At 45.4% G+C, this 115343-nt stretch carries 82 protein-coding genes and 1 tRNA gene (2 of these 83 cut by a window edge); 33 read left to right on the top strand and 50 right to left on the bottom strand.

Annotated features, from left to right (window positions below; translation table 11 throughout):
- Together EWM62_RS05805 and EWM62_RS05800 are read right to left on the bottom strand one after the other, a co-directional pair.
- On the bottom strand, positions 1–2056 hold the 5' portion of the coding sequence (locus EWM62_RS05805; RefSeq protein ID WP_129875712.1) for a gliding motility-associated C-terminal domain-containing protein. It extends 1448 nt beyond the left edge of the window; the window shows 2056 of its 3504 coding nt (coding positions 1–2056); its start codon is at positions 2054–2056; its stop codon lies beyond the left edge, outside the window.
- Positions 2057–2138: 82 nt separating this feature from the next.
- Positions 2139–2843, bottom strand: coding sequence for an NUDIX hydrolase (locus tag EWM62_RS05800; RefSeq protein WP_129875711.1), 705 nt, complete (start codon positions 2841–2843; stop codon positions 2139–2141).
- 149 nt (positions 2844–2992) lie between these two features.
- Here EWM62_RS05800 and EWM62_RS05795 point away from each other — a divergent pair, with 149 nt between their 5' ends.
- The 3 genes from EWM62_RS05795 to EWM62_RS05785 are packed head-to-tail and all read left to right on the top strand — an operon-like array spanning position 2993 to position 6930.
- The gene (locus tag EWM62_RS05795; protein WP_129875710.1) at positions 2993–3682 is read left to right on the top strand and encodes an ABC transporter ATP-binding protein; all 690 of its coding nucleotides are present in this window, start codon (positions 2993–2995) and stop codon (positions 3680–3682) included.
- Positions 3660–6242: an ABC transporter permease gene (locus tag EWM62_RS05790; protein ID WP_238989288.1), complete on the top strand. Its 2583-nt coding sequence runs from the start codon at positions 3660–3662 to the stop codon at positions 6240–6242. The genes EWM62_RS05795 and EWM62_RS05790 overlap by 23 nt, the downstream gene beginning before the upstream one ends.
- A gap of 7 nt (positions 6243–6249) precedes the next feature.
- Positions 6250–6930 carry an arylesterase gene (locus tag EWM62_RS05785; protein ID WP_129875709.1) on the top strand — a complete coding sequence of 227 codons (681 nt, stop codon included), beginning with the start codon at positions 6250–6252 and terminating at the stop codon, positions 6928–6930.
- 551 nt (positions 6931–7481) lie between these two features.
- Here EWM62_RS05785 and EWM62_RS05780 read toward each other — a convergent pair.
- The 7 genes from EWM62_RS05780 to EWM62_RS05750 all read right to left on the bottom strand — a co-directional run bounded on the left by EWM62_RS05780 (position 7482) and on the right by EWM62_RS05750 (position 16663).
- A complete protein-coding gene (locus EWM62_RS05780; protein WP_129875708.1) occupies positions 7482–8270 on the bottom strand; it encodes an SDR family oxidoreductase in 789 nt (262 codons plus the stop codon).
- A 118-nt stretch (positions 8271–8388) separates the two neighbouring features.
- Entirely contained in the window at positions 8389–9666 is a 1278-nt protein-coding gene (fucP, locus tag EWM62_RS05775; protein WP_129875707.1) for an L-fucose:H+ symporter permease, read from the bottom strand.
- Positions 9667–9711: 45 nt separating this feature from the next.
- Positions 9712–10953 carry a DUF6786 family protein gene (locus EWM62_RS05770; RefSeq protein ID WP_129875706.1) on the bottom strand — a complete coding sequence of 414 codons (1242 nt, stop codon included), beginning with the start codon at positions 10951–10953 and terminating at the stop codon, positions 9712–9714.
- Positions 10954–10956: 3 nt separating this feature from the next.
- Complete coding sequence (locus EWM62_RS05765) at positions 10957–11814, bottom strand: fumarylacetoacetate hydrolase family protein (RefSeq protein WP_238989287.1); 858 nt, start codon at positions 11812–11814, stop codon at positions 10957–10959.
- 3 nt (positions 11815–11817) lie between these two features.
- On the bottom strand, positions 11818–13461 hold the full coding sequence (locus EWM62_RS05760; protein ID WP_129875705.1) for a UxaA family hydrolase: 1644 nt from the start codon (positions 13459–13461) through the stop codon (positions 11818–11820).
- Positions 13462–13466: 5 nt separating this feature from the next.
- Positions 13467–14630 (bottom strand): glycoside hydrolase family 172 protein, encoded by a 1164-nt coding sequence (locus EWM62_RS05755; RefSeq protein ID WP_129875704.1) that lies wholly within the window; start codon positions 14628–14630, stop codon positions 13467–13469.
- Between the two features lie 47 nt (positions 14631–14677).
- Positions 14678–16663, bottom strand: a complete 1986-nt coding sequence (locus EWM62_RS05750; RefSeq protein ID WP_129875703.1) for a glycoside hydrolase family 97 protein — start codon at positions 16661–16663, stop codon at positions 14678–14680.
- Positions 16664–16810: 147 nt separating this feature from the next.
- Between EWM62_RS05750 and EWM62_RS05745 the strand changes: the two genes are divergently transcribed.
- Positions 16811–18130 carry a DEAD/DEAH box helicase gene (locus tag EWM62_RS05745; protein WP_129875702.1) on the top strand — a complete coding sequence of 440 codons (1320 nt, stop codon included), beginning with the start codon at positions 16811–16813 and terminating at the stop codon, positions 18128–18130.
- Positions 18131–18668: 538 nt separating this feature from the next.
- Here EWM62_RS05745 and EWM62_RS05740 read toward each other — a convergent pair.
- The 4 genes from EWM62_RS05740 to EWM62_RS05725 all read right to left on the bottom strand — a co-directional run bounded on the left by EWM62_RS05740 (position 18669) and on the right by EWM62_RS05725 (position 21115).
- A complete protein-coding gene (locus EWM62_RS05740; protein WP_129875701.1) occupies positions 18669–18896 on the bottom strand; it encodes a VF530 family protein in 228 nt (75 codons plus the stop codon).
- A 34-nt stretch (positions 18897–18930) separates the two neighbouring features.
- Entirely contained in the window at positions 18931–19590 is a 660-nt protein-coding gene (locus EWM62_RS05735; RefSeq protein ID WP_238989286.1) for a beta/alpha barrel domain-containing protein, read from the bottom strand.
- 119 nt (positions 19591–19709) lie between these two features.
- Positions 19710–20183, bottom strand: a complete 474-nt coding sequence (locus EWM62_RS05730) for a DUF4920 domain-containing protein (RefSeq protein ID WP_129875699.1) — start codon at positions 20181–20183, stop codon at positions 19710–19712.
- A 260-nt stretch (positions 20184–20443) separates the two neighbouring features.
- A complete protein-coding gene (locus tag EWM62_RS05725) occupies positions 20444–21115 on the bottom strand; it encodes an alpha-ketoglutarate-dependent dioxygenase AlkB family protein (RefSeq protein ID WP_238989285.1) in 672 nt (223 codons plus the stop codon).
- On the opposite strand from EWM62_RS05725, the gene EWM62_RS05720 reads away from it, so the two are divergent.
- Together EWM62_RS05720 and EWM62_RS05715 are read left to right on the top strand one after the other, a co-directional pair.
- Positions 21114–21338, top strand: coding sequence for a hypothetical protein (locus EWM62_RS05720; protein WP_129875698.1), 225 nt, complete (start codon positions 21114–21116; stop codon positions 21336–21338). The genes EWM62_RS05725 and EWM62_RS05720 overlap by 2 nt on opposite strands.
- Positions 21339–21422: 84 nt before the next feature.
- Positions 21423–22310, top strand: coding sequence for an alpha/beta fold hydrolase (locus EWM62_RS05715; RefSeq protein ID WP_129875697.1), 888 nt, complete (start codon positions 21423–21425; stop codon positions 22308–22310).
- Here EWM62_RS05715 and EWM62_RS05710 read toward each other — a convergent pair.
- The 7 genes from EWM62_RS05710 to EWM62_RS05680 all read right to left on the bottom strand — a co-directional run bounded on the left by EWM62_RS05710 (position 22285) and on the right by EWM62_RS05680 (position 33121).
- Positions 22285–23541 carry a sensor histidine kinase gene (locus EWM62_RS05710; protein WP_129875696.1) on the bottom strand — a complete coding sequence of 419 codons (1257 nt, stop codon included), beginning with the start codon at positions 23539–23541 and terminating at the stop codon, positions 22285–22287. The genes EWM62_RS05715 and EWM62_RS05710 overlap by 26 nt on opposite strands.
- Before the next feature lie 85 nt (positions 23542–23626).
- The gene (locus tag EWM62_RS05705; RefSeq protein WP_129875695.1) at positions 23627–25264 is read right to left on the bottom strand and encodes a PAS domain-containing sensor histidine kinase; all 1638 of its coding nucleotides are present in this window, start codon (positions 25262–25264) and stop codon (positions 23627–23629) included.
- Positions 25265–25390: 126 nt separating this feature from the next.
- Positions 25391–27352, bottom strand: coding sequence for a PAS domain-containing sensor histidine kinase (locus EWM62_RS05700; RefSeq protein ID WP_129875694.1), 1962 nt, complete (start codon positions 27350–27352; stop codon positions 25391–25393).
- An 84-nt stretch (positions 27353–27436) separates the two neighbouring features.
- A complete protein-coding gene (locus tag EWM62_RS05695; RefSeq protein ID WP_129875693.1) occupies positions 27437–29611 on the bottom strand; it encodes a TonB-dependent receptor in 2175 nt (724 codons plus the stop codon).
- 56 nt (positions 29612–29667) lie between these two features.
- The gene (locus tag EWM62_RS05690) at positions 29668–29973 is read right to left on the bottom strand and encodes a DUF6660 family protein (protein WP_129875692.1); all 306 of its coding nucleotides are present in this window, start codon (positions 29971–29973) and stop codon (positions 29668–29670) included.
- 15 nt (positions 29974–29988) lie between these two features.
- Entirely contained in the window at positions 29989–32364 is a 2376-nt protein-coding gene (locus tag EWM62_RS05685; RefSeq protein ID WP_129875691.1) for a GAF domain-containing protein, read from the bottom strand.
- 139 nt (positions 32365–32503) lie between these two features.
- Complete coding sequence (locus EWM62_RS05680; RefSeq protein WP_129875690.1) at positions 32504–33121, bottom strand: phosphatase PAP2 family protein; 618 nt, start codon at positions 33119–33121, stop codon at positions 32504–32506.
- Between the two features lie 121 nt (positions 33122–33242).
- Here EWM62_RS05680 and EWM62_RS05675 point away from each other — a divergent pair, with 121 nt between their 5' ends.
- The 11 genes from EWM62_RS05675 (at position 33243) to EWM62_RS05625 (ending at position 50973) form a co-directional block, all read left to right on the top strand.
- Positions 33243–34475, top strand: a complete 1233-nt coding sequence (locus EWM62_RS05675) for a Pycsar system effector family protein (protein WP_129875689.1) — start codon at positions 33243–33245, stop codon at positions 34473–34475.
- A gap of 2 nt (positions 34476–34477) precedes the next feature.
- A complete protein-coding gene (gene ppk1 / locus EWM62_RS05670; protein WP_129875688.1) occupies positions 34478–36520 on the top strand; it encodes a polyphosphate kinase 1 in 2043 nt (680 codons plus the stop codon).
- Positions 36517–37422, top strand: coding sequence for an SdiA-regulated domain-containing protein (locus tag EWM62_RS05665; protein WP_238989284.1), 906 nt, complete (start codon positions 36517–36519; stop codon positions 37420–37422). Before ppk1 ends, EWM62_RS05665 begins: the two co-directional genes overlap by 4 nt.
- A gap of 243 nt (positions 37423–37665) precedes the next feature.
- Positions 37666–40233 carry a BamA/TamA family outer membrane protein gene (locus EWM62_RS05660; RefSeq protein ID WP_129875687.1) on the top strand — a complete coding sequence of 856 codons (2568 nt, stop codon included), beginning with the start codon at positions 37666–37668 and terminating at the stop codon, positions 40231–40233.
- Positions 40234–40456: 223 nt separating this feature from the next.
- Positions 40457–40768, top strand: a complete 312-nt coding sequence (locus EWM62_RS05655) for a hypothetical protein (RefSeq protein WP_129875686.1) — start codon at positions 40457–40459, stop codon at positions 40766–40768.
- A gap of 11 nt (positions 40769–40779) precedes the next feature.
- Positions 40780–43353 (top strand): DUF5686 and carboxypeptidase-like regulatory domain-containing protein, encoded by a 2574-nt coding sequence (locus tag EWM62_RS05650; protein WP_129875685.1) that lies wholly within the window; start codon positions 40780–40782, stop codon positions 43351–43353.
- A gap of 53 nt (positions 43354–43406) precedes the next feature.
- The gene (locus EWM62_RS05645; RefSeq protein WP_129875684.1) at positions 43407–43892 is read left to right on the top strand and encodes a MarR family winged helix-turn-helix transcriptional regulator; all 486 of its coding nucleotides are present in this window, start codon (positions 43407–43409) and stop codon (positions 43890–43892) included.
- Positions 43893–43989: 97 nt separating this feature from the next.
- On the top strand, positions 43990–44592 hold the full coding sequence (locus EWM62_RS05640; protein WP_129875683.1) for a TetR/AcrR family transcriptional regulator: 603 nt from the start codon (positions 43990–43992) through the stop codon (positions 44590–44592).
- Between the two features lie 319 nt (positions 44593–44911).
- Positions 44912–46048, top strand: coding sequence for an efflux RND transporter periplasmic adaptor subunit (locus EWM62_RS05635; RefSeq protein ID WP_129875682.1), 1137 nt, complete (start codon positions 44912–44914; stop codon positions 46046–46048).
- A gap of 118 nt (positions 46049–46166) precedes the next feature.
- Positions 46167–49367, top strand: coding sequence for an efflux RND transporter permease subunit (locus EWM62_RS05630; RefSeq protein WP_129875681.1), 3201 nt, complete (start codon positions 46167–46169; stop codon positions 49365–49367).
- Between the two features lie 193 nt (positions 49368–49560).
- Positions 49561–50973, top strand: a complete 1413-nt coding sequence (locus EWM62_RS05625) for a TolC family protein (RefSeq protein WP_129875680.1) — start codon at positions 49561–49563, stop codon at positions 50971–50973.
- A gap of 224 nt (positions 50974–51197) precedes the next feature.
- On the opposite strand, the gene EWM62_RS05620 is transcribed toward EWM62_RS05625, so the two are convergent.
- A complete protein-coding gene (locus EWM62_RS05620; protein ID WP_129875679.1) occupies positions 51198–53090 on the bottom strand; it encodes a chloride channel protein in 1893 nt (630 codons plus the stop codon).
- Between the two features lie 250 nt (positions 53091–53340).
- Between EWM62_RS05620 and EWM62_RS05615 the strand changes: the two genes are divergently transcribed.
- The 6 genes from EWM62_RS05615 (at position 53341) to EWM62_RS05590 (ending at position 60078) form a co-directional block, all read left to right on the top strand.
- Positions 53341–53796, top strand: a complete 456-nt coding sequence (locus EWM62_RS05615; protein ID WP_129875678.1) for a DoxX family protein — start codon at positions 53341–53343, stop codon at positions 53794–53796.
- 61 nt (positions 53797–53857) lie between these two features.
- Complete coding sequence (locus EWM62_RS05610) at positions 53858–54562, top strand: Crp/Fnr family transcriptional regulator (protein ID WP_129875677.1); 705 nt, start codon at positions 53858–53860, stop codon at positions 54560–54562.
- Positions 54563–54687: 125 nt separating this feature from the next.
- Positions 54688–56982 carry an alpha-L-rhamnosidase-related protein gene (locus tag EWM62_RS05605; protein ID WP_129875676.1) on the top strand — a complete coding sequence of 765 codons (2295 nt, stop codon included), beginning with the start codon at positions 54688–54690 and terminating at the stop codon, positions 56980–56982.
- Between the two features lie 168 nt (positions 56983–57150).
- The gene (locus EWM62_RS05600) at positions 57151–57459 is read left to right on the top strand and encodes a phosphoribosylpyrophosphate synthetase (protein WP_129875675.1); all 309 of its coding nucleotides are present in this window, start codon (positions 57151–57153) and stop codon (positions 57457–57459) included.
- Between the two features lie 259 nt (positions 57460–57718).
- Positions 57719–59050: a cytochrome ubiquinol oxidase subunit I gene (locus EWM62_RS05595; RefSeq protein ID WP_129875674.1), complete on the top strand. Its 1332-nt coding sequence runs from the start codon at positions 57719–57721 to the stop codon at positions 59048–59050.
- Positions 59047–60078 (top strand): cytochrome d ubiquinol oxidase subunit II, encoded by a 1032-nt coding sequence (locus EWM62_RS05590; RefSeq protein WP_129875673.1) that lies wholly within the window; start codon positions 59047–59049, stop codon positions 60076–60078. The genes EWM62_RS05595 and EWM62_RS05590 overlap by 4 nt, the downstream gene beginning before the upstream one ends.
- Before the next feature lie 65 nt (positions 60079–60143).
- Here EWM62_RS05590 and EWM62_RS05585 read toward each other — a convergent pair whose 3' ends face one another.
- Both EWM62_RS05585 and EWM62_RS19250 read right to left on the bottom strand, forming a co-directional pair.
- The gene (locus EWM62_RS05585) at positions 60144–61319 is read right to left on the bottom strand and encodes a glycosyltransferase family 4 protein (RefSeq protein WP_129875672.1); all 1176 of its coding nucleotides are present in this window, start codon (positions 61317–61319) and stop codon (positions 60144–60146) included.
- Positions 61320–61364: 45 nt separating this feature from the next.
- A complete protein-coding gene (locus EWM62_RS19250) occupies positions 61365–61520 on the bottom strand; it encodes a hypothetical protein (RefSeq protein WP_162499788.1) in 156 nt (51 codons plus the stop codon).
- Positions 61521–61770: 250 nt separating this feature from the next.
- Here EWM62_RS19250 and EWM62_RS05580 point away from each other — a divergent pair.
- Both EWM62_RS05580 and EWM62_RS05575 read left to right on the top strand, forming a co-directional pair.
- Positions 61771–61844: transfer RNA gene (locus EWM62_RS05580), tRNA-Ile, on the top strand.
- A gap of 105 nt (positions 61845–61949) precedes the next feature.
- Entirely contained in the window at positions 61950–63614 is a 1665-nt protein-coding gene (locus EWM62_RS05575) for a gliding motility-associated C-terminal domain-containing protein (protein WP_129875671.1), read from the top strand.
- 48 nt (positions 63615–63662) lie between these two features.
- Here the strand turns inward: EWM62_RS05575 and EWM62_RS05570 are convergent, their stop codons facing one another.
- Both EWM62_RS05570 and EWM62_RS05565 read right to left on the bottom strand, forming a co-directional pair.
- The gene (locus tag EWM62_RS05570; protein WP_129875670.1) at positions 63663–64424 is read right to left on the bottom strand and encodes an ABC transporter permease; all 762 of its coding nucleotides are present in this window, start codon (positions 64422–64424) and stop codon (positions 63663–63665) included.
- Positions 64421–65329: an ABC transporter ATP-binding protein gene (locus EWM62_RS05565; protein ID WP_129875669.1), complete on the bottom strand. Its 909-nt coding sequence runs from the start codon at positions 65327–65329 to the stop codon at positions 64421–64423. Before EWM62_RS05565 ends, EWM62_RS05570 begins: the two co-directional genes overlap by 4 nt.
- 234 nt (positions 65330–65563) lie before the next feature.
- Between EWM62_RS05565 and EWM62_RS05560 the strand changes: the two genes are divergently transcribed.
- Positions 65564–66073 (top strand): DinB family protein, encoded by a 510-nt coding sequence (locus EWM62_RS05560; RefSeq protein ID WP_129875668.1) that lies wholly within the window; start codon positions 65564–65566, stop codon positions 66071–66073.
- A 21-nt stretch (positions 66074–66094) separates the two neighbouring features.
- On the opposite strand, the gene EWM62_RS05555 is transcribed toward EWM62_RS05560, so the two are convergent.
- Both EWM62_RS05555 and EWM62_RS05550 read right to left on the bottom strand, forming a co-directional pair.
- Positions 66095–66568 carry a helix-hairpin-helix domain-containing protein gene (locus EWM62_RS05555; protein WP_129875667.1) on the bottom strand — a complete coding sequence of 158 codons (474 nt, stop codon included), beginning with the start codon at positions 66566–66568 and terminating at the stop codon, positions 66095–66097.
- Positions 66565–66837: a hypothetical protein gene (locus EWM62_RS05550; RefSeq protein ID WP_129875666.1), complete on the bottom strand. Its 273-nt coding sequence runs from the start codon at positions 66835–66837 to the stop codon at positions 66565–66567. Before EWM62_RS05550 ends, EWM62_RS05555 begins: the two co-directional genes overlap by 4 nt.
- Before the next feature lie 310 nt (positions 66838–67147).
- On the opposite strand from EWM62_RS05550, the gene EWM62_RS05545 reads away from it, so the two are divergent.
- The 3 genes from EWM62_RS05545 (at position 67148) to EWM62_RS05540 (ending at position 71508) form a co-directional block, all read left to right on the top strand.
- The gene (locus tag EWM62_RS05545) at positions 67148–68185 is read left to right on the top strand and encodes a heme-binding protein (protein WP_129875665.1); all 1038 of its coding nucleotides are present in this window, start codon (positions 67148–67150) and stop codon (positions 68183–68185) included.
- Between the two features lie 134 nt (positions 68186–68319).
- Positions 68320–68463, top strand: coding sequence for a hypothetical protein (locus tag EWM62_RS19245; protein WP_162499787.1), 144 nt, complete (start codon positions 68320–68322; stop codon positions 68461–68463).
- 57 nt (positions 68464–68520) lie between these two features.
- Positions 68521–71508, top strand: coding sequence for a lantibiotic dehydratase (locus tag EWM62_RS05540; protein ID WP_129875664.1), 2988 nt, complete (start codon positions 68521–68523; stop codon positions 71506–71508).
- Between the two features lie 4 nt (positions 71509–71512).
- Here EWM62_RS05540 and EWM62_RS05535 read toward each other — a convergent pair whose 3' ends face one another.
- Both EWM62_RS05535 and EWM62_RS05530 read right to left on the bottom strand, forming a co-directional pair.
- Positions 71513–72232, bottom strand: coding sequence for a LytR/AlgR family response regulator transcription factor (locus EWM62_RS05535; RefSeq protein WP_129875663.1), 720 nt, complete (start codon positions 72230–72232; stop codon positions 71513–71515).
- Complete coding sequence (locus EWM62_RS05530; RefSeq protein ID WP_162499786.1) at positions 72214–73275, bottom strand: sensor histidine kinase; 1062 nt, start codon at positions 73273–73275, stop codon at positions 72214–72216. Before EWM62_RS05530 ends, EWM62_RS05535 begins: the two co-directional genes overlap by 19 nt.
- A gap of 101 nt (positions 73276–73376) precedes the next feature.
- Here EWM62_RS05530 and EWM62_RS19240 point away from each other — a divergent pair, with 101 nt between their 5' ends.
- Positions 73377–73532 carry a hypothetical protein gene (locus EWM62_RS19240; RefSeq protein WP_162499785.1) on the top strand — a complete coding sequence of 52 codons (156 nt, stop codon included), beginning with the start codon at positions 73377–73379 and terminating at the stop codon, positions 73530–73532.
- Between the two features lie 13 nt (positions 73533–73545).
- Positions 73546–73842, top strand: a complete 297-nt coding sequence (locus EWM62_RS05525) for a helix-turn-helix transcriptional regulator (RefSeq protein WP_129875661.1) — start codon at positions 73546–73548, stop codon at positions 73840–73842.
- Here EWM62_RS05525 and EWM62_RS05520 read toward each other — a convergent pair.
- The 5 genes from EWM62_RS05520 to EWM62_RS05500 all read right to left on the bottom strand — a co-directional run bounded on the left by EWM62_RS05520 (position 73839) and on the right by EWM62_RS05500 (position 85536).
- Entirely contained in the window at positions 73839–74027 is a 189-nt protein-coding gene (locus tag EWM62_RS05520) for a hypothetical protein (RefSeq protein ID WP_129875660.1), read from the bottom strand. The genes EWM62_RS05525 and EWM62_RS05520 overlap by 4 nt on opposite strands.
- 222 nt (positions 74028–74249) lie before the next feature.
- Positions 74250–74588 (bottom strand): hypothetical protein, encoded by a 339-nt coding sequence (locus EWM62_RS05515; RefSeq protein ID WP_129875659.1) that lies wholly within the window; start codon positions 74586–74588, stop codon positions 74250–74252.
- A 17-nt stretch (positions 74589–74605) separates the two neighbouring features.
- Positions 74606–76582, bottom strand: coding sequence for an OmpA family protein (locus EWM62_RS05510; protein WP_129875658.1), 1977 nt, complete (start codon positions 76580–76582; stop codon positions 74606–74608).
- An 11-nt stretch (positions 76583–76593) separates the two neighbouring features.
- Positions 76594–77598, bottom strand: coding sequence for a PorP/SprF family type IX secretion system membrane protein (locus EWM62_RS05505; RefSeq protein ID WP_129875657.1), 1005 nt, complete (start codon positions 77596–77598; stop codon positions 76594–76596).
- 30 nt (positions 77599–77628) lie between these two features.
- A complete protein-coding gene (locus EWM62_RS05500) occupies positions 77629–85536 on the bottom strand; it encodes a gliding motility-associated C-terminal domain-containing protein (protein WP_129875656.1) in 7908 nt (2635 codons plus the stop codon).
- An 805-nt stretch (positions 85537–86341) separates the two neighbouring features.
- Between EWM62_RS05500 and EWM62_RS05495 the strand changes: the two genes are divergently transcribed.
- Both EWM62_RS05495 and EWM62_RS05490 read left to right on the top strand, forming a co-directional pair.
- Positions 86342–88894, top strand: a complete 2553-nt coding sequence (locus tag EWM62_RS05495) for a hypothetical protein (RefSeq protein ID WP_129875655.1) — start codon at positions 86342–86344, stop codon at positions 88892–88894.
- Between the two features lie 259 nt (positions 88895–89153).
- Positions 89154–89645, top strand: a complete 492-nt coding sequence (locus EWM62_RS05490; protein ID WP_129875654.1) for a DUF892 family protein — start codon at positions 89154–89156, stop codon at positions 89643–89645.
- A gap of 228 nt (positions 89646–89873) precedes the next feature.
- On the opposite strand, the gene EWM62_RS05485 is transcribed toward EWM62_RS05490, so the two are convergent.
- The 16 genes from EWM62_RS05485 to EWM62_RS05410 form a co-directional block, all read right to left on the bottom strand.
- Positions 89874–90401, bottom strand: a complete 528-nt coding sequence (locus EWM62_RS05485) for a lipid-binding protein (protein ID WP_129875653.1) — start codon at positions 90399–90401, stop codon at positions 89874–89876.
- Positions 90402–90411: 10 nt separating this feature from the next.
- Entirely contained in the window at positions 90412–91074 is a 663-nt protein-coding gene (locus EWM62_RS05480; RefSeq protein WP_129875652.1) for an immunoglobulin-like domain-containing protein, read from the bottom strand.
- A gap of 18 nt (positions 91075–91092) precedes the next feature.
- Complete coding sequence (locus EWM62_RS05475) at positions 91093–92586, bottom strand: SusD/RagB family nutrient-binding outer membrane lipoprotein (protein ID WP_129875651.1); 1494 nt, start codon at positions 92584–92586, stop codon at positions 91093–91095.
- A gap of 11 nt (positions 92587–92597) precedes the next feature.
- A complete protein-coding gene (locus tag EWM62_RS05470; RefSeq protein WP_129875650.1) occupies positions 92598–95783 on the bottom strand; it encodes a SusC/RagA family TonB-linked outer membrane protein in 3186 nt (1061 codons plus the stop codon).
- A gap of 165 nt (positions 95784–95948) precedes the next feature.
- A complete protein-coding gene (locus EWM62_RS05465) occupies positions 95949–96812 on the bottom strand; it encodes a helix-turn-helix transcriptional regulator (RefSeq protein WP_129875649.1) in 864 nt (287 codons plus the stop codon).
- A 2-nt stretch (positions 96813–96814) separates the two neighbouring features.
- Positions 96815–97183, bottom strand: a complete 369-nt coding sequence (locus EWM62_RS05460) for a VOC family protein (protein WP_129875648.1) — start codon at positions 97181–97183, stop codon at positions 96815–96817.
- Between the two features lie 191 nt (positions 97184–97374).
- Positions 97375–98001 carry a response regulator transcription factor gene (locus EWM62_RS05455; RefSeq protein ID WP_129875647.1) on the bottom strand — a complete coding sequence of 209 codons (627 nt, stop codon included), beginning with the start codon at positions 97999–98001 and terminating at the stop codon, positions 97375–97377.
- Between the two features lie 3 nt (positions 98002–98004).
- Positions 98005–100953: a ligand-binding sensor domain-containing protein gene (locus EWM62_RS05450; protein ID WP_129875646.1), complete on the bottom strand. Its 2949-nt coding sequence runs from the start codon at positions 100951–100953 to the stop codon at positions 98005–98007.
- 106 nt (positions 100954–101059) lie between these two features.
- Entirely contained in the window at positions 101060–101524 is a 465-nt protein-coding gene (locus EWM62_RS05445) for a hypothetical protein (protein WP_129875645.1), read from the bottom strand.
- A gap of 160 nt (positions 101525–101684) precedes the next feature.
- The gene (locus EWM62_RS05440) at positions 101685–102815 is read right to left on the bottom strand and encodes a glycoside hydrolase family 76 protein (protein WP_129875644.1); all 1131 of its coding nucleotides are present in this window, start codon (positions 102813–102815) and stop codon (positions 101685–101687) included.
- 15 nt (positions 102816–102830) lie between these two features.
- On the bottom strand, positions 102831–105107 hold the full coding sequence (locus EWM62_RS05435) for a GH92 family glycosyl hydrolase (RefSeq protein WP_129875643.1): 2277 nt from the start codon (positions 105105–105107) through the stop codon (positions 102831–102833).
- 108 nt (positions 105108–105215) lie between these two features.
- On the bottom strand, positions 105216–107396 hold the full coding sequence (locus EWM62_RS05430) for a hypothetical protein (RefSeq protein ID WP_129875642.1): 2181 nt from the start codon (positions 107394–107396) through the stop codon (positions 105216–105218).
- Between the two features lie 60 nt (positions 107397–107456).
- Positions 107457–108215: a DUF3823 domain-containing protein gene (locus EWM62_RS05425; RefSeq protein ID WP_129875641.1), complete on the bottom strand. Its 759-nt coding sequence runs from the start codon at positions 108213–108215 to the stop codon at positions 107457–107459.
- Between the two features lie 11 nt (positions 108216–108226).
- The gene (locus EWM62_RS05420; RefSeq protein WP_129875640.1) at positions 108227–110140 is read right to left on the bottom strand and encodes a RagB/SusD family nutrient uptake outer membrane protein; all 1914 of its coding nucleotides are present in this window, start codon (positions 110138–110140) and stop codon (positions 108227–108229) included.
- A gap of 13 nt (positions 110141–110153) precedes the next feature.
- Positions 110154–113300 (bottom strand): SusC/RagA family TonB-linked outer membrane protein, encoded by a 3147-nt coding sequence (locus EWM62_RS05415; protein WP_129875639.1) that lies wholly within the window; start codon positions 113298–113300, stop codon positions 110154–110156.
- Positions 113301–113533: 233 nt separating this feature from the next.
- On the bottom strand, positions 113534–115343 hold the 3' portion of the coding sequence (locus EWM62_RS05410; protein WP_129875638.1) for a Kelch repeat-containing protein. It continues 749 nt past the right edge of the window; 1810 of the gene's 2559 nt are visible here — the last part of the coding sequence; the start codon falls outside the window, past its right edge — the gene reads right to left on this strand; it ends in the stop codon at positions 113534–113536.

Below are 115343 nucleotides of genomic sequence, written 5' to 3'. Positions count from 1 at the left end.
TTTTACCATCTCCATAATCCCATATCCATTGCACCAGGTGCCCCTCGGGCACCGATGATGTACTATGAAAGGTTACGCCCTGTTGTTCACAAATTGGGGCATCGCTGGTAAAACTTACCTGTATGGCAGGCCTTACATGTACCTTTATAACAGCAGATACCGCGCCGCAGTCGTTATCGTTTGCTATAGATAATCTTGCCTCATAATCTCCTGCAGTGGTATAGGTGTGCACGGGGTTTTGATCAAAAGATGTTTGCCCGTCGCCAAAATCCCAAAGCCATTTTGTTAATAGGGCACCTTTGGGGTCGCTGGTATCATGGAACACAGTAGGCGCGCCAACACAAGCCACTTCGGCCTCGCCCGAAGCAACAGGATATGGCGTAATATTAAAATCGAAATCTATATCTATTGTAGGCCCGCATACATTTACCTCGGGGTTGGGCACTGTAGCAGTAATGCTGTAATCGCCCGGCGAAAAGCTTACCTTTTTATAATACTCATAAAAATAAATTGGCTTGCCGTTATTTGTGCCCTGCGATATAAGCACCGGGTGGGCATCAGTAAATACCGTACCATCGGCAAGGGTCCATTTTATATTTGAGGCTTCAAAAGGCAGGGCAAGCTTTAATTTATATTCGATACCCGCGCAACCGTTTAACCTGGTGGTATCTTTTTGCAGATCATTAAATACAATATATTGATTAAGGTTTTTAACACTGGTACCTGCCGAGTAACCATATGATTCGTGATCGCCAAAACCATAAGCAACAGCATTAAAGCCCTCGTTGGCGCTTAAATAATGCGTGCCGTAATTTACCGGGATCTGGGCGTACGAAAACGTTGTATCATACGGTACGCGCTTAAAATTTGTATACTTTAGTTTGTCGATACGAAACCCGGGGATCTGGTCGGTTTTGATAACTACATTGATAAAGTTTTTTTTAATAGCGAAAAATGATGACGAATACAGTGTTACGTGATCGATACTTTGCTCCAGCGGGTTAAGATATATCATCTCCGGGTCTCCTAAATCCGAAAGGTCTTCTTCGCAAATATCTATATCTATCCTTCCCTGGGTGGGGCTGTACTGCGCTACTTGTATAGGTTTATCAGACCGTATCACTACTGGCTTGGTAGCTACTATTTGAAGGTTGTCTGATTCAAGATAGGCCGGGTTTTGGGGTACGCCATCAATGGTAACATGCGTGTTGGGCTCGCTGCTATATATGCGGTATATATCAAAATGCCGGTCTTGTAACGGTACAGTAACGAAGTTTTTGCCCCAGGCAATTTTAGGATAAACCTGTTGGAAAAGATTATCGGACGAAAAGTTACCCGCCGTGCACCCTATACCTATTTTTGAGGCTCCGGAAAATACCGCTATCTTTTTACATTCCCCGCCATTGGTGCTTATACTTCGTATTTTACTTCTGGATAGGTCCCCTAACGACATTGCCTGGTAAACATCACCTTTACTCATCTGTATAAGATAAGGGACGTTTGCCCGCTGGCCAGACTTTAACGCTTGCGACGGCGTAATTTCTATTGTGGTATTATCTTCTGTAGCTATAACGCAAAATATGGAATATGCCGGATGATCTTTATCTGCGTTAGATGCCTGCGAATAATTTATGGAGATATAATCCTGGCCCAGCACATTGGTGGGTAACAGTAACGTAGCGCCCGAAACATTTTGAGCGTAAATGTGCGCGTATACCGCAATTTTCTTTTCCGCTGTTATATGAATGCCTTTGGGAACCCTGCCCTGGTTAGTGAGCATTGCTTTATGCGGCACGGCAACTATAGTTACTTTTTTGGCTTTAACCGTGAATGGGATAGGTTCAAAAGAGCTGTTCGCAATTTCAACCACGCCTTTGGTATCCACATCACCGGTGATATACAACACCATCTGGCTTGGTAACGGGCTTTCTATATGTGTCATATAGGTGGTCCAAAACTCTTTTCCCTGGCTTGATTGCCCAAAACCCGTATGAGCTACAAAAAGCAACAAGGCTACAGTAACCGCCTTTATTGTATTTTTGTATATCAATGTCATTTCAGGCCCCGTTTTAAATTGCAAAGCCTATAAAAATAAGCAATTAAAATTAATGCAGCGCTATGGCTGCCTAAAGCATTTTTTAAAAGAATTTATCAGGATTAGGTACCAGGTTCAGGAATTTTTCAAACTTTTCCTCGTAGTTAGATGGATCCAGGCGATAATAAAAAGCGCCTTTTTTTGACGATTGCTTATCCTTTTCGGCCAGTTTAACCAATAACCCGGTTGATAAAAGCTTGCGGCTGAAGTTACGGTCGTCAAACTGGGTTTGGTACACACCTTCGTATAATGCCTGTAATTGCGGTATGGTGAACCGCTGGGGCAATAACTGGAACAATATGGGGTGCAGCGCGGCTTTGTAGCGTAATTGTTTTTTAGCCAGTTTTACCATTTCGGCATGGTCAAAAACCATTTCGGGCATTTCGTCAAGCAGGAACCACTCGGGGTGATTTTCACTGGTCAGTTGTTTTTCGTATTTCTGGATATCTATCAGCGCGAAGTAAGCGATAGACAGGGTGCGCTCTACCGGGTCGCGGTCGGGCTTGCCAAACACTCTAAATTGCTCCATGTACACGTTTTTTAAACCGGTACGTTCTTCTAAAACGCGGTTAGCGGCGTCCTCGGGGCTTTCGGATGGATGGATAAACCCACCCATCAGGCTCCATTTACCTACTTCGGGCTCTAAATTACGTTCAACCAGTAACAATTTAATGTTCCAGCCATCAAAACCAAATATGATACAGTCTACAGCAACCAAAATACGCTGCTGCCCGGGATATTCTTGCATAGTATACGTTTATTTACAAGTGTAAAAAAATATTCGGCATTTTAAAAACAGTAGCGGTGTGTAATGCTTTTGTAACTAAAAATATTAAAACCTGCCCTTATTAATAAATATTTGATATTTACTTTATTACAGCAAAAACAAACACCATTTTGGAAACCATCTTAAACATTTCAAACCTAAACAAAACTTATAAAAGTGCAGGCCGGCTTTTAACAGTTTTAGATAATATAAATTTCAACATAGGCGCGGGCTCAACAAATGCTATTGTAGGCCCGTCGGGCAGCGGCAAAACCACGCTGCTTGGCCTTTGCGCCGGTTTGGATAGCGCAAGCGAAGGCATAGTGGAGTTAAACGGGGTAAGCCTGGGTAATTTAAGCGAAGATAAACGCGCGCAGGTGCGCAACCAATACGTGGGGTTTATCTTCCAGAACTTTCAACTACTGCCTACCCTAACCGCTTTAGAGAACGTGATGGTACCGTTAGAACTGCGCGGCGAAAAAAATATCAAAACCCGCGCGCTGGATCTGCTGGATAAAGTTGGCCTGGTCGACCGCGGCCACCACTACCCTGCCCAGCTATCGGGCGGCGAGCAGCAGCGGGTATCGCTGGCAAGGGCATTTTCTAATTCGCCAAAAATATTATTTGCCGATGAGCCTACAGGTAACCTGGATGCCGAAACCAGCGAAAAGGTGGTAAAGCTTATCTTCGACCTAAACCGCGAGGCGGGCACCACCCTTGTCCTGGTAACCCACGACCTGGAGCTGGCGGCAAAAACGCACCGCATCATCAAAATAAAGGGCGGCAAATTAGTTGCTGATGATAAAACCGGTAATGAATAGCGCGCCCATGGACCCCATAAATTTCAAAAGGAAGATAAACCTCGCGTGGCTGTTTAAAATGGCGCTGCGCGATAGCCGCCGTAACCGCGGCAGGCTGCTATTGTTTATCTCCTCTATTGTATTTGGCATTGGCGCGCTGGTGGCCATTTACTCGTTCAGGTACAACATCCAAAATGATGTTAACAGCCAGGCGGCCACCCTCATTGGCGCCGACCTTACCATCAGCGGCAATAAGGAGCCGGATGCAAAACTGCAAAAGTTGCTGGATAGCCTTGGCGACGACCGTTCGCAGGAGCGCAGCTTTCCATCCATGGTGATGTTCACCAAAAGCCAGAGCACAAGGCTGGTGCAGGTAAAGGCTTTACAGGGCAGCTTCCCCTACTACGGCTCGCTGGAAACTACACCTGTACAGGCCGGTACATCATTCAAAACCGGCAAATACGCGCTGGTCGATAAAACACTGATGCTGCAGTTTAACGCCAAAGTAAACGACTCGATAAAAGTTGGACAGGAAACCTTCCTGATCGCCGGGATCTTAAATAAAGCGCCGGGGCAAACGGGCATATCGGCAGGTGTTGCGCCTATTGTTTATATCCCCATGCAATACCTTGATAAAACGGGGCTGATAACAACCGGCAGCCGCATCAATTACAGCTATTACTATAAATACAATAATAAAACTGAAGTAGAAAAACTGGCGAAACGCCTGGACCCTGTGCTTGATAAGGCAGGTTTCGGTTACGATACGGTTGAAGGTAAAAAAGAAGGCACCAGCCGCTCATTTGCCGACTTGTCGAGGTTCTTGTCATTGGTGGGCTTTATAGCCCTGCTGCTGGGTTGTGTGGGCGTGGCCAGCGCTATTAATATTTACATCCGCGAAAAGATACAATCGATAGCTATTATGCGCTGCATGGGTGTAAAAGCATCCGAAGCATTTTTAATTTATTTAATTCAGATAACCGGCATTGGCCTTATCGGCTCGGTGGCGGGCGCCTTATTGGGCACCGGCATACAGCACCTGCTGCCGCTTGTGCTGCAGGATTTTCTGCCCATAACTATATCGGTCAGTATCTCCTGGATGGCTATCTGGCAGGGTATTTTACTGGGATTAATTATCTCCATATTATTCGCCCTGCTGCCGCTGATCTCCATCCGCAACATATCACCACTAAATACTTTAAGGCTTTCCGTTGATGATACCACCACCATCCGCGACCCGCTGCGCTGGCTGGTTTATCTATTGGTTTTGTTGTTTATCACATCTTTTGCCTACCTGCAAATAGGCGATTGGATAGGCGCGGTATTTTTTACCATCGGTATAGCCATAGCATTTTTGATATTGACCATTATTGCCTGGCTGCTTACGCGATTTGTAGGCCTGCTGATAAAAAGCTCCTGGAGTTACATCTGGCGGCAGGGCTTTGCTAATTTATATCGCCCAAATAACCAAACCATCATCCTTACGGTTTCTATTGGCCTAAGCACCGCGTTTATTTGCACGCTGTTTTTGATCCAGCAATTGCTTGTCGCGCAGGTGACACTTTCTACCGGTGATAATCAATCCAACATGATCTTGTTCGATATCCAGTCGGGCCAGCAAAAGGCCGTGGCCGACCTTACCCGCAAGCAAGGACTGCCGGTATTGTCGGAGGTGCCCATCATTACCATGCGGCTGGAAAAAGTGAATGGCAAAACCGGTGCCGATGCCAAAAAGGATTCGAGCTTACATATGTCTGAGCGGGCTTTTAATTACGAGTACAGGGTTACGTACCGCGATGCGCTTACCGCCTCAGAAAAGGTTACCAGCGGCACCTGGACAGGCAAGGCCGAACCCGGCAAGGACATCCCCATATCCGCCGAGGAACGTTTTGCAGGCCGCATTAACGCCAAAGTTGGCGACAAACTAATATTTAACGTGCAGGGTGTAATGATGAATACATACATCAGCAGCATCCGCAAGGTAAACTGGAACAAGGTATCCACCAATTTCCAGGTGGTGTTCCCAACCGGGGTGCTGGAAGAAGCGCCGCAGTTCCACGTTTTGCTGACACATGTGCCAAACAACGCCGTATCTGCAAAATACCAGCAGGCGGTGGTAAAGCAGTTCCCCAATGTTTCTGTTATCGACCTGGGGCTGATCCTGAACGTGCTTGACGAACTGCTTGGCAAAATTGGTTACGTCATCAAATTCATGAGCGGGTTTAGCATCCTTACCGGCATCATCGTGCTGATATCGTCGGTACGCATCAGCAAATACCAGCGCATACAGGAAAGCGTTTTACTGCGCACGCTTGGCGGCAGCCGCAGGCAGATCTTCGCCATAACGGCGTTAGAATATTTGTTCCTGGGCGCTTTATCAGCCCTTACAGGTATTGTTATAGCTGTTGGTGCCAGCTGGCTGCTGGCCAGGTACACTTTTGATATGCCTTACGCGGTTAATTTTTTACCCGTGGGTATCATCTTTATCATCATTACGGCGTTAACAGTTATAATAGGCCTGCTTAATAGCAGGGGCGTTTTAAACAAACCACCGCTGGAGATCCTGCGGTCAAATTCATAAGATAACCATGTTTAATAAACTCAGGATAATTTTCGCGCTAACGCTATGCATAACCGCTACGGCTTGCGGCAGCAAATCAACCTCAAATGATGCCGCAGCAGCCGACAGCGCCAAAACAACCGTGGCATCGTCAGCAACAAAAAACATCCTGGTTTTTGGCGATAGCCTAACCGCGGGTTATGGATTGGACGACCCATCCGAATCGTACGCGGGTGTTTTGCAAACCAAAATAGATTCGGCCAAACTGCCTTATACTGTTGTAAACGGCGGCCTTAGCGGGGAAACATCTGCCGGCGGCAAAGGCCGTATCGACTGGCAACTGAAACAGCCCGTTGATATATTTGTGCTGGAACTTGGCGCTAACGATGGACTGCGCGGCATCCCCGTTAAAGAAACCACCCGAAACCTGCAAACCATTATCGACCATGTAAAAGCAAAATACCCCAAAGCCAAACTGGTAATGCTGGGCATGCAGGTACCGCCAAACATGGGCGCTGCCTATGCAAACGATTTTAAGGATATGTTCCCCCAATTGGCCACTAAAAACAACATGGCGCTGGTACCCTTCCTACTGCAGGGCGTTGGCGGTGTACGCGCGTTGAACCAGAAGGACGGCATCCACCCTACCGCTGAAGGTGCTAAGATATTAGCCGCTAATGTTTGGGAAGTGTTGAAGGGGGTATTGTAAGTTCAATATTTGGCAAGTAGGAATCAATGCTTAAACATTATTTCGGCGTCACTCATGACAAGTGGATAAATACATTGATCCGCCGCTCATTGCCGCGGAGGCTACTTCTTTTCTCTTGATAGAAAAGAAGCAAAAGATCAAGTCAGAGCGATGCTTCAGCCCGCCCTGCCGGTTCTTAACGCTTTTTTTCTCGATTGTTCGCTACGCTCCAATCCATTGAAAAAAGCTAAACCGTCATTCCCGCCATACACCCGGCCCGCTCACTCTGACAGAAACCCCGCGCTCTTTTTCTTTTAGTTATAAATGGGAGAATCGAGCCTGACGAACGGAACGACACCTAAAATGCAGCATTGGCCTGTTCGGGTGGCACAGCAACTGCATTAGCACTAACTTTCACAGAACAGGGCGCAGCTGCGACTTTTCTTTTTGGTTCTTTTTCTTTTGAGAGAAAAGAAAAAGAACAACCACTGACGTTCAAATTAACACAAACCCATTCCTAATGAAATACTGATTGCAGACTTTCTATCATAGATTGCTTTGTTCCTTGTTATCTACGCCCCTGCCAGTGCCCTATCCAAATGCACATACCCACCATCAACATAAATAATTTGCCCGGTGGTATGGCTGGAACGGCCTGACAACAGGAAGATAGCGGTACTGGCGATCTCTTCTACAGTGGTCATGCGCTGGCCCAGCGGTATGGTGGCTTCAATTTCTTTGCGTTTGGCTATGGGATCGGGCAGGGTATTTATCCAGTTCTCGTACAGCGAGGTCCAGCACTCGGCAACAACAACCGCGTTAACACGGATACCGTATTTCAATAACTCTACCGCCCACTCGCGGGTAAGCGCATTGCGCCCGCCGTTTGCCGCTGCATAGCCCGAGGTATTACCCTGACCAGTATCTGCCACTTTTGAGGAGATGTTAACAATAACCCCTTTCGATTCTTTTAATAAAGGCAAAGCATGATGCGCTATCAAATAGTAATGCACCATATTTTTATGCAGCGATGCCATAAAGTCGTCGTAATTGCCATGCTCCAGGCCAATACCATCATTTACGCCGGCGTTGTTCACAAGGCCATCTATCCGTCGGTATTTTTGGGCGATGGCTTTTACAGCCTGTTCGCATTCTTCGGGCCGGGTTAATTCGGCTACTTCGTGACTGGCCTTACCTCCTGCCGCTATAATCTCGTCAACAACTTTTTGGTTATCGTCGGCATTGCGGCCAATTATTACCGATGTGGCACCCTCGGCAGCTAATGCCCTTACAATGCCCTCGCCTATCCCTCTTGCGCCGCCTGTTACTACTATTACTTTATCCCTTAAATTTAAATCCATAGTATGATGTTAAATGTCATTTCGAACGATAAAGAGAGATCTTGTTCGACTGTTTTCGAACTTTGCTCATTGAACAAGATTTCTCCTCGTACCTCGTTCGAAACGACAGACTTATTTATTAATGCCCTGCAACCATTTCCACTTTCTTCACCTTAAGGTTCTTCAGCGCAAACCAAAGTATCCCTATAAAGCAAACGCCCGGCACCAGGTATGATAGCTGGATGTTTGACGCGTCAGAGATCCTGCCCATTATTGGTGGCAGCACCGCGCCGCCTACAATACCCATGATAACCAGCGATGAGCCTAATTTTGTTTTAGACCCCAGGTCGCGGATGCTTAACGAGAATATAGTTGGGAACATGATAGACATAAAGAACCATACACCCATTAAAGTATATACCGCTGTCGGGCCTTTTAAGGTAACCGCGGCACCTATCAGTATAATATTGATGATGGCGTAAGTAACCAGTAATTTAACCGGGTTAAAAAACTTCATTAATAAAGTCCCGAGGAACCTGCCGGCCATAAACATACCAAAGGCAATTGATAAATTGTACGAAGCCGGTTTTTCGGCAAAGCCTGCAACCCGCTCGCTAAAGCGGATGAAGAAACTGCTTACACAGGCCTGCGCGCCAACATAAAAAAACTCTGCCAGTACGCCCGACATCAGATGCTTATCTTTTGTTAGTTCAAGTATCCGCACACCTAATGGCCTGCCTTCCTCTGCCTGGTCAACAGTACTTTCTTCTTTAATTTTTGGGAAGGTAGTGCGCCAAACCATTATCGCAACCAAAAAAACGGCGATGCTGATCACCACAAACGGAATCTGTACGGCAGATGCCTCGTGGTTTAAATATTGGTTCAACTGCTCGGGCGACATGGCTTTCTCTTCGGCCGCGCTTAAAGTTTTGCCCGAGAGGATGAACATACCGCCAAATGTAGTTGCCGAAACGGCTGCAAAGCCATTGAAAGATTGCGCGAGGTTAATGCGTATGGCTGATCCTTTCGGGTCGCCTATTAAGGTAATTAAAGGGTTTGCAGCTGTTTCTAAAAACGCCATGCCCGAAAACACCACAAACAACGCCCCTAAAAAGAAAGCATAGTTACGTACAGCGGCAGCGGGATAAAACAGCATTGCCCCTACCGAAAACAGCAATAGGCCCAATATGATACCGCCTTTATACCCGTACTTTTTCATGAACTGCGCCGCAGGTATGGGCAACAAAAAGTAAGCTATGTACGATGCAGAATCAATCAGCGATGATTGAAAATCCGTTAGCTGGCAGGCTTTTTTTAAGTGCGGGATTAATATCGGGTTAAGGTTAAGTGCAAAACCCCATATAAAAAACAGGGAGGTGATAAGCGCTACTGCAGCTAAGCTTTTGTCTTTTGACATTTATGCAAGTTTTAAAATTCAGGAATTTGGTCGGCTCAATATAAATTATTTAAACGCAGCTTGTATATCCTTCAATGATATTCCGAGCGTTTTTACTGCAATGTCGTTCAATTGCGCTTCATCGCCGGTGAAATGGAAAACACTGTGCGCATGTACCAGCTTTTCGCCCGGCTTTAAAAACGCGGCCGGCGAAACACTCTCGATCTCGTAGAATGGCCCCATTTGCCCGCCTGTTGCCAGCGGCCCGTCGTTGTAGGCGTTAACCGCATCGCCAATAAAAGGCGGTTTATCCGGTGTCCACTCCTGGTTAAGGTAAGTGCCTTTACTATCCACATCGTACAGGGTAATGGTAAGCACCTTGTTTTGCGGGTCGTAGCTGCCGGCCATGGTTTTGGCACGGTTTGGCGGCACGCCCAGCTTACCGCGACTTTTGCCGTCGGCCTTAAAAAGCAAAATGCCTTTATCGTATTTAACCCTGTCAGGTGGGATCTGGCCGAAGTAATCGGTAGTGGCCACCTTGCCGGTGGCGTTGTCATGGTAAGGTACCACAATCACCGTTTTCTCTGACGGCGAAAACATGTCCAGGTTCCAAAGACAAGGTGCACCGGTGGTTTTATCCCAGCCCTTATCGCCATTGTTAGTGATAATGTTGGTGGTTGTAAAACCCACAGCGGCTACATTATACTCCGCATTAATACCCAGCATTTTCTGGATATCATCGCGATGAAACAATTTCACTATCCTGTCCAGCTTTATTTTTAATAGCGTATTGGCGTAGTTGAGCATTTCGGTGGTTTTGCTCATGGTTACTTCGTCGCTGCTTTTTGATACCAGTTGCCAGCTTTCGTTATCGATAGCGGGCGGGGTATGCCAGTTGGCAAATTCCATTTTGGTGCCGGGCTTAAAGTAAAGCGAGAATTTGCCGCCCTCGGGGCCCAGCCACAGGCGGTCTTCGCCGCCAAAGGCGTTCATATGCTCGTCGGGTTTGGCATCAAAGGTTTTATAGTTTACCCAGCCAAAACTGCGGCCGCTTTGCCCGTTGGCAGTTGAGGTGAACACCTTTGCCTGATATTTTGGCGACACGATGATCTGCGCTTTGCCGTCGCTGCTTTTGAGTACGATAACGCTATCGTGCTTTTGCAGGAAGGCAAGATCGTAACCAAAAGTACCTTTTGCTGCCGATGCCGAGGTATCTACTGTGTTTGCCTGCTCCTTCTTAGCATTTTGCTGGCACGAGCAAATAACCACAACGGGCAGCGCAAACAATAAATTTTTCAATTGCTTCATAACCTATTTTTTATGTTTTGGATTGATGGCGATGGTGTTTACCATGGTGCCAATGTTATCTATGCTTATTTCTACCACGTCGCCTTCCTGCAGGGTAAAGGTGTGCGGGGGTACCAGGCAGGTGCCCGTCATCAGGAAACAGCCCTCGGGGAAGTCAGTTTCGGCAAACAAAAACCCTGTAAGTTCGGTAAACGAGCGCTTTATCCGCGATACCGTTGTCTCGTCCTTAAAGGCTTCCGCCCCATCCCGCCTGATGGTCATTTTTATGGCCGATTCCTTCGGGATGGGCGTTTCGCTTACATACAGGCATGGGCCAAGGGCGGCGCTCTTTTCATAAATCTTAGCCTGCGGCAGGTACAGGGCGTTCTCCCCCTCTATGCTGCGCGAGCTCATATCGTTACCTATGGTGTACCCCTGGATGTTACCGCTGGCATTTACAAACAGGGTAAGCTCCGGCTCGGGTACATCCCAGGTAGAATCCTTGCGGATATAAACTTCCTTTAAATGCCCGGAAACCCTGGACGCCACGGATTTAAAGAACAGCTCGGGCCGTACGGCATCGTAAACCATATCGTACAGGCTGGCGGCGGTCTCCGATTCTTCCATACGGGCATCGCGACTTTGCAGGTAGGTTACCCCGGCGGCCCAAACTTCCTGCTCGCCTATGGGCGGTAAGATAATGCCTTCGGTAAGCCAGGCTCCTTCGTCATCTATGCGCCTTGCGTTGGGTATCATGGTTTGCAGGTAGCTTTCCAACCCATCGCGGTTGATGAGGCTGTCCCATTGCTGATTTATCGTGTAAAACTCGTTATTACGCTGCAACAGGATACCTTTTGTGGTTTTGTATAATTTTATGCTCATAGCTTATAGTGAAATGCCCCGTTTCCAGGGTATAAAATCGTTATGATCTGCTGTATCGGCTTTGGCTTTTATATTGCCGCTGGCCACTTCAATGACATGGTTAAGCATGCGCCCGGCCATTTGCTGCAGGGTTTCGGTACCATCGATAATAGTGCCCGCATTGATATCGATAATATCGCTCATCTTGTTAAACAGGGCGGTATTGGTAGATACCTTTAACACCGGGGCCACCGGGTTGCCGGTGGGCGTACCCAGGCCAGTTGTAAACACCACGATGTTTGCACCCGAGCCTACTTCGGCCGTGGTTGATTCTACATCGCTGCCGGGGGTACAAAGCAGGTTTAGGCCGGGTTTTGTTACCTTTTCCGGATAGTCGAGCACATCTGTTATGGGTGAGTTGCCGCCCTTGCGCGCAGCCCCTGCCGATTTCATGGCATCGGTTATCAGGCCGTCGCGAACATTACCTGCCGATGGGTTAGATTCGAACCCCGACCCTACCGACCGCGCCTTATCGGCATAGGCAGTCATCAGCCCCATAAACCGTTGGGCAACCTCATCGGTTATGCAGCGGTCGCTAAGGCCCTGTTCAACCCCGCAAAGCTCCGGGAACTCTGACAGAATAACACTGCCGCCCAAAGCCACCAGTATGTCAGACATTAGTCCCAAGGCGGGGTTAGCCGACAGTCCCGAAAACCCATCCGAGCCGCCACACTCCAACCCTACGCAAAGTTTATTAAGCGGCGCGGGTTGGCGTGTCGTATCATTGGCTTTTACCAGGCCTGCAAAGGTTTGCTTTAGCGCACGGCGCAAAAATTCTTCTTCGGTACCAACATCCTGCTGTTCCAGTATCACCATCGGCTTGCTGAAGGCTGCATCGCGCTTATCAATTTCTTCCTGTAAAATTTTTATCTGCGCATTTTGGCAGCCAAGGCTTAACACCGTAGCACCCGCAACATTGGGGTGCGTAATATAACCAGCCAATAAGCCGCAAAGTCCGCGGGTATCCTCGCGGGTACCGGCGCAGCCCATGGTATGGTTCAAAAATTTAATTCCGTCGATATTGGGGAACAGCCTTTCGGGCGCGGCGGGTTTGTTATCTGCGGATAGCCCTGCACCTGCATCGCCATTAAAACTACCGCTTTTGTAAGCCGATGCCATCTCGCTCACCTGCCGCTGCAGGTCGATGGAGTTATCGTAATAGTAACCCAGCTCCTTTTGCAGCACGGTGTGGATGGTTTGCACGTTTTTATTTTCGCAAAACACCAGCGGCACTATCAGCCAGAAATTACCTGTACCTACCGAGCCATCCGCGCGGTGGTAACCCATGAAGGTCCTGTCTGCCCATGCGGAAACATCGGGTACATCCCACTGGGTGTTGCGCTGGTGCAATTCGTAGCTGCCGGCCGCGTGCATTACATTTTTTACAGATACCAGCCCGCCTCTGGGTATAGCGGCGGTGGCCTTGCCTACCAGCACGCCATACATCGTCACCTTATCGCCGGGTGCAAAATCCTTGTTGGCAAATTTGTGTTTGGCAGGAATGTCGTCCAATAATGTAACATCGCCCAAAACCGTACCCTTTGGCAGGTTGGTGAGGGCAACGGTGATGTTATCGCCGGGATGGATCTGCAGTACTTTGGTGTTCATTTATATTAATTTATCTCCAACTCGTCTTTTGATGGCAGTTTTGGGAACGGCCTGTGCTGGCCGGTTTGGTACCAAAAAACTACCGAAGCGATATCATCCTGCAAAGGCAGGTACCTGCCGCCGCTACGCCATCCCAGGGCCTGTATGGTCACCTTCAAATTCTTCTCGAAGCGTATCGGGTCGGTGATGTGCCAGCGGTACAGGCCAAAGCGCTGTGCCACATTATAATGCCCGTCGCCGCGGATAACCTGGGGCAAGCCTGTGTAAGGGCCGCTAAACTCGGTGTACTCTGTGCCTTCACTGCCATCGGGGCGCTTTTTACGGGTATCAAAATCATACGATCCGCAGAAGTAATCCTCAGTACCGGTACCTATGATGGTTGGATATTTGGTATCGCCATCCATAAAAAACTTGATCTCGCCCTCGCCCCACCAGCCGTTCTTGTTCGATCCATAGGCCATATAAGTACCCACATACTGGCCTTTGCCCTGTATGCTGTCGACCAAAACGTAATCTTTTTTATACGGTAACGGGTTTATGCGCCTGAACTGGGCATGAAAATATGCCGCGTCTTCGGGCACCTTGGTCAGTGTGTAATCAACCTGGTAGTACAGCACCATATCCTGGTCGTCAATATTTTCCATGGTGATGCGGCATTTTTTGCGGAAAGGCATTGGCCAGTAACAGTTAAAGGCGCTGCCGGGGTTTACCACTACGGCCAGCGAGGTTACCGGCGCATATTTGCCCCAGCCCATGCAAAAGAAATCGCCAACCGGCGACTCGACCGAGGGGGTTGTTTCATCGTCCCAGTAAAAACGGATGATAGAGTTGCGCCAGTTACCGGTAGGTGTCATCCAGATGTGCTGTATAGCACCTTCGCCGTTAATTTCGGCAACCGTATAGGTGGTGTGTTTTTTGATGATAACGCTCGGGCTTACCTTCCAGGTTGGGCCCAGGTCTCGCGAGGCGGCGGCGCCTGTACCCGTGGTAGCCATGCCGCCCTTGCCCTTTTCACCGTTAAAATTTTCGGGGCTGATGGACCGGCTGATAGCGTCGGATGTACGGTAGATGTTATTTAAGCCAACATCCAAACCATTAAACTTTTGCTGCGCACGCGCAGCGAGGCCAAGGATGCCAAGCACCCCTGTTAATAGGAAAAGCTTTCTCATAATTGTAGGTTTAACGGTTAAAAGTAGTAAATATCTTTTTACTGATCCTAATAAGTATGCCGCTCTCTACTGGTCAGTTTAATTAAAAAGCCGCCACCGGGCGCCATGTGTATGGGCAGTTTATCTTTTTTGGTGATCTGTTTAGTGCCAATACGGTAATCCGACCCATAATGATCGGCGTTAGCGCCATCGGTACAAGTAACCGCGTCGTAACCCGCATCGCCTAAAAAACCAAGATCGAGGGTGATATCCCTGGCCTGGTTTGTCATACCTGCAATAAACCACTGATTACCCTTTTTGCGGGCGGTTACAATGTAGCCGGCTACTTTAGCATCAAGGATGATGGTTTCGTCCCAAACGGTGGGCAGGCTGCCCAGCAGTTCCATAAACTTTGGCTCCAGGTAGCCCTGCGACGGGTTGCCCGAAAAGATCTGCAGCGGGTTATCGTACACCACAAACATAGCCAGTTGGTTGCTGCGGGTGCCCTGGCTCATGGGGTTGCCTTTTTGCTGTATAAACCGCCCCTGCGCGGCATTATTGAGCAATCCCGGCTCGTAGTCCATAGGCCCGGCCAGCATGCGGGTAAAGGGCAGCGTAAGGTTATGCGCGGGCGTGGGTTTGTTAGACCAGATATTGTACTCGCTGCCCAGCACACCCTCGCGGGTAATGTTGTTTGGATAGGTGCGGTTAAAGCCTTTTGGCGGGTAAGCGCCATGGAACATGATCATGATATGAGCATCGGCGCAGGCCTGGGTAATGCGTTTATAAAAGTTAACCACCTGCTGGTCGTCGCGGTCGATAAAATCCGTCATGATAAAATCCACGCCCCATTTTTGGAACTGCTTTAGGGCGCTGTCCAACTGGCGGTCCAGCGTCATGGATAGCGTCCACATGCTTAACTTAACGCCCTGCTTTTTGGCGTAGGCGGCAAGGGTATCCATATTTATAGCGGGGTTTATCTTAAACAAGTCGTTGTTATCGCTCCAGCCTGCATCCATCATTATCCGCTCGAAACCGAAGCGTTTGGCAAAATCGATGTAATACTTGTACGACGCGGTATTTAGCCCTGCCTTAAACGGCACGTTGAAAAGGTTGATATCAATGATCCATTCATCGGTGCTTTGCCCCGGATGGATCCACGAGGTATCTTTTATTTTTGATGGCGATGCCAGCCGGTAAACCAGGTCGTTGCCGGGCAGTTCTTTATCCTGCCGGGCTATGATCATTACCCGCCACGGAAAGCTGCGAGTGCCCTTTGTTTTGGCAAGGTAATTTGCCCGCTGTGCTACCACCTTCTGCGGATAATCGCCGGGCTGTACCCTTTCTGTTAGCGGGTACGGGGCAAAGCTTGCCGTTAGCGCCGCGCTGTTATCACCCCGCAGGAACATGCCGGGGTAATCGTCAAGGTCAGATTCTGTGAGGCCTATCTTATAATTATCTCTGGGTGAGATAAGTACCGGCGAGTACATAAAGCTATCCGCCGAAAGGCTGTCCAGCGCCCCGTAAGGATACAGCTCTTCAAAACTGGTGTGGTAAATGTCCTGCCCCTCGCGCTTTTGGATAATTGGGGCATAAGCATGTGCCCCTGCCGGGAAGCTATACCTTGCTGTTTCCTGCTTTATCGTAATATCATTTTTAAACCCGGTTAAAATGCGGTACGCCGCTCCATCGTTATAAGCCCTGAAGACAACGCTAAAGCCATTTTTAAACTGTAAGGTCAGCTCGTTATAAACATCGGGGATCAGCCTGCGCTTATCGGGAATGGCGGCTGTTATCACCTCATTAACCGAGCGGCGGCTAATGTTCTTAACCCTCATACCGCCCGACAATTTTTGACCGCCAAGCAGTTCCATATCAATTACAGATGGCAAAATAAGGTTAACACCATCTGCAGATACAGTATAGGTAAGCCCAGCAGCCATACTGATATCCAGCCGGATACTTCTATCGGGCGAGTATAATTGTTGCACCGGCGCAGCAAAACAATTTGCAGCAATAACGGTGAGGATGGATATAAGGAGCGATCTGAGCATGTTTTTAATTGGTTACGGGCATACCAGGGTTGGCAGGTAAACTAAATTAAAAATATTAAATGTAAAACGGGTGTCTAATTTGAGGTTTGGCCCCTTACCACAAAAGCGGGATGGTTTTGGTATCTTTGCGCTCTTGATAATTTTGAAATGGCCTGGGCAGAAAAATTTAAGCTGAATAAGCAACTCATAAAATCGGTTACCGAAGCAGGGTTTGATAACCCGAAGGAAATACAGCTAAAAACGCTTAACCGTATTATTGGCGGGCAGGATGTTATTGCCATTGGTCCCGAAGAATGCGGTAAAACCACTGTTTTGGTGTTAGCTACCCTAAACCGGTTTAAGCATAGCGCCGATGGCGTACCAAAAGCTTTGATACTGGCCCCCGACCAGGAAAAGGTGTTTGAGATACTGGCACAGTTTGACCGTTTGAACAGGAATAAAACTATCCGGATAGTAAGCCTGCACGCCGGGCAAACCAGCGAGCAAAACATGGATGACCTTGCAGATGGATCGGACATTGTGGTGGCTACCCCCGACAGGGCGCGCGCTATTTACCTGAAGCTTGGCTTAAACCTTAACAAAGTCGATTTTTTTGCTGTGGACGATGCGCAGCTAATTATTAAGAAAGGCCTGCAACTACCTGTGGTTGAACTGGCTAACAGCATAGGCAAAGCCCAGCACCTGGTATTTACCGAGGTAATGCACGAAAGGCTTGATAAAATGATAGCGCCGTTTATGCAATTGCCCGCCACCATTGAGGTGGAGGAAATGCCCGAACAGCAATTACCCGTACACCCGCAGATGCTTTACCATGTGCCCAACTTTGGCACCAAGCTAAACCTGCTTAATCTGTTTTTGTATGATGAGGAGCTGTTTACCAAAACGGTTGTTTTTACCAATACGCGCCTTACTGCCGAAACTGTTTACAAGAGCCTGCAAAACCGTTTGCGTAATGCGGTAACTACTTTAAACCCGCTATCATTCGAATATAATAAGATTAATGATATTGGAGAGTTTAATGCAGATAGCAGCCTGCGCGTACTGATAGTTGCCAATGAAGGGACGGATGAGATCGACGTTACAGGTATCCCTTTTATCATTCATCTTGACCTGCCGGCTGATAAAGATGTTTACATCAGGCATATCGAAAACCATAATGTAGATGCCGGGGATGAAACCCTGGCTTTAACCTTTGCTACCGACCTTGAACTTGACCAGGTACGCCGCATTGAGCAGGCTACCGGCCAAAAAATGCAAAAAGCCGACCTGCCTGATGAACTGGTGATAGATAAAGACCGGAGGGCGAAAGAGGCCGAAAAAGAGGCGAAAAAGAAACCTGTGAAAACAGACCCAAATCAATATGTGCCGGGCGAAGCCTTCCACGAAAAGAAACCGGAAAATTCAAAAACCTACAACTATAGTTCGGGCACCAAAGCCAAAATGAACATGAAGAAAAAGCACGGGTAGTTGTTATTCAATTCCCTCCCCACGGGAGGGGTGCGGCTGACAATGCGGTGGCAGGGAGGGGTTAAACGCCACGCTTTGAGAAACCCCTCCCTGCACCCTCCCGTTGGGAGGGATCCGATAGCTATCGGATCGCACACCAGCTGCCTTTCGCCGTTGTTAGTGTTGTAATCAACAACTTTTAAGAGGATTAATTTGCATGATTTGGATGCAAAGTGGCTTGTTGATGACAGCGCCAGCAAGGACGTAAAAGCTAAATTTTTTTCAGGACGAATTGAGGTAAATCAGGTCAATAAATCCGAAATCGTAAATCTAAAATCCGAAATAGGGTGTCCCATTCTGTCCCATTCAGAAGCGAGTGGGACACCCTGACAAAAATCCATAAATATCTTATTTAAAAATACTTAAGTAATTCTTGTTCAAGTATCACTTTAAATAAAGTTGCGAATTGTTACTTTATAAAGTATTGATTATTAGCGGATTGTTGTATTGTCCCGCAGTGTGTAATATTTAGTGGGACACTTTAAAATTACGATCAGGTCTACTTCTCCAATTCCTTGTAAAACTCAATATACAGGTCCTCCACCTTTTTGCGTGCCCAGGGGGTTTTGCGCAGGAATTTAAGGCTGGAGCTGATGCTGGGGTTATCCAAAAAACAATTGATGCGGATGCGGTAACCCATTTCGGCCCAACCCAGGTGGGCTATTAAAGCGGTAAGGATGGCTTCTAATGTTTTGCCGTGCAGCGGGTCTTTTGATGTTTGCTCCATAAGTGTGTGTCGTTTTAATTATGTTGCCGATGCTCTATTTACTCAATTGAACCAACTCTAACGCTTTAAGGGTATCATTAAACAGCTGCGAGTACAGGCGCTTATCCAGCACATTACGGGTGATAAGCTTGCCGCCCATGCCAACAGCGCATGCACCGGAACGAAACCATTCGGCAATGTTGCCGGCCTCTATCTCTACCCCGCCTGTTGGGATAAACAACTGACCTGGGAAAAGCTCCCTGATAGACGAGATGAACGCAGGACCAAGTATATTGGCCGGGAAGATCTTGATAAGCCTGGCCTTGTACTGCTGGGCTACGTGGATCTCGGTAGGTGTCATACAACCGGGGATATAAAGCTTATTGTAGGTATCGGCAACCAGGGCCACTTCGGTATCCACAATGGGCGACAGGATAAAATCTGCCCCGGCTGCAACAAAAGCCTCGGCTTCAAGCCCTGTTTTTATGGTGCCGATACCTAAGAACATATCGGGTAGTTCAGTTGCCAACGTTTGCTTTATAGAGTAAAAATTACTCAGCGCTTCCTTGCCCCTGTTAGTATACTCCACTACCCTGACGCCTGCGCTGTACATGGTGCGGATAATTTCGACACTTACTTCGGCATCTTCATAAAAAAACAAGGGCAGCATCCCCTGCGACAAAATAGCGTCTAATACTTTCTCTTTGTTATTCATCACTTTTGTAAGTGTTTACCTTAGCTTTGATTGCTGAAATTAAACAATATTACTCATAACCTATAAATGCAAAAGCCTGCAATTTCTTACAGGCTTTAAGTGTTTATTATAGCTTGGGATTATTTCACAACCAGTACGCCATCGGCCATGATAGAAATATCTTTCTTAGGCTCGTTTATTTTGGCTATTTCTTCTTTGCTTTTACCGGCATCGGCAGCATAATGTTTTAAACGCTCTACCGAGGTTTCTTTAATTTTAGCTTTGCCCTCTACCACAACAGTTTTACCAACAATATTTTGCGGCATAAAGTAAGCGTAATCGGTAAACTGTACCATTATTGGCGCGCCGTTAGCCTGCTGAAGTTTCATAAAGCAGCCTTTTTTGGTGCAAACCTCTACAACAGTACCGGTAACCTTGCCATTGTAAACGCTATCGGTATTCAGGGTGGTATTTAAAGCATCGGTGTTTAACGCGTTATCGGCAGTAACGGTTTTTCCGTAAGTTACGCCTGCTTCAGCAGGTTTAATGGCAGTTTGGCCGAACGCGATAGCGCTAAAACCAAGGCACATTACAAACAGGATCAATTTCTTCATATTAGGATTTTAATGATAATTTCTTTCAACAAAAATAACACTTTATTTTAATTTACCTGTAATGCTTCTAAATAAGCCGGATATTGATATTAAATTTAAAATATCAAATTTATATTAAAGTTTTAGTTCATATAATGTGTGTTAATATCTGATTATAAGTTTTTTAAAATTTAAATTTCTTTAAAGTTAAAAGCAATTTTCCCATATCCCCTACACTATCATTTAACAAAATGTGATTTGACACATTATACCACGGACTTTTAGCTTATCATTCTAAACGTTAAATTGATCCGTTCCTTAACTGCTTTGGTGGATTTGGGAACCTGGTGCTGCCAGTTATGCTGCAGGTCGCCTCTCATGATCAGGAGCGAGCCGTTCCCTAACTCTACCGAGTATTTTAATTTATGGTTTTGCTTGTGCCTTACATCAAACCGGCGCGCCTGCCCAAAGCTTACCGAGGCTATAATAGGGTTTACGCCCAGTTCAGGCTCGTCATCGGCATGCCAGGCAACAGAATCGTTGCCGTTGCGGTAATTGTTCAGCAGCACGCTGTTAAATGTTACAGCGGCGGCTTGTTCAACCCGTTGTTTGATAAATAAGAGGTCAGGTGTCCATAAATACGGGTCGTAGCGTTTACCGCTAAACGCGTAGGTTTTACTGTTATCGCCATACCAGGCGGTTAAGCGTGGTGTATATAAGGTTTTACCATACATCAATATGGTTTCCTGTTTCCATTGGATGGTTTCTTTTAGTTCCCGGAACAGCCGGGCGCTTTCTTCGGCAGTAAAAAAGTTGGGTTTGTAATCCATTAACCCGGCGGGGATGCCGGGGCTTTGCCTGTTATCATCAAAAAAACTTAACTGTTCCATATATATATCAATTAACAGGTTTTCGGCATGGAAAGTGTTATAATATTGAAAAACTACTATCATGAGTTCGGCATTTGTAAAAGAAGGTGAAAACCAATGGCTGCACGAGATAGGCCCATCCATGAACGCGTTGCTGTTTTTTCTGCAAAGGGAAAACGGCGGGTTAAGAATTTACGAACGTAAAAACTACTACAACGCCACCGAAGGACACGATGTTTACCAGATGAGCGACGGCCTTAGCTATGCCAAAAACGACGAAGGTAAATGGTACATTGTGTGGGATTAAGTTGTTAAAAAACGTTAAACTGCGGCCAAAATTACTGTAAATGATATTTTTGCCTTAACGTTGTGTAACCTTAATACCCGCATCATGAAAAACCTCCGTTTGCTGTTTGTCCCGCTTTTGTGCGTAGTTATGTTTGGCTGCAACTCATCGCAAAAAAATAAAAACCCATCTTCCGCATCACAGGTTAGTTTGGTAAGCAATGGTGTGCGCATTGATTATACCGATACCGGCAAGGGCGATACTACACTGCTGTTTGTACATGGCTGGGCTATCAATAAAACCTACTGGGCCGATCAGGTAGCTTATTTCGGCAAAAGGTACCGTGTGGTAACCATCGACCTGCCGGGCTTTGGCAGATCGGGCAAAAACCGCACGAAATGGAACACCGAAGCCTACGGGCAGGATATCAAAAACGTGATCGATCAGCTCGGGCTAAAAAATGTGATACTGATCGGCCACTCCATGGCTGGCAACATTGTTTTGCAGGGGGCTGTAGATGCGCCCGAAAATGTAATAGCGTTGGTTGGGGTTGACAACTTTAAATCGGTTGGAATAATATCGCCCGATAGTATTAAATACAAGCAGGAATATGGCGAGGTAATGGCAGCCTTAAAAAAGAATTTTAAAGCCGTTGCATTCGATTGGTTTAATAAAGGATTGTTTTACAAAACCACATCAAAAGCCATAAGGGAGAGGATCTTAAACGATGTCGCACACACTGATTCGACCATTGCCATTGCTACGCAGGAGTGGGATGATTTTAATGATGCAGCCGCGCTTTTAAAGGCTAAAAAGAAGCTATACTTAATAAACAGTGATTACCAGCCAACCGATACCACAGGGCTAATAGCTAAAAAGATCCCTTTTAAACTATTGGTGATACATGATACGGGCCATTTCCCGATGGTAGAGAAACCTGAAGAATTTAACAAGCTACTAACAACGGCTATTGCTGATATGCAGCAGCATTAATATCGCCGGCGTTAACCGCCACATTTTTTTTGATAGAGAAAACAAAGGTGGTGCCATCGCCGGGTTTGGATTCGGCATGGATAGTGCCTTGCAGTTTATCTACCAGCAATTTAACCGTGTATAGGCCTAATCCTGTACCTTTTTTATTGAAACGATCTGTAGCGTTTAACGTAACGTCTTTTTCAAATATCTTCTGCAGGTTGTTTGCGGCAATACCCATCCCATTATCACTTACCTTAAAACAGTATTGGCCGTCATCTTCCCTGAAAAGTATATTGATGATACCTTTTGGTTTATCGTTATAACGTACGGCATTGGCAAGCAGGTTAATAAAGATCTGTTCGAGCGCTACCGACGAACAGGTTAGTGTATGCTCAACCCTGGGCAGGTTAACCGTAAAATTGTGCGGTATATCCAGTAAACTCACCACGTTTTTAAGCAGTTTATTCAGATCAAGGCACTGCTGATCGGAAAGCAATAAGGCCGGCCGTGTAGAGTAAGCCATCATCTCGTCTACCAGGGTAAGCAGCCTCTTTGATGAATTAAGGGTAAGAGCAACAAGGTTGCAGCTTTTTTCGTCGCCTGTGTTTTTCAGGCGCATTTGCAGTGCCTGGGATGTAAGTAAAATACTGCTAAGCGGGTTTTTAATATCGTGGGCGGCGGTAGTAGCAAATTTTTTGATGAAGGTATTGGTTTCCAGCAACTGTTCGTTCGCTTTTTCTAACAGCTGCAACTTTTTTCGCAGTTCCATTTGGGCGAGCACCTGCCTGCCCAGGATCTTTAACGACTTTACCTGGTCTTCGGTTAGCTGTTTGGGCTGCACATCTATCACGCACAACGAACCTAATGCATGGCCGTCGCCGGTTATCAGCGGCACGCCCGCGTAAAAAATAACATTGGGGTCGCCGGTTACTAAGGGGTTTTCTGAAAAACGATCATCGTGGCGGGCATCATTTACCACCATTATCTCGGTGGTTTCTACAATGGTATGCGCGCAAAAAGCATACTCTTTTGGTGTTTCGGAAATATCAGACCCTACAATAGATTTAAACCATTGCCTTTTATCATCTAACAGGCTGATAAGGGCAACAGGGGTTTGGCAAATTTGTGATGCAAGAAGTGTAAGCTCCTCAAAATCATCTTCGGGAGCGGTATCTAAAATATTATACGAAGCCAACGCTGCTAAGCGCTCGCTTTCGTTTTCCGGCAAAGGAAAGTAAGGGTTACTCAATAGTAATTAATTAGAGTATAAATATAAGCATTCAACAATAACTTAACGTATAATTAAGGTCATTTTCGTGCATAATTTTTACGGGTTATAACGGTAAAGTGAACCAAAAAGTACTGCCTTTGCCCAATTCGCTGTCTACACCTATGTCGCCTCCATGTTTTTTGATGATCTCGGCGCTGATGAATAAACCTAAACCCAGGCCCGAGTTCTGGTAGCCGGTTGCATCGGCACGGTAATAACGCTCGAACAGATGCGATAGCTTTTCTGGAACTATGCCCGGCCCCGTATCGCGTATGGATATCCGGGCAAAATCACCTGCTTTTTCTACTGTAAAAAATATCTGCATTGAATTTGGCGCATACTTTACAGCGTTGTTAACAATATTAACCACCACCTGGTCTATACGGTGTTCATCGGCAAAAACCTGTAAATCTTCGTCCCCTTGTAAAACAAGTTCGTGCTTGCCATCAACCCTGATATGGTTACAACATTGGTTTAACATATGCGCAATGGTGAAGGTGGTTTTGTTTAGCTTAAGCTGCCCCTCGTTCATCCGGCTAAGGTTAAGCAGGTCCTCTATCAGGGTGCTTATCTTTTCCATACTGCGATTGCTTTGATCAATCAGTTTGGCCAGCATTTGCGGCGATATATTTTCCTTCATCCTGTCCAGCAATTGCAGCGCGGCCTTTAAACTGGTAACGGGCGTTTTTAATTCGTGGCTGGCAATACTAATGAAGTCGTCCTTTTGCTGGTCGTGGGCTTTTAGATCGGTAATATCTATAATGGTGCCTGCTATGCTCACCGCATTACCTTTACTATCATAGTATGCCTTCCCGGTAGATTTCAACCACTTTGGCTTCCCGCCGTCCATTGGGTTTATTAGATATTCAACGTCAAAGCTTTGGGTGGTATTTATAGCATATTGTATAGCCTGCTGAACCCTGTCTATATATTCCGGTGCTACTAAGTTGAGCGATTGAGCAAGCGAGATCTCTATATTTTCGGCGATGCCATGAATTTGCTTGCTTTTATTTGATATAGTTAACATACCCGAAACCAGATCGGCACTCCAAGTACCCATTTCGGCCGAATCGATGGCTTGCCTTAGGGTATCTTCGGCACGGGTAAGCTCGCTATTTGTTTCCAGCAGGTTTTGCTGCGACTGGTTAAGTTCTTCGTTGGTGGCCGCTAATTCTTCGTTGGTGGCCGCTAATTCTTCGTTAGATGCCATCATCGCATCGTTTGCGGCTGCAAGCTCTTCGTTGGCAGCAGCAAGTTCCTCGTTAGTTGCCTGCAGTTCCGATTCCAGTTCCAGTTCGCGCATACGGCTGTGGTAACGATCGGTAACATCGGTAGCGGTGTGCAGCACACATATTACATCACCTGTGCTGCTTTTTATGGCGCGGTATTCAAAATCAAAATAAAAAGCTCTCAGCTCCCCGTCAATCACCAACTCGGCCATGGTATCGCTACCGGATATGGTTTCGCCGGTATGCAGCACGCTTTGCAGCATGCCTAAAAATGGCTGGCCAACCAGTTCGGGCAGGGCGGTTTCTATGGGCTTGCCAATAATGCTCTTGTCTTTACCCCAAATGGCTATCATGGCATCATTAGCCGTTTCGATGATCATTTCATCGGTGCTATGTATGGCTGTGGCGGTTTTAGCCTGATTCAGTATCTCCAGTAATTGTTCGCTGCTAAATTTGCTTGGATACGTGCTCATTAATGAAAGTAACGGGTGATTAATTTTTAAAAAATATAAATACTTTTAAAAAATTAAAAAGTTTTAAAATCAGCTAAAAATTTCATTAAAACGGTGGTTTAAGTTGCGCGAAAAACTTTTTACAACCTACAGTGGTAGGGTAAACCAAAAAGTGCTGCCTTTACCTACTCCGCTTTCGGCGCCTATCTGCCCGTGGTGTTTGCGCACAATTTCTGAGCAGATGTAAAGCCCCAGGCCAAGGCCGGAATATTGGATTCCCGAGTAATCGGCCCGGTAATAACGGTCAAATAAATGCGGGAGCTTTTCAGGGTCGATACCGGGGCCGTTATCTTTTACCGATATTTTGGCCATGTTACCATCTTTGGCTACGATAAGGCAGATCTCGCGCGAATTTGGTGCGTATTTAACCGCATTATTAACCAGGTTAATGATCACCTGATCTATCCGGTGCTCATCGGCAAAAACTTGCAACTCTGCATCACCCTGAAAAATAAGGTCGTGCTTACCCGCTACCCTGATGTGGTTACAGCAGTGGTTAAGCAATTCGGATATGGTGAATGTTGATTTGTTGAGGTGCAGCTGCCCCTCGTTCATTCGGCTTACGTTAAGCAGGTCTTCTATCAGGCTGCTTATTTTGTCCATGCTGCGGTTACTTTGCTCTATAAGTTTGGGCAGCATTTTAGGCGAGGGGTCGTCCTTCATTCGGTTTAACAGCTGAAGCGAGGATTTCAGCGTTGTGATGGGCGTTTTAAGCTCGTGGCTGGCAATGCTTATAAAATCGTCCTTACGCTGCTCGTTGGTTTTACCCTCGGTAATATCGTAGGTGATGCCTATAATGCGTGTATCTTTATCCTGATCGTTATACTGCGGTTTACCTGCCATATTTATCCAATGCCGCGAACCATCCGGCCAGGTAATTTCGTATTCGGCGGTATAGCTTGCGTTGTGCAAAACCGCGTTCTTTATCTGCTTATCCAGATTCTTTCGGTATTCGGGTACCACCAATTCTATCAGATCGGGGAAATTAAAGGGTTTATCGGCCGGCCAGCCAAAATTTGCTTTAAATTGCCCGGTACATATCATTGCCCCGCTTTGCAGATCGTGCTCATACGAACCAAGCTTACCGGCGTCGAGGGCAAATGCCAGCCGCTGGTTGGTTTGGGTGAGTTCTTCGCGGGCGTGGCGTTCTTCGGTAATATCCTGTAGGGTACCGCTAAAGCGTATCACCTCGTTATCGATATTAAAAAGCGCTTTGCCTTTGGCTTTTACAATACGTGGTTGTTGTGTTAGCGGGTTGATTATAGTGTACTCGACATCATAGACCCCGCCCGACGAAAATTGCAGTGCTTTTTGTATCGCTGTTAACACATTCAGCCTGTCGTATTCGGCAATTACATCGGTGGCCTTCGATAGTTCTATCTGTTCTTCGGGTTTTAAACCAAACCACGACTTCAGCCTGTCGTTTCCCGAAAATTTATTTGTTTTTGGGTCGAGGTCCCAGGTGCCCAGGCTGGCAGCATCAATAGCAAACTGCAATTGGGTTTCGCTTTCTGTAAGGTTATTATTCAGCACCATCAGCGTGTCCTGCGATTCGGCCAGGTTACGGTTTGACGCGGTTAGCTGCTGGTTAGCGTCGAATAATTCTTTATTAATGTCTGCAACCTGCTTATTCATTTCGGCAACACGTTGCTGGCTCATAAACCGGTCGGTGACATCTGTGGCGGTGTGCAATATACAGCGGGTGCTGCCATCGGGATTTAAAATGGCCCTATATAAAAAATCGAAATATGAAGTTCGCAGCTCGCCGTCTATCTCTAACTTTGCGGGGGTGTCTATCCCTTCGATAGTGATCCCGGTATCCCACACCCTTTTCAGCATCTCAACAAATTGCTGCCCTTTTAGTGCAGGCACGGCCTCCATTAAAGGTTTACCAATTATATCTTTACCCTTGCCCCAAAAATTGAGCATAGCAGTGTTAGCGCTCTGGATAATGATATCTTGGGTGGTATATATTGCCGTAGCGTTTTCTGATAATGCTAAAATATCAAGAAGCTCCCCGCTGCTTAAACGACTTGGTGGTTGACTCATTAAAGGGTAATACTAACGGCTAAAATAAAAATTGGATAAAACTAATAAACCACCCGTGTTTAAACATTGTTTCGCTGTAAAAAATTAAAGTTTTAGTTTGATGCCGCCGTTCACCACAAACCCATCTAATGGCGCGTAAATATCCCTGAAAACAGGGTTACTGATACTGCCGGTGTAAATGGTATCAAACCGGGTTTGGCGCGTATCTGTAATATTCTCGAAGTTTATAAACACCGCAAAACGCTTCCAGATCCGCTCGGCCATTAAGCCGGTTGTCCAATAGGCTTTGCCAGTGGCGCCGTCGTTCAGTTTCTGCGGACTAAAATAATAGGCTTCGGCGCCAATTTTCCATTGGTCATCTATCTCAAACATCAGCACATTGTTTAAGCGGTGCTTTGATACCAGTGTATAGCTGCTGATGGTATTGCCTATATGCTGGCTTACATCGGCCAGAGTGTAGCCCACAAATAGTTTAAAATTGCCGTAGGTTAGCTTAATGTTTGTTTCGATGCCTTTGGTATTCAGATCGCCGCGTGGCTGTCGGTATTGTAAATTACCATTGGCTAATTGCGTTAACAGTATGGGATGCCCGATACGGGTGTAAAAAAATAGCTGGTTGATACTGAAACTGCCGTCACCATCTAATATGGCCGTGCGGTAATTGATATCGTAGTTGGCCCCGTACGACCGCTCGGCCCGGGTGTTGGCCACATCCAGCGGCAGCACGTTACGGAACTGGATACGCTCGGCATCCTCAGTAAATACATTTGGCCCTTTGTAGCCCAGGCCGCCACCCAACCGGGTTGAGAAATGCGAATTTATCTTCCACAAGCCTGATAGTCGCGGCAAAAACATAAACCCATACTGGTTGTGATGATCGCCGCGCAGGCCGCTTTCCAGCGTAAAGGCAGGGCTAATATTCCAGGTGTTTTGGATGAACGCGCCTACAGTGTTATTTTGATAGCTGCGCAAGGGGAAAGTACTGTTCCTGTTCTCGTTAAAATTATCCGTCAGTAAGTTTAAACCAAAAACCCAGTCGCTTTTGGCGGTATTGCGGATATAGTTGGCCTCGGTGTAAGTAGAAACCTGCTGGCCCGAGAAACGGTAGCCTGGCAGGTTGATGGCGCGGTCGTAATAACTTACGCTGTTCTTAAATACCAGCTTGCCCGCACTGTCCAGTTTGTGTACCAGTTCGGCCTGTGTGCTGTACCTGCCGGTTTTATTCTCCTCAAAATACGAGTGCAGCGCATCACCATCGCCTTCAATGTAATGCAGGTCGCCCCCTATCCTGTTCTCCACCGTAGCGTTGATGCCCGCGATTAAGTTGGTTTTGTCGTTGAAATAGAAGAACAGTTTTGGATTTAAAGTATACCGGTTGAATTTGGGAATGGCCGTCAGGTCGATATTTGATGGGTCGTAAGCGGTGCCGTGGTTATAGGCGGCGTATACAGTGGCCCCTGTTCTTTTAAATTTTTCGGCGTAAAACATACTCGCATCCAAACCCAAAGCCGATGTGCCGTTGAGCAATAAATTCAGTTGCCGCTCGTCCGTTGGAGTTTTTGATACCAGGTTAACCAGCCCGGCTATAGCACCGCCGCCATATAGGGTGGATGACGAACCTTTGATCACTTCCACCTGTTTCAAGTCAAGCGGTGCAACCTGCAGCAAACCCAGCCCGCCCGAAAAGCCGGAGTACAACGGGAACCCGTCGCGGATGATCTGCGTGTATTTACCATCCAGCCCCTGGATGCGGATGCTGGAGTTACCGCTTGTGGCCGATGTTTGCTGGGTTTGTATGCCGGTACTCTCTGCCAGCACCATGCGGATGTCACCGGGTTTCATGTTGCTTTTTTCGTCCAGTTCCTCGCCCGATATCACCTCTACCCTTGTAGGGATATTGGCAATGGTGCGGCTGCTGCGTGTGGCCGATACCACCACCTCGTCCAGTTCGCTTTCTTCGGGCTGCAACAGGATGATGGTTGGCAGTAAATGGCTTAGCGGAAAAGTGATGGTATCCTGCCGGTTGATGTAACCCACATAACGAAAGTTGACCACCTGCCTGCCGTTTGGAATATTAGCTAATACCACAAGGCCCGATGTATCAGAAACAGCGCCCATGTTTGCGCCCTGCACCACAGCCGTAGCGCCAACAAGCGGCTGGCCGGTGCCTGCATCTTTTAAAATGACCTTAAATGTATTTTGGGAATAAGCCGCGGCAGTATAAAGTAGTGCTGTAAATAGCACGATAAGTTTTTTCATGTTTTGTTGTTAGAATAATTACCTGTAAATGGCCTTTTATTGGCCTTTGAAGCATGTTATCCTAATTGTGGCGGCTGCCAGATAGAAAGGGTTATTTCCTTAACATCAGGCTGATGGTAAGGCGTAAAAGTGGGCCTGGTTTTAGCAGGACTTATCAGTAAATTGGCTGTTATGGTTTGTGTTACGGTGAAGCCGGCACAGGTGCCGCATGAAAAGAATGGCGAGCAGCCCGCACAGTCCTTTGCTTTGTTATTACCACCCTGTTCTGTTTTTACAATCGCATCGCAATCGCTATCTGTGCAGCAAGGCTTAACAGACAGGAAAACAACAACCAATGAAAACAGGATGCAAAGGAATTTCATTTCCGCAAAAGTAATTTAAAAAACGATACTTTTTGTATCCTGCAATAACTCGGTATAGCTAAAGAAATTGCGCAGCGGCAGGCTGTTATTGTATAGTATCTTCACGCGCATGGCTTTAAGGCCAGATACGCCCTGCAGGTCCTCTATGTCCAGCATTTCAACTTCCTCATCAAACATATGCTTTGTTTGCAGGAAACGGATATAGTTTAGGTATTCTACTTCTTCATCATGGTTGGAGTAGACAATGGTTATTTTCCCAACGGCGGTCAAGCGCTCGGTAGTGCCTTTTATAAATGCTTTATCAATGCGTTTTTTTACGATCTCGAAACGGGCGTTATATGTGCCGTCCACATCAAAACGTTTTTCGTCCATCCGGAAGCGGATTGACATAGGCAGGCTAAACGCCAGTATCAGCGAGGTAACGTCAAGCGGATATGGCAGGTTACTTTTCAGAAAGTGGTGCTCCAGCTCCATTTCGCAAAGCACCTGCAATTGCCACAGGCGCAGGTTATATAAATACGTAATATCGAAATTTTTGGCCGGGGCTATAGATGCGCCTATATACAGGTTATGCTCGATGCCATCGGTTTTAAAACGCTCGTAATAATGCGGGAACATGGCCTGGGCCTGTACCTGTGCCCTATCAAGCAGCAGCGCCATTTTTTCGTTGATGAGCGCAACGGTGGTTTCGTACTTGCGGCGGTTTTGATGAAAATCGCCGTTCTTATCAGCCTGCTCAAAATATTTATCAATGCCCGCCTGGTGCGCCACCGATAAGCCGTCGGCAGCTTTTAACAGCGGGTGGATCTGCATCTCCAGGTAATTTTGAATAAACTGCTCGGTATCTGCACGGAGCGAACTTTGCACATCCATCACCAGTTCCTGCAAATTGCGGATATTTTGCTCCAGGTTGCTATCGTTCTTATTTACATGCAATTGCTCCACCAACGGGATCAGCGCGGTTAGTTGGTCTTTAAGATCAAGCTGTACGCTATGGTTTCGCGTGTCAGATGAGCCTTTAATATCTATCTGCCCATACAAAGGGTACACGTCATGGAAGGTTACCTCCTTTAAAGCGTAATCCTTCTTTAAGCCGCGGTATTTGATGAATTTTACCGCTTCTTTTTTAAATTTCCAGTAAACGCTTGGGTGTATGGTGGTGTATTCGTTTTGGATAAGCGCCTGGATCTGGTTTTGCATGTAGCTGTACTGCCTGTCAATGGTATCGGTAATGTAAGGCATTACAATTTCCAGCTGATTGGCGTTAATGCTGTTCAGGTCGCCCACCCGGTTGGATACCAGCTCGATTATCCCTAATAAATGGCCGTTTTTTACAACCGGTGCCATTATTAAACTTTTAATACCCTGCGCCACAAAACGCTGTGCCATTACATTGTCCGGTTCGCCCTCTAAAAATTTGGCAACATCAGATACGGCAAAGTACATGCGCTGTTCAATCAGCTTTACCAGCGAGTTTACGCAAAGGGCGTCAAAGCATTCCTCTTCTACGTTATCGGGCAGCAAAAAGCTTTTTAGCTTGGGATTAAACGTGGCTATGCTAAAGGTGTTCTCAGCATCGTTAAAGGATGTAAACCCGATATCCATATCCGGAAGCTTGTATATCGACCGGAAGACTTCTAAAATATTCTCCTTGATATTGTTGCCATAGCTTGCGCCTAATAATGTGCCCTTTAGTGCCGACACCGCGTTCTCTACCGTAGCATCAAACAGGCTAAGGATGGCAAAGCCCTTTAATATCCAGCTGTTTTTAGGGAAGTATTTTTTCCAAAGGTCAAGGTCGTGGTAATTATCGCGCAGCAGTTCAATGTCTTGGGCAGTAATTACGGGTGCATCGGGTGCGGGCATCAGGTCCATAAAATCCGCGTTATATAAAATGCGGTAATGCTTCATAATGCCCCTTGCATCGGGGATATCATAAAACCACGGTCTCGAAAAATTGAAACTGGTGCCGTAAAACTCGTTCAGGATAATACAGCAGGTATTTACGTAGATCTGGTGCTCTGTAAAATCCCTGATATTAATATCAAATGCAGAGCCTGCCTCGGCAAGGATGTTTTGTAAACGTTTGGTTTGGTTAAAAAGCACATCCTGAAAGGGCACCGTAATGGCTTTTATCTCGTTAAGCGTTAATACTTCGGGGAAAATATCGGCAGTTAAGCGTTTGATGATAACGGCATGCTTTACCAGTTGGTCGGTATCGGTAATACCTTCCCTCAATTCGGGATATGGTTCAATTTCGTTCAGTATCTCTCGTGCCATAGCAGACCGCATGCCGTTATTTAAAGCGGCTTGTTCTTCCAGTTTCGCTATCAATAAATGAAATGATATGCGGATCTGGAACGGACTATCTGCAAATGGTTTAAGATTCATTTGTTCAATTTAAACAGTGCTTTAATATAACACCAATCAAATCAGGGGCAAATTTAATTAATATATTAACCCGGTGATATGATAATTATGCTTTATGACTTTAGCACTAAACAACCTGTTAAACTTTACTTTGAAATGGCTACCAGCGCTTTATAGGCTGTAAAAGTAAAGCGGTGCCAGTCCCCAGGGCCATACCTGCGGCTACATCTGTTGGATAATGCACCCCCAGATACATCCGCGAATAGCTTGTTGCGCCTGCCCATAAAAACGACGGGGCTATTACATACCATTTTGGATACGCGTTTGATAAAGCCATTGCCGTAGAGAATGTACTGGTAGCATGCCCGGACGGGAACGATGTGCTCCCTGCCCTGTAAACCGGCACTATATTTATGTTTTGCACAAACGGGCGGGGGCGTTTTACCAGGTGCTTTAACAGCAGCATAACCCCGTATGATAAAGCTGTACTGCTGGCCACATACAGCGAGTTTTGGCGCATTTGTTTATCGTTGGTAACAATGCCGCCCACCAGTAAAGCAGCCGGTACGCCAATATCCCCATATTTATAGGTGCGCGATAAAAACATCATTACATCGGTTTGCGCCGGGGTACGGTTCGCGGCAAGGTTCAGCATTACTCTGTCATCAAACTGTTGAATTTGGGATTGCCCGAACGACCTGGTTGCAAACGGCCCCGCTGTAAAAAGCTGAATAGCAGCAAAAAAAGCAAGAAAGTATTTATTACTGATGAATTTCATGAATGCGCGGCTAAATATTTAATTTTACTTTTATACCAAAGTAAATAATATTTACTGTTGTAAAGGTCAGCCACGGGTAATAAAGTGTTTGACCGTATCTGCTTACATCTAAACATACATCATGAATTACCCCGAATTACTCCGCCAGGTTAGGGAATATGCATTGGCGTACTACAAAACGCATGCTGATGACAAGCTGATATACCACGATAAAGGGCATACCGAAAGCATGGTGGCTGCCGCCGCTCAAATTGGCAACCACTACCAGCTAAACGACCGTGATTTTTTTATTGTGCAGGCCGCCGCGTGGTTCCACGATTTGGGCTACATGGTAGATATTGAACACCACGAAGCCCAGAGCGCCGTACTGGCCGAAAACTTTTTACGGAAACATAATGCAGATGAAACCGATATCGACGAAATAAAAAACTGCATACTGGTTACCCAGATGCCACAAAAGCCGGTTACCCTGTTAGATAAGATCGTTTGCGATGCCGACCTTTTTCATTTAGGTACCGAAGATTTTTTTAAGACCGATAAGCGGCTTTTAAAAGAGATAAAAGCCTTGTATCATAAAGATATCAGCAAACTGGAGTGGCGTAAGAAAAGTATCAAATTTTTAGAGGACCACCATTACCACACCGATTACTGCCAGGTATTATTAAATAGCGGCAAGCAAGCCAATATTAAAACCTTAAAAAATAAAATTGCCGCCGCCGAAGATAAAGCAGCCGAAAACCCTATCGAAACCATGCAAGAAACAACCCTAACCACAACAGTAGAACCTGATAAGGACAAAAAAAAGAAAACCGACCGCCCCGATAAAGGCATCGAAACCATGTTCAGGATCAGCTCCAGCAACCACCAGCGCTTGAGCGATATGGCCGATAATAAGGCCCATATTATGATAACGGTTAACTCTATTATCCTGTCGGCGGTAATCAGTTTGCTGCTGCGTAAGCTAACCGAATACGAGTACCTGGCCATACCAACGTTTATCCTGCTATCCATCAGCTTGCTGGCCATGACGTTTTCTATCCTTGCTACCCGCCCATCTATCCCAACAGGCATTTTTCAGCGCTCGGATGTAGACGAAAAACGCGTCAACCTGCTGTTTTTTGGTAATTTTTACAAAATGCCGCTGGCTGATTATACCTACGGCATGGTAAAAATGATGGAGGATAAGGACTTTTTATATGGCAGCCTGATAAAAGATGTGTACTACCAGGGCGTTGTGCTTGGTAAAAAATACCGGCTGCTGCGCATTGCCTACAACATATTCATGTTCGGGTTAATAGCAGCGGTATTCGCGTTTATTATCGCTTCTATTTTATACAACAAGGGCCATAAATAAGCATGGCAGGCTATAAATATTTTAACAGGGACATTAGCTGGCTTAGCTTTAACCGCCGCGTGCTGGACGAAGCCGCTTCGGCTGCCGTGCCGCTGGTGGAGCGCATCAGGTTCCTGTCCATCTATTCATCCAACCTCGATGAATTTTACAGGGTGAGGTTCCCTGTGTTGAGGGCTTTAAAAAACATAGGCGAGAAAAGCGATGTGATTGATGCCGGCGAACAGGAAACTATTTTGCAGCAGGCCAGCGCCATGATATTGCAGCAACAGGTACGTTATGGCGAGATCCTGGCCACGCAAATTATCCCGGAATTGAAAGCCAATAACATTACCTTATTATACAACGGCGAATTACCGCAGAGTTTGGAGAAAGAGGTTACAGATTATTTCCTGGCAGAAGTGCTGGCCTTTTTGCAGCCGGTTGTTTTGGACGGGGACACCACGTTTTTCCCGGAGAACAACAAGCTATATTTTGTAATCCAGCTGCGCGATAAGGACGATACAGAAAGGCTGGTGCTGTTAAACATCCCGTCGGATAACCTGCCGCGTTTTTTCTCCACCCAGTTTAATGGCGGACAGTTTATTTGCTTTTTGGATGATATTGTCAGGTTTAACCTGGATAAGCTTTTTAAGGATTCAAAAATAGAAGGGTGCCACAGCATCAAAATAACCCGCGATGCAGAGCTTGACCTGAAGGATGAATACCCCGGCGAACTTTCTGACCAGATAGAACAGCAATTAAAAAAACGCGATAGTGGCCTTGCAACCCGATTTTTACACCCGGCAGATATGCCACTGCGTATTTTGCAATTGATAGTACAGCACCTGGGCTTGGAAAATGCCAGTACTGTGCAAGGCGGCAGGTACCATAACCTGAAGGACCTTTACGGTTTCCCGGTGAACAACCCTACCCTGCTTTATGATAAGTGGGCCAGTATTAATTTGCCTGTGCCTAATACCGAATCTTTGGTTGCTACCATGGCCAAAGGCGACCTGCTGGTAAACACGCCGTATCAATCATACCATACTATCCTGCGGTTTTTTAACGAGGCTGCCAATAACCCCGATGTGGAAGAGATAAACGTTACGCTTTACCGCGTGGCAAGCGATTCTAAAATCGTGAACGCCCTCATCAGCGCGGCTAAAAATGGCAAGCAGGTAAAGGTAGTGGTTGAATTAAAGGCCCGCTTTGACGAGGCCAATAACCTCAAATGGGCCAAAAAGATGAAGAACGCCGGCGTGCAGATCATCTACAGCGTTACCGCGCTAAAGGTGCATGCCAAAATAGCCCTGGTTAAAACCCGCAAAGGCGACAGGATAACATACTCGGGTCTTTTAGCCACGGGCAACTTTAACGAAGGTACCGCCAAATTTTACACCGACCATATTTTACTTACCACCAACCCCAGCATCCTGCGCGAGGTGGAGCTGCTGTTCATCTTCCTGGCCAGGCGCGAAAAACCATCGGCGGATAACCAGGTAAAATTTAACCACCTGCTGGTTGCGGGCTTTAACCTGCAAAACGGCTTTATTGCTTTAATTGACCGCGAGATAAATCTTGCCAAACAGGGCCTGCCTGCTTCTATCATCATCAAAATGAATAACCTGGAAGAAAAGGTGATGATCAACAAGCTCTACGAAGCATCAGAGGCTGGCGTTAAGATTCAACTCATCATCCGGGGCATTTGCTGTTTGGTACCGGGCATAGCAGGCATGAGCAGCAACATCAGCATAAAACGCATTGTAGACCGTTACCTGGAACATGGGCGGGTGTTCATCTTCAACAACAACGGCAGTCCTGAAATTTTTATGGGATCGGCCGATTGGATGAACCGCAATATTTACCACCGGATAGAGGTTTGCTTCCCCGTTTACGACGAGGTGATAAAACAACAGCTAACCGCGCTGGTTAATTTACAACTTGCCGATAATGTGCAGGCCGTAGAGATCGATTCGAATCTTAATCAAATTAAGCCTGAATTGACCGGCGAGGCTGTGCAGTCGCAAAAGGCCATTTATCAATATTTAAACCTCGACAGGATATGAAACCCATGAAAACAGCTATCATCATCACATTATTATGTATAGGCATTGCAGGAACGTCGTGCAGCCAGGGCAGTAAAAAAAATACTGAAGGTAAGAAATCGCACAGCAAAAAAGGCACTGCGGTCAGTAATACCAAAAACCCGGCCGGTTATGACCTGAGTAGCCCGGTAAAATATGAAATGACATCAGACCTGTTGGAGATCTCGGGCATTGCCTTTAACAATGGCGATAACAGCACCATTTATGCCGAGCAGGACGAAGAAGGCAAGATCTTTTACTTTCGCCCCGGCGACAGCAAAGTTGGCCAGGCAAATTTCGGCAAAGCCGGCGATTATGAGGATGTAGCTATATTGAACAACCAGGCCGTTATCCTGCGCAGCGATGGGAGCCTGTTCAGTTTCCCGTTGGCCGAGGATAAGGCAGGGCAGGTAAAAAGCGTAAAAGAGTTTAAAAAGATACTACCCCCCGGCGAATACGAAGGTCTGCATGCCGATGGCGGCAAGCTTTACGCGCTGTGCAAACAATGCGCCGGTAAAGATCATAACAAAGAATGTAACGGCTATATCTTTAACCTCGCCGCTGATGGCAACATCACCCAAAGCGGTGCCTTTACTATTGATGTGCAGAAAATCGCGTCACTTATTGGTAAAATGAAATTGAAATTTCATCCATCCGCGTTAGCAAAAAACCCGCTGACCAGGCAATGGTATGTGCTGTCATCGGTAAACAAGCTGTTGGTAGTGCTTGATGAACAGTGGAACGTATTGCAGGCCTACCCCTTAAGCGGCAAGGTGTTTTTGCAGCCCGAGGGCATGGCGTTTGACAAGCAGGGCAACTTGTATATATCAAACGAGGGTGATAAAATCACTAATGGTAATATTTTATTGTTTAAATATAAATAGATAAGGCCCTGGCGAACTGTTTGAATTCCCTCCCTTGGGAGGGGTGCGATGGCTTGTGTAGTGGCAGGGAGGGGTTTTGGTGAGGCCTGGCGTATAAACCCCTCCCTACACCCTTCCGTTGGGAGGGAATCGCACAGGCCGAAGTTATTCGTATTTCGCGCCGTTACGACGGTTATTGGACAAAGTTTGAATGTATGGCAGCTTGCTGGTGACAACACCAAAAAGGGCTTAAATTAATATCCGATGCTTAAAAAACTACTTATCACAATCCTGATACTGCCGGTGGCAGTGTTGGGTACATATGCACAATCACCTGTTCAAAAGGCCATCTTCCACGATAGCGTGGTAGTAAAAGTGCATCCCAAATATGATAGTGTTGGGGGCGTACACCGCTGGTTTTTTGGCAACAATTACCGTAAGGAATGGGCAACGGCGGTTAAGCTGCCGGTCATCCGCATATCCGAAATTTATGGCGGCCTTACGCCCGAAAAAGAAGGCGGCGGCATGCAGTCGAAATCATTACGTCTTAAGGATAAAAGTGGTAAGGAATGGGTGATCCGCAGTGTTGAAAAAACACCCGATAAGCTTTTGCCCCCCGCCTTGCGCGAAACCTTCGCGGTGGATTGGCTGGACGATGCGCTGAGCGGGCAACACCCCTTTTCGGCACTAATAGTACCGCCGCTGGCCGATGCCGCGCGTGTGCCGCATGCCAACCCCGTTATTGGCGTTGTTGCAGATGATGAAGCCCTGGGCGAATACCGAAAAGTGTTTGCCAACCTGGTTTGCCTGTTGGAAGAACGCGAGCCGATAGGCGAATCAGACAACTCTATTAAAATGATAGAGAACCTGGTGAAGGATAATGATAACAGTTTTGATGGCGAAGGTTTTTTACGCGCGCGAATGCTCGACCTGCTTTTGGGCGATTGGGACCGCCACGAAGACCAATGGCGCTGGGCCGAAACCAAAAAAGACAAGGGCAAGGCCTATGTTGGCGTACCCCGAGATCGCGATCAGGTATTTCACCTCGAAGAAGGTTTGTTCCCCGATATCGCTGCCTTACCGTATATCAACCCCGCGCTGGGCGATTTTACCGCTAAACCAAATTATAAATACGGCATCTACAAAACCCGTTTTATAAACCCCTACCCCAATGCGCAAATGACGCACGAACAATGGATGCGTATTGCAAATGAATTTATAGCAGCCGAAACCGATGCCGTGCTGGAAGCAGGTCTGCGCCGGCTGCCCGGCGATACCTATAAAATAGGGCACGATGTTTTATTGGCCAAACTGAAGGCACGCCGCGCCGCTATCCCGGCGACTATGGATAAATACTACCGTTTTATTTACCGTTTTGCAGATATCCGTCTGAGTGATAAAAATGAAAAGGTGGTTATTACCGGCATGCCCGATAGCAGCCTGCACATATTGGTGAACAAGATCAATAAAGAGGGCGAGGTAAAGGATGTGATAATGGATGTTATATATAGCCCCCGGTATACCAAAGAGATAAGGCTGTACACATCTGCCGGCGACGACCAGGTTACCTTGAATAACACCAGTTCTCCTATCAATTTAAGGCTGATAGGATCGGATGGGAATAAGATTTACAATGTGGTGCAGTCGGCCAATAGAGTGCGCGTTTATGATACGCCGAAAGCTAAATTTGAAGGTTTGACCAACAGGCTGTGCAGGCATATTTCGGCAGATACATCCAACACCCACTTTGTGCGTACCAACCCTTATAACATACTCATGCCACTGGCAACCGCGGCCATAAATGCCGATGATGGATTTCTGCTTGGGCTGGGTTTTAAATACACCAAAAATGATGGTTTCCGTAAGCTGCCTTACACCAGTTCGCAGCAGCTTATGCTTACGCATGCCTTCGCTACCGAGGCCTTCCGCATTAAATATAACGGCGAGTGGATAGAAGCCATTGGCAAGGCAGATTTTACCCTGCAAATAGCCGCGCAGGCCCCTGATAATACCGTAAACTTTTTTGGTGTAGGTAACGGTACACCTCTAAATAAGCTACAGCCCAACTACCGCAGGTATTACCGTACCCGATTTGATACCTACCAGGTTGACCCGGCGTTGCGCTGGCATACCGATACCAACAGCACCATCAGCGTGGGCCCATCGTTCCAGTATTACCGTATGGATGTAAGCGATAATGTCGGCAGGTTGATCAGTAACAGCTCGCTCATTGGCTCGTACGATAGCCTTACTGTTAACAAGGATAAAGCCCACTTAGGCTTTGCCGTTAATTTTAACAGCAATAACCGTATAGGAGGAGTATTACCTACCGGGGGTTATTACATCAACATCGGCCTGCAAGGCTACAAAGGGCTGAATAATTTTTCAAAGGACTTTATGCAAATACGGCCGGAGTTTACCTTTTACCAAAAGCTAACCGGCAATGGTTCCGTTGTGCTATCAGACCGCATTGGCGGGGGTATCAGTTTGGGCAAACCCGCCTTTTACCAGTCGATGTTTTTGGGCGGTCAGGGCAATTTACTGGGCTATTTGCAGTACCGTTTCGCGGGTAAGCACATGATATATAACAATCTGCAGGGAAGGGTCAAACTCTTCAATATTGCCAGCTACATTATCCCGGGCCAACTGGGGCTGAGCGGGTTTTACGATGCCGGCCGGGTTTGGGCCGATGAAGAAAAATCTGATAAATGGCACCAGGGCGTTGGCGGCGGGCTGTATTTTTCGCCTGCCGGGTTAACTATTCTGCAGGTTTTGGCAGGGCACTCCGAAGAAGGATGGTATCCATACATTTCATTAAATTTCAGGATCTGACAAGTAAGTTAAATCCCTTTTTTGCAGAATAAATACAAACTTAGGTGTAGCTTTTACACTATATTATTTTCTTACAGTTTTAGCTATAAATAGATATGCAAACGCCGTGCTTTGTCATGGCCATATATTTCCGTCTGACTTTTGTCATAAAAAAGTTAAATAGTAAATTTGGTTGACGATATTAGTCAACTTGGTTTACATTTGTAGTGTTATTATCACTACAATGAAAACGTTAACCTTACATCAGCCAAACATCAGCTCTCTTTTCAAGAGAAATACCGATCATACAGTTCTTCCTCAAAAAACAGTTTCCACATTAACCGCAGATGTGCAGCCTAAACATGCCCTGTCTGCCGGCGAGTACATTATCAATGTTTTAGGCGAAGGATTTAAGCAGAATTTTCTGGGTACCGATATTAACATGGAGTTTTTAACGCTTACCGTTCGCAGTTACGCAACATCTACGGTGAAAGCGCTCCGTAAACTTACTGTTAAAGCTGTCAAACAACAAAACATCAACCCTACCTCTATCTAATATCACATAAAATGAAAACACTTTTTACTCAAATACTTAATAAAACCGCGGTGCTGCTTTTGGTACTGTTATCATCAGCAGCAGCCCTGCACGCCCAAACTGTGGTGCGTGGTGTTGTTACCGATGCCAAAACAAAGCAGCCCATGTCGTACGTAACGGTAACATTTGCCGGTACCACACAAGGTTCGGGCACCAACGGCCAGGGCCGCTATGCTATATCCACTACCGATAATACCGTTACCCAGATAAAAGTATCTTTTGTTGGTTACAGAACCGCTGTGCGTAACATCACCACCGGGCAGGACCAAACCATCAACATCGCCTTAACAGAAGATAACCACTCGTTAAACGAGGTGGTGGTAAGATCCGGTAAAAAGAAAAAATATACCAACAAGAACAACCCAGCTGTCGAACTGATCCGCCAGGTTATTGCCCACAAGGCCCAGAACCAGGTAGAAAATTATAATTATGCCGAGTATAAACAATACGAGCGCATGAATTTTTCGTTGAGTAACCTGAGTGATAAATTCCGCAACAAACGCATCTTTAAAAATTACCAGTTTTTGTTCCGCGAGCAGGATTCGACCGCTATCGGTGGCAAAACCCTGCTGCCCATGTACCAGGAAGAAAAAACATCTGATAATTACTTCCGTAAGGCGCCTTATGCCAAAAAGCAGATCATTACCGCCAACAAACAGGTAAAATACGACGAGAATTTTGTAGATAACCAGGGCCTTACCGCTTACTTTAACCGCATGTACCAGGATATCAATATCTATGATAACAACGTGTCGTTATTAAGTAACCAGTTACTGAGCCCGATATCAAACAGCTCGCCTGAGTTTTATAAATTCTTTATTACCGATACGCTTAAAGATGTACAGCCAAACCTTATCGAGTTGAGCTTTACCCCGCGTAACACCAATAACCTTTTGTTTGAAGGTAAAATATACATCACTATGGATGGCAACTACGCCGTTCAGAACGCGCTGCTTACTGTTAACAAAAACATCAACCTTAATTTTGTGCGCCAGATGCAGGCTGCCCTGTCGTTCGAGAAAAACAACGACGGCCGTTACCACCTTAGCCAAAGCGATTTGAAAATTGAGTTTGGGATCAACAAAAATAAAGGTGGCGGTGTATATGGCGAGCGTTTGGTTACCATCAACAACTTTGTAATAAACAACGCCCGTACCGATGATACCTACAAAGGCGACTCGCAGGTAATTGCCCTGAACGCCGAGGATAAGGACGATACCTACTGGCAAATGACCCGCCCCGATACACTGGACGCGGCATCGGCAAGCATCTATAAAAACATCGATAGCCTGCAAACCATCCCATCGTTTAAGAAAACTATGGATATTGCCACGCTGGTATTGGCCGGTTATAAAAATTACGGCGCGTTTGAGGTTGGCCCGGCCAACACCTTTTACAGCTTTAACCCTGTGGAAGGTTTCCGCGTACGTTTAGGCGGCCGTACTACTCCACAATTAAGCAAGCGTTATTATTTTGAAACTTATGGTGCTTATGGTGCTAAGGACGAGAAATTTAAATACTTTTTAAGCAGTACATACTCGCTTAACAACAAATCTATCTATTCGTTCCCGCAAAACTATATCCGCGCAAGTTTCCAGCACGATACCAAAATACCGGGCCAGGAATTACAGTTTGTACAGGAAAGTAACTTCCTGTTATCGTTTAAACGTGGTGCCAACGATATCTGGTTGTATAACGATATCTTAAGGTTTGATTATGTGCACGAGTTTACCAACCACCTGTCGTACTCGTTAGGATTCAAAAAATGGGACCAAACACCTGCAGGTGCATTGCTTTATCAAAGCCTGTTGCCTAATGGTGTCATTAATAACGTTAACCTTATCCAAACTACCGAGCTATCGGCGCAGATCCGCTGGGCACCGCACGAAAAATTTTACCAGGGAAAATTGTACCGCACCCCTATACCTGATAAGTACCCTATTTTTACCCTGAACTATACCCAGGGTGTTAAAGGCCTATTTGGCGGCGATTATAACTACCAGAATGTTGTAGGTAACATCAGCAAACGTTTTTACCTGTCGCAGCTGGGCTTTACCGACGTAACTACCGAAGGCGGTTACCTGTTTGGCAGTGTGCCTTTCCCATTACTGGATATCCACCACGCCAACCAAACCTATGCCTTCCAGTTGCAATCATACAACTTGATGAACTTCCAGGAGTTTGTGAGCGACCATTACGCCAGCATCGCTATCGACCATAACTTTAACGGCTTTTTGTTTAACCGCATCCCGTTGTTAAAGAAACTGAAACTACGCGAGATCATCGACTTTAAAGGCTTATGGGGCGGCGTACGCAGCGAGAATAACCCGCAGAATAATAACTCGTTGCTACAGTTCCCCGGCAGTTTAAATGCGGGCGGCGCGGGTACTTATGCCTTAGGCAGCACACCATATGTGGAAGGCAGCATAGGCGTGGGTAACATATTTAAGCTATTACGTGTAGACTTTGTTAGGCGCTTTACTTACCTGGACCACCCCGGCGCGCCCGAGTATGGTATCAGGTTCTTTGTAAAATTTGACTTTTAATTATATATATTCGTAAACCGGGTTGACATTTTATTGTTAACATATAAACTATCATGGCAGAAACTTGTGTAATGACCGAAGAAACCAAAAAGGTTGCCCCTAAGCTGGTGTATCTGCTTAAGCGCCTTTTGGATGAGTGGATGGGCAAAAAGCTTTGCCGTATAGACCAGCCGGGATTTAACAGCGCGCACCTGCCACTGTTTATGAGTATTGGCAAAACCGGCATATCCAACAACGAACTGGCTGCTAAAATGAACGTGAGCAAACAGGCTACCAGTAAAATGGTAAAGGAACTGGAAGCCATTAATATGGTGCGCAGTGAAAAAAGCCCTGACGATGCACGCGTGGTAATGCTTTATTTCACCACCGAGGGCGAGGCATTCTATTACAACCTAAAGAGCCAGGTAATGGACCTGGAAACCCAATATAAAAAGGTAGCAGGTACCAAAAACTACGAGATAGCTATTGAAGTGATGCTGAAACTGGTAAAGTTTCATGAAGAGAATAACTGCCTGAGCGAAAAATCAACAAATAATTAAGCTTTTACCAGGCAAATGACATTAGGATGAAACGGTTTGTAATTTACCGTTGTACATTTGCTTAACACTGTTAAATAATCTAATAGGGATAAATAAAATGGCCAGCAAGGATAGGATATTACGATTGAAAGAGGAAACCAGGGTAAACATCCTGGATGCCGCTTTACAAATTGTTAAGGCAGAAGGATGGCAGGCCCTGAGTATGCGTAAAATAGCAGATGTTATTGAATATACAGCTCCTATTATATACGAGTACTTCGCCAACAAGGAAGCGATATTATTAGAACTTAACCGCCAGGGTTATTTAAAGCTTGCAAGGCAGTTACAGGAAGCTAAAGACAAACACACCTCGCCGGCCGACCAACTGGAAGAAATGTGGCTTGCCTACTGGAACTTCGCTTTTGCGAATAAAGAGTTATACCAGGGCATGTTTGGGATAACAACCAGCTGTGCCTGCAAAATGGTAAACGAATTACCCGAGGCCGAATTACCATGGGATATCATTACCGGTTCTATCGGCGAATTGATGAATATCCCGGACATGGAATCGGAGGTTATTTGTACCAAGTACTATACTTTTTGGTCGGTAGTGCACGGGTTGGTTTCTATCAATTTACTTGACCGCGGCGACTCTGACAAAATAAACAGGCAGGTGTTAAGGGATGCTATCACCGGCATTATCAAGTCGATAACCCCTTAATTTTTTTAATCATGTTTAAACATTGTTAAATAATTTAACAATGTTAACCACAGTTCATTCACATTAAACTCACAGCTTATGAAAACGATAACCACTCATTCCCTCAAACATTTAACAGTGTTAAATAGTCTACCAACGTTAACATCTTTTTATTGTTGGCGTTAGCACGGTGATATCCACACTAAAAACATAACATATTATATCGAATACAACAATACTTACAAGCATGTATAATACAACGAAAACAACCGACACAATATATATCAACAGCCTTAGGGCTGCTCTCACTCCTATTAACTCACCATCAAAATTAATTATCATGAAAATTATCTTAGCGGCGATAATCGCCATTTCTATATTCAGTTGCGGGCCAAAGCAGCAAGCGCCACAAGCCCCGCCCCCACCTGCATTACCGGTAGCATCGGTAGAAAGTGGTAATCAAACAACTTACCAGGAATACCCTGCATCTATAGAGGGTACCGTGAATGTAGAAGTGCGCCCGCAGGTAAGCGGCTCATTAGATAAAGTATTTGTTGACGAAGGCGCGTTTGTAACCGCCGGCTCACCGATCTTTAAAATAAACGAGCAGCCATTCCGCGCGGCATTAAACAACGCGTTGGCAAGTTTACACGCGGCAGAAGCAGCACAAGGCAACGCCCAGATAGAGATCGATAAATTAACCCCGCTTGTTGCCAACAAAGTAGTATCAGACTACCAGTTAAAAACAGCCAAAGCAACCTTTCAGGTAGCAAAGGCGAATATCGAATCGGCAAAGGCTAACGTAGCAACAGCCAGGATCAACCTGGGTTACACCTTGATAAAAGCACCTGTTAGCGGTTACATCGGTCGACTTATAAAAAAACAGGGAAGCCTGGTAACTCCACAGGATGTCGACGCTTTAACACAATTATCTGATGTGCATAATGTGCATGTTTACTTTGCCCTTGGCGAGAAGGATTTTGTGAACTTTAAAGACCAGTACGCAGGTGCTACTCTAAAAGATAAGCTGAAGAACCTGCCATCGGTAGCCTTATTATTAGCTGACGGTAGCGAATACGCCAAATCAGGTAAGATTGATGTGATTGACGGCCAGTTTGATAAAACTACCGGTGCCATTACCGTAAGGGCAACCTTTGCTAACCCGCAAGGCTTGTTACGCTCGGGTAATACGGGTAAAGTTCGTTTGAGCCTGCCTCACCCTAATACGTTGATCGTACCGCAATCGGCTACCATCGAAATGCAGGACAAGATCTTTGTATTTGCCTTGGCAGATAGCAACAAGGTTAAGAAATTACCTATCACTATTGAAGGTACCAACGGCGAAAACTACCTGGTTAAAGATGGCGTTAAAGCCGGCGACCAGATCGTACTAAGCGGTATCGACAAATTACAGGAAGGTATGGTTATAGCCCCGCAAAAATCAGCTGAAAAAGCAGCCGTTGTAGCTAAAAACTAATTTTAAGACACAAGAACAAAGAATCAAGAACCAAGATATAAGTAAGTACCGAAGGCGACAATTTCGTCTTGGCTCTTGACTCTTATGTCTTGTTTTTCCATCACAAATCACAGAAATCATGTTTAAAAAATTCATAGAAAGGCCGGTATTATCAACCGTTATCTCCATACTATTGGTGATAGTAGGGATACTTGGCCTAACCAAACTGCCCTTAGAGCGTTTCCCTAATATTGCCCCTCCGGCCGTGTTGGTAACCGCTGTTTACCCGGGCGCAAATGCCGAAACTATTTTACGTTCGGTAACACCATCACTGGAAGAAGCCATAAACGGTGTAGAAGGCATGACCTACATGACCTCTACCGCAAGTAACGATGGTTCGTTAGGTATTACCGTTTACTTTAAACAAGGCACCAACCCCGACCAGGCAGCAGTGAACGTGCAAAACCGCGTGTCGCAGGCTACCAGCCAGCTACCTGCCGAGGTTGTGCAATACGGTATTACCACCACCAAACAGCAAAACAGCTTTATTGGCGCGATGGCCATTTATACCGACGATCCCAAAAAATACGACGCGACATTTGTTGCCAACTACGCGCAGATCAACATCGTACCCGAGATAAAACGGATCCCGGGTGTAGGTTCGGCACAGGTATTTGGCGGTGTTAAGGATTACAGCATGCGTGTTTGGTTAAACCCTGCACAAATGGCTACTTACAAAATTACCCCTGCCGAGGTAATGGCCGCCATACAAGATAAAAACGTTGAAGCAGCCCCCGGCCGCTTTGGTGAGCGCAGCGACCAATCATTCGAGTACGTAATTAAATACAAAGGCAAGCTTACCAAACCCGAGGAATACCAGAACATTGCCATCCGTGCCAATGCAGATGGATCTGTACTGCACCTTAAAGATGTGGCACGTGTTGAATTGGGTGCATATTCCTACAACAGCTATAGTAACCTGAATGGTAAAGATGGTGTAATCATCGGTATTATCCAGTTATCGGGTTCAAACGCTAACGAGATCCAGATAGAGATCGATAAGCTAATGGAAAAAGTATCGAAAGATTTCCCCGCCGGTATCAAATACAACCAGTTCTATCGTACCAAAACAGATTTGGACGAATCCATCAAACAAGTTGAGCATACCTTGATAGAGGCCTTTATATTGGTGTTTATCGTGGTGTTCATCTTCTTACAGGATTTCAGGTCGACATTGATCCCGGCCATAGCTGTTCCGGTGGCTATTATCGGTACGTTCTTCTTCATGCAACTGTTCGGGTTCTCTATCAACTTGTTAACGCTGTTCGCACTCGTACTCGCCATCGGTATCGTGGTGGATGATGCTATTGTGGTGGTCGAGGCCGTGCACGCCAAAATGGAGCACGACCCAAGCCTAAGCCCTAAAAAGGCTACCAGCGAAGCCATGCACGAAATAACCGGCGCCATTATATCCATTACATTGGTTATGGCCGCGGTGTTTTTGCCGGTAAGTTTCATGAGCGGTTCTGCAGGTATCTTCTACAAACAGTTCGCGTTAACTATGGCTATAGCCATTATCATCTCGGCTATAAACGCGTTAACCTTAAGCCCGGCGCTTGCCGCATTGTTCTTAAAGAACAAACACACAGGTGAAGGCCACAATGCCCCTAAACAGGGTTTTGTACAAAAATTCTACGCGGGCTTTAATGGTAGTTTCAACTTTATTACCAACAGGTACGTTGGCGGGCTAAAAATCCTTATCAAAAACAAATGGATAAGCATGGCCGGCCTTGGGTTGGTAATAGTTGCCACTGTATTTATGGTAGGCAGAACAAAAACAGGCTTTATCCCGACAGAGGATCAGGGTTTTGTGGCTATCGCAGTATCTACCCCATCGGGTACATCGTTAGCAGGTACCAACAAGATCTTCAAACAAGCCGAAGACCAGTTGAAATCTTTACCATCTGCAAGGTTCGTAACCGCGTTATCGGGTTTCAACTTTCTGACACAATCAAGTAGTCCGTCTGCAGGTGTTATCTTCCTGTTGTTGAAACCTACCGATGAGCGTGGCGATGTCAAAAATATCGATGACATTCAGAATATTGTACGTGGCAAATTAGGCGCTGTACCGGGCGGGACATTCTTTGTGTTCAGTTTCCCAACCGTGCCGGGCTTTAGCAACGTGGAAGCGCTGGATGTGATGCTGCAGGATAAAACCAACGGCAAACTGGATAAGTTTAGCGGTGTTGCCAATAACTTCATTGCTAAGCTGATGCAGAAACCTGCGGTTGCCTATGCCTTTACATCATACAAAGCTGATTACCCGCAATTACAATTAGAAATTGACGACGAAAAGGCAAACCAGCTTGGTGTAAATGTTAAAGATATCCTATCTACCATGCAGGCCTACTTTGGTACCGCCCAGGCGTCCGACTTTAACCGCTTCGGCAAATATTACCGCGTGGTTGTACAAGCTGATATTGCCGACCGTACCGACCCTACAACTATCGACCGTGTGTTCGTGAAAAACAAAGCCGGTGAAACTGTGCCTATCAATACGCTGGTAAAATTAACCCGTGTGTATGGTTCAGAAACGGCCTCTCGTTATAACCTGTTCAACTCTATCGAGGTGAACGCGATACCTAAACCGGGCTACAGCTCGGGTGATGCTATCGAAGCCATCAGGGAAACAGCCAGGGAAGAATTGCCGCAAGGCTACGCCTACGAGTTCTCGGGCCAAACCCGTGAAGAGATCGCATCAGGCGGGCAATCAACCGTGGTGTTCCTGTTGTGTCTGGTGTTTGTGTACTTCCTGTTATCGGCACAATACGAAAGTTATATCCTGCCATTGGCGGTTATCCTTTCTATCCCAACCGGTCTGTTTGGTGTGTTCGCGGTGCTTGATTTAACCGGTATCGAAAACAACATCTACGTACAGGTAGCGCTTATTATGCTCATCGGTTTGCTGGCCAAAAACGCCATCCTTATCGTAGAGTTCGCGGTACAAAAACGCAAAACGGGCATGAGCCTGGTTAACTCGGCCATCGAAGCCGCAAGGTTGAGGATCCGTCCTATTGTGATGACGTCCCTTGCCTTCGTATTCGGTTTGTTCCCGATGAGTATCGCGACCGGTCCGTCTGCACAGGGTAACCACTCTATCAGTATCGGTGCCGCCGGCGGTATGGTTTCCGGTGTAATTTTAGGTTTGCTGATCATCCCGGTGTTGTTCGTGATCTTCCAGCGTCTGCAGGAAAAAATTACCGGCGTACCGCTTTCAAGGCACCTGGATAAAAATTATAATCCGGATGCACAAGCAGTTGAAATAGCAGAAGCACATTAAGGGGCCTCTCCCCAACCCCTTTCCAAAGGAGAGGGGCTTTAAAAACGCTTTGAACCCTCTCCTTTGGAGAGGGCAGGGTGAGGCTAAAATAAATAAGAAAACATCCAATCCTCAAAGTCCCTCTCCTTCGGAGAGGGGTTGGGGTGAGGCTAAAACATCCAATCCTTATTAGGAAAGGCCAAAACATAAAACAATGAAAAGATACATCAATACATTCGCCTTTATGCTGTTACTGGCATTAAGCGCATGTAAGGTTTCAAAAGATATTGAAACGCCAAAACCTGCATTGCCCGTGGCATTCAGGAATGCTGCCACCGCAGATTCTACAAGTATTGCCGATATCCAGTGGAAAAACTTCTTCACTGACCCTACCCTGCAAACGCTGATCGATAGCGCCATCGCTAACAATTATGATATGCAGATAGCCGTAAAGAACATCCAGTCGTCAGAGCTATTGTTCAAACAGGTTAAATGGAACTATACCCCTACCGTGAACCTGAACGTTACCGCGAGCACCAGCCGCCCAAGCGACAACAGCCTGAATGGCCTAAGCTTAAGCACCTTTGGTGTAGGCACAAAACACATCGAAGATTATTCAGCCAATCTTGGTCTATCATGGGAAGCTGATATCTGGGGTAAGATCCGCAACCAAAGCAAAGCCGCTTTGGCTGCTTACCTGCAAACAACCGAGGCTAAAAAAGCTATCCAGACAAACATCGTTGCAGGTGTATCGCAAGGTTATTATAACCTGCTGATGCTGGACGAACAGCTGACCATCGCCCAAAAGAACGTGAAACTGAACGACAGCACCCTGCGCATCATCCGTTTACAGTTTGATGCCGGGCAGGTAACTTCATTAGCCGTGCAACAAGCCGAAGCACAACGCCAGGCAGCAGCACAGTTGGTACCACAGTTCGAGCAGAACATCACCATACAGGAAAACGCCCTGCGCATCCTTACCGGTGCCCTGCCCGACAGGATAGAACGCAGCAACACCCTGAGCAACCTGCAAGTAGCAGATAACCTGCCATCAGGTTTACCATCAGCAATCGTTAGCCGCAGGCCCGATGTTAAGAGCGCCGAACTGGCCCTGAACATCTCTAACGCGCAGGTAGGCATTGCCAAAGCAAATATGTACCCGTCGTTAACCATTACGGCGCAAGGTGGTGTAAACAGCTTTAAATCGAGCAATTGGTTCAACATCCCGGCATCGTTATTTGGCACCGTTGCAGGTGGTTTAACCCAGCCTCTGTTCAACAAAAAACGGTTAAGGACCCAATACGAAGTTGCCAAGATAGATCGCGAGAAAACTGTGCTGCAATTCCGCCAGTCGGTGTTGAATGCAGTTGGCGAGGTGTCGGATGCTTTGGTATCTATCGAAAAATTAAAAACACAGCAAACCATTGCTGTCCAAAGAGTTACTACTCTTCAGCAGGCAACCGGCAACGCCAACATGTTGTTCAGGAATGGTATGGCAACTTATCTTGAAGTGATAACCGCACAGGGTAATGTATTGCAAGGCGAACTGGAACTGGCTTCCATCAAACGTGCGCAGCTCAGCGCCGTATCCAACCTTTACCGCTCATTAGGCGGCGGCTGGAAATAAGAGACAAAAGGCAGCGGGCCTGTGCGATCCGATAGCTATCGGATCCCTCCCAACGGGAGGGTATTTTAAACTTATATAAGAGCAGGGATGAGTGATGAGTGAAGCCGCTCCTTCGATCTATCGGAGGGCGGCTTTTTTTATAGAATTACATTTGTGTGTGGCTTAAATCCCTTGTTCCGAATACTTAACAAAACGGTAAATGCCCCATCCAATCACTAAACCTGTTACGCCTTACTATCCTCGTTATTTAAATTGATAAGCTTTTTACCGCGGATAACTATTTTCATGCGCTGGCGCCTAAGCGAGATCTTAGTGTGCAGGTTCTCGTTTTTACGGATATTGGTTTGATATGCCTTGATGATATCCTTGTATGATAACACCCCTATCACCTTGCCATCGCCCGCACCCGATAATATAGGTAGTACCTCTACATCTGTTTTAGACATGTTCTCAACAGCGCGGTGCAGGGTGTCGGTACTTTTTATCATAATGGCAGGGCCTGCTTTTACCAGTTCGCTCAAGCTTGCGGCCTCGTCTGCATCAGCGTTATACAGGTCGGTAATTTTTAAGGTACCGCCATAATTATTCTGGTTATCTACCAAAATAAAATAGTTGTTTTCAACCTTATGCTTGCTTAGCCAGCCTTTTACCTCGCTTACCGTATTATCTGCGCTCAGTACAATAGCGTCGTCGTCTATAACTTCCGATACGTACATTTTTTGCAGGATATCCGGCTCAAACGAATCGGGCGTAGAGATACCGCGACGGGCAATTTTTTCGGTCATGATGGTGTTCTCCATCAAAAAGAAAGATACAATATACGCGGCTGTACAAGCCCCTAATAAGGGCAGCAGCGCATGCGATTGCATGGTTGCTTCCAGCGCGAATACTATACTGGTAATAAACGCCCTTGATGCCCCCGCAAACATGGCCGACATGCCAATTAAGGCCGCCATTGGCAGGGTTATACCCGAATTGGGGAAGTACATTAATATCACATAACCAATAATTGCACCTGATGCCCCCCCTATGGTTAATAACGGTGCCAGTGTACCGCCCGATGTACCGCTGCCCAAAGCAATGGCCCACGATAAAAATTTAAAAAGGCACAGGCTGATGATAAGCGTTAAAGGCCAGGTACCCGATAATATCCCGGTAATGTTATCATAACCTACACCCAGGGTATGCGGCGAAAAATAGCCCACTACCCCTACCGCCAGTCCGCCTATGGCCGGCCACCACATCCAGTGGATGGGCAGCTCTTCAAAAACATCCTCAATAAAATAAACAATTTTGGTGATGCCTAATGATAGCAGGCCTACCAACAGCCCCATAAAGCTGTAAATACCCAGCGCCAGGTTTGATGGGATAGCCATATCCGGCATTGGAAATACCGGGCCTGACTCGAACAATAAATGGTGCCCGGCCGCACCTGTTATGCAAGCCAGCGCTACCGGCAATATGGATTTTGGCGAAAACTCGAACAATAAAAGTTCGATAGCCAAAAACACAGCGGCTATCGGGGTACCAAATATTGCCGACATACCCGCCGTTGCACCGGCCGCCAGGATAATTTTACGTTCGTTGGCGGTAACCTCAAACAGTTGGCCAAGCGTTGAACCCAGTGCGCCACCGGTTGCTATAATAGGCCCTTCGGCGCCAAAAGGCCCTCCAGTACCTATGGCAATAGCCGATGATATGGGTTTTAAAAAGGTGATGGATGGTTTAATGTTGCTCTCGTTAACAAGTATCTGCTCCATAGCCTCGGGTATACCATGGCCACGGATGGCCTTTGAGCCATATAAAGCCATAAACCCTACTATAATACCGCCAATGGCCGGCACCAGTATTACCCATAGCCCCCAGTGATTGCCGGCCGGGCTGCGAAATGCAAAACTCAGGTCGCCGTAAAAAGAGATATTGGTTACCATATTAATAAGCGCGACGAGCACTTTGGCAACACAACTTATGGCAGCCGCCACAGCTACTGCATAAACACAAATGCGCAAAAGCCGTGCTTTTAAAAAGGTTGATTTACTTACCGGGTCTGTATCGTTATCAAGCTGGGTTAATAGTGGAGAAATGGGGATACCGTTCTTAAGATTACTTTTTTTCATAAATTAATGTACAATGCATACACCGCTGATTGGTTTTACAATAAAACGCTGCGGACAATCATTAAAACAATTTGTTATTTTATTGTTTTAACAATATATTTACAAATATATAAGTAAATTTATAATCTAAAACATTGTTAATACAACATTTTAATAATTTTTAAGATTATTACCAACCTATTGCAGTAAATTTAAAGCACCGGGTTAAAACCGTTAACTATAATTATCTGTCACATAAACTTTGCAGGCTATGAATGTAATTCACAAAGTAGAAAACTGGGGCGATAAACACCACCCCGCTATTCTTGATATACTGCGCATCGTATTAGGCATATTCCTGTTTTTAAAAGGCCTCACTTTTATGCAGAATATGAGCTACTTGCAGCGGATAATTGAAGACCAGCATTTAATAAACCTTTCGTCGTTTTTTTTAAAGGCTGTAATGTATTATGTGATCTTTGTACACATGACGGGCGGTATATTGATAGCCCTGGGGCTGCTTACCCGCTTATCATCTGTTTTACAATTACCTATAGTTATATCGGCATTGTTTATCATCAATATATTCCGCTCCGAACCTAATACCGACTTATGGCTGTCAATTTTTGCCTGTGCGCTGCTTATTATTTTCGCGTTAATTGGTTCGGGCCCGCTATCGCTCAACAACCTGCTATCGGCAAAAGATCAGCATAATACCGTGGGCTAACCTTTTGGGCTAAATAATCACGTTCTTTTACTGATATTGCGGCCGCAACATTTTGTAATAAATGAAGGAAACTAAAAATGTATGCAATTTAAATAATTGCTTCTTGTGTACCTATAGTGTTAAGGATTGGATACCCGCCATTGGCGCTCATAAAACAAATTTCCAGGTAAAAAAGGGCGAGAGCATTTTTAAGGAAGGCGACCCTGTTAAGGGCGTTTATTTTGTTTATACAGGCAAGGTTAAGGTACATAAACGCTGGAACAACGATAAAGAGCTTATTATCCGTTTTGCAAAATCGGGCGATATACTGGGCCACATGGGTCTTGGCAATAACCCGGTTTACCCGGTAGCCACCACAGCTTTAGAAACAACAACCCTTTGTTATATCGATCTTTCCTTTTTTGAATCCACCCTGAATGTAAACCATAAGTTTACCTACGCTTTAATGAAGTTTTTTGCCGATGAGCTGCAAAAATCAGAAAAGCGGATGCGTAACCTGGTGCATATGCCGGTAAAGGAGCGTATCGCCCTTGCCATGCTTAATCTTAAACACCTTTTTGGCACAGATAACAGCGGAGCCATAAATATCGGGCTAACCCGCCAGGACCTGTCGAGCTATGCTGCGGTATCATACGAAACCTGGTTTAAGGTAACGCAGGATTTTATACAGGAAAACATGATAGCGGTAAACGGCAAAAGCATTATTATTTTAGATGAACCCACATTGCAAAAACTTGTAGATAATGCTAATGAAGGGTTTGAGTAGGCAATAACTACAGCACACCTACGTGCTGTTAATTGATCATATTTACCCGGTTTATTCGAAAACCATGTATTTTAGCTGAATTATCATCCGGCCTTAAATGAAAAAAATCCTCATCATCCTTTGCCTTGTTATTCCCTGTTTCGCCCTCGCGCAAAAAAAAAATCAACCCAAACTGGAAAGCGCATTGGATAGGCACCGCAGCCGGCCCCGATACCGCGGCAAATACCTGGCTTGCTTATCGTAAGCAGATCAGTATAACACATATTCCGGCGCGTGCCATTGCTAAAATTGCTGCCGATAGCAAATATTGGCTATATATCAACGGCAAAATGGTGGTTTTTGAAGGCGGCCTAAAACGCGGGCCAAACCCGAACGATACCTATTACGATGCCGTAAATATTGCACCTTATTTAAAAACGGGGCAAAATACCATAGCGGTTTTACTTTGGTATTTTGGCAAACAAGGTTTTTCGCATAAAAGCAGCGGTGAAGCAGGGTTACTTTTCGATTGCCAGTCCAAAGACCTATCTATTTTAAGCGATAAAACCTGGAAATGCACCCAGCTCAAAGCTTACCAAACCGCCGGCGACCCAAAACCAAATTATCGCCTGCCCGAATCAAACATTATGTACGATGCCCGGCTGGAAACAGGCGACTGGCAAAGCCCCGCGTATAACGGTAAAGCGATGGGCAACGCCGATGAAAAAGGCAAAGCAGGCTCTTCGCCCTGGAATAAACTGGTGCTGCGCCCCATCCCGCTCTGGAAGGATTACGGCTTGAAGGAATATGTAAATCTTAAAACCTCGTCATCGGCCACTGCCGATACCCTTATTGGGCAATTGCCATACAATGCTCAAATCACCCCCTACCTGGAAGTGGAAGCATCCGCAGGCAATAAAATTATAATTTGTACCGATAACTACCTGTTCAACAACGGCGGCGAACCCAACCTGCGCGCCGAATACATTACCAAAGCAGGTAAACAACAATACGAGAGCCTGGGCTGGCTCAACGGGCAAAAGGTTTACTATATCATCCCCAAAGGGATAAAAGTTATAAAACTTTGCTACCGCGAAACAGGATACGATACCCGCATTGCAGGCAACTTCACCAGTTCCGATCCTTTTTTTAACAAGCTTTGGCAAAAATCCCAACGTACCCTGTACATCACCATGCGCGATGGCTATATGGATTGCCCCGACCGCGAGCGGGCGCAATGGACCGGCGACGCCACCAACGAATCGGGCGAAGCTTTTTACGCCCTGTCACCATCCAGCCATGCCCTTGCCAAAAAATGGCTGCACGAACTGATAGGCTGGCAAAGGCCGGATAGCAGCCTTTTTGCCCCCATGCCTGCCGGCAATTGGAATGTAGAACTTCCCGACCAGGTGGCCGCCAGCGTTGGCTTTTATGGGCTGTATAATTATTACCTGCATACCGGCGATAAACAAACCCTGGCCGAACTATATCCCGGCGCAAAGCGCTACCTGGATAGCTGGAAGATAAACAATAACGGCACTATTGTGTTCCGTAAAGTGGGGTGGACATGGGGTGACTGGGGTGATAACCGCGACCTGCTGGTGCTGTTCAACTCCTGGTATTACCTTGCTATAAAAGGGATGCACCAAAGCGCAATCGCCCTGGGCAAAACAGATGATGCCGCTAAATACGAAGCCCTGATGCAAACGTTTAAAGCAGCCTACAACAAGCAATTCTGGAACGGCACCGCTTACCGCGACCCGGCTTATAAAGATAAAACAGACGACCGCGCACAGGCGCTTGCCGTAGTGGCAGGGCTGGCCGATGCGGATAAATACCCGGCGATACTAAAGATCTTCCAAACCGAAGAGCACGCCAGCCCGTACATGGAAAAGTATGTGTTTGAGGCCATGTTTAAAATGGGCGATGTTGATGAAGCGCTGGCCCGCCATAAAAAACGTTTCGGGCCGATGGTGAACAACCCCAATTTTACCACACTGTTCGAAGGTTGGGGCATTGGCAAAGAAGGTTTCGGCGGCGGCACGGTAAATCATGCATGGAGCGGTGGCGGCTTAACTGTATTGTCGCAATACTTGTGCGGAATAGCACCTGCCAACGCGGGTTACAAGATTATTTACATTATGCCCCGACCGGGTTCCGTGAGATCGGCATCGGCACAAATCGCATCGGTAGCGGGTACGGTAAGCAGTGCTTTCGCAAACACGCCCGGTACATTTACATTAACCGCCAATGTCCCGGCAGGCAGCAAAGGCATTGTCGGTATCCCCAATAAAGGTTATAAAAAGATCTGGCTGAACGGTTACCTGGTGTGGCAGCGCGGTAATTATCTAAACATAGCAAACGCGTTTACCGATGGCGGCGATACCCATATCAAGTTTAAAGTTGAAGGCGGCAAATGGGATTTTAAGGCGGTGAGATAATCCCTTCATTGCATGTCATGGTGAGCCTGTCGAACCATTAGCGAGGCGTACAAGTCTTCGACAAGCTCTCCATAGGAGTCCTTTGGACAGACTGACACAGCAGTTTACTGTATTATCCCTTGCGAAACTATAAGTTAAATACTTAAATTCGTATAAAACCTACCTGCTATGAAAACAGATTACGGAACACTCTCCCAAACGATAAACGGCCTTAAAGCCGAAGGCTACACGCTTGATTTTAACATCCAAAAGGACTGCATTATCTGCCATCAAACCAACACCGAATTATCGCCGGATGATTTTGAGATAGATGCCGTTTTCCGTTTCGAGGGCGAATCGAACCCGGATGACGAGGCGGTACTTTATGCCATCTCATCTACCAAAGATAACTCCAAAGGGGTGCTGGTGAACGGTTACGGCATTTCATCAGATGATGCCTCGGCAGCGCTGGTACAAAAGCTGAACAGGCATTTGTAAGCAACTTGTCATGCTGAACGTAGTGAAGCATCTATTCGCCGATATGCATGTTAGATAAGCAAAGTTCGGGAACAGGTTCTTCGCTATCGCCCGGGATAAAAGGACGGATTTTGAAGTTGTACCAACAATTTATTCATAATTAATAATTTCCAAAAAGTCAATAATCTCCATTAATAATATTTAATTATTATTCGTTCTAAATTGCTAAAAATGTGCTATTTGAATGCCAAAACGTTTGTATAGTACTTAAACTTGCACTATGGATAATTTTATGGCCGCGCGGTCGCAAATGGCATTGTCCCTGGGCTTCCACATTATATTTTCTTGTATAGGTATGGTGATGCCGTTCTTTATGGCGGTATCGCATTTTATGTGGCTGCGTACAGGCAACCCGGTTTACCAGAACGTAACCAAAGCCTGGAGCAAGGGTGTGGCCATCTTCTTCGCCACGGGTGCCGTATCGGGCACAGTATTATCCTTCGAACTTGGCCTGCTTTGGCCAACCTTTATGAAGCACGCCGGGCCTATATTTGGCATGCCATTTTCGTTGGAGGGCACCGCATTTTTTATCGAGGCCATCGCACTTGGGTTTTTCCTTTACGGATGGAACAGGTTTAACAGGTGGTTCCACTGGTTTACGGGTGTGGTGGTAGGTATCAGCGGCCTGGCATCGGGCATACTGGTGGTAGCAGCCAACGCCTGGATGAACACCCCTGCCGGTTTCGACGTGGTGAACGGTAAGTACATCAACATCGACCCTATAAAAGCTATGTTTAACCCCGCCTGGTTTTCGCAGGCGCTGCATATGTCGATAGCTGCTTTCGCGGCTACCGGCTTTGCCGTGGCGGGTGTTCATGCGCTGATGGTTATGCGCAAGCAAAATGTAAACTTCCACTTAAGGGCGTTTAAAATAGCGGCCATATTTGGGGTTGTAGCCGCCATATTGCAGCCGTTGAGCGGGGATATATCCGCCAAAATGGTTGCTAAAACGCAGCCGGCCAAGCTTGCCGCCATGGAAGCACATTTTGTAACCAGACCCTACACTCCGCTAATTATTGGCGGCATCCCCGATGTAAAAAATAAAAAGGTTGATTACGCCATCGAGCTGCCCGGCCTGCTGAGTTTTATGGTGCATGATGACTTTAAAACGCCTGTAACCGGCCTTGACAAGATCCCCGAAAAAGACCAGCCGCCCGTTGCGGTTGTGCATTATGCCTTTCAGCTGATGGTAGCATTGGGTATGCTGATGATGGCCCTGGGGCTATTGTATCTTATCGCTATCTGGAAAAAGCGAAGCTGGTTTGGTAAGCGCTGGTTCCTTAAACTGTTTATATGGGCCACCCCTATCGGTTTTATAGCTGTAGAGGCTGGATGGACAGTTACCGAAGTTGGCCGCCAGCCCTGGATAATTCAGGGCGTTATGCGCACTGCCGATGCCGTTACCCCAATGCCGGGTGTAGCCTACTCCTTCTACCTGTTTACCGCGGTGTATTTTACACTGAGCATAGCGGTGATATTTTTGCTTTACCGGCAGATAAAAATGGTACCGGTAATTTATGATAAGGAAACCCCAAAACCTGTAAGCGCATGATATACGTCGTAATTATATTTTTATGGGTTGCATTGCTGCTGTACCTGGTAATGGGCGGCGCCGATTTTGGGGCGGGTATTATCGAGATGTTCACATCTGATAAAAACAAATCGCGTACGCGGCGTATCATGTATAACGCCATCGGCCCTATCTGGGAGGCTAACCACATGTGGCTCATCATCGCTATTGTAATACTGTTTGTTGGTTTCCCGGTGATATACGCCACCATGTCTACCTACCTGCATATCCCGTTGATTATTATGCTGATGGGCATCATTGCCCGCGGCACCGCCCTTACCTTCCGTAATTACGATGCGGTACATGATAATATGCAGAAGGTGTATAACAAGATCTTTGTGTATTCCAGTTTTATAACGCCGCTGTTTTTGGGCATTATAGCGGGCAGCACGGTATCCGGCCGGGTAGACCCGCAGGCCACCAATTTTATGGATGCTTATATCTACAGCTGGCTCAACTGGTTCTCGGTAGCTATTGGCTTTTTTACGGTTGCGTTGTGTGGGTTTTTGGCAGCCATTTACCTTATCGGCGAAACCCAGGATGATACCGAACGCAAAAGGTTCATCCGCAAGGCAAGGCTGATGAATGTGGCTGCTGTGGCTGCCGGATCGGTTGTTTTTATCGCTTCCGTAAAGGAGAATATCCCCCTGGTGCAATGGGTGTTTGGCAGTATCATTGGCGTGGTGGCGGTTAGCGCGGCTACCGTATCGCTAATAGCGCTCTGGTATTTGATTGCCAAAGGCAAACGTTTTATTATCCGTGTGCTGGCCGGTTTCCAGGTTACCATGATACTGATAACTACCACTTACAAGCATTACCCCAATATTATTATCCTGAAGAACGGCGGGCACCTTTCGCTGATAGCACACCAGGGTGCCGAAAAAGCTATTCAAATGCTGGGGGCGGCGTTATTAACAGGCAGCGTTTTTATACTCCCCGCGTTAATTTACCTGGTATGGAGCTTTCAGTACAAACCGGGGCAAACAGATAATGAAACAGGCGGGCATTAAAAACATCCATAACAAAAAAAAGCCTCCGGTACGGAAGGCTCTGCATTATTATAAGGTTTAAACATTTAGGCTGATACCAATTGTGGCTGTGGCTTAAGCACCAGGTTACTAATATCGTTAAAGTAAACCTGCGCAAGTTGCTCCCAGCTCAGATCTTTACTGCATTGCAAGCCGTTTGCAGCAAATTGTGCGCTTAGCTCCTTGTTATTTAATATCAGTTCTATCTTTTCAATATACTCATCGGCGTTGTAAGGGCTGCATTTATAACCGTTAACACCCTGCTCAATAAAATCTTTTGAGCCGCCGCCATCAGCAATAACACATGGCAAGCCCGATGCCATTGCCTCGATAACCACATTGCCATAAGTTTCGGATACGGATGGGAACAGGAATACATCGGCAGAAGCATATAATACCGATAGATACTGATGATCGATATTATTGGTGAATATGGCGTTTGGCATGCGTACCTCGCATGCCTGTCGAGCGGTACCATCGCCAACAACCAAAAGGTTTACCGGCGTTTGTAGTGCCTGCAGCTTATCATAAATGCTAAAAAGTGTTACCAGGTTCTTTTCCCACACCAGCCTGCTGGCAAATATAATTGTAGGGTTTTTATTACCTACCAGGCGCTGTATCAATCCCCTGTCCTTTTTATACGGCGAGAATAGTCCCGCATCTATACCCCGCTTCCATATTTTCATATTATCGGGGTAAATACCCATGTCTACCAGTTCGTTCCTGATGCTGTCAGACGGTACGTAAACTTTATCGCAACGGTTATAAAAGCTCTTGTGGCCTTTGGTAACCTGCTGCTTTATACTTTTGATAAATAAAGGCGCGTGCTTAAAGTAATAATCAACGTAAGATATAAAGTGTGTGTGGTAGATGCTTAGCGACGGCAGGCCGCAGCGGCTGGCATAATCTAATCCAAAGCTCCCTAAAAACGATGGTGTGGCTATGTGGATCACATCCGGGTTAAATGCCTGCAGTTTTTTATTAAGCTTGCTTTGTACCAATACCGGCAATGCAATCGAGTAATTTGTGTTTACAGGTAAAGACACCGCCGGGATCTGGAAACTCTCGAAACCCAATACATTTTCGGGTCCTTCGCCATAAATAAACATATAATCGAACCGGGTGGTATCAATACGGTATAAAAGCTGGTACATGGTACGCACCGCGCCGTCAAAATCTTCGATAAGTATATCAGCGAAAAACGCTACTTTGATCTTTTTCATTACAATCTTCCTTTCTTAAATTTAATGCTTTGGGTTGCGTACATTTTATGATACTGAATGCGTTGGGCTTCCGCCGCGTTTAAAACGGTGCGCTGAAAGTTTTTTTGAATTGCCGGTACTTTTTACCGGGACACGCGATGCCGCCCATATAACCAGTGCCGCTATCAGCAGCATTGCCAGATCAAGTGATGTATATCCCATTTCCATTTGTTTATGTTTAACATTATAAAAGTACCGGCCGTACTTAACGGGAGTGTTAAGCCAGGGTTATCAGTAAAACAACATTGTGGTACTTTAATGTTAAGTGTTTGGAGGTGGCGGCAAGGTGCAATAGAAAATAAATTATCTATAAAACAGCCCGTTATGCCGAACCGCTAAAAAATGAAATGATTTTTGTATTTCCGGCTACATTTTCACATATTTGCAACCTCGAAAATAAGAACTATTTTCAGCGCCTATAGCTCAGTTGGTTAGAGTAGAAGACTCATAATCTTTTGGTCCCTGGTTCGAGCCCAGGTGGGCGCACAAAACACCTCTTAGTTAACGCTAAGGGGTGTTTTTGTTAAATATTTGTAATACATTTACGTCAATCAACGCCCCATTCTTCGCTAATATTAACCTAATGCTTTAATGGCCCAAAAATTTGGCTCATTTATTTTGCTTTTTATCCTGCTGACATTTGCCGGGCTGCCATCTTTCGGCCAGGTAAACATAGATTTCGAAAAAGGGAATTTTGATAACTGGGAGTTTGCTATTGGAAAGATAGATACCCTTGGCACAGTATCGCTGAGGCCCTCGTATGCCATCCCCGGAAGCTTTACTATATTAAAAAATGATGGTTTGGAAATTAAAGATGAATTTGGTGATTTCCCCAGGTTTTCTCCAAACGGTAGTAAATACAGTGTCAAATTAGGCAATACTGCCGTAGGCAATGATGTGCAGCAAATGTCGTATACGATGACCGTTCCACCATCGGGTTCTAACAGTATTATATTTGATTACGCAGTAGTACTGGTAAATCCAGGGCACAATGCATCCCAGCAACCGCGTTTTACTGTAAAAATTTACAATATAACTGATAACAATTACCTGGAATGCCCGTCGTTTGATTTCATTTCATCCTCAGACCTTCCGGGTTTTAAATATAACAGCGACGGCGTTTTTTATAAAGACTGGTCGTCTGCCACTATCAACCTTACCGGCTTAAATAATAAAAAGATACGGCTTGAGTTTACTGTTAATCATTGTTCATTTGGCGAACATTTTGGATATGCTTATTTCGATATCAGCGAAAATATAGGCGCACCTGTATCGGGCAATATCTTTTGCGATAACCAAATGGGCATTACCTTATCGGCCCCGCCGGGATTCGCCACTTACACCTGGTACAGTGCCGATATGCTTAGTACTTTAGGGACAGGCCGAATACTTACATTACCATTGCCGGCCACTAATACCAACATAGCGGTTAAAGTAACACCTTTTAACGGATTAGGCTGTACAGATATACTTTATACTACTTTAAATGGTATAAACGGCGAGTTTAAGTTTGTAGCTAAACAAGAATTAGTTGGCTGCCCGGGCTCCGCCGCAGACCTAACAGCGGCAGAAATAACACAAGGAAGCAGCCCTGGTTTAACCTTCCAATACCTTACCGAATCTTTTGAGCCACTACCGTTGCCTGCTCAAATTACCAGGGCGGGTATTTATTATATAAGGGCTACAAATGCCGGTGGATGCAGTAACCTGTTGCCCGTTAAGCTTTCTTTTAACCAGCCCGCTTTAGTTACTGCCAACCCGCTACCGGTAACGTATCCGGCTACCATAAACCTAACCACTTATTTTACACCGAAACAAGATTTAATCTACAGCTATTACCAGGATGCTATAGCTACTATGCCACTTAACAATTACACCGCGGTAACAACAAGCGGAATTTATTATATAAAAGCGGAAACGGCGTCGGGCTGCCAAAACATTCAGCCGGTAACCGTTACTATCCTGCCGCCGCCGCCTTATTCGGTCACAGCTCCAAACCTTTTTAGCCCTAATAACGATGGGATAAATGATACTTTTCATATTTCACTAAGCGGTTACATCACTTTTAGCAGTTTGCGAATCTATAACCGTAATGGCAAACAGGTAATGCAAACAATGGACCCCGGCCTTTACTGGGACGGTAAACATAACGGGCAACCGCTACCGACAGGAACCTATTACTGGATAATGGAAGGTGTTGACGATTATTATCACAACAAGGTAACCCGGTCATCATTTATAACCTTGCTTAAATGACTATACGAGACAGTTTTAGTAAGTTTAAGCAATGCATACATCAGGATATTATCCCTTCTCTTTATCTAAAGTAAATAATGCGAAGAACAGGCCAAGGAAAATAACAGCATAGGCAACAGAACCCCACAATGCTTGCGGGACAAACTTCTCAAAATCGGCCATGGAACCAACAAAAGAGTATGCGTAGGGGAAGTACTCCATTCCTCCGGCGTAATGTTCTGCCATGATCATGGTTACTACCCAAAATACAAACCCTACCCCGATAGGGAGTATAAAGTTTTTAAACCTTATGCCTATCCCAAACTGTATGGTTGACATGGCCAATACCAGCAAATATGATTTCACTATCTGTGGCAACAGGTAGCCCCAATCCGGCGCGTGGTTTAAAAAACCGGTTTTGGGTTCAATAATGTATAGTACAGCGCCCGAAACAAGTATAAGAGCGTTATGCAGTATGATAAAACACAATATAAAAAACTGAATGACAAGAAACTTTGAAAAGAAAATAGTCCCGAACGATTGCGGGCTGCTCATCACCTGTTTCCAGGCGTTGTTGCGGTATTCTATCTGCGCGCAAATAGTGCACAATAGGATGATGAAAAACGGCAGAAAAATACCCGAGGAATACATACGTCCATCGGCAAAATATTTGGCCCAGGGCTGGCCCTGAAGTTTCTGTATACCGTCGGCACTGTTAAAGCTGATCAATAACCCTACAGGTGCAATAGCTGCGCCCAATACTGTAAGCAGCCAAACAGAACTTTTTTTGGTTTTAAGTATTTCCGAGCGAAAAGAAGTATAAAGTGTCATGATTTGGTTGTTAAGGCTATAAATAATTGTTCAAGGTTGGGATCAAGCCTTTGCAGGTGATAAAGATCGATGTTGCTGTTTAGCAGTGTCCTGTTTATTGCAGCCATTTCCTCGGTACCTTCAAATGCGAACGAGAGCATGTTGTTATCCCTTTGTACATCTTTATCATGTAAGAGTTGTATAACGCGGTCGTTATCAGATGTATTAATAAGCACTCTGGTTTGCGCCTTCTGCACATCGTACAGTTCATCTAACGCCCCCTGAAACAGCATTTTGCCGTTAAAAATAATACCTACATGGCTAACTATCTTCTCTACTTCCGATAGGTTATGGCTTGAAATAATAATGCTCATGCCATGTTCTTTATTTAGATTTTTGATGAGCTGGCGCAACTCGATGATGCCTGTCGGGTCGAGGCCGTTGGTGGGTTCATCAAGGATAAGCAATTTTGGCCCCGGCAGCAAAGCAAGGGCTATAGATAAACGCTGTTTCATGCCAAGGGAATAGTTTTTAACCGCCTTGCCCCCTACATCAGCCAAGCCTACAGTATGCAACACTTCATCCAGCCGGCCTTTCTTACAGTTATAAATTTCGCGGTAAACCTCTAAATTCTGGTTAGCGGTTAAATGGCCATAAACCGATGGATTTTCGATAAGAGAGCCTATTTCCTTCAGAATTTCTATCCGGGAGGTTTGAATATCTTTACCAAATATCTTGATGCTGCCCTCCTGTTTCTTCAGCAGCCCCAAAAGCAGCCGCAGTGTTGTAGTTTTACCCGATCCGTTTGGCCCCAGGAAGCCATAGATTTGGCCGGCTTTAACCTCAAGACTAATGTTTTGCAGTATTTTTGAGCCTTTGGTATAGCTGAACGAAAGATCGTTCATACTAACAATTGGTGTATGCATATGTATTATTTGTTACGTAAGTAAATACAGCAATTATGGGTTGTACTATTACATAACAAAGATATATGCTTTGTTTAGTATTATGCAATACATAGTAGTGTATTAATATATATTGTAACAGATATGTTACAATATATATCATTAACTTGTGCATTATTTCAACCCCATTCCCTGTTCCGGGCATTTTTTTGAACTATTTGTAACGGACGCTGTTATTATTAAAAACACAATCCGATGAATGATAAGATTTTAGCAGAAGAATATATGCGCGAACTGGAAGCCGAAACCCCATCAACTCAAAAGTGCCTGGAACGCATACCGCCAGAATTATTTGGCTGGAAACCACACGAAAAGTCAATGGAATTAGGATACCTTACCCTGCTGGTGGCCGAGATACCTTTATGGATCGCCTTTATAGCACGCGACCCTGAAATCGATTTTGCTACATTTAAACATATCGACGCCAAAACAACAAAGCAGGTACTGGAGCATTTTCATAACAACCTTGCCGAGGCTAAACAAGCCCTGCAAAATATAACGGAAGGCGACCTGGATAAACCATTTGAGCTGAAAGCTAACGGCCAAACCCTATTTTCATCCACTAAGAAAGAGCAGATCAGTTCTACTTTAAATCATTGGGTACACCATCGCGGCCAGCTAACTGTTTATATGCGCCTTAATAATATCGCCGTGCCATCTATCTACGGGCCTTCGGCAGATGACAAAACTTACGGAGAAGCGTAAAATAATTACGGGCCCTCATAATTATTTTAAGTATTTTTCAGTTTGGTACCATGGCGTACCGGGCCGGTCTGCGGGGAAACCGTTTTGTTCACGGTAAGCTTTTCGTTCGGCTGTAAAGTTCCACCAACGTTTTGTATCATCACGGTTTTCGATGTAATGCACCAATAACCGGTACGAATCCTCCACGCATGGATCGGCCCAGGCACCGCAATGGCGTTCATACGCGTCAAAAAGTTCTGCGGCAGGCCTTCCTTTAAGTTGCTCCAGTGAAAAATAACCCTGGCTAATAAGTTCTTCGGCAAAGTTAATACCCAGCGAGGGGATACTTTGAAATTCTGCAAGTGCCTGTAATTCTTTTGCACGCCCGGGCGAAGCATTCAGCAAGGCGGCGATCTCGTCGGGCGCCAGATCCTGCAGCATTTTTTGACTCACTTTGCTTGCTTTCAAATCCTGTTTTTCCGCCTCGGTGAGGCGGTAATTAATGGCTTTCTTCATAGTACTTCCTGGTAATTGATAATAAACTTAGCCACCTGTTCCTGTTCTGTAACGGTGAGGATATCACCATCATATATCCAAAAGCCCTGCACATCAAATAATACCCGGCCCAAGTAATCGGGCTGCTCATCATATGCAGTATATAACAGGTAACAAAGCTCTGCTGCTTTACTTTCTACATCCAAAACAATGCGTATTACTTCATCAGGGCCATGTTTGCGTTTTAGCCAGGCCCTTGCGTCGTTAATTATATTAGTATTGTTTATCATGCTGTAACAAAAATCAAAAATATTTTACAATATTTTATTATAAATACTAATTTTTTTAGTTTCTATACTTGGATATTTGAATTTGAAGGGGTAAAACACCCTGTAAGCCTTACATATAAATGCCTTTTTTACAAATATTTGCGAATAATAGAGATCGCTTTAGGTACATTTAGGAACCTAAAGCAATTTCTATTACGATGCCCCACAATTACCGCTTACAAGCTAAAGTGCCAGTATCCTCCGCAATCAACACAGGTGGGCATCAGTTATTCCATTTTAAAACAATTTTCAACCATAAAGTAAACCACAAATGACAGAAAACCTTAACCGTTTTGGCATGGGCGCAAGCTTTGTACCCGCCGATACACTAACCGAAATAGACCTTGGGCCCTTAAAGCAACTGGTAGGCGAATGGGAAAGCGTTGTGCTAACAACAACCGGCGAAGATGGCTCGCTAAAGAACCTTGCAAGCGGCTGGAACGTAATATCGGTACCCGGGGTACCCCGTTTCACCTACGAGGTTATCCCTTACAAAGAAAACCTTAAATTTTCATCGGTAGCGGTACATGCCGGCAACCGTGGGCCCGTACTTAACGGGAAACAGTTTGACCAGGAGATCTTCGGTGTATTTTATGAGCAGCAGATAGTAAGTGTTTGCGATACTGATTTTTGCCATAAAAGAGGTTTTGGAAAAGACACCGTGATACACGCCGAAACCGGACTGATGCTGTACGTAACCAATGAAAACGGCGGCTATAATATAGCCCGGTTAGGCACTATTCCGCATGGCAACGTACTGCTGGCCCTGGGGAAATCGTCGCAGCAAAATAACCCCGGCACAAGCTTTTTTGACCAGCTATCTGCTAAAGGTGTAAACCTGGATGGCAGCAAAGCTGCAATGCTTGGATATAACGACCAGATAACCGGGACCCCGCAGTTTGACGAGTTTAACCAGGTTGACCCCAACATATTCCTGAAATCAACTTTAGACAGCATTGTGGGGAGCGGGTCTGTAACGGATATGACAACTATTAACATGTCTACCAAACACCCCGATGCAACGGGTGGTATCCTTAATATCCCTTTTATTCAAACTAACGTTACAGCTACATCAATGGATGCTAATTTTTGGATAGAAAACATTAACGGTGGTACCGAGACCGAGCTTTTACAATATTCACAGGTTATAAACCTGGTGTTTCCATCAACCAACACGGTAACACCTATTATCTGGCCGCACATTACCATAAGTACCTTAAAGCGCATGCAGCCGCAACCGGCTACCGCAAACGCGATGAAACTATCAGCAGAAATGCCGGGAGATACTCCGGGTGTTCCTCAGTTATAACAGCAGTATCCATGCTACACGGGCGCACGCGATAAGCGTGCGCCTTATTGTTATGTTACGTAACTGGCCAATTTTACAACCGGCCAGCCTTTATTTAAACACATCCCCTGCCTTTTATCAGGGTTTTTATATCGATGGAAAAGGTGATGAAGCGGGCGCATGAAACACCCGATAATAGCCTGCAACTGCTTACCCAACAGCAAACTAAAGATGCATGCACTGCAAACACATCTTTCCCCGCTGTGTTTGGCTTATATGCCATTATATACTTTAGCTAATTTTGCGCACTGTTAAAGCGTATTATTACAAAGTGACCGGTGTTTATAGCTTTGATCATGTTTTCTTTTGAAATATTACCCGAGCTTATTTTAAGGACACCATTTCTGAGTTACGAGGAATATATTCGGTTATCTATTCGGGGCCTGCTTGCTAACGGGCATTTCCGTACAGCCATTTTTCTGGCAAGCAATTCGTTATACAGCGAACTTGCAGCCCACGATTTCCGCATCGAAAAACTATCAGCCAAAACACTTTTCTCGATAAAAAAATATGCCAACAGGATGGCTTACCGTACCACCCCGTTTGGTGCGTTTTCGTCGTTCAGTTTTATAAAGCAACCTTATAATAAAACCGGCGTAGTATTAACAACGCAGGGGTATAATTTGCACATATCGCCCGATATGGAAAATGTGCTTGATATGTATAAGCGTGTGGCAGCCCCAAACATGTATAAAAGCCTACGCGCCAATCAATCCACCTATCATACCGGACAGGATATCCGTTACCTGTATAGGGAAGAGCAACAATCCACATCTTTTAATTTTACTATACACAAGCTGCAAAACAACACTGTTATTAACCATATTGTATTATTTTGCAAAAGGGAAAAACCAAATGAAAGTATATTAGCCTACCTAACACAACGCCTGGGCCTGGATGAAGAAGATGCCCGCGAATTATTGCACGAGCTTGTAAATTTACAAGTGTTAGAGCCAGCGTTTCAGCCCAACATTACCGGCGAAGACCTTTATTGCCGGATAAAGAAATTTCCCGGTCAGGGTTCATTCCTGATACCTGATAATAAGATATTAGAAAATTCACCTTTAAACGAAAGGGACACGGTAACCCTGCCTGCAAACACGGCCGCGTTTGCTCTTGAAACAGGCATTACCGTAAAATATTACGCTAACCTTGAACGCCATGCCGAAGGCGGGCCTGCGGCGGCTTGGCACAACGATCTGCAAGCTGCCTTTTCGGTATTGCAAAAAATATCGCCGGGCGCAGAAAACAAGGCATTAACTGATTTCAAAAGCGCTTTTGTTAAAAAATTTGATAGGCAAGCTGTTCCGCTGATGGTAGCATTAGACCCGGAAACCGGTATCTCATACGCAGACCTGGCCCGGCCTGTAAATGGGGATTCGCTTGCCCGCGATCTTAATTTTACCGTAGAAGATACATTACCCGTAAGCATAGAGTGGGGCGAGCTGCAGCAAATGCTGATGAACAAATGGCATAAAAACGCTGCACAAATAACTATTGATGATGAAGACCTTGAAAAACTGCCTAACCGTGCACTAAAGCCGCCACCCGGCTTATCGGTAGTATTTAAGGTATACAATGATCAGCTGTTTATTGAACAGGCGGGTGGGGTAAGCGCTACTGCTTTAACAGGCAGGTTTACCCCGCTTAATAACGAGATATTACACCATTGCCAAAATATCGCCCGCAAAGAAACCTGTACCAATCCCGATGTTGATTTTGCAGAACTTGCTTTCCTTTCTGATGCTCATGTAGATAATATTAACAGGCGGCGCTCTGTCTGGCCATTTGAAATTCCTATTAAAACAGGCTCTGCATTACCTGCTGATACGCAAATCAGCCTGTCTGACCTGTTTATATCCATACACCAGGGCGAAATACTGCTGTGGCGTACCGGGTCAAAAAAACGTGTTATACCCCGTTTAAGCTCGGCGTACAATTTCCAGCGAAGCGAGTTGCCTGTTTTCCGTTTCCTTGCCGATTTGCAATACCAGGGCGTACAGCATACCTGGGGGCTGGATATGATGAATCTGTTTCCGGGGTTAAAGTATTACCCGCGGGTAACCTATAAAAACTGTATCCTGTACCCGGCTACATGGGTGCCCGATAAAAACACACTAAAGGCAATACCCGCACAAAACGCTTTAGCCGGGTATAATTGGTTTGTGAAAAAAGCCGGGTGCATAGGTTTACCTAACCTGTTTGCATTGGTACGCTCGGATCAGTACCTGATGTTCGATTTAAACGACAGGCAGAGCATAGAGATGCTTCTGTCAGAGATCCGTAGCGAAGAACGGCCCATTTTTAAGGAAGTTTTCAAAGAAAACGATTATGGCGGGGCTGTAACCGATAAGCAGGGCCGCACCTATGCAAACCAGTTCATAGCATCGGTAATAAATAACCAGGCTGTTTATACCGGCAACTATGTTAAGCCTGCTATAATAAAAAAACAAACAGTAAAACGGCTGCATTTACCCGGCGGGGAATGGTTATATTATAAAATTTACTGCCAGGAGTTTAATGCCGATAGTGTACTCCTGGCAATAGCCGCTATCACTCAAAAAAATAAATTATTTATTTATCAGTGGTTTTTTGTTCGTTACCGCGATCCCGAACCGCATTTACGGGTACGGATGCAGGTTGTGGCAAATGCCACAGGTAAATTAACAAAGGCTGTTCACACTGTATTACAAAAGCTTCAAAAGATCAATAAAATAAACGGGGCTAAAATTGAAACTTACGAACGTGAGCTGGAGCGTTACCCGCCCCGGGTAATACCCCTGGCCGAACAGCTTTTTTGCATCAGCACCGGCATTGTTATTAACTTCCTTAAGTTCAACCCAAAATTAACTATACCTTATCCTGCTTATACCGCCGCAATTGCTGTTGCTTACGGTATTATTTGTTATTGCATAACCGATGCATTAGCCAGGGGCCGGTTCCTGAATAATGTTAAAGAAAATCTTTTTAAAGAATTTGGCGGCTCAAAAAGCCTGAAAATATCTCTCGATCAAAAAAAGAGAGAGTTAAAAAACCAATCGGCGGGCTTGCTTAATGATGCCTTTTTTTATAGCAACATCAAATCGATACAAAACAAAAAAGAACTATTTAAAACGCTGGGCATTATTACCACGAATAATAAACTTTTTAATGAGCAGCTACTGGCCGATATTGTTCATATGCATATGAACCGTTGCTTTTCGACTGATATGAGGCAGCAGGAAATGGTTGTTTACGCACTAATGCACCAGTTTGAACTAACACGCCAGAAACTGCATCAGTAGTTTCTTACTTTTTCTTAACAAGGTTTTCCCCTATCTTTTTAAAAAACTCCTCGCGGTGTTGTGCCCCAACCGTAATGGCAGGGAAACCTTCTAAAAATATACGGTTACCCTCAATGGTAACTATTTTGCGGTAATTGATAATATATGATTTATGAACCCGCTGAAAATCGGTATCGGGCAGTTGTTCAAGCAGATCTTTTAACGACAGGTAAACAACATGGTGCTGCTGGCCGGTTACATGTATGTTCAGGTAGTTATTCATACTTTCAATAAAAATGATATCCTCGAACCTTAATTTAATGATCTTGGATTTAGACCCGCTTTGTACAAATATATGATCTGGCTTGCCCTGTCGTGGTAATGCCTTTTGTTCAAAATCCTGTTGTAATTTATTTATGCAAGCTAAAAACCGGGTATATCTTATAGGTTTCAGCAAAAAATCGGCAGCCTGCAATTCGTAACTGTTTACGGCGTAACTGGCAAAAGCGGTAGTAAATACTACTTTAAGCTTATCGCCTACCATGGTGTATAGGTCAAGCCCGGTTAAAAGGGGCATATCAATATCCAGGAATAAAACATCGGGCGGGCTGTTCAATATTTCATGTAAACCCTTCACCGAATCCTGGTTTGACCCTGCTAAGCTTATGCCGGGCGTTTTATCAATATAATCGGTAAGCAGCTCTATAGCATGCAATTCATCGTCAATTATATAGCAACGAAGCATAAGCAATCAGTATTTATAGTAAGGTCCACATAAAAAAGGTCATCTGTTTCGTTCACCCTCAGTTTAAAACTATCGCGGTAAGCCTGGTGCAGGCGTTTTTTAGAATTGTTGATACCAATGCCCGAGCCTGATATTTCCTTACTGTCAAAAACCTTTTTGTTACGTGTGGCAAAGTGAACAAAGCCGTCCATTTGTTTGATCTGGATCAGAGCCGGCTGATCCTTATCCTGCAGGTCGCCATATTTAAACACATTCTCTACCAGGGTAAGTAGCACCAGCGGTATTATTCTGAGGTCTTTAAAATCTCCCTCTTTAACAAAATGTACCTGTAGCTTAGAGTCGAACCGGATCTGGTTAAGCGTAATCAGGTCATCGATATTAACCAGTTCATCTTCCAAGTACACTTTCCCGTCAGTATCTGTATTGGCTATCGAAAACCTTGTAATATCGGCCAAAAGCATAACCGCATCCCCGGCGGTAGCCGATAGCTTGTATACAGAATTATAGATAAAATTTAACGTATTAAAAAACAAATGCGGGTTTATCTGTGCCCTTAGCAGCCCGTTTTTAGCGCTTAAAAGCTCGTTCTGTAAAAGTATCTGATCTTTTTCCTTTTGCATCTGCTCGGTAAGCATCGCGTTTATCTTTTTGGTCGATCGTATCAGGTTAACAGAAAACGCATACACTGTACTTAGCCCTAAAAAATAAAAACAACGCCAGAAACTGGCCACAAAAAAATAACCTATGGGCCTACTGGGGCGAAGTATTTGAACAGCAAAGTACTCCAGCATGGTGTTCATTACAAAATTAACAGCCATATAACCAAGTACCAGGGAAGCTATGAGGCCGATCTTTTTCCTGACGGAGCCACTGCCCGTAATGATGCGGGCATTAATGTAGAATAATAATATGTTAAGGATATAATGAGCTACATAATCTGAAAGTGCCCCTGCCATTCCTCTTACAAGGTATATAGATGTTACCTCGTAAAACATAAAAATTGCCCATGCAACTGCATGTTGTAAGATCACTTTTCTTTTCATAACCATGCGAATATAACCGTTTGCCATGTGCATATCGCGGTTGGGATAATATTTTTTTTTGGGGTTCTGATGTCGGATAATTTTAAGAAAACCCCAAGATTATGCCGACTAAATTTAACAAAAAACCCACTTTAAAAGCCACAGCGCTATTTAATTTCCCTAAAAAAGCTGGTTTACCCGGCGGTTTCCCTACCGACCCTACAGCAACATCAATGACTATAACATCGTTTGTAGGCGCAGTAAAAAACCGATCGTAATTATAACAAGGTTATGAATGGCAATACTAAAACTATGGTGCGTACCGAAGCGCAAAACCTGGATATTGGCCTTGCTTTGCGAAAGCTGAGGGTGGCTAACGGCTACTCACAGCAATTTGTAGCCGACTGCTTTGAAATAAGCAGGAATGCCTACATTGAGTGGGAGAGCAACAGGGTAAACCTATCCATGAACAACTGTTCGCGCATATGCAGTTTCTATGGGATAAAACTTAGTGATTTTGTATTAAATTTCCTGGAGACAGGCATGCACCATGCCCCCGGCGATCTACGCGCTAATAACGCTGCTTAATTAAGGGTAACTATCATCCATTTAATATCAAAAGGCAACCCGCTGTTGGTAATGGTTATAAATGCCGCGTCTGTACCTTTTATTACTACACAATCTAATATCGATACGTTGTGCTCCTTAAAATAAGAAGGGTGCTTTTTTTGTATTAGCTTTAATTTGCCGATAATAAAATCTTTGCTGTTCATAAAAATTCCATCAAAAAGGGCGGCGCCATTGCCTGTATCTTTAATGAACCATTTTTATATGGCCTAAGCCAATCTAAGTATTACTGTAATATCACCTGCTTATTATTTTGATAATGCCAAGTATAGCATGGCATGCCCGCTCCGGTAAACAATAAAAAAGCCCGGCGTGTTGATAACAGCACCGGGCTGTATTAACCCTATATCCAAAGTAAAAACTGAGGCTTATTTGTCGGTTTCGTAAAAACCGGGCGCTATGGCTACCGATAGCAAAGTTTTCATGTGTTTATCCAGCAGCTTCTTCCACCAAAAGTTGTAGCTGCGCGGGTAAATAACACGGCCATTATAATCCATACGGCATAATTCTTCAAGCGCCAGCAATTTATACATTACCTTGCGCGAATGATCTACCACCGCGTGCGAACGCTCTGTATATCCCAGCATGGTATTTATTTCGCGATTGGTTTTACCCAATAAGATCCAGCTGAAAATATCGATATGATGTGTTGAAAAGCCTTTGGTTTTAAGGTTTGGCCTGGTTAAAGCAATTGCGTTGTTTTTCATGATATGTTCCTCTCCTGCTATTCTAATTTTAATACTTTAAACTCTGTCCTCCTGTTCAGCTGCCTGCCTTCGGGATTATCCTTGCCGTTGGGCAGTGTATTTGGCGCTATCGGTCTGCTTTCGCCGTAACCTTTGGCATAAATGCGGCTTTCGTCAATTCCCATGCTAATAATGTAATCTACACACGCCTGGGCCCGCCTTTGCGATAATTTATAGTTGTACATGTCGCTGCCTTTGGAGTCGGTATGCGCGGCCAGTTCAACCTTTATTTGGGGATTATCCTTCATAATGGTTACCAGTTCGTTCAGCACTGTTTTAGATTCGGGGCGAAGCGTTGCTTTGTCATAATCATACAGCACGTTTTTGATCACGATGGGTTTATCAACCTTAAAGGCCTGCAAGCATATCTCGGCATTAAATAAAGTATCGCCCTTCATTTCGCCCGATGCGGGAACGGGCAGTACTTTGCTGAAGTACCCGGCTTTTTCGAGCACTAAATTGTACGGCCTGCTGGTTTTAACATCAAAACTGTAGCGGGCTGTTTTATCAGTAATTATCTGTTTAATGGTTTGCCTGGTTAGTGAATCGACAAAGCTCACTTTAACACCCGGCAACGCTTTGCGGGTATCACAGTCGACCACTATGCCGGTAAGCAGGTGCCGTTTATCCATCACCTCAAACAGGTTTAAACAGCAGTCAGATTCCCTGTCGCTGCTGATATAAAATTTGTTTTGATCGGCGTTATCAGGTACATAATAAAGGTCATCCTTAGCCGAGTTCATGGGGTAGCCCATATTTGCGGGGATTTTCCACTTGTTATCTGCATTAAAACTTTCAAAAAAATCAAATCCACCCAAACCCAAAAAACCTTTCGAGCTGTAGATCAGCCTTTTGTTCTGCACGTCGTAATAAGGCGCCTGCTCATCCATAGAGGTGTTGATGACACTGCCCAGGTTGGTCGAGTTGATAGGGCTGCCATCGCTGTTCAGGTCGGCTACCCATATATCATCGCCACCCTGCCCGCCGGGCTTGGTAGATACAAAATACAATTGTTTGCCGTCAGCAGTGACAAAAGGCTGTATGGCATTAAAACCATCGGCATTAACATTGGAGTTTAGCTTTTGCGGGGTTCCCCAATCTGTACCTTCCATTTTGCTGGAGTAAATGGCATAGGTAGACTTGCTTCCCACTTTATACCAGCGGGTAAAGTACATGCGTTGCCCATCGGGCGTAAAGGCAGGCGTACCATATTCCAGGTCTTTTATATTTTCGTCGCTTTTAAATTTTATAACTGTTGGCTGGCCGGCATCCTGGTTGGCCATTGTATAAATGCGGTTTACGTGGGTTTTTTCATCCTTTACAAACCGGGATGAAGTAAAATAGGTGTTCCCATCCCGCTGCCACATGGCATAGTCAGATCCATCCGAGTTCCATGATCCTTTGCGTTTAGCCACATCTATCAATATGGGGTATTGGTATTGCTCTTTAGCGAACCTGCAATTTCTTATTTCCTTTTCCGCTATCGCAATGTATTGCGCTTCGCCTTTATAGGATAATTTGAACTGTGTCAACTGCTTTATGGCTTCGTCAAAATACTGGTTGGCACGCAGGCATACACCATACCACAACCTGCTTAGCGGATATTTAGCCTCGTTATTCTCTTCTATCACCTTAAAATACCAGGGCTCGGCTTCCAGGTAATTCTCGTACCCGCGGTACGATTCGCCCAGCCGGTAACAGATATAAGCCCTGTCATCAGGGTTGCCGCTTTTAGCGGCAGCCTTTGCAGATTTGCCACCCCCGCTATACGGTATCGATTGCAGCGTTACCAGGCTCATCCCCTCGGCAGCCTTGCGGTAATAATAAGCGGCCTCGTACCAATCCTTGTTGTTAAAGGCTTTATCGCCCAGTGCGCGGGGGTTATCTTTACTGTACTGGGCCATAGCCGGCGTACAGGCTGTAATAATTAGTATTATTGTAAGTATCTTTTTCATATTGATAAAGTTTAAAGCCTTGGGCAAATAGGTTCGGGCTCTTGTATCCGCCTTCTGAAAACGTAACTTATAGATAATTCTAAACCGCCCTGGCCAAAGGTTGCGCGGTTTAGCGATGAGGTGTTAAAATCATAACTGGCGCCGATGATAAGGCTGTTTACGTGGTAACCCACATTAGCCACCGCGGCATCGTTAAACCGGTACATGCCGCCCAGTATCAGCCCCTTCTCGCTGTTTATCTTAAATTCAGAATACGCGCCTACCGCCTTTTCTTCGGCTTTTTGCTGGCGCATATAAATGGCATGCGGTATAAAATCGAAGTAATCATTGGCCTTGATGCGTACCCCCGCATGTGCCGTCCACCGGATAGGTAATACATTAGCTACACCGGTGTTCATTGATATCGGGTCTTTTGACCTTGTTAAGTGTGCCGCGCTTACACCACCAAAAAAATTAGCGCCGTGCAGCGGGTCGCCATCGTAATAAAAAATACCTGCGCCGGCATCAAAAATGGTGGCATTAGTATTCAGGAAATTCTCGTTGCTGGGCATTGTGGGGTCAAAACCGCTTGAGGGGTTATACTGGCTGCCATATTGCGCTTTGCTTGCATCAAAGCCACGGTTTATAATGCCGGCCTGCACGCCAAAGCTTAGCTTTTTAAACCCATCGTTTGATACGGCAATAGCATAACCAAAGGAGCCGTATGCCGCAAAGTAATTATAGCCAATATCGCCCGCAGCCTGGTTTATCACGTTAAAGCCAAGCCCCACTTTATCAGTAGGCCGGTAATCAACAGATAGCGCGCCGGTTTGGTAAGCGTTATTGATGTTTGCATACTGGTTTTTAAAATTACCGTTAATGCGCAGGTCGCCGTTAATAACCCCGGTTAAAGCGGGGTTAAGGTATAGCGGGTATGCGTAGTATTGCGAAAAGTGGGGATCTATTTGAGCCATTAAGCGGTGGGCTGCCCCAACCTGGAGCAGCGCCGCTATGATGATGATGGTTACTTTTTTCATGTGTAGATATTTGTTAGGTGATGGTTCTGTTTATCGGATCAGGGTAACGGTGCCTTTCTTTTTAACTACCTGGCCGCTGATAAGCGTGGCTTCTACGTAGTACACGTAAACCCCAACCGGCTGCGCGTGGCCCTTATAGGTACCGTCCCATCCGCTGCTTAGGTTGGTAGACCTGAACTGCTGCTCGCCCCATTGGTCGTAAACCGAGAAGGTGAGCTTTTGAATGGTATTGCCATACACGTACAGTATATCGTTATTACCATCGGCATTAGGTGTAAAGGCGTTTGGCACGAAGATGCCATCGCCAAACGGATTGGCAGCGATACCGATAACAGCCGTTGAATTAGTACCCAACTGGCAATCGACATTACCCACCGCGCGTACAATAATGGTTACCGATTGGTTAGGGTTTAAGCCCATCACTGTATGGAACAAGCCAGCCGCACCCGAACTTGGGCTGCTAAAGGTTGAACCGTTATCCAAACTTACCTGGTAAGCTACAGCGCCCGCAACGGCAGTATAACTAAAGGTTACGCTTGATGATGTTGTGTTTGATACCGAAACAACAGGCGCAGGCAGCGGGCCAAGTATGGTTACCGTAACCGGTGTGCGCGTTAATGATGCACAACCCGATGCAGCGCTAACCGCTTCGGCATAGTAAGTAGTGTTGCTGCTTAATACCGTTGTTACAAAGCTGTTGCCTGTTGCCAGTACAGGGCCTCCGGTTGCCGCTGCATACCACTTAACTGTTGCGCCGCCTGTGGCAGTGGCTGTTAAGGTGGTGCTGTAATTAGGGCATACTTCGGTACCGGTGGCAGCTGCGGTTGGCGCAGTTGGCGCGGCATTAACGTTTACCGTTACGGTTGTACGTGTAGTAGATGGGCAACCATCATCGTTAACTGCTTCTACATAATAGGTGGTATTGGCAGATAATACCGGTGTTACAAAGCTGGTACCGGTAAAGGTTGGCGTACCACCCGTAGCTACTGTATAAAAATTATAAGTATAGCCTGCCTGTGCATCGGTAACCCCGATAGTAGCGGTAGTACCTTCGCAGGTGGTTACCGGGTTGCCGTTTGCTACAACAGGCGCTGCGGGTGCAGGGCGTGTGCGTACCTGTACCTGTGCAAGGTTAGCGCTGCTGCAGCCCGCCGAATTAAACGCTGCCACATAAAAGTTGGTGGTAGCCGTTATCGGATCGGTTACGTAGGTTGTACCTGTAAACAACACGGTGGTTTGCGCAGGCGAGTTGTACCACCTGTAGGTGATGCCTGCCTGAGGCGAAGTAACACGCAGCGTTGCGTTGCTGCCCGGACAAACGGTTACGCTCGCCGATTCCACGGTTGGGTCTGGCGGCAGGGGACTAACCGTTACCGTTACCGGTGTGCGTGTTGATGGGTTACAGTTTCCTGCGCTTGCAGCCTCCACATAAAATGTTTTAGTTGCAGTTATAGATGTTGTATACTCGGTACCGGTGTATAAAAGTGTGCCGCCGGTGGCAGCGCTGTACCATCTGTATACCAAGTCAGGCTGCGGGTTGCTTATACTGATAGTAACATCCGAGCCATCGCAAGCGGTTAAGCCACCTGCAGGCGCCTGTACCTGCGGAGGTGTTGGCGCTGTAGTTACTGTTATATCTGTACGGGTGCGGGTTGCGCTGGTACATGTACCGCTTGCAGCTTCTACAAAGTAGGATACATCCGCGCTAACATTATTAATAGTATAGCTTGTACCGGTAAATACGAGTGTACCGCCCGTAGCTGCTGTATAGAAATTATACTGCTGGCCGGCAACCGGATTATTGACACTGATGGTTACAGTACCGCCGCTACAAACACTGGTGGTGGTAGCGCTTAGCACCGGCGCGTTTACTTCGCCGCTCACCGTAATGTTTACGCGGGTGCGGCCACCATTATTTGTACAACCGGTAGCTGTGTTAGCTGCCTCTACATAATAACTTGTATTAGCTGTAACCGGGTCTGTTGTAACCGTTGCGCCGGTATAAGCCAGCGTACCGCCGGTTGCTGCAGTGTACCAGTTGTAGGTAACACCGGCTTCGGGGTTTTGAACGGTTAACGTGGCAGGGCTGCCGTTACATACAGTAACATTTGCGGCTGCGACACCCGGTTTAGACGGGCGTGGGTTTACTGTAACCGTTGCCTTGGTACGTGCAGGGCTTGTACAAGCGCCATTAACTACTTCGGCGTAATAACTGGTAGTAACCTGTGGCGAAACAGTATAGCTTGTGCCGGTAAACAATAGCGTACCGTTTGTTGCGGCATTATACCACCTTACAGTAGCCCCGCCCGCATTGGTTACGGTAAAGGTTGCATTATCGCCCGCGCAAATGGTAGCGGTTGTTTGGTTTAAGATAGGGTTAACCGGCGATGGTGTAACGTTAGCAGTTACAGCTACCCTGTTTGGGTTAACGCAACCATTTGATGTCCGGCTGGCCTCTGCGTAATAAATTTGGGTACTGGTTAATACATCGGTAGTGAAGCTTGTGCCGGTAGCAACCAGTGTACCACCTACAGCGGCAGTGTACCACCTGTAGGTTACATTGGCTTTTGGGTTATTTATGGTAAATGTAGCTTTATTGCCCGAGCAAATATTTACAGTAGATGCGGTTACTTTGGGTGCATCAACCTGTTTAGTAGCGTAGAATATATTTATGGAGTTAAATACCGATACCGCGCTGTTCAGCCTTACCTCAATCCTGTCAAAGTTGGCGGTTGGGGCAAAGCGGATGATCGCAGTTGTTTCGCCGGCTAATATACGCAGGCTTATCAGGCTGGCGTTGATGCTGGTGCGGTCGCCATTATACGTAGCGCCCATGTACGAAGCCACCTGGATCCGGTTCAACACACCGGCTGCAAGCAGGCTCGATGGCGCGCTTATTTTAACGGTGATACTATCCCCCGCGTTACCCTGGTCGCCAAAGATCAGCGTTTGCGATACATAAGAGCCTAATACAGCTATCGGTAAGCTCAGTTGGCTCGCACTTGTGGTGTCGGCGTCAACCGCGTTGTTTTCGTTGTTTACCGCGCACCCTATACAAGCCAGCCCCCCGTTAACATTTGTTGTTTGGGTTGATGCAAAATCGCACGAAGTGGAAAATATAGGGTTTACCTTTACGGTTACCGGGGTGCGGGTAGGGCTGGTACAGCCTGTTGCAGCCAGCACGCTTTCTACATAATAGGTGATGCTTGATGTAAGCGCAGGTGTTGTAAAGGTGCTGCCGGTATGTATTGGTGTACCGCCGGTTTCAGATGTATACCACCTGAAGGTAGCGCCCGCGGTAGTTGACGATGCAGTAAGCGTTGCTGTTTGGCCCGAGGCTATTTGTCCGCCCGCCGGGTTAATGGTAACGGTTGGGGCAACCGGGGTTGGGTTAACCACCACATCAGCCTTGGCACGGGTGCTGCTTGTGCAGCTGCCGGACGCGGCCTCTACGTAATAAGACCGGCTTGCAGTAAGGTTTGATGTTGTAAAGGTAGCCCCTGTAAATATAGGTGCGCCGCCGGTAGCGGTGTTATACCAGTTAAAGGTAACACCCGGCTGGGTTGATGTAGCTGTTAATACCGCAGACGAACCCGAACAGGTTTGTGTTGGGTTTTGCGATATCACAGGCACCAGCGGTGTAGCGGTTACATTGGCGGTAACCTGGGTACGGGTAGAACTACCACATGCACCTGTACCTTGTGCTTCTACATAATAAGTAGCGCTTGCGGTAAGCGGGCCGGTAGTGAACGGATTACCTGTAAATACGGCTGTACCGCCCGTTGGTGTAGTATACCACGCAAAACTTACGCCTGCCACGGCATTAGCTGTAAACGTAGCGGGCTGGCCCGAGCATACCGTTACGGTTGGTACGTTCACCACAGGCGCGGCCGGTGTTGGGGTAACATTAACCTTTACCGGTGTACGGGTTGTTTGCGTACAGCCATCAGCTGTTCTGCTGGCTTCGGCATAATAGGTTCTGCTGCTATTTAAAACAGGCGTGTTAAATACCGCCCCGGTAAATACCGGCGAGCCTCCCGCAGGGCTGGTATACCACCTTACCGTTACGTGGCTGGGTACGGTAGCCGTCAGCGTGGCCTGGGTGCCCTGGCATACTGTAACAGGCGAAGCCGAGATAACGGGCGCCGCGACTTCCTGCGCGGCATCGTAGATGTTCAGCGAACTAAATACGCCTGCCACGCCCGAGTTGAGCCTTAGTTCTACCCGGTCGAAATCGGCACCGGCTTTAAAAGCAATGCGGAAACGGCTGGTGCCGTTTAACAGCGTTACGGTTATTAAAGCGCCGTTAAGGGCGGTCCTGTCGTTATTAAAGGTAGCACCGTTATAGGTTGCATAGCTTATCTGCGATAGCACACCCACACTCGCTAACGAGCCCGGGATGCCCAATTCTACAACAACGCTATCGCCGGCACGGCCGGTATTTGCAAAACGAAGTGTCTGCTCCGCATATCCGCCCAGTAAGCCTATCGGTACGTTTAGCTGGGTAAAGGTATTCCTGTTATTATCGATAGCACCATTTGGGTTGCTGATGTTGCAAAGCACGCATAGCAGGCCGCCGCCAACAGCGTTGGTTTGGCTGATGGCCGCATCGCAGGGAACAGGATTATTTGAAACCGAATTTAATGTGATTGTGCCTGATGCCCTTGTGGCCGATTTTACACCTGTTGCAGTTACAACCGCCTCGGCATAGTAGGTGGTTGGGGTAAACACCGGCGGTGTATTAAATGTAGCGCCGGTATAAATTATAGTACCACCTGTGGGCTGTGTATACCAGTTAAAGGTAACATTTGGCGTGGTAGACGAAGCGGTAAGCGTGGCCGATGTACCCGGATCAACCGCTTGGGTTGGCGGCACTACGGTTACATTGGGCACAACCACCGGGGTAACAGTTACCGGCAGCACAGTACGGTCGGGCGATGGACAGCTACCCAGCACCGCTTCGGCATAATACGTTTTACTTGTTGATAATACAGGCGTGGTGAAAGTGTTACCTGTAAATACCGCGGTGCCGCCGGTCAATGTTTCGTACCATTTTACTATAGCACCTGTTGCCGCAGTGGCCTTAAATGTTGCGGTTTGCCCGGCGGTGATGGTAGCGCTTGGCGGTATTACGATTGGTTTTGCAGGTGGATCATTAACAGTTACAGTAATTGGATAACGCGTTGGACTAACACATGCGCCACGACTATACTCGGCATAATAAGTGGTGGTTGTGGTTAAATTACCGGTTGTATATGTTGTCCCGGTAAATACCGATGCGCCGCCAACCGGGCTTGTGTACCATTTTATGGTGCCATTGGTTGGTGTATTAACCTTTAAAGTTACGGGGTTACCGCTGCAAACCTGTGGTGCGCCATCGGCAAATACAGGTGTTGGGTATTGCTGTACAGCGTAGTAAACATTTAACGATGTGAGCAGCGTTGCTACGCCGGATGTTAACCTTACCTGTACCCTATCATAAGCGCCGGTTGCGGGTATGTAAACCGCGTAACGGTTACCGCCGCCTAATAGGCGTACGGTTAAAAGGTTATTATTAAGTGTGTACCGCTGCACCAGCGTACCGCCATTATAAAGCGCTAAGGATATTTGCCCAAGCACGGCGGCATCGGCAAGGCCAACGGGTGTGCTTAAAACGAGCTTAACGGTATCGCCTGCAAAGCCGGGTTGTTGAAACACCATGTTTTGCTGCGCGTACCCACCTACTAATCCGGCTAAAATGCGGATGGTTGATGCGGTTGTTGTATCGGCATCGGTGGCAAGGGCATCATTGGTAATGTTACAGCCTATACAAATACCATTAGTAGAAGACGTTTGCGTGTTTGCAAATGTACAAGGCGAGTTGTTATCGATAGTTACATTGATAGTAATGGAAGTACGGCTTGCCGATTCGCAACCGGCGGCGTTAACCGCTGCCACATAATAAGTGGTGTTGGTATAAAGCTGCGGTGTAGCATAATTGCCGCCTGTATGTACCGGGGTAGCCGCGCCGGCAGATGTATACCATTTGTAACTGACGCCTGTTTGCGCATTGGTTACATTTATAGTGGCCGTTTGCCCGGCCATTATGGTCATATCGTTTGCTGCAAGCACAGGGTTTGCAGGTTTTGGCGATACGGTTATATTGGCTGCCACTCTTGTGCTGCTTTCGCAACCGGTAGCGTTTACTGCTTCAGCATAATATTTAGCGTCGGTGTGTAATACCGGGGTGGTAAAATTAATGCCGGTATAAAGCGTAGTACCGCCTGTTGCAGTACTGTACCAGTTATAAGTTTGCCCTGCTACCGGCGATGCTATTGAAAGCACGGCTACGTCGCCATCGCAAATGGTAACATCGTTATCGGTTAATGCCGGGGCTGCCGGCAGCGGGCTTAACATTGCTGTAACCGCGGTGCGGGTTGGGCTTGGGCAGGTGCCTCCTGTAGTTGCTTCGGCGTAAAATATAGTTGTAGCGTTAATTGCACCGGTGGTAAAACTGTTACCCGTTGCTATAGCGGTACCGCCCGTTGCCGAAGTGTACCACTTTACCGTTACACCACTTACAAGCTGTGCCGTAAAGGTAACCGTACCACCTGGGCATACGCTGATATTATTATTGGTGATAACAGGTGCTGCAGGAATGAGATTTACCGTAACGGTTACCGCGGTACGTTCAGATTCATCTGTACAGCCATTGCGGGCGGCCGATACATAATAAGTTGTAGTAGCAGCCAATACGCCGGGCGAATAGCTTGCGCCTGTATGTACAGGTGAGCCGCCGGTTGCAGCGGTGTACCAGTTAAATGTAGTGTTAGGTATTGCAGTAGCAGTAAGCGTAACCGCATCGCCGGCGCAAACGTTGGCATTATTGGTGACTACGTTATTGAATTTAATTACGGGGCGCGGTATCAGTTTTGCGGCCTCGTGTAAATTCAAGGTCGATAATGCGCTTGCCAGTCCCCCGCCTAAACGCAGCTGAACCCTGTCGAACACTTTGGTGGGGGCATAAGTAATGGTAACCCTGCGCCGCCCGGCTGCAAGATCGAGCAGGCGCAGGGTTATCAATGCCGAATTAAAGGAAATCGCATCGTTATTACTTGTATTACCATTGTAAGTGGAAATAGATATATCGGCCAATACCCCGGCATCTAATATAGCCTGGGGCAGCGAAAGGGTCATCCTGATGGAATCCCCCAAAACTGAAAGCTTTTCGTAAATAATGGTTTGCTGTGCATAAGCGCCAACAGCGGCAACACCCGCGTTAAGGGTTGATGCCGTATTGATATCACCATCAATAGCATTTTGCGGATGCGCTACGCCCCCCACATCAACACCCAGGTTTAATAAACCTGCCGATATGCCGTGCAACTCGTCGAAAGCGTTGTTACATGCTACGCTTGCCGGCCCGTTATAAAAGGCTTCGTAGAGGTAGATGCTGCTTAGTGCTCCTAAAAGGCCACCGTTAAGCGTTACCCTCACCCTGTCGTAAACTTTGTTTGGGGTTATGGTTAGCTGTACCTGGTTATTGTTGCTTAACGCGCTAACAAGCGTTGCGGCATTTACAGCCCCCCCTACAGGGCTGCCGCCATTAAACGCCTGGATCCTTATTCCCCCAAGCGCTGTCAGATCAAGCAGGTTGTCGCCCGAGCCAAGCTTAATGGAAACGGGCGTATTTGCCGCAACCTTGCCTGCCCCCGGAAATATCAACTCCTGGTAAGTAGATGCTAAAACGCCAACGGTTACGTTAAGGGTTGAGTGTGTTTGAAAATCGCCGTCGATAGCCTGGCTTTTATCGGTTACAACGCATCCAAGGCAAAGCAAACTTGCAGAACTGCTTGCCTGGGTGGTTGCATACAAACGCTGGCCGTAAATTTTTACTGTCGAGAAAAGCAGCAGGAATAGCAAAGCTATGTACCTGCTAAAAAAGGTAGAGGTTTTCATGCATATAGTGTTAGGTAGTGTGATTGTTTACACTCCTAATTACGCAGATACAGCCTCAATTGATTGAAATCAGTTTGTTCATTTGCTGATATGTTTCCACTGTTTGTTCACTATGTATTAACAAAAAACAGTTTGTTCATTTATGCACAATCTGTTCATTTTGTTCATTAACAAACATCGATCTAACCACGAGAGTTAAATTATTAAATTGCTAATGCTGATGAGGTAATGCTACCTATAGCCTGTCAGTGTCATTTATTTTAGTTTAAGCGTGGATATTTGCTTAAACATTATTGCGAATAAATAAGTATTTCTACCTGATTTTCAAATAAGTAAAGTTTAAATACTCCCTATTTATCAAAACTATTGATTAATATTTTAATTACTGCGCAATTTGGTTTCACATACGTGTAATCTATTACCCGGCATTAACTTTTAGTAACATTATTATTTTAATTCGGTAATAAGAGCCGTATACAGGGCGAACGTAAATATTATTTTTACGTATAACTTAATACCCCTATAAGTTTTTGATGTATAAAATTAAATTATAATACAACTGGAAAGGAAATTATGGGTATGAAACTATAATACCAACAACCGGGAGCTTTTACCCTCCCTTACAACAGTAATTATTCGAACCAAATATATCTATGGTGTATACAATCCGAAACTATAAAAGAATAAAAAACCGGAATTACATACAATTAAAAACTTGTCAAAAAATAGTAGCCGTACAAACCTGAAAACAGCTATCCATATTGCTTAGCTACATTAATTTCATCTGTAAAATAATTATGACTTTATGACATCATTATTGCCTCAATTTTACGAATTACTAAAAAAGACCGTTCTTACAACATCGGGTATTATAAACATTACCCCATGCGATTGTAAGAGCATTTCGATAGATATATTTAATAAAACCAAACTTAGTATCAGCGAAACCACCTTAAAACGTATTTATGGCTTTGCGTACAGCAAATTTAATCCTTCGCTGTTTTCTGTTGATGTAATGGCCAAATACTGCGGTTACCTGGGCTGGGATGATTTTTGCCAAAAACACAGTAAGCCCACAAAACCGGTTAATACCGCGTCAAGCTGGGAGGTATTAAAAGTCAATGCCGGTAAAACAACATATGCCACGCTACAAATATTGCGTAATAAATTTGGGATACCTTATAGCCAAACTATTAAAAGGCATTTTATTGACGATCACTTTAACGAGTTTTTAAATTTTGATTACAGTGCCACCGTATTTGCGGCACCGGCCGGCTATGGCAAAACTATTGCCCTTTGCCATTGGGTTGAAGAAAGGCTAAAGCAAAACGAAGCGGGTAAAACAAATGATATAATCCTGTTTTTCAGTATCAGCGGTTTAACAAACGTATTGCTGAGTGGCCAGGACCTTAACCACTGGCTTTTGACATTATTGGGCTACCCGGCAGATACCGATGCCCAGGCGCTGATGAATACCAGGCATGAAAAGGAAGGAAACTTTTTCCTGATAGTTGACGACCTTGACGAAAGCGTTTGTAAACCCGAGCAATTTAAACTTTTGTTGAAACAGTTCATTGATATCCTTAATTTATATAATCAGCAAAAGTGGTTTAAATTGGTGCTTACCATGCGGTCGGCTACCTGGATAAATAATAGTCACGAATTGGAAGATGGCAATACAAAGTGGTTTAAAGGTTTTACCACAAACGGCAACCCCGCGTTAAATGTTCCGTTGTTTAATATACAGGAACTAAAGGAACTATCGTTGAAGATTAACCCCGCCTGTACCCAAGCAATTACAACCGAGACAGCCAAAAAATTTGATCATCCTTTATACCTGCAGTTCTATTACAAGCAGCATAAGGGAGATTTTTGTTTAGGTAATGCCGATAATGTTTGCATATATGAACTGGTATCAACATTTGTGTTAAACAAGGTTTACCTGGGCAGCCAGTCTACCGATAAAATTTTATTTCTTAAAGGCCTTGTGGATATTATGTGTAGCAGCAATTCACGGTCTGTAGTTGCCAAAACAAGTATTAATTCGCTTATAAAACAACATCACCATGCATATATAGAACTGATAAATATTGGTTTTATAAGAGAGATCAATAACAGCACCAATCTGCATTATGAGGTTTCTGTACAATTTACAGATGCTAAATTTTTTGAATACACTTACTCTAAAACACTATTACACCGCAACAATCTTTTGTTTGATGAGGCACTTATTAATACCATAAACAAAGAATTTGAAAACAGCGAGCATAAGTTACCTATTTTAAAATGGTGCATTTTATATGTTACGCGCACGGGCCAGCATAATAATTTTGATGTGCTTGTTAAAGCCGGGCTTACACTAAGCCAAAAGTCTGACTTAATACTATTTATGGGCGATCTGTTTGAAAAAGAATATACCGGTAAAAACAGGCCGGAGTCGCTTACGCAAAACTGTAAGCATTTGTGTAGCGCCGAATTATTCAATTACCTTTTTGAATTAGCGTTTATAAACGCCAGTTACGAAAAAACCCTTACCAGCCTGCTTAAATTCAACCTTAAGCCCCGTAAACAGATATTAACATATACTGCATTGGCATTAATTGCGGTGACCAGCCTGGATATGGACACTTTAAAAGCGCACCTGCAAAAATTAAATAATATACCCATTGATGATTACGACAAGTTTGCTATAAACCCCTTGCGTTGCCTCGATGCTATTTATAGTTACCTTAAAAACGGGGTAATAAAAAAAGAAGTGTTTTATGAACTTACCCAGTTTTATTTTAACCCGCCTATTGAGGGGAACTACTTTAATAACACTGTAGCTAATGACATGATGTTTTTACTGGCTGCACATACTTTACAGATAACACAAAACCCAAAAAAAATATTACGTTTCGTAAAGGTGCTGGACAAGTATTTTAATAAAAACGATGCGACTGAATGTAACGAATATACCTACCGGCTTAATACGCTGATAGCCGATTGCTTATTCAGGCTTGAGCGGAAAGATGAGCTGTTAAACATGTTTAACCATCTTTCCGTTTGTTATAAACGGGATAAGAGTGCTTTACCCGATCATATGAAGGAAATGTATTATGCTATGCGGATAAAAGTAAATTCGTTGTCTAAAAACTACAAGTATCTAATTGAAGATGTAGCATCCCATGCATTGGTTGCGGGCCAGCAAAAGCTCTCTAAAATTGCAGTAATGTCAATTATTCTTAACAATCCCGATATAACAGATCTTTATCCAAAATTTTGTAAACAATGCCAATATGATCATTCGCGGTTACTGCGCGAAAGTGGAGTACATGCCGATCTGTTTGCAGGGGATCTGTTCTATAATAAATTATAACAGGGATATCATAAGCCAAAATTGCAACACCTATAGTAAATTATACATATTGTATAGTACACTGATAATAATTTACACCACGCTCAATTCCAAATTTTTTACTGTTATATTTACAGTATTGTAACCTTCTTATTACCAAACACTTATTTTGTACCATAACATACCTAAAAGATACGCGATGGCAAAACCGGGCATTTGTTTTGATATATGCTTATATAATAAAACTAAGTATAGTTAAGCCTAATTTCAGTTTATTAATATGAGTAAAAGTCTCGACACCATCCAATTACGGTCCTTTCTTTTTGAACATTTAAATCGCGAATACTGCGCTAAATCTCATTTACTGGAGCGCCTGTCAGAATTAGAAGAACAAAGCCATTTTGAAGATCTTAAGGATGTTATTAAAGAGACCACCGGCCATATCGAAGATCAGGTTCAGCAATTGAACGGAGTTTACAAGGAGCTTAAATTATCGTATACCTTTGAACATTGCGAGGCGCTTATAAATTTCCTGGAAGATGCTTTTATAAACATAAACCGACAAAGCGAGAATAAAGCCATACGCAACGCTTTTGTGCTTTCGTATTTGTATTATATCGAAAGTTTAGAGGTAGCATCGCTGCGCTTATTAATTTTGGTTGCAAAAAAACTCGGGCTTACCTCAGTACTTAAAATATTTACCGAAACATATACCGATACAAAATCAAATCAGGCGCTTATACTTCACTTAACCGAAGAAAGCCTGTTTTAGCCTGCCGGTTTTGCTGCACAGCCATAGGCTTAATAAAAAAAGTCACCCACCTCGCGCGACTGACTTTTTAATAACTATTAACCGACCATATTATTAACATTGCTAAACGGTCAGCATGTCAAACTTAGGCAATGTTTAAAAGCGCGAATATGTGAAAATCACTATTCTGAAAACAAAAAAAGCCGGGGTTTTATGGCCCCGGCTTAACTGTTATAGTTGATTGGTTAATTAATAATGGTCGTCGGCATCAAACCGGGTACGGGCGTAACCGCTTACTTTATGGGTAGTGCCCGGAACCGGGTCGTCATCAAACTGTACCTCGAAATAGATCGAATCGGTTTTTAATTTGGTGCCGGGCGCGGTGGCAGCGTTTCGTAGTATTTTGCCATTGGTAATGGTAAAATGGCTGTCGTAGATCTGGTTTTCTACATCCTTACCTGAAAAGGCCAGGTTACCAACATTTGCCAATATTTTACCTTTGATAGCCCAGAAAGGCTTGCCTGATGGGCTGTCGTTATTATCGTCTATCCATAAACTATCCGGCTTGTTTGATGCGGTATTATAGGTTGACAGGGTGTAGTAGCTATCATCAAATGTGCCTGTAGGGTCGGCGCCGTCATCAAGCTTCACCCAAAATTCGCCCGAAAGGTTTTGCACGGCTGTACCGCCAATAACCTCATCCTTTTGGCACGAAGTAAATGTTGCCGCAACCAATACGGTTAACAGTAAGTGTTTTATATTGCTTATTTTTTTCATGGTTGCTTAATTATATTTTACTAAAAATTCGTAACGCTGGGCCATAAGTTGGGTTTATTATTACCCAGTTAAAACCGGCAAGTTTACCACCGGGCGCCGGTACCGAGGTTTCCTGCGATGAACTGGTTGGCGACCCATCGCTTGCGTTTTGCTGCGGGATGTAAAAGTCGGTTCCGGTGTCGTTAAATGCTATCACAGTAAGGTCTGTTCCGGGAGCACCACCAGGGTTAAAAACAGAATAAACGCCCGGTGCAATTTTAGTTACCTCAACAACAGAACCATTGGTATTGCGGGCATAATTACCAGAGTAATCATGCGCTGCCGCACCTGCATCGGTATCATAAACCACTACGTGGCGGGTTGCAGTAGCCGAAAACCCATCTACATTGGTAGCTGTATAGGTTTGTGTATAAACGCCAGCCACATTAACGTTAATGGTTGAAGATTTTACTTCAACATCTTCGGCGCCGGCCTTGGCAGTAGCGCCCGGGTCATTATAGGTGCCGCCTTTTGTTACCAGCACATAATCAGATCCCTTAACGGTAATAATAGGGTATGTTGTTATTTTAGACCGCCCTACATAACCGGGCTTATAATCAAATTTATCCTTGTGACACGAAACAAGTATTACCCCTGCTAATATTAGGGCGATGTAACTTATATATTTTTTCATAATTTCCTTTTTTAGCTGTTAATTATTTGGCAGTCCCCACCATACCGGTGTAGTAATAGGCACTTCGGGCGGTGTGTTAGAGTTGCGGCTTCTTTCCGAATCGGGATATACCATCCGTTTAGGGAATTTACCACCGGTAACACCATTTTTTGAATACACCCACTCGCCGGGGTTGTAGCTGGCATCCAAAGAGTATACAGGGCTTATCTCGGGGTATCCGGTGCGTTCCTGGTCAAAAAACCCTTCCAATGAATGCGAATTTGGGTACGATGCCCATTTCTGGTAAATGATTGCCCTTAAATTGGTTTGGAAATTAGCGCTGTTTGGATATGCATATACACCTGTAGTTGGCGCGGTAAGGTCATACTGTGCAAATGCAGCGTTTACGCCACTGGTATACAGCGATGATGCGTTACCCACACCATACCTTGCGGCTGCCTCGGCCTGCAGGAAATACGACTCGGCATCACTTAAAAAGTAAACCGGATCTTTTGCGCTAAAAGCAGGCGCTGTTGCGATATAGTAACCGGGTTGTGCCGATTGCGGGGCGTTATAATTACCCTGATCTATAGCGGTTGGCGCAGCGGTGCCAAAGTATTTAACGGTACGCGCATCGTTGTTTGCAGTTAACCAGCTTGTAAAGGTTTTACTTGCCCGCAGATCGTTGGCGCCCAGGTTTTTTACTGTGTACTCGTATATTGGGTTACGCTGATCTGTTTCATCTTTAAATACGTTCACCACGGCGCTTTTCTGTAGGAAATCTGCATTAGCAGTGTACAACGCACGTACACCTGCTTCGGCTTCGGCGGCATGCGTGTTTACCATACGCAGGTACATTTTTAGTTTAAGCGTATTAGCAAACTGCCTCCAGTTATCCATTTGCGCCGCCGGTGTAGCAGAACCGTCGCCTCCAAACAAAAGGTCTATTTTTGAATCAGCTTCCGAAAGTGGTACGTTATAATCTGTGGCCAATGCGGCATCTATCTCGGCAATTAAAGCTTTATAAATATCATAACCGTCGTCAAACTTAGGCTGTAGGTTTGCAGCACCCTGGAATGCCTCGGTGTATGGTACTTTATCGTACAGGTCTACCAGTATCTCATAGGTGTAGGCTTTCATTACCGTACACATTAACAAAAACTGGTTTTGGCCGTTTGCTTTAGCTTTGGTTATAGCCAGCTGGTAATCGGCCAGTGCGCCCGAAAACAATTCGTTATACCCTCTGATAAAATCCTGCCGCTGCAGGTTGTACGAATCGATGGTTTTGAACTGGTTGGCTGCCGGCGATTGTGTCCAATACTGAGACCAGATCCCGCCAACAATATTTAATTCGCCGCCCGATACACCCGCAGTTGATATTACACCCGAAGGGAACAATACCTGCGGGGTTGCCTTATCTATCGAGGGATTGTTGGGGCTTACGTTTATTTCATTGATCTTGCTGCAACCCAGCGTTATGCACGCAATAGTTGTAGCAAAAAGAATTTTTATATGGTTGTTTCTACTTTTCATGAATAAGATTATTAAAATGTAACTTTTAGTGCGGCGCCGTAATAACGCAGTGGCGGTGCCGTACGGAACTCCCCGTATTCGCTGGCCAGGTCTGTACCGTAGTTAGATACTTCGGGGTCTACAACTTTGTTACCGGCCGGAAGCCAGGTATATAAGTTACGGCCGTATAGGCCAATAGACGCTTTTGCAACACCCAGCTTGTTGGTAAAGCTTTTTGGCAGGCTGTAGTTTAATACCACCTCGCGCAGCTTAACAAAGCTCCTGTCCAATATATCTCTCGACCATGCCTGCGCTTTGTTAGAACTGGTGTAGTAATAGTCGTCGTTATCGGCTTCGCTTATTGGCGTAGTATTTTCAATGTAGCCTGTAACATTGCCGTTGGCATCTTTAACCTGCTGTACCGAGTTTGGCACAATAAAAGGGTTACGGTCGTTATAGGTAGTACGCGGATCGGCACCAACAAAGTTGAAAAGATCGGCTGTACCAGAATAGAACTTGCCGCCCTTATCCCACTCAACTGTAAAGCCTAAGGTGAAATTCTGTACCCTAACATTACTGTTAAAGCCCATCACAAAATCGTGTTGGAAATTACCGTAGCTGCCGTTAGCTGATGCCGCAATAGGGAAACCCTGGCTATCTACCACTATATGTCCCTGTGGGTCATAAGTAGGTACCGGTGCCTGTAAAATACCAAGGGGCTGGTCTTTCATGGCTACAAACTCGCCACCGTAACCATCACCATTCAATATAACTTTATCTAAACCTTCAGGTAAGGCAGTTACTATGCTGCGGCTTTTTGAGAAGGTATAGTTAATATCCCAGTTAACCAGGTTGGTTTTTACCGGCGTAGCGCTAAATGCAAGCTCGATACCGCGGTTACGTACAGCGCCAAAATTTACCAGCTCGAACGAGTAGCCACCACTTGGGGCTATAGGCACAGCTAAGATCTGGTCTCTGCGTGTCCTTTGGTAATAAGTAACATCTAAGCCTAAACGGTCGTTCAGGAACCTGAACTCGCCGCCAAACTCGTATTCTTTTACACGTTCTGGTCTCAGGTTAGAGTTTAACAGCGTGTTACTGATCGTAAAGCCCGGTACGCCCTGGAAGGGGAAACTAAGGTTACCAAACCCAAGCGCAACACTTGTAGACGACAATATATTAGATACGCTGTATGGGTCGGTATCGCTACCGGTTTCGCCATAGCTACCTCTTAATTTGATGTAGCTAACCGCCGAACTCTTCATATCAAGCGCCTGCGATAATATAAAAGACGCGTTGGCAGCAGGATAAAAATAGCTGTTGTTGCCGGTGGCCAGTGTAGATGTAATATCATTACGGCCGGTAACTGTAAGGTATAAATAGTTTTTGTAACCAACAGTACCCTGCGCGTAAAAGCCTAACAAACGGCGATGGCTTTCAGCTTCGGCGCTTGATGGTTTATTTACACTGTTTGATAAGTTAAAGAAACCCGGGATAGCCAAACCTTGTATTGATGTAGCTACGCTGCGGCTTCCCCTATCGTTATAATTTATACCAGCTAACGCATTGATGTCAAAATCCGAGCCTATCTTTTTCACAAAGATTCCCTGCAATTTGGTATCGTACTCGTAGTTTTGATAGTTGTCTTCTTCAACACCACCATCATCAGGCGTGCGCGACTGGCCCTCGGTGTTGCCGCCGCCAACCCAGCTGCCCGGTGTAGGCGAGTTACTGTTATACCAGATCTTCGTGCCCGAATTACTTACATCCGCACCTTGCTGCAATTGTAAGGTAAACCACGGCGCCAGCTTATAATTTAAGTTGATATTACCGAAGAAACGGTCGCTTTTGGTTTTACTGCCGTTTTCGTATAAAGTATAATACGGGTTTTCGGCAAATGGCGTGTAATAGTTATCTGTGTTAAAATACAGGTTTTTGTAATCCCTAAGGTCTTTTATAGGGATATCGCCTGGTATTTGTAGCACACTTTCATAAAAAGTGTTGGCCACGCCAGTTGGGCCCTGGCCGGTTGCCACAAAGTTTCCGTTTTTAGCCACATAATTAAGTGTAGCATCGGCCGAGAAATTTTTATAATTGGTACCGCCTTTTAGTGTAAAATTATTCCTTGCAAACCCATCAACATTACCCGGCAGTACCCCATCGCTGGTAATGTTATTATACGATAACAGGTAGTTAGAAGCATCGGTACCCCCGCTAATGGTAATGTTGTTATTAAACTCCATACCGCTGTCATAAGTACTCCTCACATTATCCTTGATGAACGAAAATGGTTTTATCAGCTGCGTATTGTTTACAACTGCTCCCCATGGCCTTAGCTGCCCATCGTATTTAGGGCCCCAGTTACCGTTTTCGCCGGGTACAAAATGCCCGTCCCATCCCTGGCCAAATATTTCCTGCGGCTTGTAAATAAAGGCTACATTAGTCATGGTAGATGCCGATGAAAAATCGACAACCGGTTTGCCGGTTTTACCCTTTTTTGTGGTGATAACAATAACACCGTTTGAACCGCGCGATCCATAAATTGCACTCGCTGCAGAACCCTTAAGGAAACTGATGTTATCTATCAGGTTAGGGTCGATATCATTGGCGTTGTTACCAAAGTCGAAGTTATCGTCAGAGCCGCTGCGCGCGTTGTTCAATGGTATACCATCAACAACGTACAAAGGCTGGTTTGTACCGCCAATAGAGGTGTAACCCCTTAATATTACCTTGGTTGAACCGCCCGAAGCACCCGATACGTTAGAGATATTTACACCGGATATTTTACCCTGCAAACCACCCAACAGGTTTATAGGGGCCGATTTATTTATCTCCTCGTTTTTAACAGAGGTTTGCGCATAGCCCAGCGTTTTTTTGGCTTTATTTATACCAAGGCCTGTAACTACCACCTCGCCAAGCTGGCGGCTGTTAACGGTTAGCACAATATTTACAATATCCTTGGATACGGTTACCTGCTGGTCGTTATATCCCAAAAACGAAAACGTTAAAACCGCGCCATTGGCCGCTTTTAACGAATATTTACCATCTATGCCGGTTTGCATACCTATGGTTGTGCCCTTAATTTTTACGGTAACCCCGGGTATGGGCTGCCCATCTTCTTTTGCAGTAATCGTACCGCTAACGGTGCGCTCCTGCGCAAATAGCTGTGTTTTGAAGAGCAATAAAAAACACATGCAAATCAGTAAAATTTTTTTCATTTAGTTGTTTTTATAATAAGAAATCAGTTAAAACACCCATGTGCACAGGTATGGCTTTATGTAGCAATATTAGCCGATGCGGATTTGTGCGGATATGCGAGAATCACCATTCGTAACGGGATGCACCTATTTTAAGGCAGGCGCAACTGTTATAAACAGTGTGATTTATGCCGACTGGCGATAAATAAGCGGCGTAGTTTCGAACCGCTGTTTAAAAAGGCGTATAAACGAACTCGGGCACTCAAAACCGATAAGGGTTACCACCTCGTTAACCGAGTAGTTGCTTTTGCGCAATAGCTGCTGCGCCCTTTTTAAGCGGATATCGATCAAAAACTGGTGAGGCGAGCGGCCAAACGCCTGCTTAAATGTGCGCAGCAAATGATTTACCGATAGGCAGGCATAAGCGGCAAGTTCGTTTAGGTTTATGTTTTTATCGTAATTGCTGTACAGGTATTCTTTGGCCAGGTTAAGCCTGCGTAATATCTCCAGCCGGGTACCGGTGTTCTGGATAGATAACAGACGGGCCTTTTCAAAAATTTCTTTATTGTAAACCGAGCTATAGGTTATCAGGCAATGGTGCAGGTATTCGTTTATCAGCAACTCATCGTTAAGGCCGCTATCTAAATTCGCCTTAAGGTGCAGCAGGTTAAACTTAATATCCCCGGCAAACGGGTACAGGGTTTCGTTAAGTTTATCCTCGGCGCTATTTGTTATTATGCCATTTAGTAAATTATGGTTTGATGAGGTATAGCTGCTGTAAAAATCGGTTACAAAGGCATTATCAAAGGTAATAGCAAATGATTGAACAGGTATTTCAGAGCTTATGCAAGTATTGTATTGGGTACCTTTGTTAAGCATAATAAAAGAATCGGCGTAGATCAATAGCTCCCTGCGCCCTATACTGCACCGCTCGTTGCCCGAAAAAACACAACGCAGGGTAAGGTCGGCAGCGGTTTGTACATCCTCCTTGCAGTAGGTGGTTTTGCTGATGATCTTATTATTGTTCTTTAATACCTTTAAATAGTCCATAATTAATCCTCGTTATACTCCCTTTCTTCTACCAGCAACCAGCGGTTTGCGGCCGGGTCTGTAAATGCGGCGGCTAAACCACCTGCAGTATATTCCGGCCCCGACTGAAACTGAATGCCTTTTTGCCTTAACTCGTAATGATCTTTAAGGAAATCTTTTGAATTAAGTATTACCGTGCCCGCCTGTTTTACACCATCTTTACTCTTCATCAGCACCAGGTTAATATTAAATTGCTGGCCGTTTAAAATGGTGCAGGGCTGCCCGTCAAAAAAGCTGGTTTCCTTTTTTACCAGGCAGCCTAATTTATCCCGGCAAAAAGCCGTTTCCTCGCTTATATCAGCTGCAAACAGCGTAATATATTTTATCTCCATTGCCGTATTATAAATATTGAATCATATTTTTCAATTAGTTGATGCACAGCTACTAATGCTCAAAACAATAACAATAGTAATTCTATAGTCATTCTATTAATTGTTAATCAAATCTACGGTGTGTAATCGGGCTGCGTATCCCCCAGTCGGGGTGATTTTTAAGAAATTTCCTGATATTTTCGGGGTAAAATTCAGATAAATTTGTTCTTTTTTGCGGCAGTAATGGCTTCTGAGCGAGAGTTTACATCAAGTTTGATGTAGATCTTTTTGATATGGCTCCTCACCGTTTCCAGGTCGATAAAAAGTTCTTTGGCAACCATGCTGCGGCTTTTTCCGCTGGCAATTAATTCCAGGATCTGTGTTTCGCGTTTTGACAGCGGCGAATCCTGGTTTCGCCTGAAGGACGAGATAACCATACGGGCGATGTTTACACTCATCGGCCCCCCACCTTCGCAAACTTCCCGTATTGCTTCGATGATCTTTACAGATGGCGTGCTTTTAGTAAGGTACCCCGATGCGCCGTTCATCAGTGCATCAAATATCACCTGCTCCGATTCGTAAACCGTAATAATAAGTATCAGCGTACTTGGCAATATCCTTTTTAGTTTTGGCAGCGCGGCTATGCCACCTGTACCCGGCAGCTGTATATCCAGCAAAATAACATCGGGCCTGTCGGCGGTAATGGTGTGCTGCGCTATATCAAACGAGGAATAGGTATTTACAACCTTAAAACCGTTGTTGGCGTTTATTAAAAACTCGTAACCGTTCCTGATGGTGTCATCATCTTCAATGATCACTATTTTGATTGGTGTGCCCATGTGTTATGCCGGTTTTAGGTTTATAATAAGTTTTGTGATGGTACCGGCACCCTTGCTGCTTTCCACACTCAGTTCGGCGTTTATGCGTTTTGCGCGGGCTTTTATATTGCTCATACCGTAGCCGGTGGCAAGCATGTTTTTCTCAAAACCTACCCCATCATCCCTGATGGCCAGCAGCAGTTTTTCGTTATCCTGCCGGCTGGCAATAATCCTTACGCTTTTTGCGTGGGCATGTTTAAGTACGTTGTTTATCAATTCCTTAAATATCATCAGTAAATTGCGGCTGTGTTCCATACTCAGCCTAAACTGCTTTAGGTCGGTATGCAAACCGGGCATCTCAAAAACTATAGGTGTATCTGCAAACTGCTCAATCCCAATTTCTTTTATATGCTTTAATATCTCGTATAAATTATCGTTTTTAGGGTTCAGCGCCCAAAGTATATCCTTGGTGCCATTGTACAACGAAAGTGTGTTTGATTTTATCTGATCTACCAGTTTGCGCTCTTCCTCTTTACCATCCCCCCTGCGCGATTGCAGGATCTCTGACAAGATGGAGATACGGGTTAGTTTATTGCCCAGGTCGTCATGAAAATCTTCGGCGGTTTGCTGGCGTATTTTTACCACTTCCTGTTTTTTCATTAACTCCAACAGGGTTTTTTGCCGCCTTTTTTTGTGGTTCCATAATGCCTGGATAATAATGCCCGATATCAAAAACGTTAACAATACCAATATTTTAAATACAGTACCCTGGTAAAAAGCAGGCACAATTTCGAACTTGGTTAATATCGAACAGTTCGATTCGCTGCCATTACCATCAATAGATATGATCTCGAAACAGTATTTACCGGGAGGCAACGAAAAGTACTCTACAAAAGGGTTTTTTACCGGCTGGCTAAACTTATCGCTTAAGCCAGTTAAACGGTATTGATACGTAACATCTTCCGGATCTTTTAAATAGATGCCTAAAAACGATATGGCGATATGATTTTGGCCATGATCGAGCGTTAAAGGCCCGGTAGCCGAGTCGTTTTTTAACGATTGGTACTTGCCATTTTTATCATAGATCCTTATTTCGTTTAAAACTATTTGTGGTGGGTTAATGCGCCTGCTGCCCTGGCTGGTTTTATATATTTTTAACCCCTTTGTGGTACCAAGCAACACCTCATCACCCTTAAATAAAATAGAATTTTGATTGGCCTCCGCTATCTCGCTATTGGGGTAGTTGTTATTTAAAACTTTAAATAATTGTGGTTTTGCAGCTTTTTTTAAGTGGTTTACCCCTTTACCTGTACCAACCCAAACATCGCCATTACCATCTGCTGCCATGCAGTATATACTGCTTGATTTAAGGCCTTCGGTTTCATCTATATTGATAACCCGGTTTGTGTTCATTTGCCATACAAAGATGCCTTTATCATCTGTGCCGAATAATATATTATTGCCAACACGCAGCATACTATATACCGACGATTGATCTAAAAACGACAACGCTGGTGAGAGTACGACTTTATTATTTACCGATAGCAGGGCGCCATTATGCGTACCTATTAGTACCGAATCTTTACCGAGCGGCAATAACGTTGATACAAAAACAGGGGCATCGGTAATGCGTTGCGTGCCCTTTTTAGTTACACGGTAACACCCTAACGATGTACCAAACCATATGGCATCATCGGCATCCTGGCAAATTACATTTATGATGCTGCTGGTAGTCCACGGGAACCTTTCCATTTTGGTTCCGTCATATTTCCACATCCCGCCAAAATTAGTGCCTACCCATATATTTTGCTGCCTGTCGGTAAAAAGGCAATTCACAAGCGTAACGTTAAGGGCACTTTTAGGGAGGGAATATGGCGACAAAACACCCTGCGAATATTTCATGATGCCGGTGCCGCTTACATTGGCAAGTACCTCGCCTTTTTTTGTTTTGGCGAGGCCGATAATGATCTGGTTATTATTGGTTTGAATAACAGGGTTAGCCGTAAGGTATCCATCGCCTTCGTATTTATAAGCGCCGCTGCCCGATGTGCCAAGCCATAAATTATAGTCGGCATCGTTATAAATATCAATTACCGGGTTATCGGTAAAGCCGTTCTGCGAGTTAAATTGAATGAGTTTATTTGATTTGATACAGTACGCGCCCTTAACAGAACCTATCCATAAATTTCCGTCTACATCCTGTTCTAAACAACTAAACGGCTTTGCAGCGGCTGTAAGCAAGTCCTCTGCATAAGGTTTCAGCATTGGGCCATCAACTTGGTACAACCCGGTACCCGAGCAAAGAAAAATATTGCCCTTTTTTACCTTGTCAAACAATATTTTAACAATTACTACAGGCTGGCCCATAGTATCAAATGGTACTTTTAATGCCCATTTACCCCGTTCAAGGCTGTAGATCCCTTTTTTAAATACCGAGGCATACAGCGTACCATCAGGGTTTACGGCAAAACAGGTAAGCAGGTCGTTTTTGTCATCCGACATCTGCACTGGCGCAAGAATTTTACCATCAACCTTATAAAGCTTATTACTTACAATTGCATATATGGTACCGTTCTTATCGGCAGTTATAGCGGTTGTGGCATTGCTTTTATGCCCGGGGAATACCGCATACCTAACGGTTTTGCCCTCGGAGATGCATGCCAGGCCATCATCAGTGCCTATCCACAGCCTGTCGTGCTTATCAACATAAACCGAATAAACGAAGTTGCTGCTCAGGCCTTTTGATTTTGATATTTTAAGGTACTCCTTACCATCAAACCGGCAGGCACCGCCAAATGTGGCTATCCATAAACGATGCTTGCTATCCTGCGAAAAATGAGTTACCTGCGATTGTATGAGGCCGTCTTCTATGTCGAGATGAGAAAAAGTAAACTTCTGGCCGAAAGAAGCTAACGGGATAAATAATGTGATAATGAAAATTTGTTTGAAAATTTTGCCCGTTATCCAGTTCATTAAGTTAACTTATTTACTATAAGATGCAAAAACTCAAACTTTGTTAACAACAAAATGCAATATCCCCCTTTTAGGGTGATATTGCATTTTTAAGAATAAATTACAATTATTTACTTACCAGTCCGCGAGTATCGTTTACCTCCTGTTTAGCAGGGAACATTTTATATACGTTAGCTATTTTCCATTCCTTATCAGGGTTTCGCTCCAGCATTAAATAGTTTTCCTGTACGCCATCCGGGTAAAAAAAGTTAACTTTTGCAATAACTATGGCATCGCTTTCGGCCATAATATCGTACGAGTAATCGCAGTTTTGGTTTATCGCGGGTTCTTTCTTTAATTGTTCAACCAAAGCGGACTTAGTCTGCACCAGGATACCCTCGCCACGCGATAGCTTAAAAACGGCGTTATCTGCTAAAACCGAGTTAAGTTTTTGATAGGCCGATGTCATGTGGCTTTCAATAAACGTTTTTATAACTTTATCGTACATACGGCCCTCCCTATCGGGCGTAGCATTAACCAATGCGCCCCCCAATACCCACATTAAACAGGTGATCAATATTTTCTTTTTCATAACTTCTATTTTTTTATAAAAGTGGAACAAAGAAAACCCGCCTGATATGCTAATTACACCAAACAATATGCTAATAACACCAAAACGGAGTATTACATAAGTACCAAATAATAAACCCCGCTTTTGGCAGGGTTTATTAAATTGCTGATGTTGTTTTGGATTATTTGGTTGTAAGGTAAAGCTGCATAAAGGTTACCACGCTGCTGCTCTCGTACGATTGCATTACCCCCCTTGGGGCAGGCAACGCGTAATTTCTCCAGGTAAGGTCGCGGTCTTTATCGCGGTTGTTCCAGCCGGTGTTAATATTGGTTTTAACCCAATCCTTATATTGTGTTTGGCCGCCATCGGTTATCAGCTGCATTATATATTGCGCAAAAATGGCCTTCAATACGCCCTGCTCGTTAAAATCGCCCTCGGCAGGTAAAATACCGTTCGTGCCCATTTTGGTTTTGGTATAATCGGCTGCTAATTTGGCATCACCCAGGTATGCAGCATCTTTGGTTTGATTATATAATGCCATTGCAGCACCTATTGCTGTGCCCTGGTTGTACGTATAATCTTCGTACCCCGGTGGGTTATTGCCTATTTTATGATCGGCAACGCGGCCATTGGTAACATCAAACAAATTGGCCTTTGCCCAGCCGTATATTAATTTGGCCTTATCCAGGTAGCTTGCATCACCTGTAATTTTATACAGGCGCATGGCGGCAATAACTGTGGGATAATTGATACAGGCGTTTTTACCGCTATGCTGAAAATCCCAGAACATGCCCCCATCAACGCTATCGTACGACCCGGCCCACACCCGGTTAAACCCGGCAATAGCCTTTTGCAGGTATTCGGGCTTACCTGTTAGTTGATTTGCCCGCGCCAGCGCCATAACCCACCACATCATATCGTCATAAATAAACCAGGTGGTGGTATTATCCCAGTTGTAACCATCGTACTGGTTAAAACCGCCCTGGTACATATCATTTACCATAGCAAGTTGCGCAGGGTCCTTGGTTCGCTCGTAAACGTTCATGGCCATATCCCAGTAAATTGCCTGGGTCCATATAGCGCCCAAACCTTCCTGCAGGGTGGTGCTGTAATACAGTTTTTTTGATGGATTGTAGTAATAGCGGTTAAATGCTGTGTAAGCTTTTGCAGCATCAGCCGCGGTAAATACAGGGTTGGTGGTTTGCGGTTTGTCGTCCGGTTTTACAGGTTGTGGCTTATTTTCGGTGCCTTTGCTGCAGCTTATCGCGGTAATAAACAAACCCGTTAACAGGATATAAGATAATTTTTTCATAGGTAGATGTGTAAATTATTTGGGGGTAGATAATGAGTACGGTGCATCAGCGGGCTTTGTGCCCCTTTGCTTATTGGGCTGTGCCGACATGTTAAAGTTGAGCGTTACCCCCTTTAACAACGCCGAGTGGCTGAGCCAGTTATAGGTGTATGGCTTGCCGTTAACATTTAAACTGCTTACATACCTGTTTTGCGCACTGTTATTCGCCGCGTTTATATTAATGGTGTTACCATTTTGCAGTTTTACGGTTACCCTTTTAAATAAGGGTGCGCCTAACACGTATTGGTCGCTGGCGGGGGTTACGGGGTAAAAACCCATAGCCGAGAAAACGTACCACGCCGATGTTTGGCCGTTATCCTCGTCGCCGCAGTAGCCGTCGGGTGTGGGCTTGTACATTTTGTTCATTACATCGCGTACATGCAGCTGGGTTTTCCAGGGTTGGCCGGCATAATTGTACAGGTAAGTCATATGCTGTATAGGCTGGTTACCATGCGCGTACTGGCCCATGCCTGCTATCTGCATCTCGCGGATCTCGTGAATTACGCTATGGTAATAGCTATCGTCAAAAACCGGCGGCAGAGTAAACACTGAATCGAGCTTGGAAACAAATTTCTGGTTGCCGCCCATCAGGTCGATAAGCCCCTGCACGTCATGGAAAACGCTCCAGGTGTAGTGCCAGCTGTTGCCTTCGGTAAAGGCATCGCCCCATTTAAAAGGATTAAACGGGGTTTGAAATTTGCCGTCCTTATTCTTCCCCCTCATCAACCCTGTTTGCGGGTCGAACAGGTTTTTATAGTTGAGGCTGCGCTTCCTATAGATCTCGGTCTCGGATGCTGGGCGACCTAAAGCTTTGCCCAATTTGTAAATGGCAAAATCGTCATACGCGTACTCTAAAGTACGGGCGGCGTTCTCGTTTATCTTCACATCGTAAGGCACATAACCCAGGGTGTTATAATAATCTACCCCGCGCCTGCCTGCTGCACCCGGGCCGGTGTTATTGGCGCCATGTAATAAAGCCTGGTAAAGGGTGTTGATATCGTAACCGCGGCCGCCTTTTAAATAAGCTTCGGCCACTACCGATGCTGAGTTGTTGCCTACCATTACATCGGCGTAACCGGGGCTGCTCCATTCGGGCAGCCAGCCACCTTCTTTGTAATCGTTTATCAGGCCCTGCTGCATTTCTTTGTTGATAGATGGATACACTAAATTTAAGAACGGGTACAATGCCCTGAAGGTGTCCCAAAAACCGGTCCCGGCAAACATATAGCCCGGCATAACTTTACCTGTATAGGGGCTGTAATGTACTATCTGCTTTTTGGCATCCAGTTCGTACAGTTTATTAGGGAAGAAAAGCATGCGGTAAAGGCAGGAATAAAACGTGCGTGTCTGATCAACCGAACCGCCATCTACAACCAGCTTACTTAAGGTATTATTCCAGATGGCTTTTGCCTTTTGCTTTGTATTTTCAAAACTCTCCCTACCCAACTCTCTTTGTAAATTCAGCTCGGCCTGCTCCATGCTGATGAATGAGGATGCCACGCGCAGGTTCACTACCTCGCCCTGGGTGGTTTTAAAACTGATAACCGCACCTGCATGGTCGCCGGTGTATTCCAGCTTGCCGTCGTCGATATCCTTACCATGCCAGGTGGTTGCGCTGTTAAATGGCTTATCAGAATAAATAACAAAGTAGTTTTTAAAGTTATCGGGCACGGAGCCGCTGTTGCGTGTGCTGTAGCCAATAATTTTATTCTCGCCGGGGATGATCTTTACATACGACCCTTTATCAAAAGCATCTATCACAATATGCGAGCTATCGCTTTTGGGGAAGGTAAACCTGAAGCTTGCTGCCCGCTCAGTTGGTGTTATTTCTGTTGTTACATCATAATCGGCCAGGTAAACGCTGTAGTAATAGGGTTTGGCAATTTCCGCCTTATGCGAGAACCAACTGGCGCGCTCTGCTTCGTCAACCTTTATTTTACCCGTTTCCGGGAAGATGGAGAATTGCCCGTAATCGTTCATCCAGGGCGATGGCTGGTGGGTTTGCTTAAAGCCCACAATTTTATCTGCATTGTAGGTATATTGCCAGCCGCTGCCCATTGTACCGGTTTGCGGTGTCCAGAAATTCATGCCCCAGGGTAATGCTATTGCCGGGTAAGTGTTCCCGTTTGAAAGCGATGGTTTGGAGTCCGTCCCCATCAGCGGGTTTACCAGGTCGGCAAGGTTTGCCTTATCAACCTGCGCCAAAGCCATTATGGGTAAAAACGACAGGGCAATTATGAATAATTTTTTCATGTATATATTTTGATGTGATAAACCGGCGCAGGTTATACCAGCCATACTACACATACACGGGAAACCCCGTGTATGGTAGCCATAGCTGTCTTAAACCAACTCAAGAGTTTACCAACTTAAACTAACTTTAATTCCATCTGGGTCATTTGCAAAGCCGAGGTATACAGTGTTGGAGGATGCATCCCACGAGGTTTTTACATCGGTTACCTCTTGCCCTTTGCTATCGGTAACCTTTGTGGTTTTAGGTTTTGCCGGCAGCAGCACACGCATACTGTTTAATGTTTTTATAGGGCTTTTTACAATAAATGAGTAAGTTTTCGCTGCAATTTTTTCCTGGTAGGCACGTGCAGCGGCGGCTAAAACCTGTGGCTTGGTTTTATTACCTACCCTGCTTACATTGTATAAAAGCGATTGCTCGCCGGGGTTAATTACCTTTTGGGCAAGCACAGGCAATTGCGGGTCGAACAGGTCGATAACCGGGCCTTTGATGGTGTAGGGCTTGCTGTCGGCGTTCTCATCCATTACCGATATAATATCGTAAGGGCCGCGCTGCAAATACAGGCTGTTTTTAAATAACAGCTTGCCTACTTTGGCGTCGGTTTCGTAGCCTTGTTTTACAACGTCTACAAATTTGCTGTCGGCATTAGCCTCTAAAACAAACTCCTTTGGGTTTTGCCTTATCACGTACACCGCCCCTTTGCCAACCTTATATTTTTGCTTACCTGCGGATGGATCGATACCCAAAAGTTTAAACATGTGCTGCGATGGCGCGGTAAATTTATTGCCTTTGGTGTTCCACCACTCCATTACCGATTGGTACGGATCATCATCCCTTCCGGCATAGATCAACACACCGCCTTGTTTAACCCAGTTGACTATTGATGTATGCACAGCCGGCGAAACAGGTTTCATGTTTGAATAACTTACCACCAGCACTTTAATGTTTTTAAGCGATGCCGCGTATTGCAGGTTCTCCATATGCACAGTTTGTACCGGTACCCCGCGCTTTAATAAGGGAAGCGTTTGCCCGTAAAAATTAGAGAACTGGGGATCTTCGAACCCATTATGTGTGGGGAAGCGCTGAAACATCAGCGAGTTGCTCATTAACACACCCACACCATTTACTCCCGTTACTTTGTTAGCCGATGCGGGCATGCTGTTCAATGCATTCACCATCACCTGCATCTGGGTTGAATAGTACTGCGGGATCAAAACTTTTTCAGTACTGTTTGCCACTTTATACGGATGAGTGTAGATGCGCTCGGGCCATGGCATCACCTCGTAATTGGCAACCATGGGGTACAAAAGCTTGGCCGTAAAGGTGGCCTGGTAGTTCCTTTTATAGTCGGCCCAATCACGCGGCCAGTCTTCAATTGGGTCCGTCAGGAAAAACATTTTGCGGCCGGTTGGGGCTGTCATAGATACCATTGAGCCGTACTCCAAAAAGGCGTTCTCAAATACCCGCTCTTTTTTTTGCCCGTCAAAATAAGTAGGCTCGCGCGAGGTACCTGTCCACACCTGTGCTATATAACCATCTATCCCCGGCAGCGATGAAAGGCTGGCCTCGGGGCTAACAATTTGCCACGATGAGTAATTTACCAGCGAGTGCGTGGCTATAAACACCTTGATATCCATCCCCTTGCTTTTACCGTAAGCTTTGGCGTAGTTAGAGGTTTCTTTAATGGCTTCGTAATACAGGTGATATTTCAGCTTGCTGGACAGGTAGGTATTCTCGGCTGATGCATCCTGCGGTTTCCAGGGGAAACCATAGTACTTTTGCCATTCTTCTTTAAAGGGGGCGCTGTAACCGGCCCTTGCCCAAAACTCGGGTTCCTCTAAAAATATTTTACTGATGCCCGCGTCAATCACACGTTTTATTACAGCGGTTTTCATGTATTCGATAAAGGATTTTACCGGCACTACGTAAGGCATGTCCTTGCCATGAAAAATGGTATCGCCTTTTTGGGTTACCTGGCCTACACCCAGGTGATTTATGCCATCCCACTTACCTAAAAAGTAGTCTTTGTAATCGCCCCAGGCTATGCCGGTCATAAAGTTGGTTTGATAGCCGTGATCGCGCCAGGATTGTACGCGCTGCTCAAAGGTCATTCCTTTGCGGTCGTTTACACCATACACAATGGCGATATCAGACCGTACGTCGATCTCGGGCATCCACGGGCTGCTGGTTTGAAAAGCGGTTTTCTCTTTTAAGGGATCGGGTTTTGTTGCCTGCGCGTATACGCCGGCAGACAGCGCGGACAGGCAGCAAAAAAATAAAAGTTTTTTCATAAGGATGTAGTATAAACCTGCTTAAGAATTAAACATTCTTAAGCAGGTGTGTAATTGTTATTAAGGCACGGTTACAGTTTTAACATCTGTATAGTTGTAGTATTTAAGGCCATAATTGGTGCGTGCACCAACCCTTAAAAAATACTCCCGACTTGCAGGCAGCGGGCCGCCTTTTGTAGTAATGGTTATCAACTGCCCTACCTGTACGTTACCGTCTGATCCGCTGTAGTTTATTTGGGTGGAGTAGCGGTCGTCGAAGTTATTGTTACCTATAAATTTGTTTGAATTTACAAACAGGCGTACATCGGTTATATCCTGCTGAAAGTTTGGATCATCAGTTCCGCGGGTGAATTTAAAGGTGGCAGATATGGTACCATCGGCATTTAATACCGGTTCGCCCTGCCACTCTATCCTTAAAAACGGATCAACCGAAAAGTTAACGGTTGTAGTGCCTTTAATATCAAACGTCTGGCTTTTATCTACTGTAGTTGCCCCTGATGCATCTGTTTGTACAAGGGGAACAAAGGCACCTTCGGCACTTATTTTATTTTTACCCGGGAACAGCTTGGTGTAATTAAAAGTACCATCCTGCATCGAGCTGATGTAAAAAGGTGTTGGGTTATCGCTCCAGCTAATTTCCAGCAGCTTTATGCGGGTACCGCCGCCGCCAATCTCGGTTTGCAGGGTTTTACCGGTGCCCGCGTCTATCACACTGCCTGTTAAGGTTTCGGATGGCGCGTCGTAATCATCTAATTTGCTGCACGAGCTGCCCGCTAAGGCTATTGCGCATACAGCTATCGTATATAATATCTTTTTCATGGTTGTTAATATTAATAACCTGGGTTTTGTATTAATTTCTGGCTTTTTTGGATCTCGCCGTTCGGGATCTGCTCGTAATACCAGCGCACATCAAATGTGTAACGGATGTTGCGCTCATCGGTACGGGCATCAAAAAAGTACTTTTTATCGTTGGCTGAGTAAAAAGGCATCAATACGCGGTATAAAGTTGAGTTTTGCTCTTTATCAACTGTTCTCCATCTCCTCATATCCCACCATATCTTATTCTCGAAACCAAGCTCTTTCCTGCGCTCCTTGCGGATGATATCGATATTGTTCAGGTTAGCTGCGCTGGCCAGCAGATCGGCACCTGCACGTTCGCGGATCTGGTTAATATCTGTAAATGCATCCTGCAGGTAGTTTTTATCGTTTTGGCCAAGGTCGTTAAGTTCATAGGCAGCTTCGGCACGGTTCAGCAGAACTTCAGCGTAACGCATTTCTATCCAGGTTTGATCAGAACGGTTCTCCAATACCTCGGATGTTGGTTTATCAGGCACTAACCATTTACGCACCGAGAAACCCGAAATTGCAGCCGTACCATCCCCTGTGAAAATACCACTTAACCCGGCTGGGTTCATGGTGCTGCCATCAGGCAAGGTATATGGGGTTTGTGATGCATTTGATGATTGTACAATGTTATTTGTTGGATAATTGGCTGTTGAGCCGGCCGGCAACAGCGGACTAATGCCCCCCGCAGAGCTACCTGTATAAATACCACGGCGGATCTCGATCCCCTGCCCTTTAAACTGGTCGCCCGGGAGTATTACGGTTGCCCGCAGCCTTGGCTCGGCATTGGCAAACAGATCCATAGTGTTAGTGTACAGGTCATACTTGCCACCTGTGGTGGTTTTAATGGTGCCATCGGCATTCTTTGGTATGCCGTCAAACAGTTCCACATAATCAAGCGTAGGGTTAACTTCCGAAGAATAGCCGTTTGCACCCATTAGCTGGCGCGGCACATTGTAAGCATCGTACCCATGAACCGACTCGGGGTAATGATACTGCCTTACAAACACATTCTCGTTACTGCCTTTATCAAAAAACAGGTCTACAAAGTTTTGATATTGCGCGGCTTTGTCGCCTGCTTTCCAGCCGTTTTTGTACAGGCTGTATTTGTTTTCTAACAATACGGCGGCATCGTAAGCGGCTTTAAAGTAGGTAACCGCTTTTGCCGATGGGATACCGCAAACCCTGTTACCTGCAGCATCAACCAAAGTAATATTGTTGTATTTGGCTATTGAACCTGCATATAACATAGCACGCGATTTAAAACCTGCCGCTACGTATTTATTAGCTCGGCCAACCTGGTTGCTCTCGTCCATGTTTTGGTATGCAAAATCCAGGTCGGTAGCTATAAAGTCATAAATGGCTTCTTCCGAAGCACGGGGAACGTTCAAACTTTCGGGATCGGGCGTGGGGTATTCCAAAACCTTATCAACCAAAGGCACACCGCCATAGCGTTTTACCAAAGCAAAATAGGTTGCAGCACGTATAAAACGGGCTTCGCCAAGCCAGGAGTTCACCTGCGCTTCGGTAAAATTGCCCGAGTACTTGGACAGGTTTTCCATAAAATAGTTGGCATCCCTTATCAGCGAGTATGATTCGGCCCAGGGCGATTCGTCCACATTTTCCTGCATGGCACCACGCTGATCGCGGCTCAGGGCCTCGCCTGTACCGGCCGGGAACGGGCTGATGATCCAAAAGAAGTTAAGGCCGCGCTGTGGCGAGTACCTGAAATCTTCTATCGGTAATTGCGAGTATAAACGGGCCATATAGGCCTGTACACCACCCGCATTGTTCAGCACATCCTTATCCTGGATAATATTTATAGGTGGTATATCCATCTTTCTGCAGGCTGATGTCCAGCAAACAAAAAAGCATATCAATATATATATCGTTTTTTTCATGATCTTAATGTTTTTAGAGCTTAACATTTACGCCTAAAGAGAATGTTTTGTTAAGCGGGTACAGGTAACCGTAAGTGTCTGACGGGTGCTCGGGGTCGAGGTATTTTACCCCTGTAATGGTTAATATATTATAACCTGTTACAAATAACCTTGCACCTTTAATGCCTATTTTTTTGGCCGCGTTAGGCGAAAGGCTGTACCCTAATTCGGCAGATTTAAGCCTTACATAAGAGGCATCCTGGATGTTGAACCTCGAGTTTACATCGGCAGTGGTACCTGTTAAAGCATATTTACCCGGCACCCATACGGTGTTGGGGTTGTATGGGTCGGCGTTAGGGTCGGCCGGGTGATACCTGTCCATAAACATTTCCAGCGCGCTGCCACCACCCCAAAGCGGTATGTTCAGCTGCTCGATGTAGGATACGGTAACATTGGTTGCTCCTTGCCATAACATGTTAAAATCAAACCCTTTGTACGAACCGCCCAGGCTTAAACCAAATGTGGTTAAAGGCGCGCTGTTGTAAGCAATAGGGTGTACGTCGTCGCCGGTTATCTGGCCGTCGCCGTTCCAGTCTTCGTACTGGTAATCGCCTACTACCGCGTTGCGCGATACAAATTGCGAGCTGTTTAAAATATCCTGGTAATTGGTAAACTGCCCCGCAGCGCCGTATCCCCAGTAAATATTGTTCCAGCGGTCGTTCTGGTTATTATGCCAGTTTAACTGCGAGTTACCATATGGCGAATGCTCCACATACCTGTTTTTGGTACGGGCAAAACCTATATTACCTTTTACATTATAATTAAACGCCCCAATATGGCTGCGGTGGGTTAGCTCAACTTCAAAACCTTGCGTGCGATCACTGTTTAAGTTTTCCTGCGGTTGCCGTGCCCCCAAAACACTGGGAATACTTTGCGCCCTGGTGGCCAGCAAGTCGGTACCATCGCGCCTGAAAACGTTAAACGTTGCACCTAACAGGCCATTCCATGCTTCTGCATCAAAACCAAGGTTATAAGTTTCGGCATTATACCAGGTAAGGTTAGGGTTGGCTATACCACGGCTTGCTATGGCGTTTACAAACGACCCATCGAATACAGAACCACCGGGCAATTGATTATTTGAACCGCCTGCGGGATAATCATACCCGGTAAGGAACTGGTAATAAAGTGAATTATCCGCACCTACTCTTCCGTATGATGCCCTTAGTTTAAAATCATTGATGAATGATAAAGCCGTTGAGTTTTTCCAGAAACCCTCCTGCGATACACGCCAGCCTAATGAACCAGCGGGGAAGAAGCCCCATTTTTTAGAATTTGGGAACCTTGAGGACCCATCCTGCCTGAAGCTAAGCTCTACCAGGTATTTAGATTTGTAATTGTAGTTGATACGGCCTACTACAGATTTGTTCACGTAGTCGTAAATATCATTAACGTTGGCAGACCCTATCTGATTTTGGGCATTACCGGCAAAGATCTGGTCGACAGGTAAGGCTAATTCGCGCTGCGCGTAAAAGTTATCCTGCTGGCGGCTGTTTTCTTCGTACAATAGTAACCCTGTAAAACTGTGGTCGCCAAATGTGCGGTCGTAGTTTAATGATAGCTGCATTAAACTGCCCGGGCGCTCAAACGATTCGTTACGGATAGTGGCAGGCGATTGGTATGACGTTGGCCTGTAGGTATCGCTGTTTGCATCGTAGCTGTATTGGTTGTACGATTTTTGGTAGATCTTGTTATTTGAATGATAATAATCATAAGCGTACAAACCCTTTGCACTTAAACCCGGTACAAACGGCAATTGCCAGGTAGCAGATACCTGCGATTGCAGCCAGCGGTTTGTGTATTTCCTATACCCGTTCACGTCAGCCTCGGCCAGGGCAAGCGGGTTGGTACCATCAACCTCGCCTATGTTAAAATAAGCTGGGTTATTGTTGGCATAAATAGACTGGGTTGGTACCTGGCGCCAGAAAGAACGGATGATCCACCAGGCATCCTGGTAAGGCTGGTTCTTTTGATCTAACGTGCCGTTTATGTTTAAATCAACGGTAAGGTTTTTGGTGATGTGGGTGCTCAGATTCGACCGCAGGTTATAGCGTTTATAATTCAGATCGTCGCTGCGTAAAAAGCCATCCTGCTGGGTTATACCCGTACTTATGAAATAGGTAGTATTTTCGTTCCCGCCCATAGCATTTAAATTGTGCTGCTGCTGCGGTACGCTGCTTTTGATAACAGGCGTGTACCAGTCTGTACTGGTGCGGGTACCGTTGCGGAACGCGTCGAAATCGCTTTGCGAATATTTTACCTGCCCCCCATTAACGTTGTGCAATAACTGCTCGTTAACCAGGGTCATAAAATCTATAGCGCCTACTGCTTTTGGCAAGCCCGATGGTACCTGTACGCCATAACTGCCCGAGTAGTTAAGTTCGAGCGAGCCTTTTTTACCTTTTTTAGTGGTAACCAAAATAACGCCGTTTGCAGCACGCACACCATAAATGGCCGCGGATGCGTCTTTTAATACCGATACGCTTTCGATGTCGTTCGGATCGAGGCGGGTAATGTTATCGCGCGGAACGCCGTCGATTATCACCAGCGGATCGCCAAAACCACGGATACTGAACGAACTGTTAAAGGTTCCCGGCTCGGCCGAGTTTTGTGTTACACGTAAACCCGCTACCTTACCGGTTAAGGAGTTAATAACGTTCTCGTTTTTAGTGGTGGTTATCTCGCTGCCCGAAACACTGGCAACCGAACCCGTTAGGGTAGCCTTTTTTTGCGTACCGTAACCCACCACCACAACTTCGTTAAGGGTTGACGAGCTTTGGGCTAATTTTACGTCAACGGCAGGTTGTTCGGTAACGGCAACCTCGCGGGTTGCATACCCTACAAACGAGAATACAAGGGTTTGCCCGGGCGAGGCGTTTAACGAATACTTTCCGTTAACATCTGTTATAGCACCTATTGTTGTGCCTTTTACAGCTACCGATACACCGGGTAATGGCCCTGCATTATCAGATACTACGCCTGTAACGGTTTTGGTTTGTGCGAAAGCCGGGCCGCACATCAGTAAAAATAAAAAGGCCGTGATACAATGCTGCACCACCCTTTTGATCTTTACACCATGATGAATGCGATGGCATTCACCATAATTGGTAAAAATTTCATCCATAGGTAATTGGTTTAAAATTGGTTTATAATTATGCCTGCCAACAATACTTAAGGCTGGTTAAACCTTAGGCATGCGGTTAAGCGGCACACAAGTATAAACGGGGGTGTATTAAAAGGAGGGTTAAAAAAGGGGTTAATACAGTTAAAAATTTATTAACCGCCATTTATTAACCCTTTTGCTAAGAAAAAAATATTGCCCAAAAGGCATTATGGATGAGTATTGCTATTAAAATGCTATTTGCAGATCTTATCAAATTGAATTGGATATTCGCTACCTAACGATTTTTGGTATTCAGCGGTAAACTCGTCGTATACCCGCTTCGCGTAATCAATTCCTTTTATTTTCCGGAGGGATTTAAGCTTATACTTTAAAGCGGTATCGTTAAATGGGTCGATATTTAATACAACGCGTGTTATTTCGAAAGCTTTTTTATGATCGCCGCTTTCGTAGATCTTTTTTACTTCGGGGAGTATCACCGCTATCAGCGATTCTTCAAAATTCAGCTTAATATCATCAAGCCAGGTTTCGGGCAGGTATTGCAGCAATCCGCCGCGTGCAAAAAGGTCGCAATGGTTGATAATAAATTCGCCGGTGGTTAAGTTATGATCCTGGATTTGCTGCAGGGCATCAATTATTACAAAGTAATCGCAGAAGAAGGTGTCGCTTAATTTAAAACAATATGTATCGTTTAAAAAAGTGAGCTCTACACCTTCCAGGTCGGCTATTATATTGCGCAGGTGGTTAATGGTAACACCTTTTATGTTTTTTGTTTTTACAACATCCTTATCTGGCCATAAGGTGGTCGAGATCTTTTTAGAGACCACACCGTGCCCATCTTTACTATTCAATAAAATAAGAATAAAAAGCTGCTTTATCTTAGGGCTGAACATATAGGTAATATCCCTGCTGTGCTTGTTAAACACTACAAACTCGCCCAATAAATAAACCGCATTCGGCTTTTTATCCGCTTCTTTTTTACGGGTATAAAATTCGGGGGTTATTTCGTCACCGGCATTTATAGTGGCGGCGGCCCTTTTGCGCCTTCTAATAAAATACAATACAGCCGCGCATGCCGCAATCAAGATGCCTGCAAGATACTTATATAGATTTTTTGAATTACCCGTGCCCGGATGCTGCGATGCCAGATAGGCCTGCTGGCTTACCGGCGGCGCAGTAAGCGCGTAGATCCGTACGGTGGATTGCGTGGGGGAAACAAACTCCTGCGCGGTGCAGTAAAACTCGCCCTGTTGGGGGTTAAAAAACAGGTTAAAATCACTTTCTATACGTTCGGAAGTAACTGGAATAGTGCCGCTTACAATTTCATATGAGCCATCCTTGATAGCAAATTTGTAAAGCCTTAAAGCTGTTTTAGGTTTCTCATGCGGGTAGCACAATGCATAAAAGTACTTTTTGTCTTTGGAGATGATGAGGTTATTGGCCGATACAAATGGCTCCTCTTCGGGGTTTATCTCCCAGCATTTTTTAATAGTGCGCGTAGTTAAGTTAACCCTGTACAGGTCATAAAAATGCTTGCCGCCAACAATCTGGTTGCCCGACTGGTTCCCGTAGCCGCCAAATATATACACTTCGTTATTCTCATCAGCATCGCTGCTCCCCGAAAAAAATCGCGGTGAAATGGTGTCACCCTTAAACGGCACCTTCTCCCAAGTATCCTTATCTCCCAGGTACTTAAAAAACTCTTTATGGTACGAGAACGACCCATAGCCGCCAAACAGGTAAAAATTGTTTTGGTCTTTATCAAAAAACACATTGTGATGGTGCCTTTGCTCCTTTATGGCCGCCTTACCAACGGCTTCCCATTTCAAAGTATTCAGATCGAACGCGGCTATGCTGTGCATAGAATCGGGCGGCTGCACCTCGTACACGTAACATTTGTTTTTATTGCTATTTATAACGCTTTTACCCAGCAAGAGCGTAAGGGGCATTTTATTTTTAAATGGCATGCCTGTAACATTATCTTCCTGCACATTGTACCATATCAGCGAATCTCTTTTAAACATAAACAGCTTTTGCTGTACGGCA

This window comes from Mucilaginibacter terrigena, from assembly GCF_004168255.1.
GTDB classification, from domain to species: domain Bacteria; phylum Bacteroidota; class Bacteroidia; order Sphingobacteriales; family Sphingobacteriaceae; genus Mucilaginibacter; species Mucilaginibacter terrigena.
Note: the sequence above shows the minus strand (reverse complement) of the source record. Positions and strands in the feature narration are given on the sequence as shown.

What these genes read in the sequence shown, in the direction of transcription:
- EWM62_RS05525 (WP_129875661.1), top strand. Translation starts at nt 73,546, where the DNA reads ATGAATGGCAATACTAAAACTATGGTGCGTACCGAAGCGCAAAACCTG.
- EWM62_RS05425 (WP_129875641.1), bottom strand. Translation starts at nt 108,215, where the DNA reads ATGAAAAAGATATTATATACGATAGCTGTATGCGCAATAGCCTTAGCG.
- EWM62_RS05520 (WP_129875660.1), bottom strand. Translation starts at nt 74,027, where the DNA reads ATGAACAGCAAAGATTTTATTATCGGCAAATTAAAGCTAATACAAAAA.
- EWM62_RS05610 (WP_129875677.1), top strand. Translation starts at nt 53,858, where the DNA reads ATGAAGGAAACTAAAAATGTATGCAATTTAAATAATTGCTTCTTGTGT.
- EWM62_RS05720 (WP_129875698.1), top strand. Translation starts at nt 21,114, where the DNA reads ATGAGTTCGGCATTTGTAAAAGAAGGTGAAAACCAATGGCTGCACGAG.
- EWM62_RS05470 (WP_129875650.1), bottom strand. Translation starts at nt 95,783, where the DNA reads ATGAAAAAAATTTTACTGATTTGCATGTGTTTTTTATTGCTCTTCAAA.
- EWM62_RS05585 (WP_129875672.1), bottom strand. Translation starts at nt 61,319, where the DNA reads ATGAAAAAGATCAAAGTAGCGTTTTTCGCTGATATACTTATCGAAGAT.
- EWM62_RS19245 (WP_162499787.1), top strand. Translation starts at nt 68,320, where the DNA reads ATGGAAAAGGTGATGAAGCGGGCGCATGAAACACCCGATAATAGCCTG.
- EWM62_RS05685 (WP_129875691.1), bottom strand. Translation starts at nt 32,364, where the DNA reads ATGAATCTTAAACCATTTGCAGATAGTCCGTTCCAGATCCGCATATCA.
- EWM62_RS05730 (WP_129875699.1), bottom strand. Translation starts at nt 20,183, where the DNA reads ATGAAGAAATTGATCCTGTTTGTAATGTGCCTTGGTTTTAGCGCTATC.
- EWM62_RS05725 (WP_238989285.1), bottom strand. Translation starts at nt 21,115, where the DNA reads ATGATAGTAGTTTTTCAATATTATAACACTTTCCATGCCGAAAACCTG.
- EWM62_RS05630 (WP_129875681.1), top strand. Translation starts at nt 46,167, where the DNA reads ATGTTTAAAAAATTCATAGAAAGGCCGGTATTATCAACCGTTATCTCC.
- EWM62_RS19240 (WP_162499785.1), top strand. Translation starts at nt 73,377, where the DNA reads ATGCCGACTAAATTTAACAAAAAACCCACTTTAAAAGCCACAGCGCTA.
- EWM62_RS05595 (WP_129875674.1), top strand. Translation starts at nt 57,719, where the DNA reads ATGGATAATTTTATGGCCGCGCGGTCGCAAATGGCATTGTCCCTGGGC.
- EWM62_RS05625 (WP_129875680.1), top strand. Translation starts at nt 49,561, where the DNA reads ATGAAAAGATACATCAATACATTCGCCTTTATGCTGTTACTGGCATTA.
- EWM62_RS05540 (WP_129875664.1), top strand. Translation starts at nt 68,521, where the DNA reads ATGTTTTCTTTTGAAATATTACCCGAGCTTATTTTAAGGACACCATTT.
- EWM62_RS05680 (WP_129875690.1), bottom strand. Translation starts at nt 33,121, where the DNA reads ATGAAATTCATCAGTAATAAATACTTTCTTGCTTTTTTTGCTGCTATT.
- EWM62_RS05485 (WP_129875653.1), bottom strand. Translation starts at nt 90,401, where the DNA reads ATGAAAAAAATAAGCAATATAAAACACTTACTGTTAACCGTATTGGTT.
- EWM62_RS05695 (WP_129875693.1), bottom strand. Translation starts at nt 29,611, where the DNA reads ATGAAAAAACTTATCGTGCTATTTACAGCACTACTTTATACTGCCGCG.
- EWM62_RS05800 (WP_129875711.1), bottom strand. Translation starts at nt 2,843, where the DNA reads ATGCAAGAATATCCCGGGCAGCAGCGTATTTTGGTTGCTGTAGACTGT.
- EWM62_RS05555 (WP_129875667.1), bottom strand. Translation starts at nt 66,568, where the DNA reads ATGAAGAAAGCCATTAATTACCGCCTCACCGAGGCGGAAAAACAGGAT.
- EWM62_RS05575 (WP_129875671.1), top strand. Translation starts at nt 61,950, where the DNA reads ATGGCCCAAAAATTTGGCTCATTTATTTTGCTTTTTATCCTGCTGACA.
- EWM62_RS05615 (WP_129875678.1), top strand. Translation starts at nt 53,341, where the DNA reads ATGAATGTAATTCACAAAGTAGAAAACTGGGGCGATAAACACCACCCC.
- EWM62_RS05515 (WP_129875659.1), bottom strand. Translation starts at nt 74,588, where the DNA reads ATGAAAAACAACGCAATTGCTTTAACCAGGCCAAACCTTAAAACCAAA.
- EWM62_RS05505 (WP_129875657.1), bottom strand. Translation starts at nt 77,598, where the DNA reads ATGAAAAAAGTAACCATCATCATCATAGCGGCGCTGCTCCAGGTTGGG.
- EWM62_RS05765 (WP_238989287.1), bottom strand. Translation starts at nt 11,814, where the DNA reads ATGAGCATAAAATTATACAAAACCACAAAAGGTATCCTGTTGCAGCGT.
- ppk1 (WP_129875688.1), top strand. Translation starts at nt 34,478, where the DNA reads ATGGCAGGCTATAAATATTTTAACAGGGACATTAGCTGGCTTAGCTTT.
- EWM62_RS05565 (WP_129875669.1), bottom strand. Translation starts at nt 65,329, where the DNA reads ATGCATACACCAATTGTTAGTATGAACGATCTTTCGTTCAGCTATACC.
- EWM62_RS05705 (WP_129875695.1), bottom strand. Translation starts at nt 25,264, where the DNA reads ATGAGCACGTATCCAAGCAAATTTAGCAGCGAACAATTACTGGAGATA.
- EWM62_RS05495 (WP_129875655.1), top strand. Translation starts at nt 86,342, where the DNA reads ATGACATCATTATTGCCTCAATTTTACGAATTACTAAAAAAGACCGTT.
- EWM62_RS05650 (WP_129875685.1), top strand. Translation starts at nt 40,780, where the DNA reads ATGAAAACACTTTTTACTCAAATACTTAATAAAACCGCGGTGCTGCTT.
- EWM62_RS05450 (WP_129875646.1), bottom strand. Translation starts at nt 100,953, where the DNA reads ATGAACTGGATAACGGGCAAAATTTTCAAACAAATTTTCATTATCACA.
- EWM62_RS05415 (WP_129875639.1), bottom strand. Translation starts at nt 113,300, where the DNA reads ATGGATGAAATTTTTACCAATTATGGTGAATGCCATCGCATTCATCAT.
- EWM62_RS05755 (WP_129875704.1), bottom strand. Translation starts at nt 14,630, where the DNA reads ATGAGAAAGCTTTTCCTATTAACAGGGGTGCTTGGCATCCTTGGCCTC.
- EWM62_RS05440 (WP_129875644.1), bottom strand. Translation starts at nt 102,815, where the DNA reads ATGAAAAAATTATCTTATATCCTGTTAACGGGTTTGTTTATTACCGCG.
- EWM62_RS05745 (WP_129875702.1), top strand. Translation starts at nt 16,811, where the DNA reads ATGGCCTGGGCAGAAAAATTTAAGCTGAATAAGCAACTCATAAAATCG.
- EWM62_RS05635 (WP_129875682.1), top strand. Translation starts at nt 44,912, where the DNA reads ATGAAAATTATCTTAGCGGCGATAATCGCCATTTCTATATTCAGTTGC.
- EWM62_RS05740 (WP_129875701.1), bottom strand. Translation starts at nt 18,896, where the DNA reads ATGGAGCAAACATCAAAAGACCCGCTGCACGGCAAAACATTAGAAGCC.
- EWM62_RS05455 (WP_129875647.1), bottom strand. Translation starts at nt 98,001, where the DNA reads ATGGGCACACCAATCAAAATAGTGATCATTGAAGATGATGACACCATC.
- EWM62_RS05655 (WP_129875686.1), top strand. Translation starts at nt 40,457, where the DNA reads ATGAAAACGTTAACCTTACATCAGCCAAACATCAGCTCTCTTTTCAAG.
- EWM62_RS05645 (WP_129875684.1), top strand. Translation starts at nt 43,407, where the DNA reads ATGGCAGAAACTTGTGTAATGACCGAAGAAACCAAAAAGGTTGCCCCT.
- EWM62_RS05620 (WP_129875679.1), bottom strand. Translation starts at nt 53,090, where the DNA reads ATGAAAAAAAGTAATCTTAAGAACGGTATCCCCATTTCTCCACTATTA.
- EWM62_RS05510 (WP_129875658.1), bottom strand. Translation starts at nt 76,582, where the DNA reads ATGAAAAAGATACTTACAATAATACTAATTATTACAGCCTGTACGCCG.
- EWM62_RS05760 (WP_129875705.1), bottom strand. Translation starts at nt 13,461, where the DNA reads ATGAACACCAAAGTACTGCAGATCCATCCCGGCGATAACATCACCGTT.
- EWM62_RS05690 (WP_129875692.1), bottom strand. Translation starts at nt 29,973, where the DNA reads ATGAAATTCCTTTGCATCCTGTTTTCATTGGTTGTTGTTTTCCTGTCT.
- EWM62_RS05420 (WP_129875640.1), bottom strand. Translation starts at nt 110,140, where the DNA reads ATGAAAAAAACGATATATATATTGATATGCTTTTTTGTTTGCTGGACA.
- EWM62_RS05460 (WP_129875648.1), bottom strand. Translation starts at nt 97,183, where the DNA reads ATGGAGATAAAATATATTACGCTGTTTGCAGCTGATATAAGCGAGGAA.
- EWM62_RS05560 (WP_129875668.1), top strand. Translation starts at nt 65,564, where the DNA reads ATGAATGATAAGATTTTAGCAGAAGAATATATGCGCGAACTGGAAGCC.
- EWM62_RS05600 (WP_129875675.1), top strand. Translation starts at nt 57,151, where the DNA reads ATGAAAACAGATTACGGAACACTCTCCCAAACGATAAACGGCCTTAAA.
- EWM62_RS19250 (WP_162499788.1), bottom strand. Translation starts at nt 61,520, where the DNA reads ATGGGATATACATCACTTGATCTGGCAATGCTGCTGATAGCGGCACTG.
- EWM62_RS05530 (WP_162499786.1), bottom strand. Translation starts at nt 73,275, where the DNA reads ATGAAAAGAAAAGTGATCTTACAACATGCAGTTGCATGGGCAATTTTT.
- EWM62_RS05500 (WP_129875656.1), bottom strand. Translation starts at nt 85,536, where the DNA reads ATGAAAACCTCTACCTTTTTTAGCAGGTACATAGCTTTGCTATTCCTG.
- fucP (WP_129875707.1), bottom strand. Translation starts at nt 9,666, where the DNA reads ATGTCAAAAGACAAAAGCTTAGCTGCAGTAGCGCTTATCACCTCCCTG.
- EWM62_RS05640 (WP_129875683.1), top strand. Translation starts at nt 43,990, where the DNA reads ATGGCCAGCAAGGATAGGATATTACGATTGAAAGAGGAAACCAGGGTA.
- EWM62_RS05780 (WP_129875708.1), bottom strand. Translation starts at nt 8,270, where the DNA reads ATGGATTTAAATTTAAGGGATAAAGTAATAGTAGTAACAGGCGGCGCA.
- EWM62_RS05590 (WP_129875673.1), top strand. Translation starts at nt 59,047, where the DNA reads ATGATATACGTCGTAATTATATTTTTATGGGTTGCATTGCTGCTGTAC.
- EWM62_RS05750 (WP_129875703.1), bottom strand. Translation starts at nt 16,663, where the DNA reads ATGCTCAGATCGCTCCTTATATCCATCCTCACCGTTATTGCTGCAAAT.
- EWM62_RS05665 (WP_238989284.1), top strand. Translation starts at nt 36,517, where the DNA reads ATGAAACCCATGAAAACAGCTATCATCATCACATTATTATGTATAGGC.
- EWM62_RS05435 (WP_129875643.1), bottom strand. Translation starts at nt 105,107, where the DNA reads ATGAAAAAATTATTCATAATTGCCCTGTCGTTTTTACCCATAATGGCT.
- EWM62_RS05675 (WP_129875689.1), top strand. Translation starts at nt 33,243, where the DNA reads ATGAATTACCCCGAATTACTCCGCCAGGTTAGGGAATATGCATTGGCG.
- EWM62_RS05465 (WP_129875649.1), bottom strand. Translation starts at nt 96,812, where the DNA reads ATGGACTATTTAAAGGTATTAAAGAACAATAATAAGATCATCAGCAAA.
- EWM62_RS05545 (WP_129875665.1), top strand. Translation starts at nt 67,148, where the DNA reads ATGACAGAAAACCTTAACCGTTTTGGCATGGGCGCAAGCTTTGTACCC.
- EWM62_RS05785 (WP_129875709.1), top strand. Translation starts at nt 6,250, where the DNA reads ATGTTTAATAAACTCAGGATAATTTTCGCGCTAACGCTATGCATAACC.
- EWM62_RS05480 (WP_129875652.1), bottom strand. Translation starts at nt 91,074, where the DNA reads ATGAAAAAATATATAAGTTACATCGCCCTAATATTAGCAGGGGTAATA.
- EWM62_RS05735 (WP_238989286.1), bottom strand. Translation starts at nt 19,590, where the DNA reads ATGAATAACAAAGAGAAAGTATTAGACGCTATTTTGTCGCAGGGGATG.
- EWM62_RS05790 (WP_238989288.1), top strand. Translation starts at nt 3,660, where the DNA reads ATGATAAAACCGGTAATGAATAGCGCGCCCATGGACCCCATAAATTTC.
- EWM62_RS05715 (WP_129875697.1), top strand. Translation starts at nt 21,423, where the DNA reads ATGAAAAACCTCCGTTTGCTGTTTGTCCCGCTTTTGTGCGTAGTTATG.
- EWM62_RS05700 (WP_129875694.1), bottom strand. Translation starts at nt 27,352, where the DNA reads ATGAGTCAACCACCAAGTCGTTTAAGCAGCGGGGAGCTTCTTGATATT.
- EWM62_RS05475 (WP_129875651.1), bottom strand. Translation starts at nt 92,586, where the DNA reads ATGAAAAGTAGAAACAACCATATAAAAATTCTTTTTGCTACAACTATT.
- EWM62_RS05430 (WP_129875642.1), bottom strand. Translation starts at nt 107,396, where the DNA reads ATGAAAAAACTTTTATTTTTTTGCTGCCTGTCCGCGCTGTCTGCCGGC.
- EWM62_RS05770 (WP_129875706.1), bottom strand. Translation starts at nt 10,953, where the DNA reads ATGAAGCAATTGAAAAATTTATTGTTTGCGCTGCCCGTTGTGGTTATT.
- EWM62_RS05490 (WP_129875654.1), top strand. Translation starts at nt 89,154, where the DNA reads ATGAGTAAAAGTCTCGACACCATCCAATTACGGTCCTTTCTTTTTGAA.
- EWM62_RS05570 (WP_129875670.1), bottom strand. Translation starts at nt 64,424, where the DNA reads ATGACACTTTATACTTCTTTTCGCTCGGAAATACTTAAAACCAAAAAA.
- EWM62_RS05445 (WP_129875645.1), bottom strand. Translation starts at nt 101,524, where the DNA reads ATGAAAAAGAAAATATTGATCACCTGTTTAATGTGGGTATTGGGGGGC.
- EWM62_RS05550 (WP_129875666.1), bottom strand. Translation starts at nt 66,837, where the DNA reads ATGATAAACAATACTAATATAATTAACGACGCAAGGGCCTGGCTAAAA.
- EWM62_RS05660 (WP_129875687.1), top strand. Translation starts at nt 37,666, where the DNA reads ATGCTTAAAAAACTACTTATCACAATCCTGATACTGCCGGTGGCAGTG.
- EWM62_RS05535 (WP_129875663.1), bottom strand. Translation starts at nt 72,232, where the DNA reads ATGCTTCGTTGCTATATAATTGACGATGAATTGCATGCTATAGAGCTG.